Origin of the sequence: Marivirga aurantiaca (genome assembly GCF_016679925.1) — a bacterium.
Lineage (GTDB): Bacteria > Bacteroidota > Bacteroidia > Cytophagales > Cyclobacteriaceae > Marivirga > Marivirga aurantiaca.
The window spans coordinates 230,686-339,548 of the sequence record NZ_JAEQBW010000004.1 but is presented as its reverse complement, the minus strand read 5'-3'; the positions used below and the strand labels follow the sequence as shown (position 1 = coordinate 339,548).

Sequence of the window (108,863 nt, the reverse complement as noted above, 5' to 3'; positions counted from 1 at the left end):
TTTTGAAATCATAATTTACATCCCTCGATGATTTAGCTAAAGCTTGTACATCTTTGGGAAAGCAACTTCCTCCGTAACCAATACCGGCAAATAAAAACCTTTTACCTATACGTGTATCTGTACCAATCCCCTTTCTTACCATATCCACGTTGGCTCCCAATCTTTCGCAAAGATTGGCTATCTCATTCATGAAAGTGATTTTTGTAGCAAGAAATGAATTGGCTGCATATTTGGTCAATTCAGCAGATTTCTCATCCATGAAAATTACCGGGTTTCCTTGTCTTACCAGGGGAGCATATAAGGTGTTCATTATTTTCTTGGCCCTTTCGGATTCAGTACCTATCACCACTCTGTCTGGCTTCATGAAATCATCCACAGCAACACCTTCTCTTAAAAATTCAGGGTTGGAAACCACATCAAAATCTATTTTAGCATTTTTAGCTATCGCTTTGCTTACTTTTTCAGAGGTACCTACCGGAACCGTGCTCTTGTCTACTATTACTGCATAGTTTTCCAACAGGCTCCCCAAATCATCTGCTACTTTCAATATGTATTTCAAGTCAGCTGAACCGTCTTCTCCGGGAGGGGTGGGAAGTGCAAGGAAGATGACGTCTGCATCCTTTATGCCGTCTTTTAGATTGGTGGTAAAGCTCAAACGCTTCTGGCGGATATTTCTCTCAAACAATACTTCCAGACCGGGCTCGTAAATGGTAATCACTCCATTTTGTAATTTGTTCACTTTCGTGGCATCTATATCAACACAAATCACATGGTTCCCTGTTTCTGCAAAACAAGTCCCTGTTACTAAGCCTACATATCCTGTTCCTACTACTGCTATTTTCATCTACAACCTCTTATCTACTATATTTTTATCAAAAAATCCTTTAATATCATATACTACACCTGTTCCATTAGTGTGAGCTTTTAAATCAAATCCTTTAAATTCCTCATGTGACACAGCCAAAACAATAGCATGATAATCATTAATAGGTTTCTCTATTAAATCAATATTATACTCATGTTTTACTTCTTCTTTATCAGCTTGTGGATCAAAAGTATCTACTTCTATCCCATATGATTCCAACTCGTTGATAACATCAATCACTTTGCTATTACGAATATCAGGGCAATTTTCTTTAAAAGTGATTCCCAATACCAAAGCTTTGCTCCCTTTAATCACAGAGCCTTTTTGTGCCATTAACTTCACTACACAACTAGCCACGTAAGCTCCCATATTATCATTTATGCGTCTTCCGGCCAATATCACCTGCGGATGATAACCTAATGCTTCTGCTTTATGGGTTAAATAATAAGGATCAACACCTATACAATGTCCGCCTACCAAACCAGGCTTAAACGGTAAGAAATTCCATTTAGTACCCGCTGCTTCTAAAACATCAGCAGTATCTATTCCCATTTTATCAAAAATCAATGCAAGTTCATTCACAAAAGCAATGTTCAAATCACGCTGTGAATTTTCAATTACTTTGGCGGCTTCAGCCACTTTAATGGAAGCTGCCTTATAAGTCCCCGCAGTAATAATGGTTTTATATAACTGATCTACCTCCTCTGCAATTTCAGCAGTACTTCCCGAAGTTACTTTTTTAATGGTAGGTAAGCGATGTTGCTTATCTCCGGGATTAATTCTTTCCGGGGAATAACCACAGAAAAAATCTTTATTAAATTTTAATCCGCTTTCTTTCTCCAATATAGGAACACAATCATCTTCTGTACAACCCGGATAAACGGTAGACTCGTAAATTACGATATCTCCTTTTTTCAAGGTTTTACCAACAGTAGCTGAAGCCATTTTTAAAGGAGTCAAGTCAGGTTGCTTATACTCGTTCACCGGAGTAGGAACTGTTATAATATATATATGAGCTTCTTGTAATTCATCTAAAGCTGAACTAAAAGTTAAATGATTAGCTCCTTTTAGCTCCTCTTCATCTACTTCAAGTGTTCTGTCATAACCCTCAGAAAGTTCTTTGATACGCTTTTCATTAATATCAAAGCCTATAACTTTTCTGTTTTTACCAAATTCGACTGCTAATGGTAAGCCTACATAACCCAGGCCTATTACTGCTATTTTTTTCATACATAATATCTATTGCAACGCAAAATTAGTGAATTAATGTAAGTATAAAAGCTAATGTAGGTAATTGATACAATCTTTAATTTTAGTTTGGATAACTTTAGCAAGAATTTATAATTATTATACAATGTCGTTTAGTTAAGACAAACTTCCTTCTCCCTTTAGCTTGTCCCGCATCGGGAGAGAAGGATGCAAGGTTGAGGTTTTAGTTTAATGCTTAACTAAACGACATTCAATTAGTATAACTGATTTATGAATAGAAAAGAAGAATATATCACCACCTGCCTAAATATCCTAAAGGATAAAAGACAACAACTCAATGATGAGCTGGATAAACTGCAATTGTCACTTAACTCGGAAACCAAAAGTTCTGCAGGCGATAAATATGAAACAAGCAGGGAAATGATCAATCAGGAGAAGAATAAACTTTTAGCACAGTTTGCTGAAATTGAAAAGCAGGAAAATGCTTTATCGCAAATTAAAACTACCAAAAAAGATACAGAAGTTCAATTAGGGAGCATAGTTAGCAGCCACAAGGCTATTTACTTTCTATCAACCTCTATGGGGAAGGTAACGCATCAGGCAGGTAACTTTTTGGCTATTTCCCCTGCTTCTCCAATTGGCCAATTATTGATAGGCAAGAAAGAAGGTGAAAAGATTGTGTGGTTGGGGAAAAGTGAGGAGATATTAAGGGTTGAGTGATTTTCCATTTAGACACTCGTAATTCACCATTTCCCATATTTCTTTAAAAGAATTGTTTCGAATAACATTTTTTTAGACTTCTGTCAATTATAAATTGGGTATGCGTAAAACTGAATATTTGTGAATTATTACGTTTTTCCTCATGCCGGAAGAGAACGTACTTTTTGTCTACTATATAACTAACTCTGTTGGCTAGTTGCTAAGCCGCTTACTTTAATTCACTCCCGATTTGTCTTCAACAAATCAATATAGGCTCAATTATTATCAATTTAATAGTGATTACTCTAATATTCCCTTCTCTTCAAAAAAAGAGAAGGGTGGCACACAGTAGGTGTGCCGGGATGAGTTAAATAAAAAGACTGGTTGATCTGAATTAAGTTCACGATGACGTACATTTTCATATTACATCCTTCGATTCGTATCGTTCCATTTTTTATCCCTAGGTCTGTGACTCACAGATCTTAATTATATAAGAAAAATTAGCAGTGTTCTGTGAGACACAGAACCCGGAAGAAAATACTAGCAGTTTCATGCCGACAGATTGCTTCTCATTTATTCCGTTGACACGGAATAGAATGCTCGCAATCACCAGTGGGGCAAGCAAATCAAACCTCTTTCCTCAAAATTTCCAAAGGTGGTTTGTTCACTACTGATCTGCTATTCATCAGGCCAATCAGAACAGTTAAGCCTGTAATAGCAATGTATGCGACCAATGCTCCGCCAAAATTAGGTACAAAAGCAGTTTCAAAGCTAAAATAAGCCAAGGCCCAGGTGGCCAATAGTGCTATAAAAATACCCGTTAGTGAAGCAATACTTCCTAGGAAGAAATATTCCATCAGGTTAATTCTGATAATCTGCTTTTTACTCGCCCCGATAGTACGTAAAAGCACAGCTTCCTGAATTCTCTGGAATTTACTAATACTCACCGAACCAATCAATACAATAATTCCTGTAATGATACTGAAAAATGCCATAAACTGAATGATGAAAGAAATTTTCCCCAGCACTTCATCCAGTGTTTTCAGAATCAAATCCAAATCAATAATGGAGATATTGGGGAATTTTTTGACTATTTTTTGCTGATATGCCGCTGATTGGTTCACGTCTTCATAACGTGTGAGCAGCACATGGAACTTAGGAGCCTCTTCCAACACTCCCTCGGGAAATAGCACCAGGAAATTTGTCTGCACCCTTTGCCAGTCAATTTCTCTAATACTGCCCACATAAGTTTTAATCATTGCTCCCTGCACATTAAAAGTAATAGGATCGCCTATATCAACTTTCATGTCCTCTGACAAACCTTTATCCAGAGAGACAAAGATGCTATCATTAGAGTTTTGTACTTCCCCTTGAAATTCTCCCTCAATCAGGGTTTCCGATTCAATTAATTCATCCCGATAGGTCACTCTGTACTCTCGGTTAAGCACCCAATTCTTTATATTAGTGGTCGTGTCATTTTTAAGTTCATCAACTGATCGACCTTTCAAAGAAGCCAAGCGCATTGTGACAATAGGCACCTGCTGTATCACCGGTAAGCTATCTGCTATTGTCATTTCAGTCAATTCATTTACCTGATGCTCCTGGATATCAAAAAGCACCATATTGGGTTGATTAGCGCTACTGCTCATCTTTACTTTATTTAAAAGCAAATCCTGGCTGAGCAATAAAGTAGTAATTAAGGCAGTACCTATTCCAATGGTAATAACTAATATTAATGTCTGATTATTTGGGCGGTATAAATTAGCTAAGCCCTGTCTTACCACAAAAGAACTTCCTGTAGGAAAATATCTTCTGACTAACCAAATAATTAATTTACCAACTCCGAATAATATCAAAGCAGACAAAATAAGCCCAATAGTAAACACCAGGGCATTCTGCCAATCCCTTAATTGCGAAAAGGAAAAACCAAAAATGAATAACACTACCAAAAAGAAAACAAAATACTTCATTCTGTCTTTCTGCTCAGGTTCAAAGGAAGCGCGAAGTACTTTTAAGGGGGATATTTTCCTGATCTGAAGCAGTGGAAATAAAGCAAACAATACAGATGTGATTACACCTATGACAACACCTTGCAAAATGGCAAATCCACTGATGAATAGTTCTATTTCAAATGGAAGAAAGTCCTTAAATAACTGCGGCAAATAATATTGGATGACAGTTCCTAATGCAGCTCCAATCAGCGAACCAATCAGTCCCATGAAAAAGATTTGAATTAAATAAATCCATACTCCCTGCGAGGAAGAAGCCCCGAGGCAACGTAAAATGGCTACAGACTGCACTTTTTCTTTTACATATACCTGCACGGAACTTGCTACACCCATGCATCCTAATAATAAAGCAATAAAGGCCGTCAGATTAAGAAAACCGGTCAGATCAGAATAAGCATCTCCCAATTCTTCCTTCCTTTCCTCCACATCATCGTAACGTACCTCCTCTTTTTCAAGTCGTGGCTCCAATTTTTCTTTGAAAAAAGTAGTATAATTTACTCCCTCAGGAAATTTAATATATAATTTATAGTTAATCCGGCTACCTGTCTGCAAAAGCCCCGTACTTTCCAATTGAGATAAAGGAATAAATACTGGCGGGGCCACCGTAGTGGTAATAGCTGATTGACCAGGGGTTTTATTTACTTCTCCGGCAATTAAAAAGCTTAAATCACCCACTTTAACAGAGTCTCCTGTTTTAGCATTGAATTGTAACATCAAAGATTGATCTACCAAAGCATTATTCTGTAGATAGAATTCTTCTGCTGCCTGTTTTGGAGTAGTTACTATTTGCCCGTAAAAAGGATAATCCCCCTCCACAGCCCGGATATTTACCAGGCGCGTACCTCCTGTATTGGGGAAATATACCATGCTGGCAAAGCTCAACTCTTCGGATTGCTCTATATTTAGTTCGCTCAAAAACTGCCTTAATGAATCAGGAATAGGATTACGGCTTTCTATTTCCACATCGGCACCCAACAATTCCTTAGCTTCGGAATTAATTTGCGTGGTAAGGTTATCCCCAAAAGAATTGATAGCTACCAGAGCAGCAATCCCCAGCACAATACTGCTCATGAATAAAAATAAACGGGAGCGGTTTTTCCGGCTGTCACGCCAGGCCATTTTCAATAGCCAAGAAATGTTTTGCATCTGATTTTCTTTAGCGGATTAATGAGAATTGGAAATATTTGAATTTTGCTGGCTGTCATCAGCCAGTTTTCCACCTTTTAGCTTTAAAATGCGGTTAGTACGCTGGGCCAGTTCTCCATCATGGGTAACCATAACCAGTGTAGTGCCGGATTCTTTATTCAAGTTAAATATCAGGTTTTCTATGACCGCTCCTGTTTCTTCATCCAAATTACCTGTTGGTTCATCTGCGAAAAGGATCTTGGGCTGATTGGCAAAAGCACGTGCGATAGACACCCTTTGTTGCTCTCCACCGGAAAGCTGTGCGGGATAATGATGAATTCTATCTCCCAAACCCACTTTCTCCAGTAATTCCAGAGCTTGTGGCTTCACATTCTTTTTACCCAATAATTCTAAAGGTACCATCACATTTTCCAGGGCAGTAAGAGTTGGAAGCAAATTAAAACTTTGAAAAATAAACCCTACATGCTGATTTCTGATCGCAGCCCGTTCATCTTCGCTTAATTGATCAAGAGATTTTCCGTTCAAGATAATATTCCCGGAACTTGCTCCATCCAAACCGGCACATAAGCCTAATAAAGTGGTTTTTCCACTTCCTGAAGGACCTACTATGGCCACAGAACTGCCAGGCTTTATTTCAAAATTGATATCATTAAGTACTGTAAGCGATTTTGAACCACTTTGGTAGGTTTTGCTTACATGATTTACTAAAAGGATTGAACTCATTGAATTTTATCTAATTGCATAATTGAATACATTTACCGAACGATTTCATGTAGAAACAGTTTATATTTTTATTTGAAAGGTAAAATTAGGAGAATATTTGAGTACATTTTTTAAATCTATCTGCTCAAAATCTTCTACTTGAGATTCAAATATTGTTTATTTTTAAAAATTAAGTATCATTTCCCTAAATGAAGGCAATAATGTCAAAACCATCAATTATGATTAATAAATTAATAACACTATCACTTATAATCTTTCTGTTCTCTTGCAATACAGAAATTAAGCAAAAGGAATCTGAAAACAGAGCAGACACCACAAATATTCAGGAGATCACCACAAATGAGGACAGAAAAAATATTATCTTCTTTGGCAATAGCCTTACAGCCGGTTATGGAGTAGACCCTTCAGAAGCTTTTACAGGAAGAATCCAAAGAAAAATTGATTCTTTAGGATTGGATTATCTCGCAATCAATGCAGGTGTTAGTGGAGAAACTACTGCAAGTGGTCTTTCAAGGGTAGAATGGGTGGTAAAAAGACAGCCTGTAGAGATTTTTGTTTTGGAATTAGGAGGAAATGATGGGTTGCGAGGCATCGATCCTGAAGAAACAGAGAAAAACCTGAAAGCAATTATTGATAAGGTAAGAATTATACATCCTGATGTAGAGATTCTTTTAGCAGGGATGATGATTCCTCCTAATATGGGATCTGCTTATGCAAGCAGGTTTCAAGCCGTTTTCCCGAGGGTAGCAGAAGAAAAGAATGTTGAACTAATTCCATTTCTTTTAGAAGATGTAGGGGGAGTAGCAAAATTAAACTTGCCGGATGGCATCCACCCTACTCCCGAAGGACATAAAATTGTATCCAATACCGTTTGGAAATTTCTAAGGCCTATGCTACAGGAGAATGGTTGATTAGCAAAGATAAATTCGCCTTCTTTTAATTTAATCTGAAATTCTGAGAGATATTGGTTGATATTTTCTTGGACTCGAAAATAAGGGCTAATATAATCAAGCCTATAAATATCAATAAAGCCAATTCAAATTGTGCGGCAGATGTATTACTTAACACTACTCGTTTAGAATCTTCATATAACGCTTTCCCTTCCTTTATTTGAATGGAGGAAAGCCCGCTTAAGAGAGTGAAACTCTTTTTATAATGCTGGTTCCAATCCACTTTTTCTTGCAATGAAGCCTTGGATAAAAGGTTTAACTCCGATTGTTCCAAATTAACCAGCTCTTGTTTAAAAAGGAAAAATAAAGAATCTTCAGTCTGTGTCAATTTGGTTTTTTCATAATCAACTAACAGTTGGTTGATCTCATCATTAATGGTTTTTACCTTCTCCAGCCCAAGCAAAGAACCACTTTCTTCATATTCATGAATAATATATTTCTTTTCATGAAGATAATTGGACAATTGAAAAATATAATTTTCCACCATCAGCCTATCTTCATACACCGATGTAAAAGAAGTTCCCAATTGGGCAATATTTCCACACTCAATTCTATTATTGACGAAAACAGCAATTAGTATGACGCATAACAACAATGCTATTTTTAATTTTTGCTTTAAAAAATAAGACCACCTCATATCAAAATATTTTTATTCGAAATCCTCCCATAAGGTAATGAATTATAACGAATAAGGATAAGTTAATCTTGCAAACTTCAGTGTAATTTATAGAAACCTCCATTTCAAGCCAGCAAAAATATTTCTGCCAGGCGCAGCTTGATAGTGCCTGCCGCCAAATGCATTCAGGTCATTGCCCAGACTATAACGGATATCAGCCAAGTTTTCAACTCCAGCATAGAGATTGAAAGTATTAGGGCCAAGTCTAATTTCATAATTGAGTCTGAAGTTGAGCAGATGATAATCATCAGCAAAAATGGTATTGGCATCTGTTAAAGGAACTTCGCTTACATATCGATAATGAAAATTCATCGAGATCTTTTCGAGAATTTTCACATGTAGGATTTGATTAAGGGTGTGTTCGGGCACCCCTGTCATCATATTGCCGGAAAAATCCTCTTCTCTTTTTTGATAATCCTCAAATGTGAATCGATAATATTGATAGGCTGATCGGGTGCTAATGTTATTAAAAAGGGATTTGCCATTTTGCAACCAAATTATATTCACACCCCATTCAGTCCCTAGCTGAGCTGTTTCTCCTGCATTTTGGAATAGTACTACTCCATTTTCATTTGTTCTGTTAGTGATGGTTTCCTCCAGGGCTGAAAAGAATACGGAAGCATCAAGTTGGAGCCTTTTCCGATAAAGCTTATGACCCACCTCATAAGTTCTACCTCTTTCTGCCTGTAAACTCCGGTTAATACTCCCTTCATTGGTACGAATTTCATCAAGAGTAGGGCTTGAAAAGCCTTCACTTACTGAGGCAAAAGTCATTTGCTGAGGCGCCCATTGATATTGGACTGCCACCCTGGGAATAATTTCATTATTAAAGTTTCTTTCAAACTCAAAAGGCTCTGCAAATGCATTAATATTGCGGTTTACTTGGTAGTTCAGTAAGTTACTGCTTAACCCTAATGTTAATTTCCATTTCTGATAACCAAGATGGGTCTGGAGAAAAAATATTTTCCTGTCAATTTTCAGCTCATCAGAAAAATGAATGCTGTCTTTTTCTCCATCTACATTACCGAAGTTCTCCGCCAAATTATCAGCATATTGCCACTCAAATCCTGCATCCCATTGTATCCCTAAGTTATTGAATTCCATTTCATATGTCCACTGATGACGTAGGGCAACTTCCTGATTAATATCCTCTTTATAATCCAAAATAAAAGGATTTTGGAAATCGGTATAGGTGAAGCCCAGATGTGTGGACTGGCTCAAATTCTGACTAAAGAATGAGGTATAGCCGGCTCCTAAAAGAAGTGTTTTTTGATCGATTGAAGCATTTTGACTCGCACTACCAGGTCTTGCCTGCCTTGGATTTTCTTCAAACTGTTCTTTGGTAAGCCCTCCCGGAATTTCATAATATAAATCACTGAGCAATGCATGCAGATCCAACTGATGATCATCATTGATTTGATAACGGCCGGAAAGTTGATAAACCTGACGGTTTAAGGCATTATGTTCACGATAACCATCAGATTCCTGATGATCAAAGGCATAAAAGCCTGTCCATTTATCGCTTTCCAATTCTCCATTTACAGCAGCATTGAATTGACCAAAGCTCCCTCCTCCTACTCCAATATTCAATTTACCTTGTGTTTTATCAGGGAAATTATTCAAATGAATCACTCCTCCCAAGCCTGCCCCATACAGACTTCCTGCCGGACCTTTGATGACTTCTACTTCACGCATTTGGGTATTGCTCAATAAATTTAATGCAGTTGAGCCGTTGGCTTCTGTAAATGGCAATCCATTCCAATATACCTTTACATCACGTACTCCAAAGGGAGAACGAATAGAGCTCCCTCTGATATTTACTCTATAACTTCCGACTGCTCTTTGCTCAAGGCTAACTCCAGGCAAACTATTCCATGCCATCACCGGATCAATAGGGGAAAAATTCTGCATATCTCTGGCACTCAGATGGACAATAAGCGCTGCCTGCCTATGAATTTGTTCGCCCCTATCAAAACCAACAACCGTTACGGTTTCTAATATGGAATCATTTTGGATTTGGTTCTCCTGACTGGAACTTTTATAAACCAATAAAAAAACAAGACAGAATAGAAGTAAATATTTTACCATTATAAGCTTTATAAAATCTGAACCTATTTAAGATGTTTTTGAAAAATCGCCAGGAAAACCTCGATGTCTTCACTTGTATTATAGAGGTGGGGAGAAACTCTCACAGATCTTCCTCTGGCAGAAACATACACTTTATTGATTTTCAATTCAGTCATTAACTGATCCATATTCACATTATCAGGCAAATAAATTCCCGTCAGATGTGAGGCAATAGAGTCCTGAGAATCAGTTGGGATTTCATTAACTTTTAAGCAGGTAAATACCGGCTTCATTAGTTCTCTGCAATATTGTTGTATATTTCCGGGCTTCCAATCTAAAATCTGTTCTATTGCTGCCTTAAGCATAGGAAGCGTAATGAAATTACTAAATTCACCTACATTGTATCTTCCTGCACCCGGGGAATACTCCTCAGGATATTTTGTTAGGGTGGAAAAATCCGAAGCCTCTCCACGATTCATCCATGATTCTTCTATCGGTTTACCCTCATTAAATTTTTCGGAATAATAGGCTAGTCCCAAAGAATAAGGCCCCATTAGCCATTTATAGCCTGCACATATTAAGGCATCAATTTTGAATTCTTGCACATCTAGGGGCAAGGCTCCCACTGATTGAGTACCATCTACAATGAAAGTAGTATCTGTTTTTCTGCATTTTTCTCCTATGGCTTGTAAATCAAACAAAGTGCCATCCATCCAGTGAATAGAAGACATAACCAAAACTGCTGAATCTTCAGTAATGGAATTGATTATTTTTTCAGACCAAATCTTAGCCCTGCCTTCTTTTTCTTTCGGGGGGGAAAGTATTTTTAATTCAGCACCATGCTCTTTACACCATCTTTGCAATGTCAGATGATCACTTGGAAATTCCTCTGATACAATTAAAGCATGTTGGCTTTTCTTATACGGCACATTAGAGATAGCTGACATCAATCCATAAGAAGCAGAAGGAATAATAGCAATTTGTTCCGCACTAGCATTAATTAATTTTCCGAAAAGAGATTTTAACTCTTCCGCAGGCTCAAAGAAGTCAGACTCTTGGATGTTGAGCGGATTGCTTTTACGCTGTACCGCTGCAGATCCGGCTGCCCTTACACTAATCAAATTGGGCGACATATACGCCCCATTTAAATAGTGAATATCATCCGGAAGCTCGAATAGATGTTTTTGGTCTTGCATACGAAAATATACGGGATTAAAATGCTTAAGTGTTTTGAAATAAGCATTTTTTTAGAACATCTACAAAAGTGAGGCGAGGATTCCTACAGAAAAAATGAAGGCGTAGTAATAATGGGGGTAAAATAAAAAATGGAGATTTTTCAATGTATTAGTGTATAGGAAGGATTATCTTTTATCACTTCTCCAACATATAAAATAAATCCAGGCTTTCTTCCGGCTTATCGTGCACATAGTAATCTGCCACAGTAATGGATTTCACCAGTTTAGTGTCTTGCTTATCTAAGTTATTGCGGTTTACACGGTTAAGGAATTCGTATGGAATTCTTAACAAAGTGGCTGGCAATCGGTACTGTAAGTTTAGAATATCGTATTTGGTAATTTTTTTGACTGCCTCACGGTTTTGGTCATGGTAAGTCATAATTTTATCATTCCCGGCTATTCCATTAGCATCTACTTTTGAGAAGACTTTTTGGCACAAAGCAGTCAGTTCATCAGCAAAATATTCACGTACATGCCAAGGATTCCTTGTAAGGGTCATTTTTTTATTGGGAGTGGAAATAATAGCTTTCCCTCCTGGTTTTAACACCCGATGGATTTCCTTTAAGAATGTTTTATCGTCCTTAATATGCTCAATTACCTGAAATGAGACCACCGTATCAAAAGTATTATCAGGAATCCCTGCAAAGGGAGGAATCACCATTGCATAAAAATCTGCCTGAGGGTATTTACCCTGCAGTTCGTCCGTCAGGCTTTTATACTTATCGATACCTGTATAATGATCGGCTGTTTTAATCAAAATTTCCAATCCTCTACCGGTACCACAACCCACTTCCAGCAATTTCCCAGCAATTAAAGGTTGCGCATATACGTATGCTGACAACAATCGCTGATGAATCGGATTATCAGAAGCAATAGAGTCTGAGGTTATTTCGGTGGTTGAATGTTTGGACATAAGAAAATTACTAATTAACCGACTTTTAAAGCTTTTCGGATAGAAGCAAGAAATGAAAGTTTTTGGTTTTCCTCCTTTGTTTCAGCAAAAATGGTATCATGGAAAGGGATATCATTTTGCTCCTTCAGAGAATAAAATGTAGCCGAAAAAACTTTTCGGTCAGCGGTATCAGGACACTCCAAAGGTTTAGTGTAACCATAGTAGGAAGTATCCTTTACTTCAAAAATCAAAGCTCTGTTGAACCTGCATGAAACTGCTTTTTTGCACTTTGACACACAATCATTCCACATTTCCAAAGCCCCATTCCACTCTGCTTTCCAGGTGGGTGTTAGAAATAATTGTAAATTCAACCTTCGTTGCACATCTTTCACAGGGTGAATATTGAAGTCAATATGGACATCCTCAAAAGAACCTTTCTTGCCTTTCTGAATACCAACACCATAGGCGTCATCGGTAATAAATGTATCCTTGATACCAGTGACTTCTTCAATGAATTTTGAAAAAGATGGTTGTGCTAATTCTTTCTTCAAGTCCGAGAAAATTTCAGGATAAAGATCAAATCTATCTCCTTCCAACTTATTCTCATGTTGATCTTGTTTCGGCCTGTTAAAAAGCTCATCAGCAGGAAAAGATTGACTTAGTTTTTTAGCCACGTCCTCTGTCAAAAAATCATCTATCATCACATGATGATAGGGTTTTGACATTTGATATTCTTGCTTATAAAGATTGACTTGTTCTTGACTAAAATGCTTACTCTGAATGAATCCCATAAAGGAAATTAATTTTTAATGGCACAAATATACACTACTCATGCGGGCGAACATGGAAAAAAGCAAAAAAATTGAGCTTAGTGTACGAAATATTAAAATTTCTTCGATTAACCACTGTTTTAGCTATATGAATCACACAATGGATGGTAAACAAAATAGATAAAAATAAGTGCGATAAAATGAATATATTTTTAAGGATGATTAGTTTTAGGCTTTTTTCCATCATAATTTCTCTTATTACTGCTATCTGCATTAGTCTGTGAAAAAGAAAATCTGCTAAAAATAAAGAGAAAGTATGCAAAGGGCAGGAAGAAAAGCAAAATAGATGGTTACTTTTGCAACACAATCAATCCATCATCAAAAGAGACAGCATATGGCCGCATTCCAAAGAAAAGATTTTGACAATTCCCCGAAACCATCAGATAAGGATTTTATTTTCGGCACCCGGGCTGTCATGGAAGCCATTGAATCAGGCAAAGAACTGGATACCATTTTTATTCAAAAAGATGTGCACAATGAGTTAATCAGTGAGTTGATTGAATTATGCATAAAGCTTAAAATTCCTTTCACCAAAGCTCCTGTTGAAAAATTGAACCGGACTACCAGGAAGAATCATCAAGGGGTAATTGCTTTTCTTTCTGCCGTTACTTATGCTTCTTTGGACAATATTATAAGTGAATGTTTTAGCAAAGGAAAAGACCCTTTGATTTTGATACTGGACAGAGTCACTGATGTCAGAAATTTTGGAGCCATAGCCCGTTCAGCAGAGTGTGCCGGGGTAGATGCCATCGTTATTCCGTTTAAAGGAAGTGCGCAGATTAACTCTGATGCGGTAAAAACTTCTGCCGGTGCGTTGCATCACATTCCTGTTTGCAGGGAAAACAGTCTGCAAACCACGGTTGAATATCTGCAAAAAAGTGGCCTTCAGGTAGTGGCATGTACTGAAAAAGGGAAAGATCTGATATATGATGTCCCCTTGAACCAGCCAGTTGCCATTATTATGGGGTCTGAAGAAGATGGAATTAGCAATGAGTTGATTAGAATTGCTGATTACCTTGCGAAAATTCCAATGAAAGGGAAGATTGCCTCATTAAATGTATCCGTTTCCGCAGGTCTGGTTGTATTTGAGGCTATCAGACAAAGACTGGGTAAATAATCCAATCATTCTATTTTTAACTGAATTATCTTTTTTTCTTTCTCCTTTACTGGTTTATCGGTAGTAGGCTGTTTTTTTTCCGGTTCCGGTAAACTCATTTGCTCATTGAGGATTTCCTCATCAAACATTCTATTGCTCAAACTGGAAGCATAGCTTTGACCTTTTTTCTCCCCGTAGTCAATATAAGACCTACCTGCCCATTCATGTGCCTCACGTAAATTCCCCATCACTTCATAGCCCAAAGCAATATTATAAGCCATTCTACCCATTACTTTGGTGTCATCACTCCTGTTCAGCCCCATCTTCCAGGTATTAATTGCCTCTTCCCATTGACCCACCTCAGCCTGTCTGGCTCCTTTACTGATATAAGCATTCTTTTTCGGCTTTGCATAATAACTTCTTGACAAATAAACAGGAGTAGGTGCTATTTTGGATGCATATGTCCCTCCAACAGCACTTCCTAAGAGTTTTGTAGCCTGCGACTTTTGCATTAAACCTGCAAGGGCATCCTTGATACTGGTTCCGGTTGCTTCCCAAGTACGATTTTGGGAATAAATATCCTGGTCAATAATAGATTGCTCTTTAGGGTAGTACAAACGAAACCCTATCCTGGCAGTCCCTATTCCTTCAGCATAATACTCAGTATACTCTTCTTCCACCTCATTGCCATCTTTATCTTTTACCTTTCGGGTATTTTTCCTTTTTCCATTGGTCACTATAAAATTGGTGTCAAATAATTCAACCGCCAACAGAGCATCTACATTATATTTATTGGTCAACCTGTTTACTTCCCTCCAGTCAATGGGGTCCGGAAAGGATCCGAGAATGGTATTTCCACTAAGTCTTTCGGAAGCTAGCTTTACTTCAAACCTGGGTGAGTTCCTTAAATTATTTTGCAAAGCAGTGAATACGGCCATCACACCATCTTTGTCTTCATTTATTCCCTCACCAGTAAGAATTCCTTCAATAATCCCGATCGTTTCCTTTTCATACTTCGTTCTATCTACCATAACGATAGATTGGATGTTGTTGGGAACATTAATCTCTGCCGGACGCATAGTGCTAATTGACACGGATTTCATGCAAGCCGTCATCAGCAAGGCAAAGGTTGTAAAAAGTAAAAACCTTAATTTCATCTGTATATGTTTATTTTTAATGGTCATATGGAATTCCCATAAATCTATTCATCCCTAGGTTGCCCCGATAGTTATCGGGGTTAAGGATTCTATATTTATGTTCATTTCATCACAATATTATTTAACTTCGCAAGACACTTTCATCTTTTATATTTATTAAATTTATAAATAACCACTCAATTTTGTTCTATGACCCTTCACAAATTTTTTCAACCTGAAAATGTATCCATTCAAAAAGTACATTATGCAGGATTGATATTTGATGTTTTAAGGTTAGACAAAATCCATACTACAGCTTCAGGTAATAAATTTTTTAAATTAAAGCACAATATGCTTGAAGCAAAAAATCAAGAAAAGGAAGTGCTTCTAACATTCGGAGGTGCTTTTTCCAATCATATTATTTCTACTGCTTTTGCTGCCAAAGCATGTGGATTTTCTTCTATTGGGATTATAAGAGGAGAAGAGATAGAAAACCCGGTGCTAAGCTTGGCAAAGGAACAGGGAATGCAATTGGAATTTGTGAGTAGGGAGCAATATCGCGATAAATATAATCCGGGATTTATTCAGGAATTAAGAGCCAGACATGGAGATTTCTATTTAATTCCTGAAGGAGGTACCAATCATTTGGCTGTAAAAGGAACTGAGGAAATAAATGATTTGATTCCCTCAGTATATGATTTGATTTGTATTTCTGTAGGGACAGGTGGCACTATAGCAGGATTGATCAACTCTAAAAAAGAACATCAACGAATCCTGGGCTTTTCAGCTTTAAAAGGTTCCTGGATAGAAAAAGAAGTAGACGAATGGATAAATGGCGAGAACAATTGGCAAATTAATCAAGAAAATCATTTTGGAGGTTATGCAAAATGGAAGCCAGAACTAATTGACTTCATTAATGATTTTTATCAAAAAACAGGTATCCCTTTAGACCCTGTTTATAATGGCAAGATGATGTACGGTCTCTTAAACCTTTGGAAGAAGGGAGAAATATCTTCCGATCATAACGTACTGGCCATTCATACCGGAGGACTACAAGGCATTATAGGTTTTAATCACCGATTTGGCAATCTGATTAATACCTGATCTACATTTCCTAAAACAGGATTAAAGCCAAATGCAGAAGTAAATAGGGAAAATAGAACAAAAAAGCCACTTTATTTCAGAAAACCTGAAAACCTTGATTCAGATTACCTTCTTTTAAAACTCAACATTTTACCTAAAATTACCCCTTTGTTTTCATTGATAGTAAGCTCTTCATCACTAACTTTCTTCACGCCCTCAATAGTGAAAAAAGCCCGAGGATTATAGCTTTTGATAGTTGGAATAAGTGTAGTCAATACTTCGCGTTTCACAACTGTAAAAATAATATTTACCTTACCATCATTCCCTGTAGCATCTATATTGGAATAGCGGAAATCATTGGCTTTCAAATATTCAATTAATTTATCTGCAGGACGACCTGTGATCACTCTTACCACTACCCTTCCCAGGGCTAATTTCTCTTCAATAAACATACCTACATAAGTCCCTGCGGCAAATCCTGAAGCATAAGCAACATAACTGATCGGGTTGTTAATATGCAGGATGATCTGACCAATGGCCAAAAGCCAAATGAGCGCTTCAAAAAAGCCTAAAATAGGAGCGATAGATTTTTTACCCTGCAAAACAAAAATAACACGAATAGTAGCAATTGACACATCCGCCACCCGGGCAAAGAAGATGAGTATGGGCAAAACAACCAATGTAAATAATTCATTGGAAATACCTAAATCCTGAAAAAATTCCATTTAATATCTTTTTATGCGAACAAATAACTTACCACTTCAGCTAATTGTGAGCAAGCCTTAATTTTGATATTATATTTTGAAATATCTATCCCTTTTAAACTAAATTTAGAGACAATTATTTCTTCAAAACCTAACTTTTCAGCCTCAGCGATTCTGTTGTCAATTCTGTTGACTGCCCGAATCTCACCACCCAACCCTACTTCACCTGCCATACAGATTTTAGAGGAAACAGAAATCTCTTCCAGTGAAGAAATGATGGCTACACAAACTGCCAGGTCAATAGCAGGATCCTCAACCCGAATCCCCCCTGCAATATTGAGAAAAACATCCTGTACTCCCAAACGAAAGCCCCCTCTTTTCTCCAAAACGGCCAGTAGCATATTCATCCGTTTACTATCAAAACCAGTAGCACTTCTTTGTGGCGTGCCATAATTGGCAGTACTTACCAAAGCCTGTATTTCAATTAACAAAGGCCTGTTGCCTTCTAAAGTAGCTCCAATGGCCGTACCACTTACCTCTCCATCTTTCTGAGAAATCAGTATTTCAGAGGGATTGGAAACTTGTCTCAAACCTGTGTTGAGCATTTCATAAATCCCTAATTCATTGGTGGATCCAAACCTGTTTTTGGTTGTACGCAATATCCGGTAGGACAAATGCCTGTCTCCCTCAAATTGCAATACGGCATCTACCATATGTTCCAAAACCTTAGGGCCGGCAATGGCTCCGTCTTTTGTGATATGACCTATCAGGAATACAGGGATTTTGTTCTCTTTGGCAAAACGCATCAATTCCGCTGTACATTCTTTTACCTGCCCCACACTTCCTGCGGCAGATTCCATTTTAGGTGATGTCAGAGTTTGGATAGAATCAATTATAAGGATATCCGGAGCCAGTTCTTTTACTTCCCGAAATATATCGGTGGTAGAAGTCTCCGTAAGGATAAAACAGTTTTCTGAGGAGTACTCTATCCGATCAGCACGCATTTTAATTTGCTGAGTACTCTCTTCTCCACTAACATAGAGCACTCTTTTGTGCGATAAATTTAAAGCAATTTGAAGCATTAAGGTAGATTTTCCAATGCCGGGTTCCCCACCAATCAGTATGAGTGATCCGGGTACAATCCCCCCACCTAAAACGCGATTTAGCTCCGCATCCGGCACTATAATCCGAGCTTCCTTAATAGCTTCCACTGATTGGATAGCAATAGGCTTATTGGAAATATTTTTAGAAGATATATAACCGGAAGGAGCTTTTTCTTTCTGTACCACTTCTTCTACAAAAGTGTTCCATTCTCCACAAGCTGGACATTTCCCTACCCATTTAGGTGATTCCGCACCACAATTCTGACAGAAATAAAGTGTTTTTGTTTTGGCCACAATAAAATGTTAATGAACGCTTAAAGTTAGTTCAATTCATTAAGCTCCGAAAGATATAGAGAGAATATGATGCCCAAGAATTTTAATTTCAAACTATCACCCCCTCAGCTCCAGAGGAGCCTGATCATCATAGCTAGCATTTACAGCAAAAACTATTTGTATATAAATTTGAGAATAAGTGTTAGGCATAACTATAATAGTTTTCGATTTCAAACTAAATTTATAGAAAAAAGTAGTTTAACAAAAAATGATTCTTTCTTTGGCTATAACCTAGAGATTTTTATCTCATTTTCATAAAGGCACATCTCATAAAATGATTTCACTCCTACGGAGCTTGCTGTAATTCTGTCAACATTTTCTATTATGATTTTACCCCTATGGGGCAAATTAGTTTGACAAGCCATAGGATAAACACAAAGAAGATACGGACTTTGTTGTCACACATTATCACAAAAAAACAGTTTGAAATTCAGATCTATACATTTAAAAGGAGGGTTAATTTCAACGCATCAATCCTCAGCTCCGGAGGAGCTCGATCGTAATAGCCAGAAATTACCGCTGAACCCAAGCTCCAGAGGAGCGACATCATTATTTAACTGTAGGAATAAGCTCAAAAGCTACATGAACAATTATTGGCTGGCTTATCAATAATAATCTTATTACACTTCAACTAAAATGGAGTGCCACATCCAAAAAACTACGCCAAAATTGATTGAATATCGTCCTGGCTCAGGTTTTTCATAAAGCTTTCCTCGGTACTGATCAAATCTCTGGCCAAATTCACTTTTCGCTCCTGCAAGGCTAATATCTTTTCTTCCACTGTATTTTTGGTAATGAATTTATAAGTAAAAACCTGTTGTTTCTGCCCAATTCGATGTGCCCTGTCCACGGCTTGCTGCTCAACAGCCGGATTCCACCATGGATCCAATAAAAATACATAATCAGCAGCTGTCAGGTTCAGCCCCAAGCCACCCGCTTTAAGAGATATTAAAAAGACGGAAATTTCTTTATTATCCTGGAATAAACGCACTTGTTTTTCCCTGTCTTTGGTACTACCGTCCAGATAGGCAAACCTGATGTTACTTTTCTCCAGGTAATCTTTCATAAAAGCTAAATGCTTTACAAACTGACTAAAAACCAAAACTTTATGTCCTTCAGAAATAATGGACTTTAACATGTGCGTTACATCTTCCATTTTGCCGGAATCGCCCATATACTCCTTGTCCACCATCTTAGGATGATTGGCTATCTGCCTTAGTTGGGTCAGGCCCTGCAGCAATATCATCTGGGATTTTCTGATGCCATTTTGCTCTATATGTTCCAGGATTTTATCTCGGTAAAATGATTTCACTTCTTCATATTTGTCTTCCTGCATGGTCGTCATGGTCGAATAATGTACATTTTCGATTTTATCCGGCAATTCAGTGGCTACCTGTGACTTGTGCCTGCGCAGTATAAATGGCTTAATAAGAGAGGCTAATTTTTGTGACTTTTGCTCATCTTGCTTTTTCTCAATAGGCAACACAAACTCATCTTTAAAGAACTTTTTATTGCCTAGCAATCCCGGATTCACAAAAGACATCTGTGACCATAAGTCCATTGTACTGTTTTCCACAGGTGTACCTGTAAGGACTAATCTTCTGCGGGATTTTAGCTTTTTTACGGCCTTGGCAATATTCGAATCAGGATTTTTGATAGCTTGTGACTCATCCAGGATGATATAATTGAAATAATATTCTGAGAGGATTGCTATGTCAAGCCTGGTAATACCATAGGAAGTAAGCACAAGATCATATTCTTCAAATTGTTTGGCATCTTTGATCCTGTTAGTGCCTGTATAAATGAAAATCTTCAGATTGGGAGTAAACTTCTGGGCCTCATTCATCCAGTTATAGATTAACGATGTAGGCATAATGAGCAAATTGGCATTTAGCCTGCCCTCTTCTTTTTCAGACTGCAACATTGCTAATGTTTGCACTGTTTTTCCCAATCCCATGTCATCTGCCAGACACCCTCCAAAATTATATTGATTGAGAAACTGCAACCAATTGAATCCTGCCTTTTGATACGGTCTTAGTTCTCCTATAAAATCCACTGGTAAGGGGTGATCATCAATCTGCATGAAATCCCTTAGCTTGGCCAATTTTCTATCCATCTGAACAGAAGCCAAATCACTATTTTCCAGATCCTGAACCAACGCCAAATGGTGTTTGCGGATTTTCATGTTACCCTCATTGTCTTTTTCCATAAAGCTGAAAAGCTCTGAATAGTCATCAAACCAATGAGAGGGTATTACTGCATATTGATTATTAGGTAATTTAAATTCTGTTTGTTTATTGGAAATATGTTGCCTCAATTCCTTGAATGAAATTTCATAATCTCCAAACATGATGGTGGCATTGATATCAAACCAATCAATTCCCTCAGAGATATCAATAGAAATGGAAGAGCGACCCAGGAAGTATTGTTTGCTTGTGATTTCCTTATCTTGCTCAATCGTGATTCCATTTTCATGAAGCCAATCTGTATTTTTTGAAATCCAGCTAAAAGCTTTTGATTTTGGTTGTGTTACCTTTCCTTTTAAAATATTGAGTCCACGCTCCACCATGGCATCGCGCAGACTTTTCTCTTTTACAATATTCCTTACCAATCTTTTAAACACGAACTCTCCGTCCTGCTTTTCCACTTTCACGGAAACCGCCTCGCCCGAACCCAAAGGAAAGTTATGCTGACCATATTGAAATCTCAATTCCATCAGTAACTTACCTTCTTCCTCGTTTTTGGTTTGCTTCTCTTCAAACAAATCCAAATTGACAGAAGAAGTAGCTAATTCTGATATTTTCAGCTGTGGGTTTGGTTCCTCTCTAATGGTTTTTATTTTAAAACCTTTTGCAAATACATCAAAAGAGGCTACCAAAGGAGCTACAAATTTTTTAAAGTATTGCTCCTCCACTTTTTCAGGAATAGCAATAAAATATTTATTGAGAAACGGCTTTAACTTTTTTCCATCAGGGTTTTTAGCAAATGAATAAAGTTTCTGATTGACCACCATATAGGCAGGTTTATTACAAATCAAATACGCCCCTTTGTATTGAAAGTCTACTTTTTCGCCATTGTGCTTTATGGTAGGGAAATAATGAGTATTATTTTCATTTTTTACAAAATGGAATAGTATAGTTGCCTTTTCTTTCTGGATATGGATTTGACGCCAGGCAGGCTCACCATCATTCCCCATTTCAAAAAGCATTTTGTCCGAAATTTTCTCAAGAATTTGAACTCTTTTCCTTTCAAGGTACCTCTCAATTTCCTCCTGAAGAAGTGTGTTTCCTTTTTCCGGATGGTATACTTTATCAAAAAAATCTGAAGTTTTGAGCTTTGTTTTATAAAATTTGCGAACAATAGCATCCTGCTGAATAGTATCCATCAATTCTATCAACTCATAGTCAGTCTCATCCAGGCCTTTGGAAAATTCCCTGGCATTTTTGGCAGAAATATTTTGATGGGCAAAAGTGAGTTCTCCCCTGCTGTTTTTTTGCACTACAAATGACTCAAATATATACCCTAAAAATTCATGCTCAAACAGTGAATATATAATTTGAAAAGGCTGAGTTGTAAGTACCTTCATATCTTATTAAAACTTGTCTCTTCGTTGGTTAAATTAACTTATTCAAAAAAATCAAGTTTGAAATTTACTAAATAAGAATGAGTTTTATGTTAAAGACGAGGAAAAACTTACAAACGATTAATTTCTAAGGATTTTACTGCTACCGAGGCAGGCTTGAAGGATGCTAACATAGTTATAAGAACAATACTAAACATGGTAAAAATAAAATCTGAAAAAATCATTTTTACAGGATAAGCTTCCTGCACTGCCGATGCCATCCCCATGGAGACAAGTCCGAATTGTTGTTGTAAAACACAGAGCAACAGCCCTCCCAGGCCTCCTATAATAGCACCTGAAAAGGAAATAATGGAGCCCTCCATAAGAAAAATATTTCTGATGGTTCTTTTGGGTGCTCCCATGGCATAAAGTATACTAACATCCCGCTTTTTGTCCAATGCCAACATTGTAAGTGAAAAGAAGATATTAAATGAAGCTACTGCGAGGATAAAACTAAAAGTAAGATATACAAATAGCTTCTCAATTTTGATGGCTTTCAATAAGGAAGCATGTTGTTCATCGGAATCCTGTACAATAAACCTTGGCCCCAATTGTTCCTTAAGGCTTTTCTGAACAGATCTGGTACTTTGGCTACCATCCAAATTAACTTCCAAAGCAGTCAATTGATTCTGTTTTCCTACTAGCTTTTTGGCAAATCGCAGTGGCACAAATATATATTTCTCATCATATTGCTTTTCAATGGCAAAAACCCCGGCTGGCATTAGTATTCCGGAATTGTACATGCTGGAAGGGTTGCTTACTCCGGGTTTAATGTTTTTCGGATAATAAAATTGCAAGGCCAATAATTCGTTTCTGGGATTGATAGACAGATCATAGCGGATTCCCCTGCCTACAATGGCAAAATTTTGTTCCTTTTCCTGTAATTTAATTTGTCCTTCTGTAATAAAGTCCTTTAGCTGATTGGATTGGATAAACTCGGGGCTCACTCCTTTCATTCTTACAACAGTTTCTCCGTCATTGTATCGTACCAGTACATTATCCTCGATTACCTGAGTGACATTTTCAATTCCCAGCACTTGGAAAATCTGCCCTTTAATTTCATCATCGTATTTAAAGAACTTCCCCTCTTTAAGAGATATTTTCAAATCTGCATCAAAAGTACTATACAATGAGCGAATCAAATCTTCCAACCCATTGAACACTGACAATACGATTACAAGAGCCATAGTACCCGTAGCCACTCCCAACATGGAAATGATGGACAGCACATTGATAAAACTTTTCTTCTTTTTAGAGAAGAAATATCTTTTTGCTATAAAAAAAGAGAGGTTCTTCAAGGGGAAATATTAATCATTCTCATTATCGCCATTTTCCTCATCGGCAGGCGGAATATTTAATTTAGAAAGAATAGAGTCAATTCGATTGGCCTGATCAAGCGTTTCATCCATATAAAATATAAGCTCCGGAACTATCCGCACTTGCTTTCCTATCCTGTTGCCCAAATGTTTACGGATTTCGCTTTTCTTCAACTGAATAGCCTCCATTGTCTCCTTTGGGTTCTCCGAAAGCATTAAGCTTAAATAAATCTTTGCTACACTTAAATCAGGAGACATTTCTACTTCTGTAATGGTAATAAATGCTTTTCCGAAAGCATTATTCATATCTTTTTGAAAAATTTCCCCTAAATCTTTTTGAATTAACCTTGAAAATTTCTGCTGTCTTGTACCTGCTGCCATAATATTCATTCTTTTCACTACAAATATGCATGATATTTTATACAATTTGTCCTTTATACTCTAATTTAGCATTTGTAGTTTAACATAAAAACATATTTAATTGATTGGATTTTTCCGAATAAATGACCCTTACCGCCTGCTGATCTTATTTTTGGCAGTTGTGTTCATTCGTTTACCCTATTTTATTTCATCTGAGCCGCTCGTTTACGAACTCAACTGGATGCTCATAGGAGAAACGCTCAATCAGGGTAATATTTTATACAAAGACTTTTTGGCTCCAATAGCACCATTGGCAGCATGGATGTACACTGCAATAGATTTTATTTTCGGACGCGCCCCCATGGCCTACCAGATTTTAGCCACTTTATTAATGGGCTACCAATTTGTATTATTTAACAGCATCATGCATAAAAACAAGGCCTATAACGAAAACACATATGTTCCGGCCTTTGTCTATGCTTTATTGATGCAGGTTTTCTTTGACTTTTTCACCCTCTCACCAGTGCTCGTCAGTATGACTTTTATTTTATTGGTGCTGGACAACATTTACTTAAGAATTGAAAACAAACTAAATGACTTAACCATATTGAAAACCGGTTTCTTCATGGGAATGGCGGTACTGTTTTATCTTCCTTCTATTATCTTTTTGCTGGCTACAGTTATTTCATTTGTACTTCTTACAGGATTGATTTTCAGACGTTATCTAATGTTTTTCTATGGATTTCTGCTGCCAATCGCAGCTGTAGGGCTCTACTATTTCTGGCATGATGCATTAGGCAATATGATGTATCAATGGATCATTTCTAATTTCGTCTACAACCAGGAGAATATGGTAGGACTAATTTCCCTGCTCCTTTTCATCAGCCTTCCCTTATTGGTATTTGTTTTGGCTTTATACAAAACATTCAGTATTTCGCGTTTTACCAATTATCAGGTGCGTGTGCAACAGGTAATGTTCATGATGTTTGCCGCAGCCTGGGTAGTATGGATTCTGGGAGATGTTAAAGCTCCCTATCAATTGATTGTATTTGTTCCATTTATAGCATTCTTTATTGCCCATTTTATACTTCAGTTTAGAAAGAAGGCTACTGCCAATTTATTCACTATATTCTTTACTTTTAGTTTAATTTTTGTGAACTACATTTTGTTCTATCAAAATTTTCATTTACACAAATGGGGGGATTTCAATGCGTTATGGGTAAATGAAAGTATTTATGAACCATGGGTGGCCGGTAAAAAAGTTTTAGTAGTGGGCAATGGCAGGCAAATATACCACTCAGCAAGTGGTGTGGCTACAAAATTTTATGATTGGAAACTAAGTCAAAATATTTGGGAAATGCCCAACGACCCGAAGAAACTGGCAGTTATTTATGATGATTTGGTGAAAAACCAGCCAGAAACCATTATAGACCTAGACGGTTATGCGGAAGCTGTGTTAGAAAACCTGCCAGGAGTAAGCAGTGAATATGAAAAAGTGAATTACAAGGTGTATGTATTGAAAAATTAACAATTTCCTCTCTTAACATTCCAGTTACACTTAAACTGGAATATCCTTCATACACCCTGTTACTCCGAATTATTCATTAACAAGGAATTTTATTCACTCTTCTTTCATGTCTCCCACCCTCAAACGGTTCTTTTAAGAATGCAAGAGCTATTTTTTGAGCCTCTTCATAACTGATAAACCGTGCAGGCAAACAAAGAATATTTGCATTGTTATGCTGACGTGATAATTTGGCCAATTCTTCCTGCCAGGCAATGGCTGCACGAATACTCTTGTGTTTATTGGCTGCCATAGCTACCCCATTGGCACTTCCACAAATTAAAATCCCCATCTCCTGTTCCTCATTGCCTACAGCAGTAGCTAAAGGGTGTACATAATCCGGATAATCAACTGAATCATCGGTTGAGGGGCCAAAATCTTTCACTTCGTATCCCTCAGATGTCAAAAACTGAACAAGCTTTTGCTTGTATTCAAAACCAGCGTGATCGCCTCCTATTGCTATTTTCATTGTTACTGAATTTATAATTTTATTAATTCTCCCAAAACCTTTCTGAAGCACTTTCCTCAAAATGGAAATTTAATATTTGCTGATCGAGTTCCCCCAATTCCAAATCTCTTCGTTTCATTACTATTTTTGCTATCTCCAGGGCTTTTTCCAATCGAAAAGTAGTAAATCCTGATGCCCCACCCCATGCAAAAGATGGGATGAAGTTACGTGGAAATCCACTTCCAAATACATTTGCACAAACGCCCACTACAGTACCAGTATTAAACATAGTATTAATTCCGGATTTAGAGTGGTCTCCCATCATTAACCCACAGAACTGCTGACCCGTATCGACAAACCCTTGCTGACCATAATCCCAAAGCTTTACATTGGCATAATTGTTTTTCAGGTTGGAAGTATTGGTAGCTGCTCCCAAATTACACCATTCCCCTATTACAGAATTCCCTATAAACCCGTCATGCCCCTTATTGGAATATCCAAAAAATATCGTGTTACTCACTTCTCCCCCAACTTTGCAAAAAGGGCCTACTGTGCTATCTCCTTTAAAGACAGCTCCCATGTTTACATGAGAACCCTCCCCCAAGGCAAAAGGTCCTTTAATAATGGCTCCCTCATTTACATAAGCATTTTTCCCTATATAAATAGGACCATTTTCCGCGTTTAATATCGCTGCCTTAATTACAGCCCCCTTCTCCACAAAAATATTTTCTCCATTGTAAACAATTGTATGGGGATCTTCAATTTTAACAGAGTTTCTGCCATGGGTAATTAACTCAAAATCAGCTTTTATCTCTTTTCCATTATTTTGAAAAATATGCCACTTTTCTGAAATGATAGTTAAGTCACCATCATATTCAGCCGCCTGTTCAAGCTTTTCATTGGCATTAAAAAAGGCTAACTCTTCTTCCGAAACATGTGCGGAAATTAATATATTCCCTTTCTTTAGGGTAGCACCTAATTGAATGGCCTTCACCAATTCTGGTGTGGGGCAAACTGAACTATTAATTAGTGTGTTCTGGGAGGCAATCTTTCGGGGGAACTTTCCCTGCAAATAAGAGGCTGCAACATGGAATATTTCAGTTTTCAGGTATTTCTCCCACTTTTCCCTAATCGTTAATATCCCAACACGTATTTCAGCAATTGGACGGGTAAAAGTAAAAGGTTTCAGCTTTTCGCGGCTCTCAGCTTGTTCAATCAGCAGGTAGTTCATAGGTACAAAAATAAGACCTTCATGAGAATAACCTTCCAAAACCAGGAAGGAATTCTAAATATTTCGGCCTTTAACAAAAAAGTCTCCCGGATATGACTATCGGAGAGACTTTTAAAATGAATTTTAAAACAAAAAAGATTATTTCTTTTTGTACTTCTGGTTGAATTTCTCCACACGACCAGCAGTATCCAGGAAGATTTTCTTTCCTGTATAGAATGGGTGCGATGCAGAACTAACCTCTATTTTTACAACAGGGTATTCTTTACCATCTTCCATTTTCACTGTCTCATCAGAAGTCATTGTTGACTTTGTTAAGAATTTTGTATCTGCTTGAGTATCCCAGAACACGATGTCTCTATACTCAGGATGAATGTCTTTTTTCATAATATTGTTAAATTAAAGTTCTTGATTCCCAACCAATTCGCCCCCATTATTTCAAAGGGAATGCAAAAATAACAGATGAAATCTATCTTTCCAAATAGTAGCGTAAATAAGAATCAGAAGCACAATACCTTAATGATCGGAATGAACCAAATTTATCTCAATTTTAAAGTATTTAACTGAAGAATTATTAAATAGCTATTCTTTTTTGCTTAGCATCTATATTATTGTTTTTATCTTGCCTCAAGATTAAACTACTATGAGATATTTATTTGCCTTATGTTTCCTGTTGTATGCTACTATTACTTTTGGCCAGGCTGTTAATGCCCCGTTGAATGCTGATTACTATCATTTGATAGAGCGTATGGAAGTAAGAAGTGGCTCATTTGCTGAAAGCTTTCACGCCTCCATGAAACCTTTCAACAGAAAGGAAATTGGCCAATTTCTAGATAGCCTAAACACTAAAGACTATAACAGTAGGGATTTATTTAATTACAACTATTTAAAAAACGACAATTGGGAATGGGTTGATAGTGCCCATTATCAGACTGAAAAGCCTTTTTTAAAACATATCTATAAAACCAAATCGGATTTTCTGAATGTGCACAAAGAGGAATTTGACCTGCATATTAATCCCGTCATTAATTTCAGCTATGGAAAGGAATCCATCAGTGATAATACTCTCTTTATCAATACCAGGGGGATAGAAGTACGTGGGTTGATTAATAAAAAAGTGGGTTTTTACAGTTTTATAGGAGAAAACCAGCTGCGTTTCCCTCAGCATGTGAACGAATTTATCACTCAATATCAGGCGGTACCTAATGAAGGCTTTTGGAAAAACTATGGAGACGATAATGTGGGAAAGGATTTTTTCACAGCCAGAGGTTATGTTTCTTTCCAGGCCACTAAAAACATCAATCTGCAATTCGGTCATGATCGGTTTTTTGTAGGCAATGGTTATCGCTCTATGATATTGAGCGACTTTTCCCCGGGATACCTATTTTTAAAAGCGGAAACTAAAATATGGAAGTTCAATTACACCAACATTTTTGGATTACAAACAGCAGATATAAAATTCTCAGGAAATACACCAACCGGTAGTCAGAATCAGTACCCCCGGAAATTCATGTCATTTCATCATTTAAGCTATAACATCACCAAAAATATTAATATTGGTGTATTTGAAGCTGTTATGTCAGGTGACTCCTCCCGTGCGCAAAATCCCATTGACATCAATTACCTGAACCCTATCATATTTTATCGCTCTCTTGAGCAACAGGATGGCAGTTCTGGCAATGCCCTCTTAGGAATGGATTTTCGCTGGATTTTCCTTAAAAGATTTTCACTATATGGACAGTTTGTGCTGGATGAATTTTTGATTGACAACATTAGGCAGGGTGGTTGGTGGGCCAACAAATACTCCGTACAGGCAGGATTAAAGTATTTTAATGCTTTTGAAATTCCTAATTTGGATCTTCAGGGAGAATATAATATGGCCCGCCCCTTTATGTATGCGCATGATAACAACTTCACCAATTATGCCAATTATAAGCAATCACTTGCCCATCCCTTAGGGGCCAATTTCCAGGAATTTATTGCTATTATGCGTTATCAAATCACTCCAAGAATTACTTTCCAGTCTAAAGCTGTATTAGCTGATTTTGGTACAGATACTACTGATGTGAATTTCGGAGGAAATATCTTCAAAGCTAATAACAGCCGTTATCGCTATCCCGGACAGGGTGACTTTGGCCACAGTATTGGTCAGGGAGAATCCAATCACCTTACCTACTATCAATTTTTATTGACTGTTATGATGAAACATAATCTTTTTGGAGAATTGGGCTATACTATCAGAAAGCAGGAAAGTGAATTTGGAAACAATACCTCCGAAAACAGCTTTTACACTGCCTCCCTGAGATGGAATATTCCAAGAAGAGAAAATATATTTTAAGGGTCAACACCTTTTATTTTTCCATTTCCTGCACCTGAAGATTCGGTTTCAACTTTGCTGTATCCGTAAATTTCAACCATTTTTAAGTAAAAGCGTCATTATACTCTTAACTTGCAGTCAAATTCAGCTTTTTATTGATGAAAACTTATTTTAGAGTTCTTTCTTATGCCAGGCCACTCGGTCTTTTGGCTCCCCAATACTTGATTTATGTTATTTTACAATCAGTATTCAGTGTAGTCAGCTTAGGTATATTGGCTCCCCTTTTGAATACCTTATTTAAAACCGAAAAAGTGGAATCTGCTGCGGCAAGCCCACCTGCCCCGATAGACCTACCTGAATTTGAATTCAGATTAGATTATATCACTGATGTTTTTGATTATTATTTTTTACAATATGCCCAGCAAGACAAATATGAGGCTTTACAATTTGTTTGTCTCGTGCTAATCGTCTCGATCATTCTGGCCAATATATTTCGGTATTTGGTAGAAGTAATCTCGGCTATTGTAAAAGCAAATGTGATTTCTAAACTAAGAAATACCCTGTTTGATAGGTTGATGAACTTGCACATTGGCTATTATACCGAGGAAAGAAAAGGAAATATCATGTCAAAAGTAATGAGTGATGTGCAGGAAGTGGAAGGAACTGTGGTCAACAGTTTAAAAGCTGTGATAAAGGAACCAATAATGATCATTGTTTATTTTACTGCTCTTTTCTTTATCTCTGTAAAATTAACACTGATAACACTCATTATTTTGCCCTTGTCAGGCTTTATTATTTCCTATATCTCTATCAAACTTAAAAAGAAAGCAAAGCAAAGCCAGGAAACGCTTGGGAAGATTTCAGACATATTAGAGGAAACCCTCGGAGGCATGCGAATTATCAAAGCATTCAATGCAGTGGATTTTTCCAAAAACAGATTTGGAAAGCAGGTAAAGAACTATGCCACTTTCAATATAAGCATGCGAAAACGCTTTGCTTTGGCAGGTCCTATTTCTGAAATATTGGGAGTAGGAGTAATAGTGGGCATTGTATTGGTAGGGGGCTCCATGATATTGGATGGGGATTCCAGTTTGGATGCAGGAAGTTTTATCACTTTTATCGCACTTTTTTCCCAGGTGCTAAACCCTGCCAAATCCCTTGCCGCAGCTTTCAGCAATGTACAAAGGGGACTTGCCTCAGCCGATAGGATTTTCACCATATTAGATACAGAACCCGGTATTAAGAACAGCAAAGATGCTATTCCGTTGACCGAATTCAATGAGTCCATTGAGTTGGAGAATGTATCGTTTGGCTATGGCAATGAGCTTGTGCTGAAAAATATTAATTTAAAAGTAAACAAAGGGGAAATGATTGCTTTGGTGGGTCCTTCCGGTGGCGGAAAATCTACCCTGGCAGATTTAATCCCACGATTCTATGACGTAAAATCAGGCCAAATCCTGATAGATGGAAAACCTATTCAGAATTTTAAAATTGAGACCATAAGAAGTAAAATGGGCATTGTAAGCCAGGAATCCATTTTATTTAATGACACTATTTTCAACAATATTGCATTTGGAAAGCCTGAAAGCACTTTGGAAGAGGTGCAACAAGCGGCAAAAGTGGCTAATGCACATGATTTTATTATGCAAATAAAAGGCGGTTATGATGCAATAATTGGAGATAGGGGCGCTAAACTTTCGGGTGGCCAGCGCCAGCGAATTAGTATTGCGAGAGCTATATTGAAGAATCCCGATATATTGATTCTGGATGAAGCTACTTCCGCTTTGGATTCCGAATCGGAAAAATTAGTGCAAGATGCTTTATCAAATCTAATGAAGAATCGTACATCTATAGTAATAGCACATCGCCTAAGCACTATACAGGAGGCCGATCGAATTTATGTAATGCAGGATGGAGAAATCATAGAAAAAGGTTCCCATCAATCATTGATTAAAAAAGGTGGCGTCTACAATAAGTTGATAGAAATTCAATCTGTAAGCTGATTAGGAAATAATTTCTATATTTGTTTGATTCGAGAACCATAACCATAACAACTCCAGTAATATGAAGACTTTTAAAATTATTGTTTATTCTGCACTTCTAATTTTCCATCTAACTGCCATTATTATCATTTCTGTAGGAAAAAATGATCTCAATTTCCTGTTAAACCTATTCAAAAATATGGATTTAATGATGTACAGTGCGTACCTGGGTTTAATCCTGTTCTTGATTTTGCTGATTTTTGAATGGCAGCAGCAAAAACATTTGAAGAAAGTGTATGACAACCATTCCAAAGAGATTAATCAGTTAAAGGCCAAACTTTATGATAAAAAGGAGACAGAAACACCTTCTGTAACTCCAAAAAACACTGCTGCTGCCGAAAACCTACCAGCCTCGGAGACTAGTAAAAGTGAGGACAATAAAAATAATAAATCGTAGTGAGGGAATGATATCCACCATCAAACAAGAATTAGAAGAAGCACAAAAAGTATTGACGCAGTTCTTAAACGATGATGCCAATTTGTTAGCTATTGAAAAAGCGGCTAAAGTATTGGTTCATTCATTGAAAGATGGCGGAAAAATAATGAGTTGTGGTAATGGTGGCTCCCATTGTGATGCCATGCATTTTGCCGAGGAGTTGAGTGGACGGTTCAGGGATAACAGGCCAGCCCTGGCAGCCATGGCTATTTCGGATGTAAGCCATATTAGCTGTGTGGGGAATGATTATGGTTTTCAGTATATTTTCAGTAGAAGTGTAGAAGCCTTGGGCAAACCTAATGATGTTCTATTAGCCATCAGTACCAGCGGAAATTCACAGAATATATTGGAAGCAACTAATGCTGCAAGGTTATTAGGAATGCAAGTGATTGCCCTAACAGGAAAAGACGGAGGAGAATTAGCCAAAAATTGTGATGTGGAAATACGGGTACCACATTTTGGCTATGCCGATAGAATTCAGGAAATACATATTAAAATAATTCATATACTCATTTTACAAATAGAAAAACAATTAGCTTATGCTAGCTAAAACTTATGGAAGTTCAGTATTTGGAGTAGATGCCAGTGTGATTACCATTGAAGTAAATGTGAGCCAGGGCACCAAGTTTCATATGGTAGGCTTACCTGATAATGCCATTAAGGAAAGTGAACACCGTATAGATGCTGCCATTAAGTACAGTGGTTTTAACATGCCTCGTCAGAAAACCGTAGTGAATCTGGCTCCGGCCGATGTTAAAAAGGAGGGGTCTGCCTACGATTTACCAATTGCTTTAGGAATCCTTGTCAGTTCCAAACAAATATTCAGTGATACACTTGGTCAATATATGATCATGGGAGAACTGGCTCTTGACGGTAAATTACGCCCAATTAAAGGAGTACTTCCCATTGCTATAGAAGCAAGAAAACAAGGTTTCAAAGGATTTATCCTTCCAAAAGAAAATTCCGCTGAGGCTGCCATTGTGAACAAGTTAGATGTTATTGGAGTAGAAACACTAACAGAAGCCATTGAGGTACTGGAAGGTACTTCTTCTATTAAGCCACTTTCAATAGATACAAGAGACATTTTCTTTACTAACCTGAATGACTATGATGCTGATTTTGCGGATGTGCAAGGGCAGGAAAACATTAAACGTGCTTTGGAGATTGCCGCTGCAGGTGGTCATAATGTAATTATGATTGGTCCACCAGGTGCGGGAAAAACTATGCTGGCCAAAAGACTGCCTTCCATTTTACCTCCACTGAGCTTACCGGAAGCATTGGAAACCACTAAAATTCATTCTGTTGCCGGAAGGTTAGGTCCTGACGCTTCATTAATTGCCACTCGTCCTTATAGAAGCCCGCACCACACTATTTCGGATGTTGCTTTAGTAGGAGGTGCAATTAACCAAAGTTTTTGAGATATTTACCAAAGTAATGAGACAGTCTCAACAACTTAGGTATGGAAAACTTCGAAAACTACAGCCCTGTTCGTAAAATAGGGAAAAATCACACATCCTTAACTGGAAGAATTTCAAGTCAAAATTCAGACAGGCTCTATTCATTTGAATCTTCTTTAGAGAGAGACTTTATTCAAATTACAGACTTTAACCCATATGTTTACCGCTTCATAGAACAACCTTTAACTATAAGTTATATTGATGAAATTGGTGCAGGTCGGACATATACTCCGGACTTTCTAATATTCTACAAAAATGATAATCCTCGACACGAAAGATTGAAACCACTACTTGTAGAGGTAAAGTACAGAGATGAGCTCAAGAAAAATTGGAATAAATACAAACCAAAATTTAAGGCTGCCTCTGAATTTTGCCAGGAGAAGGATTGGAATTTTAAATTTATTACAGAGCGAGAAATTAGGGGTGACTATCTTTTTAATGTGAAGTTTCTAAATAACTACAAGAATTCTGAAGATGTAAGAATTGAGGATGTTTCCTTCCTATTAGATAATTTAGAACTCATGAAGGAGACAACACCTAAAGATTTACTAAATGCTACCTGTAGTAGTGAAAAGAGAAGAGGATTTCTTCTGTTCACTCTTTGGCATATGGTTTCAATTGATATGATTAAAATGGATCTTTCATTGAGAGTTTCCATGAACTCTTTAATCTGGATATAATATGGAAGATGCAATCTATAAGGGAGATATTATTCTCTATGAGGAAACAAAGTATGAAGTTATAGACCTTGACGGTGATGAAGTTAAATTGATTGATTCATCAGGAAATTCTAAAACCATTAAATTATCAATAGCATCAGGAAAAATTATAAATGGCATTGAGATTATAGAATCTTACAGTGAAAAAAAACTGAAGGAGGCAAAATCTAGATTAGCTATAATAAGACCTCTAATTGGTAAGAAGGGTTCTAGAAAGGAAGTTGAAGAGTTATCCAATAAAACTGGTATCAGTACTGCTACACTTTATAGATGGATCAAGAAATATAAAGAAACTGAACTGATGACCTCATTAGTACCTGAAGATAGATCTGGTGGAAAAGGGAAAAGTCGGTTAAATTCTGCTCTAGATGAAATCATCGACAGTAATATTCAAAAGCACTATCTTAAATCACAAAGAAAGTCCATAAAACAAGTTCACTTAGAAATTCAATTGGCGTGTAGAGATGAAGGTTTACGACCTCCGCACTACAATACTGTAAGAAGACGAGTATTGGCATTGTCTGAATTAGAAACAGTAAAACATAGACTTGGAAGAGCAGCGGCTAGAAAGAAGTTTTCCCCAAAAATATCTTCATTTCCAGATAGTTTATTTCCATTATCATCTGTTCAAATAGACCATACCCCATTAGATATTATCGTTGTTGATGAAAAGTACAGGGAGCCAATCGGCAGGCCATGGTTAACCTTAGCCATTGATACATATAGTCGTATGGTTGTTGGTTTTTATATAGGATTTGAATCTCCAAATGCAATGAGTGTTGGTTTATGTATTTCTCAGGCTATTTTACCTAAAGAGGAGTATTTAGCTCAAAACGAGATTTACACATTATGGCCATGCCATGGGAAGATCAGGTGCATACATATGGACAATGCCATGGAATTTCGTTCAAAAATGCTAGAACATGCATGCCTTGAATATCAAATAGATATCAACTGGAGACCAGTTAAAGTACCAGAGTATGGAGGCATGATTGAAAGGCTTCTAGGAACCTTCTCGAAGGAATTGCACCAGCTTGAAGGAACTACTTTTAACAGATATTTAAATAGAAGAGAATACGATTCTGAAAAACGAGCTGTATTTACCTATTCAGAAATAGAAAAATGGATATTGACATATATAGTTGAAGTATATCATCAAAAATTACATCTTGGTATTAATACTTCTCCAATTAACAAATGGAGGGAAGGAATTATTGGAACTGATGAAGTTGTAGGAGTTGGCTACCAGCCAGTATTAACTGATAAACGAAAAGTTCTACTTGATTTTATGCCATTTGAATTCAGAACGATTCAGGATTATGGTGTTCTGGTTGATGGAATCTATTACTACAGCGATATACTTCGCAAATGGATAAATGCCCTGGATGTTAAATCCGGGAAGTTGCGAGCTAAAAAGAAATTTAAGTTCAAGAGAGATCCCCGGGACATCAGTGTCTTATATTTTCTTGACCCTGAGCTTAAGGAGTATTTTCCAGTGCCATATAGAAATACATCACATCCCCCTATGACCAAATGGGAATTGAAGGCAATTAAAGATGAGCTGACCAAGCGAGGTATGCAGGTTATTAATGAGGATGCAATCTTCGATGCATATAAAAGATTAAGAGAAATAGAGGACAGATCTTTAAAGCAAACCAAGAAAGCTCGAAGATTAAATGAAGTCAAGAATAAACAAAAAGGGCACAAAAAGATCATTAATCCACCCACAAGTAAAATGATAGAAGTTGATGATGATATTTTTCAAGCACATGAATCCTTTGAAGACATAGATGATGGATCAAGTAGAAAACAGTAGTATCAATATTACTCAAAAAAGTAATGAAGAAAGGAAACAATTCATTAAAGGTTATAAGTGGATAGGATACACTCGAGCACAAGAAGTTCTGGACCAATTTGAAGATCTTGTCCTAACGCCACGTACTACACGAATGCCAGACATTCTATTAGTGGGTTCAAGCAACAATGGGAAAACTGTTATTATTGATAGGTTTGCTAAGAACCATTTGCTCTACTTTGATGAAAAGACTGAAGAAGTAAGACAAAAAGTTTTAATGGTAGAATCCCCACCTTTGCCTGACGAAAAAAGATTCTACCAGCAAATTCTTCGTAAGCTCTTAGTTCCTTTCAGATCTAATCATAAGCCGGAAGTTCTGTTTGATCAGGTTGTAAACGCATTTCAGATGCTTGATATCAAGATCTTAATAATAGATGAAATACATCATTTATTAACTGGCAATAGCACTAAAAAGCAAATCTTTCTTAATGCAATTAAATCGCTATCCAACATACTTAGTATTTCTATCATTGCGGTGGGTACAAAAGATGCTTTTCATGTTTTTCAATCTGATCCTCAAATGTCCAGCAGGTTTGAAACTGTGCCACTTGAAAGGTGGAGACTTGATAAGGAGTATATAAAATTTCTTAATAGCTACGAAAAAATTCTGCCGTTGAGGGAAAAATCTGATTTGTTCCAAAGAGAGATTGCCACTAAAATAATCTCATTGACAAATGGAAATATAGGAGAGATATGTAATGTAATCCAGAAGTCAGCAATTAAAGCAATTGATCTTGGAATCGAAAAAATTACACTTCAAGTGATAGAAAATAGCAATATCCAACACCCAGATGAAAAAAAGAAAATGCCATTGCTGTGAGTATTTATAACACTAAGTTGCCTGTCCATTTACAACCACTCAATGATGAACTGTTAACCAGTTGGCTGCTTAGGTATTCTAAACGATTTCAAACAAAGTATCACACATTCTGTAAGTTTTTATTTAAAGGAACAGAGATAGATACAAGGGACATTGATCTTTACATAAAAGACGATCTCCTTTATAGTTTAACAGAAATTACTTTCTTAAGTAAGGAAACCTTAAAGAGCCTAGTTCTCACAGATTATTTCCCTAAACTTACGACTGATCCGACCTTAAAAAACTGGATATTAACCAGGGGTCACTATCATAGACTTACGAACAATAATCATTTAATGTACTGTAGTTCTTGTTTTGTTGATGACAAGGAGCCTTACTATAGGAAAAGATGGCGTTTAATAATTTCTACTGTCTGTACCAAATGCGGTATAAAATTAAGAGATAATTGCCCTTCCTGTAATTTACCTATTTCCTTTCTAAGATTAGACTTTAGAAATAAAGAAAAAATAGTGACAGAAGAGCTTTGTTATTGCTACAATTGTGACTTTGATCTTAGAGATTCCGAGAGGATCAATTGCTCTGCTATCGAACTGGATAATCAAAAACAATTAGAGTCCTACTTAGATAAAGGCTATACCAATAATTTAAATTACTCTCATTTACATTTTGAGGTTCTTTTTTTGCTATTAAGGATTCTTAGCTCTCGCATCCAAAGAATTTATAATTTCGATAAATTCATTAGTGATAAATATGGCTTTGTCCCATTAGAAAAAGGGAATAACAGAACACTCGAGATGCGGAATACAACACTTGAAGTTAGAACCAATTTAATGGAAAAAGCAATATTTCTTTTAAACCTGGATCAACAAGAGCTTGTAGAAACATGTAAAGAATCTAAAATTATGAGTCACTTCCTTTATTTTGAAAATAAGGAACTACCATACTGGTTTGCAAAAATGATAAATGAAAACCTTACGTTAAAATACACCTACTGGAAGCATGCATACCCAACCTTAAAGTACCTCCCTTCTTATAAGAGCTTAAGTCCGCACATTAAGAATCTGTAGATTTAAAGCTAATATCTTTCCCTTCCAAAGAAGGAGTATACCCTATATCATTCATTGCTGCTCTAATGTGCTTAAAAGCAAGAAGCCTCACTTCCTGAATATGTTCTTCCCATGATGAATTGATTTTTTTTGCAATTATTCCCCATTCAATATCGGAAAGTTGTACATTGTATTTTTCCTCAAAGTCATTCTTGGATACATTAAAGCCTTTTAATTTAATTTTTACTTGATCGTTACTCATATTTTATTCTTAATTACTTCATAAATTTTCATATAGGTCTGCTCAGCAGGTTTAAAGGTTTTAATCTCCTCCATACTATCTTCTTTTGCATCTTTATCTACTCTCCTTATTACAAACTCCCTTTTGAAGGTACTCCATTCTAGATGGCGCAATTCATCCTTTGGCACAGCTATTTTTCTCTTATTAGTAAAAAAAAGAAATATTTCTTGAAATAACCTTTTTGATATTAATTTGTAATCTGAATTATTGATTAGAAAGAGTAAAGTGGGAGGATCTGCTGTTCCTTGTCTTTGTATGACATCAAATAAATAATAAAATCTTGTGGAGCTTTTTATCTGGATTTCTATAAATTTCACTTCTCTTTTTCCTTCCCACACATATTTTGGCTGTCTTTTTTTTTGATTTAATTTTTTATGGCCTGTGGAAAACTTTCGCATTTTTTCTGTTATAGGCTCATTTCCCCACTTCTTTTCATCAAAAAACAAACTATATGTACTTATCTCAAGGTTGGAATCTTCAGTAAACCTCTCAGCCAACTGATTAAAAAACAGTATATAGCTTTGCCTATCTTCTCTTAGCTTTCTTTCTTTATCTGACTCTTTTTTAGTTGGCGGTGAATCTGCTATAGTAGCAGAACCAGCTTTTGAGTCTCCTGAGATTCCTGGATTAAGGGTTTCTTCATTAGAGTCTTCTTGCTGGAAAATTCCATTATCTGTTACAGTTTTTTGTTCAGTTTTATAATTATATTTTAGGCTATTTAAATCTGGCGCACCCTTAAATCTTGAACTCGTTAAATTAAGTTTCTTCTTTCTCTTAGATGGATTATATGGTTGATGGGATCGTCTAATGTTTAGCTCATTAGTGTCTTCAGGAGGAATTTCATGCTTTGGCCCTTTTCTTTTATCGGCATTAGTTTGATCTGCTTTTGAATTATCATTATCTCTATACCATTCAAATCCTTCTTGAATAAATTTATAATCACAATTAACAATTTTAGAAACAAACTCTACTGAATAGCCTTTGTAAGGCCCTTCAACTTTTATAACACCCATTTCAATAGTATTGATCTCCAAGTTACTACTATCATCAAATGGAAAAAAGCTTTTTGGATAACCTCCGTCTCCCTCAGAGTAGCTACTAAAAATAGAATTTCTTATCATATTAGCGGCCCTAAGTGCTTTTTCGTATAAGTATATTCTTCCGACAGTCAGCACATCTTCCCCGGGTACATTCCTTGACAATTGAATGAAATCCGAACCATCGTATTTAGCATTTTTATAAGTCGTAGTCAATCGTTGATTCACCAATATATGTTCTTTTAGAAAATGTCCACAAAGTAAGTAAGCTAAATCAGATGAAGTGAAAAAATAGAACCGAATGACTTCAATACATGGAAAGACATACAGTTTACATTTCTCACGATTGATATAGTGCAAACAAGGTAGGTTTTTCAATTTTGAAAATGGAAATCCATAAGAAGGAAGCGTTATAATCTTACCGTTTTTATCTTTTCTGATATCTTCTATTCGAAAATCATAAATGCTTTTTACTTTAAAATCACTGATACCTTTTTCATCTTCTAACCCTAGATTAGTTACTCTAAGTTTCTTTAAATTCTTTTTAGGTTGAAGAATTTTTGTTTTGTGAATAAAGCATCCGATGGTTATTTCTGATATCATTCCAACATCAATCCAAAGAACAATCGGCTTCCAGTCTGGAATCTGATTCATATCAAATTTAAATTCAGAAGGTTTTATCAGCTCGGATAATTTGTAGAGAATGATTTTAATTAAAATAGACTCCCCTTTAAATTGTACCTGCCCTATTCCAGATATCCAGTAAGTACTCTTTTTATCAAGTTCGGGGGGACTAAATGTATTTTTGGTATCCATCCAGCTAAAATCTCAATAACTTTTGTAAAAGCAAAGAAACAGTTTTTTATTTATCACTGAAGGCCCGCTATGTAATTATTAAGGCTGATTATCAATTCCTCCTTTGAAATCTTTAAAAAACTCACTATAACTAAACTTAAGGGCGTCAAGTATCTTCAGAAATCGAATTAAAGAAGGAGATCTTTCTCCTCTTTCTATTTTTCCAATATAGTCAGGATGAATGTCGGCAAGATCGGCTAAGTCTTCTTGGGTAAGACCTTTTTGCCTTCGTATTTTAGCTATTTGAATACCGATCCTTTTTTGTATTTCCACAATCAAAAGTAGTTGTGAAGAAAAAGCCAGGACACAGACTATTTGTGCGGATTATGATTTTTAATTTTATATTTGCAGTAAATTAGGCAGACAAATAAGATGAAAAGTCTAAGAAGGGTTAAAATAAAATTTCGTGATAAAAGCAATAACACAGGTTACTTTCATCGCTTTGTTTATTTGCAAAGTAATTTTGTAACCGAAACTAAAGCCCTTATTGAATTAGAATCAGGTGATTTAGAATTAATTGACTTAATCAGCATTAAATTTGTTGATAAGCTAGATACTACATCTGAGAAGTAGATACAATTGATTAAAGTCTCATTAAGCTCATACCCTTTATTGTATTCGCATATCAATAGGAAAAAAGGAGCAGATGAGAATTCATCCAATATATCTATAGCAATTAATTACTAAAAATCTCACTCCCTTTAGTAATTTTTCATATATTGATCGTCGATTAATAAACCTCATCTTCTCCTTTATTTTTAACCAAACCTAGATGAATACATTATATGATGTTTATGCTGATGTTATTAGCAAGAATAAAAATGGATTATTTTTCGTGCCCGCACCTACAGGTATGGGCAAGACAAAAGCTGTAATCGACCTATTGGATAATTCCCCTGACCAAAAAATTATTTACACTACCTATTTTAATGGGTTAGCAAAGCAATTTTATAACGATATAGGTGAAAGAGGTATTCACTTAAAAAGTAATCCAGATCATATTATAGATTTAATTAAAAATAACACCTTACAAAGGTCCATTAAGGATTCCCTAATATTTAATCATAATCCAGAAATCCATCGTAACCTGAAAACTCGCCTTTTAAAAGTACAACGGTTCTTACAATATGATAAAGAACAAGATTATTCTATTATCTCTGACGATGCATCCTGGATTTACAACCACATAAAAAATAATTACATTTTAGATGAAGATACTAAAAGACTAATATTTCCAATTAAAAGGTTTTTAGAAGGAGACGAGAAAATTTTAGTTGCTTCAATTCAGAAACTTATGAAACCCTCCTATGATGGAGATAGGGTCCACAGCCTAATGAGTTTCAAGGATTTTATAATAATAATTGATGAATTTGATTTTACATATAGATGGATCCTTAATCAAATAAGTGATGAAAAGGAGTTAAGAAATATTTTTATTTTTTTAGAAGACTTTATTGACTGGAATCAAAGAAACCCTGCAGTTAATGACGAGTTAGCTTCAATTTGCGATAAGTTTATCTCCAAGCTAAAGAAATATAATATTGAGTTCCCGGAACGTCATTATTTTATTAGTAATTTAGATAGACCTGAAACCCTTAACTCGGCTTTTCATTCAACTAAAGATTTTTTGAAGAGAGGTTACTATTTAGAACAAATACCTGATCAAGATAACTTTTTGATCTCCAATCATAATAGTGGTATATATTCAAATGTCTTTTTCAGGGTTTTTACATCAACTATTAGTAGTTTAATTACTTGCTTAAAGAAAATCCATGACAAAAAGGGGGAAAGCTATTTTAACTTCATTATTAATGATATCTGGAGTAAGCATAACGATGATTCACCTGGCAAGATTTATAATTTCCTCTCTTCCACAACACCATACTTCTTCCGGATTCAACCTCAAAAGAACAATTCAAATATTAGTAAATTTTACAGAGGGAGCTTTAACTTCATTGAGGCTTCAAAAGAAGACTTATTAATAAACAAAAGGGTAAACTTAAGCTATTCTCAATTAATCTCTACACCCGAAAAAATCATAGATCAGATTTCGAGGAAAAACCTGGTCATGGGTATAAGTGCTACTCTTCAGATTCCTAGAAATATTAATAATTTTGATATTTCTGAATTGAGAAAACAACATTACTTTATAGACTGGACAGAAGAGTATAAACAAGTAATAAAATCAGAGATTGAAAGGAAAAAAGACTTAAGAGAGACTACTATTTCCTACTACTCACTTGATGATAACCATCAGCCTTCATATATAAACCTATTTAAACTTTTAAAGAATAACGGGTATTTACTAAAAGAAGATGAGTTTGATAAAGTAATTGACATTAGGCATAACAGGCTTTTAAGGTTCTTCACTTACTTTGATTTTGTGGCCACAAAATCAAAATCTAAAACTCATTTGATTTATGCAACTACATTTAGTCAACTAAAGGGGCTTTTTAATGATGAAAATGAATTAGTATTTTCAAAAATTTGGAAGGAGCTGAAAATTACAAAGCATAAAATTCATTTCGAAATATGCATTCAAGGTAAGGTTCTTAACTTATTTTTCTTAAACAAGAACTCTTATCGTTTCATGAAAGAAGACGATCCGGATTATAAAAATATCTTCAATAATGGAAATTATGCTACAATTGTTATAACTCAATTCGCCAGCGCCTCCAATGGCTTAAATCCAATTTGTTTTAAAAATAATTCGTTAGTCGATTTTGACGCGATTGCCATACTTGAAAGGAGTTATTATGCTCTCCATAATATAAGCCATAGAGAAGAAAAGAGAAAAGAAAAAAAAGAGAATTTTTTTCTATGGGCCAAATTACTCTTTAATACAGACATTTCATTCGAGCAATATCATGAAGGGCTAGCTTCTGGCCTTACAAGGCTAAATAAGATTTATCTTGAGTCACAAGAATATCCAGTATATATGGCTGCTCTAATAATTCAGGTATTGGGTAGACAAGATAGAAAATGGGAAAAAACAGATCACTGCGAAGTTATCTTATGGAAAGACGTAGAATCAATTTATACTAAATTTCTAACAGACCCTATTTATACCTCAAATTTTGAATTGAAAGAACGAAATAATTTCAAATCAGCACATTTTAACGAACTTGATAGCTTAATAATTAAAAACACTTCAGTTGAACTAATTAAGGATAGTATTAAAGCTCATTCAATTGAAGAGGAAACCTTCTTATTAAAGGAAGAAATTAATTCTCTGTTGCTAGGGCTGAATAGTTACAGAAAAGGCGGAGATGAGGATGGCTGGGTCAATTGGCTAAGTATACGGCAAGATGTTCTTATTCAAAAACCACCCAAACTTAAAAATTGCTTTATCAAAACACCTCACTTTCATAACCAAAAGCTTTGGTTAGATGGCCTTAACGTTTATCCACCAAACGCGAATTCTGGACAAGTTATTGACTATAGCTATCCTTATACTTTGGTCTCAAAAAATAAGAACGTTATTCGCCATTTTGAACATTATGGTTATGAATTAGAATACAGACATAGTCAATTTCAAAACATCAGTGTATGGCATCCATTATTTTTTCAGGCAATTGTCTATGGTGCTTTAGGAGAAGAAGCAATTAAAGCAATCTTGTTTAGTTATGGCGTAAAATATTCCAATGTTACTCAACGAGAATTGGTTGAACTAGCCGATATTCAAACAGGGTCTAATTTTATTGATGCAAAGCTGTATGGAGAAAAAACCATTTTACAATTAATGTTCAAAGGGACTGATTTAATAGAAGATAGTATTAGTAAACTTAAAACCATTAGATTTTATTATCCTGAAGCAAGGTACTTTATTGTTAATTATGCTTCGAGTAACGACACTTTAATCAGCAAGGGCTTTGATTTGTATGGTAATCAAGTCCCCATTGAGTCGGCTGATATTATAACATGCCCAGGAATAACCAACATGCATTCAGGAGAGGAAAGGAATGCTGTTTTAGAGTCACTTCTTTACGAATTATCCAAATGAAAGAAATAGTAAATCAAACAGCATTATATTTTGATTTAGCTAAGTCTAAATTAAATGTCAATATTTTTAAAGTTCAGCTTCCTGCTTTTACTGGTCAAAGAAAATACATTGAGGCTCATAATTGGTTGAAAGGTAAATTTAATTTAGCATATTATTTTAACAGTTTTAAAAATACCGCATTCATCGTTGGAGAATCAAATCTCCACGAAAAAGCATTACTAGAAGAGGAATTTCCAGATTGTATTAAAGCTTTATTTAGTTATGCTTCTTATCAATCTCATAATAATGTCCAGTTTAAGAGTAGCTACAAACCTATCTTATTAGTAAAAGCATCTAGTAAAAATTTTCTCTCAGCGCTTGAATTAGATGTTACCCATGATTATAAAAAAGGGTCTTTTATTTTATTAGAAGACCATGCCATAACATTCAGAAAAGTATCTGCTATGGATATCTATAGAGGAGAGCTTGCTTACATACCAATACAAAGAGATAACCTACAGTATTTTGAACAAATTAAGCCTGAGGCGCTAATAGGGAAATCCGTGGATGTTTACCAAAAGTTTTCCTCACTAAAGTATAGAAGCCAGGTAGACTTCATGGATACTCAATCAAGAAACAAATATGAAAAGTCAAGAAATTCTATATTATGGAACTATTTGAAAGAGACAATTGATTTTTTTGAAACACTTGGCTTAAATCTCAAACAAGTGTCCGGTAATTTCTCAAAAGTAAAACAACATAAATTAACACTGGATACTAGTTCTGAAGAATATCATTTTATAGACTATCGGCATAATAAAGATATAGAGCTACCTGCTTTCCTCAATAATAGTGAATCACTTAATAAAATAATTATTTTGGATTACACTAAAGAGGCCGCTATTAAGAGTGGAATAGAAGATGAGTACAAATATTTAAAAAATAGATATGCTGTAAGTCACATACTAAATGTAAACAGTAATGATTCCAACAGTTCAGATTACTTCAATTATGAAATAAACTCAGAAGAACTGAATATGAAGCTTGAAATCATTGAAAATCAACTTCTTCTAAAAGGCATACTTGCCGGACACAAGAGTATTCAACATTTACCCGATTTAGAAATAGCTAGAAAATATATATATGTTTGCGCCAATGATGTATTATATTTTGAGGATGATAAAATAATTGTAGAATCATTAGCAAATAGTAAAATCTCTGACATTCTCATCTCCGCCTTTATTGAATACTCTGGATTTCAGAAAGCTATTCCTAATCATATTGCTTTCATGGTGGACCGGGAAACAGGGAATATTGTTATGATCACTACTTTAAAAAAGAAATTTCTTTACGCTTCAAAAACAGATGACTTTAATCAAAGAGAGGATTTAAAGCCAATTCAAGATTTTTATTTGGATGATTATCCTGAATATAATCAATTTCTGGAAACAACTTTTGCCGGTGAGACATCATTTGAAGATATTTTAAAATACAAGAAGGAAATCTACCCTTTACTGAAGATTACAAAAAGCACTATGCTTCAAAACAAATATAAAATGCCTGGCAAAAAATCTAACCTAAAACTTCACCAGGGAATATGGTTTGATGATGATAATCTAGAATACTTTTGTGGGTTTGAGTATAGTATGAATATTAAGCAGAGTAACTCTTTCGCAATACGTAGAATTATACCACTAAATGGTCATTTCGTTAAAAATGAATATTTCCAATTAATGAATGTAGATTTTATCAGGTCAAGTGGCAGCCCTGTTCTGCCTTATCCTTTTGGCTTGTTAAACATATACCAAATAGAGACAAAAAATAAAGGCGCAGATGAGGTTAGATAGTATAATACTGATCATATAGAACTTTAACTTTTGATAATTTACTCATGGCATTTGACACATTTTGATTCACCAGTACCCCTACGAATCTTTAAAAAATTCAGAAACTATCATATTATAAGCTTCATTGTAATATTCTGTACTGATTTTATTCTTTGACACCATTAGCCTATAATCCTTTAAAAATTTCTTTTTACTCAATATTTCTATAGATGAATTATTGATAAAATACCTAATAAATAAAATAATAGTAGATTCATTTTCTCCATTACTTTTTAACAAGTCTATACCACTAAACAAATCTATTAATTTAGCTCCATGAACATCTAAGCTTGAATTTTCTATCGTTTTCTTTAAAGCTAAATATATATTGACAGCTTCCTTATTTCTCCATAACGTCCAAAACTGTTTCCACATTGAGTGCTTCACAATATCATCAACAACATAGTTTACAAATGACAGGTCTTCTACATAAAAAATCTCGTAAATATTAGGACTCTCTTCCGCCGTAAGCCCACTTCTTTTTCTTGTTAAAGTAAGCATTCCCTTGCCATCGAAAATCTCCTGATTTCCTAAATTTTCTCCTAACAAATAACCTCGAATCAGGCCTATCTTATAAAGTAGGGTAGAGTAAGGTCTGATGGGTATATTTTTACTTATGGAGGTCTGAGAAAAGATTATCTTCAAATCATCAAGCGAATATTCATCTTTATACTTCACAATTACAAAGTGCAAATAATCGAAATAAGCTTCGCTTACAGAAAGAATAGTATCTGGAGGTAAATTTTTATTATTGTCTTTAGATGATTTAAGAATAGTTAGAGCATATGTGAGACATTCTTGGTAGGAAAGCTTATCTGCAGAAAGCAAATACTGGATAAGGTATGGAAAATCATCATCATACTTTTCCTTGCTACTGTATTCAGATATATAATTTTCAACCATTTCTTTCTCTGGTATTAAAATGTCATTAAAATTTATACCTTTTATAAAATTTATCTTTGCCAATTTAATCCAAGGGATTGATTTGGAATCACTTACTATTTGCTCTGGTTTTCTTGATTGACTGATTGAATTATACAAATCATTAAAATTAATAATTTTTTCCTGCAGAATATCTTCTGTTGGTTGATTTTCAATAGGTTCAAGCAGTACAACCTTCATCACACGCAACCAATATTTGTAAATCTTACCCTTATCTAATGTTGCCATATCGATAGTTGTGATTAGATTATTTTTAAATATTCTAAAATGATGATGTTGCTGCTTAACAAAATCATTTTTAATGTTAAGTACGACTTCATCAATCCTATTCTGAAACAATGGAAGATGACGAAAACATTTCAATCCAAATGCCAGGTTAAATGCTCCGAAAAATGTGAAGGCCTGTTCGGTATCACATGTCTGGATAAGATTATTAGCTACTCTCCAAAAGTTTTGACCATGAGTTTTGGCATACTTCTTTATTTCTACAATACTCTGAGACTCTAAAGCTACCCTTAATGGTGATTGTAACAATATTTCATAACCGTCATTTCCATCTTGGACGTCAAATAAAATCATTACTAGTTCTTCATTTACTGTTGAATGATTTAAGACCCGGTTATCTGTCAGAGTTGGTATATCCCCATTCACTAGCATTTGGATAAATGTTTGTTTAGGCAATCTATCTCGCGAATAAGAGTAAAGCAAATCTGAAAAGAGGAACCTTTTCATCACATAGTAAGCCAACACTTTAGTAGATATTTGATTCGTAAAATGCGTTCGAAGAATACCAACCTGATTAATAAAGATTTTCAATTCTCTTGGAGAGGGACTAAAATCTGGTTGTGAATAAATTTGGTGGAATACCATTTTAATATCTTCTATATCACTTTGAGGCCAACCAGTGAAAGCCTTTTTAATTGCGTTTTCTGAAACACTCAACCAGTCTTTAGCTACAGGGTTTGGCACTAACATTCTGAGCTGAACATTTTTCTCCAGGAATCTTTCTAATATATCTTCAATACTATTTTCTAATACCAATCTTGATTTTAAACCTTTTGCATCATATGGCACAACAGTAAAAATTTTATGATAATTAGAATCAGTTCTAACCTTTAAATTTTCATTAGCAAGTCCAAAATTTTGAATCAGTGAGATTATTTTTACTGTATCATCTGGTAGAACCCTGTCAATATTATCTAAAACTATTATAACTTTTTCTTTCTTTTCATTTTTAAATATATAATCAAGTATTTCATTAAAAAACTCTTCAAACTCAATAGAAGTGCGTTCATCATCTTGATAAGTAGTCTCTTCAATACTCTCTAAACTATTACTTTGTAAGAAAGCCCAATTGTAAGACGCATATATATCAGAATACTTTTTTATTTTCTTTGTTGGCCAGGAATAGATATGAAGTATTAAGAAATTAAAAAATAGAACAATAATAGGTAGACAAATTGCAATAAAGCCTGCAAATGCTTGCCAATGTATTTCTCCTTTAAAATCCAATGAATATGCGCCTTTACCTATTGAAGAAAGTATAGCAAGTCCAATGGGGATAAATAACCCTGATAAAGCAATCCAGAAACCCAATTTTGTTGTGCTTCTTTTACTCTGAATATTTTTTTCAAAAAACTGTCCTTTTATTCTTTTAACAAGTTTAGCTATTTCCTTAAGATTATCATTCTTCACACTTTCTTTAGGTAGGCATTGAGAAATCATGCTTTCTAAAAAAATTCTACGCAAAGGATCTCCTTCATGTGCCCATGCATCAAAATAAAAAAGCAGGAGATTTGACTGTCTCTCTACTTTTTTCTTTAATAGATTTATAATTGTGCTTTTACCAGATCCATATTTCCCTTCAAGTCCAATCGTAAAACCTGTTTCATTATTTCTTATAGTATTGAACAATGTTTCCGAAATCCTTTCATGGGCTTGATTTTGAAATTTATCCTCTAATTCTGCTTGTTCAAGGATAACTTTAAATGGATAAACATTGGAAGAGTTAATTGCCATAAGGTTGAAATTTGATCAGCATAAAAGGTGAAAATACTAAATTTTCTCTCTTAAATTTAATTATGTCTTCATGTTTAGCTAGAAAATTTTCGTAAGTTTCTTTTGAGCCTATCTTTCTTCCAGTAGTAAAACCTTTTGCTTTCCTAGATCTAATTCCAGACTTGATTCTGTAACTCATTTGCTCGTTTTCAAGCCTGGCCAAATCTGCCATTATGGTGACTATCAGTTTTGTGAAAATCTCACCAGTTTCATTATTGGTATTAATGGTTGCTCCAATATTATGAATATAAAGTGCTACTCCAGTAGTTTTTAAGTACTCTATCAAATTAGATACTTTTTCAGAGAAGACCTTGATCATCTCAAATCTCTCTACACCTTTCATATCATTAAGCTGCCTTGCTGTAGATTGATCCTTAGTCGAAACCCTTGTATAAATTATGTACTAAAAGTACCATTTTAGAAGGATTTTCAACCAAAGGGGGGGATAGAAAGAGATGGAATCTATTTTCTGATGGAAGGAGACAAGAAGGTAGAAGTGCGGGAAAATGTTATTGAATGGCTGAGAAAAATAGGTGTAAGGGAGTAAGGTATATTTCTTAAAGATATTTTTGGCTCATTTTTCTCAATAACCTTTTATAGGATAAATCTTATAAAGGTAACTATCAAATAAATGTAAAATTTGTCATATCTATACAGACATACTGTGCCTTGCGTCCCTCTCTTGGCTATATTCCAACTAGTCGTAGATCACAATTATAGTTAAGTAAAATTTTACTAAATTACTATCCATTTCCTAATTCAAATATACTATGAATAAACTCGAAAAAATTATTAATCAGACCAAAGGAAAGCACTCTGATTGGCAGGAAAAGCTCGATCTCTATATACATGCTAATTGGAAACCCGATGAATATGACGAGGAAGAATTTATGAAAATCATAACAGGTATGAATGATATATTTAAAGATATAGCAGATTGCTTTTATAAATACGGTAATTTTAAGGATAGTTGGGATGACAATTATTGTAGAATGAATCCTTTTGGACAGCACTTGTTGCTGAAATCTATTAAAACTAATGACACATTTGATTTTGGAATAGATTTAATGGATGCCACAATTTATTTGAATTGTTACCTATATCATCCCGAGAATTTAAAATACGCAGATGATGACTATTGGGAACTCCTACTTTCACTCAAACAGTTTGGAGATTTTGAATTCAAACAAAATGCAGGTATATCATCTACCGAGGAAAAGTATTTCAATGGGAAAAAGAGTAATCTGTTCAAGTTACTTCGTAACTATTTGATATATGAAATTGATAATATCAATTTGCCAAATGATGAAAGAAAATATGATTTAGATTTAGGTTGGTATGAAATCAAATGGAAGATTGATTGCCCTTGGGAAGTATTAGTGGGTAATGCCTGTCGGGCGTTTAAGGTACTTTATAAATTAAACTATCAATTATGGAAAGTATCTGATGTGAAAAATAAAAAGCTCATTAATGTCTATTAATTGAGAATAATTAAAAGACAATATCATTGCAAGGAATGGCATGAGTTTTCTATGAGAGTTAAATCTAGAGATAACTACTGTTGCGTTAAATGTGAAAGAAGCTCAAAACAAACATCTTTGCAGGTTCACCATTTAAAATATGTCCCCTACAAGAACATATGGGAATATAATCTTTTTGACTGTGTTACTCTTTGTAAGGGATGTCACGCAAGAGAACACAATAAGATTGAACCTTCTTTTGGTTGGACATTAATTGATATTACAGATTTAGGAGAACTTAGTGGTATATGTGAGAGAAAGGGATGTGGTACTGAAATAAGATATGAACATTTAACATATCATCCTGAATGGGGTTATAAAACTGTTGGTAGTACATGTATTGAATACCTTACAGTTCAAGATCAATTTATGAGTAAACATGTTCTCGATTTATTCAAGAATATAAGTAAATTCAGAACACAAGCTTTATGGTATGATGGTTTTACTAAAAAGAAAAAGAAATTTACTTATTCTACACACTCACACAACCAAATAAGAATATATGGTAGCACAAACAACCACTCATATCAGATTCTATTAAAAGAAAAAGGTGTAAGATGGTTTGATTTTCAAGATATTTGGAATATTCCTAACACTGATCTGGAAATTGTAAAAGAATTAGCGTTCATAGCTTTGAAAGGATTAACATCTACTGACCATGAAGAAAAAAAACAGCTTAGAGTAATTTATTCTAACCTCAAAATTTACGGTATCAAATCTTATGGTTAAAGATCCTAAGAATGTTATGAATAGTATGATAGTTGTAGATTTATACGGAGACATTATGGAACTTTACTACCGAGTTATCCATAAAGGCAATATTGTAAAGAATAACACCCTGAAAACAATCAACTGAATAATTCTCCCAATATTTGTAAGAAGCCATATCTCTAAAGAATATTTTGTCCCATTTTTCTCATTAACCCATTTTGATCTGAAAGATAAAAAAGTAAACTAGTCTAAATTAGATGGCGTCAAAATACAAGAACCCTGTCACTAGGCCTAATGGAAATGAAGTAAAACGGTTTCCACTATAGCTCTAATTTCTTATCCTTTTTTTCAAACAAATTTAAAGTAATCAATAACTTTACAAGGCATTGAACATTCATAAAACAAAACCTATGAGAATTAGACTTCTACTTTTTATTTGTTTAGCTCCCATAATAGGTATGGCACAAGTACCTTCAGGATATTATAATGGCACTCAAGGAAAATTAAAGGATGAATTAAAAATGACCTTGCATAACATCATTAAGGATCATACAGAATTCCCCTACACAAGTTCAAATACTGATGTTTGGGATATTTTAAAAGTTGCTGATGCCGACTCTATTTACCAGGATTCTGTTGTAGGAATTTACTCAGGCTTTAGAATGCTTGCATCTGAAGAGTATAACAATAATACTGGTTGGAGCCGGGAACACGTGTGGGCGCAAAGTAGAGGCGAATTAGGTACAAATAAAGGGCCGGGAACAGATACTCATAATTTGCATGCAGAGGATATTTCAACCAATTCAGCCAGGTCTAATAGAAATTTTGATTACGGAGATACAGAATACATTGATCAAAGTGGTAAATACTCTGGTCCTACAGGAAGCTTTACCAGCAGCTCTGCCTATGTCTGGGAACCTAGGGATGAGGTAAAGGGAGATGTAGCCAGGTCAATTTTCTATATGGCAACCAGGTATGAAGGAGAAAATGGCGAACCAGATTTAGAGCTAGTTGAGGAACTACAAGACCAAAGTAGCACTTCTCCTGTTCATGCTCGACTATCTGTATTACTTGAATGGCACCAATTAGACCCTGTTGATAATTGGGAGCGTAGAAGAAATGATGTTATATATAGTTATCAGGAGAACAGAAATCCTTTTATAGATCATCCAGAATTTGTGGATAGGATTTGGGGAGAAGCTCCAGTGAACCCTTGCGACACAGTAATTCTCCATTATCAGTTTAATCCGGATTCCTTATTATTTAACATAGATGAATCCCTAACTACTATAGTTGCTGATTATTCCTTTCAAGTTTCCGGATTAACTAACCAGTTATTTATTATCCCTCCAGCTAATTTCACAATTTCTTTAGAAGAGTCATTTGAAACCTATATTGAATCAAATGATACCTTAAAGCTCACTAGTGTCAATGGCGATGTCCAAAAGGAACTATTTGTACGTTATGAAGGTGAACATAAAGATACTGTTGTAGTAGACTCAATTCAGCATATAACTACCTGTGATTCGATTTTTTATCAACCGTTAAAAGTTCAGTTTCAGAAAACAGAAGAGCCTCCAGTAACAGGATCTGCAGATGTTATTAGCGATAAAATTTTTGTATACCCTAATCCAATACGTAATTCGGCAACTTTCCAAGTTGAAGGTTTTGATTTTACCACTTTGTATAATGCAAATGGATCAGTTATTTTCAAAACTTCTAAAAGTAGGAAAGTTGAAAAAGCACTTGAGAAAATACAGCCGGGAGTATATTATCTACATATCTCAATGAAGGGTAAACTGTATACACAAAAGCTTATAAAGCTGGAATAGAATTGATTAAAGAAAGTTTGCCACGTTAATCTTGAAAAAATGGAAAAGGATAAGAAAAAGATAATTTATTTAGATATGGATGATACGATCTGTATCTACAGGAAACAATATGAAAATTATAAAGAACTTTATCCTGAAGTAGAATTTCCGCAATCAGTTAACGGATTCTTTAGAGAGTTAGAATTTTCAAAGGGTGCTGAAGAAGTAGTGCAAAAGCTTTTTAAGGACTCGAGATATCAGGTTTACATATTAACTGCTCCTAGTATTTATAATCCTGCTTGCTACACAGAAAAAAGGATTTGGGTAGAAGAGAAATTAGGGTTTGATTGGGTAGAGCGACTAATCATTGCGTATGATAAATCTTTGCTTAAAGGTGATTATCTGATTGATGATTATGCTGAAGGCAGAGGTCAAGATTTATTCGATGGAAAGCTGATTCACTTTGGTTCTAAAGATTTTCCAGATTGGGAGTCTATAGGGAAATATTTCGAGTAGGTGTTTATTAATAAAACAAATTTCATGGTTTCCATTCAATACGTTTCTTTTGCCTATCATTTGGTTTGGGTTGTTTTCTGCCCATCATTTGAAGTTTACACAAATATGAAAACCTTTCATCAAAGGGTTTCTGGATAAACTCTCTTGCCCAATGAAGGTCTTGCTGCTCTGGCGTCATGTTTTCTTCCCATTGAATCTTCTTCATAACTACTGTAATGTTTTTTATTTAAACAAAATACAAAGGATCTGATAATAAAAGCATTATACAAATACCGATTAGAATCCCAACAATAAACCAAAAAATAGAACTATTTTAAAATTTTTCTATCTTCTTTGTTGGTTATTTCTTTTATTTATATCCTAATTAATAATAAAGTAGTTTCGCGAATCTTCTTATGAAAATTTAACCTACCTCTAAAAATGACTGACTATTTGATTATTTTAATTTCTTCGTTACTAACTCTTTGCATGTTCCTTTTAAAAAACTACAAAGGGGTCTATTTCTTATTCACTAGATCTTATCGTTTTGAAAAGATGAATTCCCATCAGAACACGCTCACTATTTTAGAATATGTTGATGACCCCAACTTAAACTTAATATATAAGGATAGTCTAAAAGATGAGGCATTTGAAAGAATATCCAAATTGAGAAATCTTGATAGAAAAGTAAGAGATAAGCTGATAACCCTGTACCCACAAATCAGAGAAGAATTTAGTATAAATCAAATTAAGCGGGTAAAGGATTATTTTTATCTTAATAAAACAAAAATAAACCTTCGAGTATCTTCTATAAAGAATATAGTGATCATTGAAGTTATAAATACAGTATTTTTTATTTGTTTTGTTTATCTTATTTTACTGTTGCTAGTAGCTGCAGCGTCATGGGAAAAACAATATTTTAATCGTTCAATTATTCTTTCGACAATAATATTGGCTGGTGGTTATGTTGTTTCTAATCTACCTAGGAACAAGTTATTATTAAAACTGGGAAAATACCTGAATATGATTCAATCCTAAAGTCTCATTTACTTTTGTTAAAGTATCGCTATCTTTGGTTTTTTGCAGGAGGTGGTGGTCTGCCACAACCTGGTGAAATTTCATTGGCACATAATGGGGTACTCTTTTTAGATGAATTACCGGAGTTTAAAAGAACTGTTTTAGAAGTAATGCGCCAGCCTTTGGAAGAAAGGAGAGTTACTATCTCCAGGGCCAAAGTATCCGTGGATTTTCCGGCCAATTTCATGCTAATGGCCAGCATGAATCCTTGTCCATGTGGTTATTATAACCATCCGGAAAAAGAATGTGTTTGCCCTCCGGGTGCCGTGCAACGCTATCTCAATAAAGTGAGCGGCCCACTTTTAGACAGAATTGATTTACATGTGGAAGTGACTCCTGTTTCATTTGAACAAATGACATCTGATAGAAAGGCCGAAAGTAGTGATACTATCAGGGAAAGAGTGATAGCAGCGCGTGCTGTTCAGGACAAGCGTTTCGAAAATCATCCTGAAGTACATTCCAATGCGCTGATGCCTTCTCAAATGGTAAAGGAACTATGCCTGATTAGTACAGCCGGAAAAGCACTTCTGAAAAATGCAATGGAAAAACTGGGGCTTTCTGCCAGAGCCTATGACCGCATTTTAAAAGTATCACGCACTATAGCAGATTTGGCTAAAAGTGAGGAAATCAAAATAGAACACCTTGCGGAAGCTATCCAATATAGAAGTTTGGATAGAGAAGGCTGGGCAGGCTAAAGGAAAAACAGGTTATTAATAATTTACAGGCAATGTTGTGAAGCAAAAGCAAGTATTTAAAGTTACAGTACCTGTTTATTATATAATAAATAGATGATAATAGAGTTTAGTCCTTATTGTTACAGAAGAATGCTGCTAATAAAGCCAACTAAACTACTAATTATCTAACATAAACTATGTTAAAAGCTATTTTTACTGCATGTTTAATGGTGTTAATCACACTTGACTCCTTCTCCCAGGAGTTGGAGTATGAGATTTTTGTATCCGATAAGCATGTAGGAGGTATACTGGTGACCCAAAAAGAAATATCCGAAGAAAAAGTTTATTATTCTGCTGTAACAGATGTGGAATATACACTATTTAAAACCACTCAACTCGTTTACTTGTACGAAGCTATTTATCAAAATAATGTATTGGAAAGCTCGTATTTCGTTCATAGAAAGAACGGAGAGTTAATAGAAGAAGCTAAGTTACAGAGGGTACATGACTCTGAAAAATACATCTCCAATAAAAATCAACAATCCGAAACATTGGAAGGATTGATCAACAGGAGCATGGTTCAATTGTACTTTACCCCGCCCAATGCGAGAGATTCCATTTTTTCTGAACGCTTTCATGAATATATCAAAATTGCCAAACTACCAGATGAAAATAAATATATGTTTGAAATTCCTAATGGAGATAAAAACATATATGAATATAACAGCGAAGGTATTTGTACTAAAATAAAGGTAAGTTCCAGTTTTTTGAAATTGGAGATTATATTAAAACCTGGCGGGGAAAAATAAACTAAAAGTAGTTCCCAACCCAGGCTCACTTTCTATTTTAATTTCGCCATTTAAAATATCCATTTGGCTTTTCACCAGAAACAAGCCCAGTCCCTTCCCCTCCACATGAGTATGGAAACGTTTGTACATACCAAATAATTGAGCTCCATGCTTCTGTAAGTTAATTCCCACCCCATTATCCTTTATATGGATAATAAATTGATCCTCCGTTTTTTCTGTGATAATATGTATAAAAGAATTCTCACCTGGAGCCCTATATTTAATGGCATTGGAAATAAGATTATAAAATATACTCTCCGTATAGGTAGGATTACATTTGAATTCTGAAAACGCTCTTGTGTCCAATTGAATTTTCACCCCATTGACTAAAATAGTGTTTTTCAATATTCTTTTTACCTGATTTACCTTCTCTTCAATATTCACCCATTCTATCTCAATTTCGGATCCTTTCCTTAATTCAATAATGGAATTCATATCTTTGATTACCGCATCCAGGCTATAACTTTCATCTTTTATTTTAGAAAGGATCATAAGCCACTCTACTTTTTCTGTATCAGGATTTAATTCTAACAAATTTGTCAGGCCCAGAAGTCTTGCCACAGGGGCTCTTAGGTTATGGGCTGTCATAAAAGCATATTGCTCTAATTGTTGTACATTTTGAGCCAGTTCCTGATTGCTTTGCTGTAAATCATCTGTACGAGTGGTCACTTGATGCTCTAAATCATCATTATACTTTCTAAGCATGATATTTTGTTGCTCAATAATGCTTTGTGCCTCTATGAGTTTATCATTCTTGGCATTGAGCTCCTCATTCTGCTGGAGCACTTCATCCTGCTTTTGCTTAAGTTCTAAAGTTCTTTCTTCAATACGTAGCTCCAACTCTTCATTCTGGTTTTGAATCAGCTCCTGGCTTCTAGTCATTATATCAAGCACATTCTTTTGAGCCTTTTTTTTATCCACCTCAAGTAATCTGTATTTATAGCCTAGAGAGATAGATAAAAGGATGACCTCGCTTACCGCCCCAAGCTCCAACACATGGGTAGTAATAAAATTAACAGGTAAATAACCCAGGTTTCTCAGTGTATAGAGCAACACTCCCATTAAATACATGACCCAAGCCAGGGTGAAGATTCTTGCTACCTTCACGTTCTTCACCCAAAAGAATATGCCACTGATAAATAATAGTACGCAATTAACCGATAGTATATAATTTGCTATTAGCAAACTGATTTTGTAATCCACAACAAAGGCACTTAATATAATCAACAAACCCAGAAGTTGCATGCCTTGAAAGATTCTGTGGTAGGCTATTGAATATTTCTTTGACTCCAAAAACCTGACTGCAAAGAGATTGCCTGACAATATCCATAACCCTATACCAAAAACAATCACATGGTTGGCCCACCATGGGTTATCGTACCATACATATTGAAAAGCATGGCCATTCAATGCAGAAAGAGTAAGCAGGTTCCCTGCAATTATTCCTACATAAAAAATATAACTAAGGCTGCGGGCGGCAAATGCCAGGAATAAATTATACAAAAACATAACGATCATTATGCCATAGAAAATACCGTAAACAATTTCTTCCTTGAGACCTGCGGCTAGCAGGTCTTGCTTAGGCATAATCTTCAATGGTAAAATGATGGATCCTTTATTTCTGATTTTAAAATAAACAGTAGTTTTGTTGCCATAATTGAGATGAAGGGGAAATACAAAGTTTTTATGGTCAATTATTCTATCGGCAAAAGGAATTCTGTCTCCTGAAAACATACGCATCCATTCACTACTTCCGAAAATTTGTGAAAAGAAACAAATGGAATCAAGTGTAGGAAAAGCTATTTCCAATACATAAGGAGTATTAATGCTATCCAGTAGTTCAATGTTAATTTTAAGCCAGACAGTTACATTTTTTAACCCAAGGCTAGGCACTTCATCTTTACTTCGTGTAAATTTTTCCTGGTAATTCGCACTTTGTATTTGATCAAAAGTAAGTTGGTTGGTTTCATCTATTAAAATCATTAAATCTTCTCCAATTCTTTCATGAGCTTTACCTTGATTCAATTGTATTATTGGCTCTTGTGAGGAAGTAGCCTTGGTGAAAGCACTACTGTAGAATAATAAGCCAAAGAGAAACCCTAATTTAAAGATGTATTTCATTTACTCATTTATAAGCTTTAAGCTTTGAAAGCTACAGAAATAAAACCATTAGGACAATTTATAATTACAGGAAAAAGCACATAAAAAAAGCTCCCTTGAGTGGGAGCTTTAATAATAGTTAAAGAATATGATCTTAAAACATTAGTCCGCTTCAGTTAAAGGAACAGGAAATTGCTGAAATACCTGATCACCAGCTCTGTCGATCGGTAAATTGGCTGCATTTAATAAACCATACCTTCTCAAGTCTACCATTCTGTGACCTTCCGCCCATAGGGAATATAAACGTTGTCTGAGCAATTCGTTAGTAACCGCTGCTTCAGTGGCTGCTCCGGAATAAGGATCTAAACCGGCAGCCTCCCTAATAATATCCAAATCATTAATTGCTCCAGGAATATTTTCTGTCTGCAATTTTGCCTCAGCAGAAATCAACACTAACTCTTCATTTCTAATAATATCAATAGGAGAAGTTGGTGTAGGGTAAAGTGCTGTCTCATACTGCCCATTCAAACCATCTTGAGAAGCAGCATTCTCTCTTTCCGCCATCTTTCTTTCTATTCTCAAGTCGCCTTCTTCAGCATTATTTATGATGGAATCATGTACAACAATCATGTCTCCATTATTACCAGGAATTTTAAATAATCCATTCAGTTGATCGCCAGAAGCATTAGAGAAACTATGCTTTGGCCCAACTCCTAAATCACCATTTGGATCAAAGAAAGAATCATCCAAAAGCCCTGCAACTGAACTCCACTCTTCTCTATAAATAGCAACTCGTGCCGCTAAGGCTCTATTGAACTGGGCAAAAGTAGCAGGTGTATTAAAGTCATCAAACCCTGAAGAAAGATCAAAGGGAAACGCACTTCCTGCATCACCAAGTTGGGTATAAGCAGTATTCAATAAATCAGCAATATGTTCCAAAGCCACATCTTTGCTTACAAAAGGGCCTAAATCATCTGGATCAGCCACGTCAATCCTTATCCCATTTTCATCCAACATGTTTAAAACACGAAGTTTTTGTAATGCCTGAACGGTATTGGCAAAACCCCTGTAACCGCTTTTCTCCTGATCAGAAACCAGCTCAGTATTGTCTAGAGCTCCCAAGAGAATGTTGGTATTCTTCACATTTGAATAACTACCATTGTATGGGCCATTTAGATAGAAAACATTATTATCTAATTGCCCCCCATTCTTACCCAATAAATCCTCAGTATTCCGTGGATCTGCATTGAATAAATATAACTCTCTTGCTATGGTGCCTGTGGACGTTACATACAAAACATAACCATTTCTCATTCCTGACTCTATTCCAACCACTAGGTTATTCAATTCGTTGACAGTTGCATTTGAATTATATTGTTGCAAACTAGGGTTGTTAGGATCTACTTGATCTTCAAATTCACAAGAAAAGAAAAGAATAGCAGAAAACGCCAATAACCCTTTTGTTAATGATTTTATATTAAATTTTTTCATGACTTTTTTCTATTTAAAATTCTAAAGCTAGGTGAAAATAAACTTGCTTCGTAGATGGGTATGGATTTACATCTAACCCTGTAGATAGCCCTGCTCCACCTTTTGTAGATACTTCAGGATCATATCCTGTGTAATCTGAGACAGTCCAAAGATTTCGGCCGGAAGCACCAATTTTTACAGTTTTGATTGTCCCATTAAAAACATTGACAGCTGATTTTGGCAATCTGTAATAAAGTGCTATTTCTCTCAACCTCATATACGAGGCATCTTCTATAAATCGCTCTGTATTAGGATTGGAAATTCTATCAATTCCTGACTGATCATCTAAGTCTCCAGTTAACCCTGCTAAATCTGTTAAGAAGGTTGTCAGGTTTAAGTTATTACCTCCCTGCTTCACATGAATCAAGAAACTGAAATCAAAATTCTTAAAGAAGTTCATACTATTGAAGAATGACATTTGAAAATCAGGCTCTGCATCACCAACTGTAATCACTTCGCCATCTTTAGTTCCTTTCAATTGTGTCACAGGTTCTCCTTCTTCAATAAAGGCTGTTCCAAGACCTAAGCCAAAACCCGAACCAGCCGGAGCAAAAGGAGGAACATCCATTCTTGTTATTTTCGACCTGTTAAACCAAAAATTGGTGGTGGAACTCCATATGAAATTCTCATTCTGAACAGGAGAGGCATTTAATGCCAGTTCCAAACCTTGGTTTTGCAGATCGGCTAAGTTAGTAACTTCTAATCCAAAACCAGTAGATGGCTGTAATGCTCTTTGCAGAATTAGGTCGTAGATATTTCTATTATAATAAGAAGCCTCTAATGAAAGCTTGTTATCAAATAAAGTCATATCGATACCTGTTTCAAATTCTGAAGCTGTTTCAGGAATTAAATCTTCACTCCCCCTTAAGCCACCAACAGAGATACCCGGAGAACCTCCAATATTAACTGCCTGAAAGCTGGTGAACAAGGAACCAAAACCTGCACTTGAACCTGTTTCTCCATAAGCAGCTCTTAGCTTTAATTGATTCATTAATTCAAAATTCCAGAAATCAAAATTTGCTAAATTTAAAGCTAATGATGCTTTAGGAAAATAGTAAAACTGGTTTTGGTCAGCGTTCAAAGTAGATTTATCAGCTCTTATACCTAAAGTACCAATCAATTTATCTTCATAATTAAACTCCTGTTGTGCAAAATACCCAAATTCTTTTACGTTTTGTAAAGTCTGGTCAAGCTCCTGCGTTCCAGATTGACCTAAGGTGGTTTGACCCGGTATTAATTGTGTAGCCTGATTATATACTAAATCCCTGCTGAAAGTAATATAAGCATATCCTACCTGAGAAGTTAATTGCAATGATCCGCCACCTAAGTAGTTATCCCAAACCAAAAACCCTTGATTATTGGTATTGAAGATATTATTCTTACCTACTGCAATAAATCCATTTTGCAATCCACGTTGCGCCTGATGATATTCCGGTACATACACATAGGTTTCTAAGGAATAAGTGTCAAATCCCCCATTCCATTTAAATTTAAGAAACGACTGGTCAGTTTCCCATAAATTAACATCAACGCTTGCACCCTGAATATAACGATTGATATCTTCATCATTAATAGCTTTATCCCTTACCAAAAGCATGTTACCCGCTGCATTAGGATTATCAGGATAGTTTCCAAACTCATCCGGGTATAAATTAGCCCAAGGTCTTGTAAAAGCCATATTATAACCCATACTCAAACCTCCCTCATTTTCATTACCTGTAAACCCTCTTTGCGTCTTAGAGTTGATAAAGTTACTCGAGGTCGTGAATTTAATTCTATCATTCAATTGATGGTCAATATTCGCACGAATACTGGCTCTTTTATACCCGGTATGTTTTATAATACCTTCTTCATCCCTCAGGGAAGCACCCACATAGAATTTAGTGTTTTCACTTCCTCCATTGGCACTAATCCTGGTTTCTGATATTAATCCGGTCTCCCCATAAATTTCTTCTTCATAATCTACTAAACCTCGTCCATTTAAGGCTTCAGTATAACGGGCAACTTCTCCTGCTCCAAATTCACTTTCTACCAAAGCGGCTGTCCAATCCCTTTGTCCAATACCCACTTTTCGTTGTATGGTGCTGAAACCAATATCCTGAGAAAGATTCACTTGAGTTTCTCCTCTTTTACCACGTTTTGTGGTAATTATCACCACACCAGCATTTGCTCTGGATCCATAAATAGCTGCCGCTGAAGGGCCTTTTAATATTTCAATGTTTTCAATATCACTTGGCGCTAAATCCGCTATCCTGTTAGATGCATTTTCTTCATTTCCTGAGTTAGCCCCGGAAGCATTTCTTAATCCGCTGGGGATTTCATCATTACTTACATATACACCATCTATGATAAATAAAGGTTGGTTATTACCGGTAATGGAGGTTACACCTCTTAACCTCATAGCTATACCTCCTCCGGGAGCTCCGGAACTGGAAGTAATATTCACCCCTGTTACTTTTCCGTAAAGTGCATTATCTAATGTGGGTTGATTTGTAATACCAGTTAACTCTTCAGAAGAAACTGTTGCTACTGCATTCCCCAAATTAGAACGTTTTACACTTGTAGCCAATCCGGAAACAACTACTTCATTAAGCCTGGTGATATCTTCTTCCAAGCTGATTGTTATTTCACCTGATGTATCAGGGTTTACTGCTACTTCCTTTTCAGCAAAGCCAATAAATGACACAACTAAAATTTCCGGTTTTGAGATATCCAGCTTGAATTTCCCATCTAAGTCTGTTGTTACACCAGAAGTGGATCCTTTCTTAACTACTGTTGCTCCAATCAATGGTAATCCATCAATGGCACTTACCACCTGTCCTTCTATAACCCTGTCTTGTGCATAGGAAAAACTTCCTATCAGGAATAGAATAATTAATAATAGATACTGTTTTTTCATAGGTATATATTTTGTTTTTATACTAAAATGGTTAACATAATTTTAATATAACGGAACTTTTCAAATATTTGCAAATTTTATGAACTATATCTGCGAAAATGATCGTTTCGACCCATAAAAAAAGCCATTAATCGGAGATTAATGGCTTTTTAACACCGGGAGGCGTCTGGAAATACTACAAATTCTTCATCCAGGCATCTCTCAATTTAGCAGCTTCAGAAGCTGATTTTTCATTAACGGTAAAAATATGTTCTTTTACTTCTTCCTTGGCAATTATTCTACTTGCGAAATTGATCTCCTCCTCACCTCTTAATACTGTTAGTTCGTACTCATAACCCACAGGCTGTTGAGACAATGTGCCCAATACCATCCTTGCATTTTGAAGACTTACTTCATTGCCATTTACTTTATGCAAAATGTCATTTACTTTCACACCTATAGTAGCCAATGAATCAGATGGCTCTATGATAATAATGTTGCCATCAGCTACAGTTAGCCCGTATCCGAGACTTGGCACCATATCCCCAGTTTTTTCAAGACGCTCATAATTAATTCCTAATTTATTATAATACTCTTTAATAGGTAAGGGATTTGCATTCTTCACATACTTATCAAAGAATTCTGCTATTTCAGGATAAGTCATTTCAACGAAAATATCAAAAAAATCTGCCTCCGGAAATGCATTGTCAGGACCATATTTTTTTGATAATTCGTTCACAACTTCCCGCAGTCCACGCTCCCCATTAGAGAGCTCCAATAAACGGATATCAAGCAATCCTGCCACCAATGCTCCGCGCATATAAATATTCCCATATTGCTTTTGGCCTTCAGGAGTGTAAGAGGTTAAACTTAATTTACTTAAACTATAAGTCGAATCGTATCTGGCGTCAACATAAAGCTTTTGTTGTAATTCCTTAAAAAACTGCTCTAAATCAATCATCCCGGCACGCAACTGCATTAAATCAGAAGCCCACTCAGTTACTCCTTCATACATCCACAAATGTTCTGATGCCGTTGGCTCAATAAAGTTGAATTGCTCAATAATTTCACTGTGAATATTTAAAGGAGTGATGATATGGAAAAATTCATGTGCAGCAGTACTTGTAATACTGGCGGCCATTTGTGGTGACCATGGCTGCTCTGCATAAATGTACTCTGAGCTATAAGAATGTTCCCAGGCTCCCCAGGTTTCGTCCTCAAAGTGGAAAAGAAAAGTGTACCTGTCAACGGGGAACTCCACTACAAAATCATCTGCGGCCTTCAACATTTCCTCCATTGCGCCCAATAAATCATCAGAGGCAATCATGTCCGTTTTAGAGTAGGTGTAAACATCAATGTTAGTACCTCCCAGGCTCGTGTTTGCTTTTGTTAACCGCCCTAACAAAATAGGGGAATCCACAATGTGGTCGTAATTATCGGCAATATACAAGCCTTCCTCATTTGGCACTAATGCTGTACCAACTTTCCATTCGGCAGGATATTGCAATTGAATGCTCATTGGCTCGGCTTGCATGCCCGAGAAATAACCAAATACAGTTTGTCCATTAATGAGCACATGGTCATCCTCAATGGAAGATCCACACATTTTGTAAATGGTGTTCTCTTCTACTTTGGTGTCCCAGGTCTCCGCTATTTCGTATGTTATAGTTTTTACCTTCTTCACCTTCTTTGTCTCCACAATCTGGAACTGATTAGTGGATAATTGTTTGGTTTCAATTTCTCTGCCTTTTTTATCCAAAGCTTTAAAATTTTGAACAAAACGCCCCATGTCCATAATTTGATAGGTGCCGGGAGCAGTGGCTGCAAACTGGTAAATATTATTCTCCTCACTTAGTTTCCGGTCTATCTCCAAACTTACTTTAAATGTATCGCCTTCACGATCATTCAGGTTGACAGTATAGTTCAAATCTTGCGCACTCAAACTGTGAATAGTACACAGCAGGCTTATCAATAAAATAGTTCTTTTTAACATTTTCTTCTTATTAAATCTGGTTTTCAAATGTAAATATAAGTGACTGGGGATAGAAATGTATTACCGTTCAGATAATTTGGCTGAAGTCCACAATTATAACAGGAAAAATTTACCCTCCTCTTTTATGCTGCGCTACAATGTTCTAATTTTACCCAATGGAAAAAATGGAATGGATAAAGCTTTTGAATCCTAACAGGTTTGGGCAAACGGGCAATAGCAGACAATCAAGTGCCCGTTCTTTTTTTGAACAAGATTATGACAGGATCATCTTTTCACATCCATTCAGACGCTTGCAAGACAAAACACAGGTAGTGCCATTGCCAGAGGAAGATTTTGTTCATACAAGGTTAACCCATAGCCTTGAAGTGAGCAGTGTTGGACGTTCTCTTGGAAAAAAGGTTGGAGAGGTTATTATTGAAAAATATCCTGAACTGAAAGATGCGGGCTATTCTTCCTTTGATTTTGCCGCCATAGTAGCTGCTGCTTCTCTTTCACATGATATTGGGAATCCACCATTTGGCCACTCAGGGGAGGATGCTATTTCCGCATTTTTCGAAAAAAGTAATGTCGGTCAATTTATTAAAACACAGGTAAGTGATGTGGAATGGAAAGACTTAACCACTTTTGAAGGAAACGCACAAGGATTTCGCTTACTTAACAGACCGGACAACCAAGGCATAAAATTAACATTAAGTACCCTAGCTGCTTTTACTAAATACCCAAGGGCTTCGTTGATCAACCAAAGAGACAAAAGCAGGAAAAGTCAAAAGAAATACGGCTTTTTTCAAAGCGAAAAAGCCGTATTTAAAGAATTGGCAGAGGCTGTCGGGCTTCTCCCTCTTTCCGAAAGCGAACCCATCTGGTCCCGCCATCCCCTTACATTTTTAGTAGAGGCTGCCGATGATATTTGCTATCATGTAATTGATTTGGAAGATGGCTGTCGCTTAGGTTGGGTGTCTTTTGAGCAAGCGAGGGATTTATTAGCAGAAATCCTGGGAGAAAACTACATGCCTGAAAAGCTGGAAAAGACGAAAGGTAAAAATGAGAAAATAGGTTATCTACGTGCTTTGGCCATCAATACATTGATTGAACAATGCGTTGATATATTTAAGGAAAATGAGAGCGAAATATTGAGTGGTGAGTTTGACACAGCATTAATGGATTTAGTGCCCTCCAAAAAAGTATTGCGTGACATAATTGAAGTTTCCATCCGGAAAATCTACAGATCTAAGCTGGTTTTAGAAACTGAGGCTGTAGGGCATGTAGTATTAGAGGGATTATTAACTTCCTTTCTGGAAGCTGCCATTGCGCAAAAAGGTAGTGAAGATTCGGGTAAAAAAGACCTGACTGTTTTCCGGTTATTACCGGAGACCTACCAGGAATTGATCACTGAAACAGCAAGTTTATATGAGATCAGCATGATTTGTATTGATTATGTAAGTGGCATGACCGATAGGTACGCCATTACATTGTATAGAAAGTTGAAAGGGATTTCATTACCAGGCTAGGGTTTCATTATTTCAGAATGTTTTCGGGAGAGGCTCCCAAAAACACATAGCTTTCTTTTTTACTATCGTATGTAATTTTTGTTTCGGTGAATATATCCTTAATCAATCTTACAATTGTTCTTTCGCTTACTCCAAAATATTGTGAAAGAGCCAGAGAACTACCTAACTCCTGAGCTTTTATCATTTCAATAGTTTTAGAAACCCTTTTTAAGTATGTTAAATGTGACATAAGTAAATCCTATTAATTACAGCTTGATACGCAACTACATGAGAACCATTTGGTTGATTATCTCAGATCTCCAGGAAAATTAAAGTCAAAGTATTTCAGATTCTATTGAAAACTCTACCTCATCTTTCATGATCATTTTTTGCTTGCCATAGATTTTATAGTTGGTCAGGATAGTTTCACCACCTACGTTTTCGAAAGCCATTTCCATATTTCTTTCAGAAGAATAGAGGGAATTGTCTTCATTATAGCGTGCCTCCAGCTTCTTTACTGTGCTATCGCTCCCGAAGTACACATTTAAAAACTCAATACCCAGGGATTGTTTTTCCGCCTTATAGCTCCATATTTTGTTACCATCTTTACTTTTCTCATTAGCTTTATATAAATCTCGTAAAGTAGGTTTATTGATATCCGCCAGTTTGAAAACCCCCAATTCGTTTATCCATCCTAAAGAATCAAATGTGACAGTATCCTGCTCAGCTTTTCCATTGATGGAAATTTTTTTAGCCAACAGTGCATTTTCTTGTACGAGCTTTTTTACCTGATCATCAACCAACCCCTCCACATCATAATAGGTACTGATAGGTTTTTCTTTGACAGCCTGAGTACAGGATGAAAAAACAATTATTAAACCGGCTATAAAAACCAAAGAATAGTGTCTCATAAATTTAATCTATTAATATATCTCCTGTCATTTCATCGGGAATTTCCAAATCCATCATTTTTAAGATGGTAGGCGCTAAATCTCCCAACTTCCCATCTTTCAACTGACCATTGAATGTCTTATCAACTAGAATACAGGGTACAAGGTTCGTAGTATGTGCTGTATTCGGTGAGCCATCTTCGTTGATCATAAAATCAGAATTGCCATGATCCGCTATGATGATAGTAGCATAATCATTTTCAAGCGCTGCCTCCACTACCGATTTCGCACAGCTATCAACAGTTTCGCAGGCTTTTACTGCAGCTTCAAATACCCCGGTATGGCCTACCATATCAGGGTTGGCAAAATTAAGGCAAATAAAATCAGCATCCCCTTTTTTTATTTCCGGTATAATAGCATCCCTGATATCTGCAGCACTCATTTCAGGTTGTAAATCATAAGTAGCCACTTTGGGAGACGGGCACATTATCCTTTTCTCTCCCTCAAATTTGGTTTCGCGACCGCCAGAAAAGAAGAAAGTAACATGCGGATATTTTTCTGTTTCTGCGATTCGGATTTGTTTTTTGCCATTTTTTTCTAAAACTTCTCCCAATGTGTTAGTCAAATTGTCTTTTTCGAATAACACCTTCACACCTTTGAAGCTATCATCATACTTGGTCATTGTGATATAATGCAGATCAAGTGGGTGCATATTTTGCTCAGGAAAGGCTTTTTGAGTAAGTGCTTGTGTAATTTCTCGTCCCCTATCAGTGCGGAAATTAAAGGAAATCACCACATCCCCGGCCTCAATTTTGGCTAATGGTTTGCCTGAATAATCTAATTGAATAAGAGGTAAAATGAACTCATCAGTTACACCTCTGTCATAAGATTTTTGAATAGATTTCAATAAATTCTTTCGGCCCTCTCCCTCACATTTGGTCATGGCATCGTAGGCTAATTTAATGCGTTCCCAACGATTATCCCTATCCATTGCATAGTATCTTCCAATTACGGTGGCAATTTTGCCAGTAGTCTTTTTGCAATGATCCATCACTTCTTCCAGGTAATTTATACCACCATTCGGATCTGTATCTCTTCCATCAGTAAAAGCATGCACAAAAACGTCTTTCAATCCTTCTTCATGAGCTAAGGTTAAAAGGCCTTTCAGGTGATCAATGTGAGAATGAACACCTCCATCCGACACCAAACCCATAAAATGGACTTTCTTTCTAGCTGTTTTTGCATATTGAATAGCCTCCATGAACACAGGGTTTTCTTTGATCGTTTTTTCCTGAATGGCTTTATTGATTTTCACTAAATCCTGATAAACCACCCTTCCTGCACCAATATTCATATGCCCTACTTCTGAATTGCCCATTTGCCCCTCCGGAAGACCGACCGCCAGCCCTGAAGCATCCAAACGACTATTTTTGAATTGAGAATATAGACTGTCTATAAAAGGTGTATTAGCCTTATCAACGGCTGAAACATCCTTGTTAGTGGCTATACCCCAACCATCCAATATCATTAAAATTACTTTTTTGCTCATGTTGAATTATATTAATTAATATGTAATAAGTGTTATGATTGATTCAATAAAAATTTTTTTCTTAACCGAAAAAATGCATATTGAGTTGATTTTTATTGATTATTTGCGATTGATATTCGTTCTATACAGACAATATCTCGCAATTATTAATCTCAATTGTAACCAAAACATAAAGATAATAATTTCCATTGGCTTTGTAAGTCCACTTGCTTTATGTTAATTTGATTACAAATTTGGTATTATCATTATTAATGGCACAATTTTAGCTCGACTGAGTGAAAAATGATGAATTTCAACAAAACAATGAAGCAATATCTTACCAAGCTTATATGCCTATTTTTTTTCTTAGGATTTTCAATTACTCAAAGTTATGCGCAACAAAGCACTTTATTTAGCAATGTTCGTTCAGCTTTAAAAGCAGGAAGCTCCAAAGAACTGGCAAAATACTTCCATGAAACTGTTGAGCTTAACATCAATGGAGAGTCTGATAATTATAGCAATGCCCATGCGGAAATATATTTGAAAGACTTTTTTAAAAAATATGAACCTGTGGATTTTGAATATGCCCACCAAGGCAGTTCAAGTGAGGGTTTGCAATATGCGATTGGCAACTACAGCTATTCTGGCGGGAATTTTAGAGTGTTAATACGCACTAAAAAATTCTCCGGAACGGACAAAATTTATATTATTGATTTTCTGAAAGAATAGTTTTCTTTAGAACTCCCATTTCATCATTTACCAAAATTATGGCTAAGTCAGCTTAATACGGAATATTATCTGTTTCTATAAAAAAGAACAGTAAATTGTTTCCCCTCCTACCTTATTCTATCCGTAATAAAAAAGAAAGTGAAAAGAAACTGATTATGGAGGATATCCTTTCTTTTTTGGTTGAACTTTTTGGTATTGACGCTGAAAATATATCAATATTTCAAATGCTGGCAAGGGCCTTCGTGGCTTTCTTTATTGGTATTTTTCTAGTGAGAATAGGAAAAAAAAGATTTGTGGGCAAAATGACGGCCTTTGATTTTATTCTTGCCATTACCATTGGATCATTGCTGAGCAGATCAATTACTAAAGAAAAATATTTTCTGGAAATTCTGGCCTCTTCTTTACTCTTGGTGGTATTGCACCGACTTATGTCTTTTCTATCAGCTTACTCATCAAAAAATGCTAAATTAATCAAGGGAGAAGAGAGAATATTACTCAAGAATGGTGAAATAGATTGGAAGCAGATGAAAAAAAGTGACTTGAGCGAGCATGACCTATTGCAATCATTAAGACTTAATACAAATACTGACCAGTTAAGTAAAGTGAAAACTGCAATATTTGAAAGGAACGGGGATATCAGCTTTGTACTTAAAGATGAATAATGGTGGTTAAAAAGCAGAAAGTGTTCATTATTAATAGGAAACCAGTTCATTAATGAACAACTTATTGGGTCGCATCAACGAATAAAGCCATCAAACACACATTTGCATTTTGGCATTGTAGTTGGTTTTTCAAATCTGTCTAAGTAAAATCTTTGGCAAATTGTAAAACTTAACAACTACTAACCCATTTAAAAAATGAATGATACACCTAATTTTACATACCAATCAATTGCTATTAACACCCAACACTCCGTTAGTTTTATCAAAAGCATATCTGAACTTTCCCTGAAAAAATTTCTCATACTATTGCTGATATTGACTTCGTCTATACCTTTATTTTCTCAACATCAGCACTCATTCCATATTCCCGATTCCGATTCTATTAAAGTATGGTTGAAAAATAATAATGTTGCCTCTATTGGAATAGGAACAATTGAAGATGGAAAATTGAATAAAATAATTGTACAAGGAAAACTCAGTCCTGATAAGGATGCTCCATTTAATGCCATTTATGATGTAGCCTCGTTAACAAAATCCATTACCACCTACCTTACATTGAGGCTGGTGAGTGATGGTAATTGGGATTTGGACGAACCCCTGGCCAATTACTGGGTGGATCCGGAAGTTTCTACAGATCCCAGGCACAAACTGTTGACAAGTCGCCACGTCTTAAGCCATCAAACGGGTTTTAAAAACTGGAGATGGCAGCATTCTTCAAAAAAGCTCACTTTTGATTTTGAACCAGGAAGTAAATTTCAGTATTCCGGTGAAGGTTTTGAATACTTAAGGCGGGCCCTGGAAAGAAAATTCGACACTTCATTAGAAAATTTATGTGATTCTCTTGTTTTTACTCCTTTTGGAATGAAAGACAGCCATCTGGTATGGAACAAGGAAATTGATTCCACAAGGTTAGCACTAGGCCATGATGCATCTAACCAACCATATGATTATGAACCTTCTCTTCAAGCTAATGCTGCTGATAATTTATTAACAACAATTGAAGATTTCGGCATATTTGGTGTGGGTGTTATGGAAGCGCAAGGGCTAACATCTGAAGTGTTTGATCAAATGATTACCCAACATTCAGAAGTTCGGGATAAAGTAGGTTTTGGACTTGGCTGGATTGTTTTTAACAACCTCCCCAATGATGAGTACGCACTATTCAATGCCGGGAGCGATGAAGGCGTTAATGCAATCATACTACTTCTTCCAAAAAGTAAAAGAGGATTAATTGTAATGACAAATGGAGATAATGGCCGAAGTTTGGCTATGAAAATCCTTGCCAAAAGTTCTGAGGTGGGAATGGAAATATTAAAAAGGTTCTAAATCATACTGCAAATTCCACTTTAGTGAGAACCGCTATATCATTTGTGCCCCATAAAACAAAAACCCTTGTATGTGTTTTCATTTTATGGGGCTTTCACTTTATAATGCCTTTTCTTTGGATCAGGCATTATGCTATATAGTTTTAAGCTAAACAGGAAACCTCCAAAAAATCTGTCCCGTTAATTATAAAATGACTGATTTCAATGGAATAAAACAGTCATTTCTCTATTAATACTAATGTTCCGGCTATTCAATACAGGAGGAAATGGATGATTTTTTAGAAAGGGTATATTATGACAATACTGTTCAGGAATACTTAATTGCTTTTGGAGCAATTATTTTAGGTATTTTGATAGTTAAACTTTTTAAGAAATATTTCCTGAAGCAATTAAGAAAATGGGCGAATAAAACCTCCACTAACATAGATGATTATATAGTAAACATAATTGCAAGATTTGGGATCCCTGCCTTATATGCAATTATAGTATACGTTATAATAAGTTCTTTAACTCTCAGCGAAAGAGCAGAGAACATCATTTCCATTGCCATAACGGTAGTTATCACCTACCTGATTATACAGTTTGTATCCACTTCCATTATTAGTTTGCTTAAAGTTTATATTCATAAACAAGAAAAAGGAGAAGAAAAAATTAAACAGATAGGAGGTTTAATTTTAATTATTAATATCATTATCTGGATTATTGGTTTGCTCTTCTTTTTTGATAATATGGGCTATGATGTTACCGCGGTAATTGCAGGCTTAGGTGTAGGAGGTATTGCCATAGCCCTTGCCGCCCAGAATATCCTTGGCGATTTATTTAATTATTTTGTGATATTTTTTGACAGACCTTTTGAGGTAGGCGATTTCCTGATTATAGATGACAAATTAGGGGTAGTTGAATATATTGGTGTAAAAACCACACGTATTAAAAGCCTTTCCGGAGAGCAATTGGTGTTTTCCAATAGCGATCTCACTAATTCAAGAATTCATAATTACAAGAAAATGGCCAAAAGAAGAGTTGTTTTTGGAATAGGAGTAACCTATGAAACGCCTTTTCAAAAACTTAAGAAAATACCAGATCTTTTGAGAAGCATAGTAGAAGAACAAGAAGATATAACATTTGACCGCTCTCATTTTCAAAAATACGGAGACTCCAGCCTTGATTTTGAAGTAGTGTACTACGTAGCCGGAGCTGATTATAATAAATATATGGACATCCAGGAAGCCATTAATTTCAGAATATTTGAAGAGTTCGAAAAAATGGATGTTACCATTGCCTACCCTACAAGAACCCTCTATGTAGTAAATGAAAATGAAGAGAAGGAAAAACATGAATTAGCGGAAAATTAAAAAAAGCAGCTCCTCCTTTCATTTATATACCTTCATGAAATCCGTCCGATTTACAACAAACACTGTCCGTTAATGGACAGTAAAAAAGAATCTATTCCTTGTCTGTTGCCACTAAACTCCTTTTTCAACCTTTGGCATTTAAGTTGTACCCCACCACTCATTATGCCTTTTGGCTTCAAAAACTTATAGCTTATTTTATGCAACTTTTACACAACGGATAACATCCTTAAGGAAATTGGAATCATTCCAGGATTGATATTTCAATTTATTTTCAAAAAGACAATAAAATCCCTCTAGCACATACTTAGAAAAATGAAAAAGTATTACTTAAGTTTATTAATAGTTGTTGTGAGTCTTGAAATAAAGGCGCAATCTGCTGACAGCATTCCCCGAAAAAATATTACTATACAAAAAATTATAAATGCTCCTAAAATAGATGGCATATTAGATGATGAGGTATGGAAAAATGCGCCCATAGCTACGGATTTTGTAGAAAGGATGCCAAACAATGGAGTGCCAGCTCCCGACAGTTTACAAACAGAAGTGAAAATCCTATATGATGATTTAGGAATTTATTTTGGAGCCAGTATGAAAGACCCTCACCCTGAGAAAATTATGAAAGAACTCACGCAACGAGATAATATTGGTGCGGATGACTTCTTTTTTATTCTATTGAATGGCTATAACGACCGCCAGCAAAGCATGCAGTTTATAGTAACTGCAGCGGGGGTGCAATATGATGCCAAAATGACCAACGGAGATGAAGATAATTCCTGGGATGCCGTTTGGTATAGTGAAGTAAAAATTAATGATGACAGCTGGGTAGCAGAAATATTTATCCCCTATTTTGCCCTCCGGTTTCCCAATAAAAAAATTCAGGAATGGGGCCTCAACATGGAGCGTGAATTCCACCGCACCAGATCCAGGTATAGCTGGAGTTGGGTGGACAATACCAAAGGCTCCTTTTCTATTTATGATGGTGAATTACATGGTATAGAGAATATTAAAACACCTACTCGCTTATCCTTTCAGCCGTATGTTTCCTCCTATATTAATAATTATGATGGAAAAACAAATCTTAATATTAACGGAGGTATGGACTTAAAATATGGGATCAATGATGCTTTCACACTTGATATGGTACTAATTCCGGATTTTGGGCAGGCAAGGTTTGATGAAACTGTACTAAATCTCTCTGCTTTTGAAGTGCAGTTTGCCGAACAACGTCAATTTTTTAATGAAGGAACGGAGTTATTCAGTAAAGGTGATATGTTTTATTCCAGAAGGGTGGGCGGAGCTCCCTCAAGTCGTGCCACTGTTTCAGAAAGCGAAGAAATTGTGTGGAATCCTCCTACTGTAGATTTGATCAATGCTATGAAAATTTCCGGGAGGACAGATAAAGGTTTGGGCATAGGTTTTTTCAATGCTGTTACGGAACAAGCCCACACCGAAATCAGGAATATAGAGACAGGCGAAATCCGGTCAGAATTAGTGGAGCCTTATGCCAATTATAATGTGTTGGTGTTGGATCAACGCTATGGAGATAACTCCTCCGTTTCCCTGGTGAACACAAATACTACTCGTGCAGGTAATTTCAGAGATGCCAATGCTACCGGCTTATACCTAAGCCACACCAACAAAGCCAATACCTGGAACTACCGAGCAAGTACCGAAGGCAGTTGGGTGTTACAGGAAAATGTTAAATTCGGAACTGAAGTACAGGCTGGCATCTCCAAAATCAGTGGAAAGAATCGGGTGGAGGCCGGTTTGGATTTAAGAACGCTTGACTATGACATCAATGATCTGGGGTTCTCCACAACAACCAATTATGTGCGTTATTTTGGCTATTATGGCTATCGCTATCTTCAACCGAAAGGCTTTCTTAATAATATGTTTCTCAACTTTAACTTAAGGCATGACAGACGACTCGAACCAGATTTGTTCAGCATGAATTTATTCAATTTTAACTCCAGTTTTACAACTAAAAATTTCTTCAATTTCGGTGGAGGGTTTGAAACAACTTTTACAGGTAAAAACGATATTTACGAACCAAGAGTAAATGGCAGGCATGTAAAAGTGCCAGGATATTACGATCAATGGCTTTGGTTTTCCACAGATTACCGCAAGCCTTTTGCCATAGAAACGGTTGTAGACTGGTATAAATACGATGAAAAAAACAGAAGTCTGGTAGTAACTGAAATAAAACCACGCTATCGTTTCTCTGATAAATTCAATATGAATTACAATGCCAGTTATATAGTTTCCTCTAAAGAACAGGGGTTTGTTGACTTTGATGAGGAAGACATTATTTTTGGCCAACGAACACGAACTACTGTAATCAATTCGATAGGAGGTAATTATATTTTCAACAATAAAATCTCCTTAAATCTGGCTTTCAGGCACTATTTTTCTGAAGCTTTTTATACCCAGCTTTATCATTTGGAAGAAAATGGGGATTTAACTGCGGAACCAGAGCGGGAAAATATATATGATGTAACTTACAATACCTGGAATCTTGACTTAAGATTCTCATGGTGGTTTGCCCCAGGCAGCCAGATAACTATTTTATACCGTAATGCAATGGATAGCTATGTTGAGCAATCTCGCCAAACCTTCAATGAAAACTTTAATTACTTATTTAGTCACCCCCAGGTTAATAGTTTATCTTTCAGATTGAGTTATTTTCTTGATTATAATCGCATCAGGCAAGGGTTTAACTCCCTTGCATTCACGGATAATCCTGAAAAAAACAGGAAGATGGGAAAGCCAAATAGGATTTAAAGTTAGAAATGTTTTATTTACATGCTATTGAAGTGTCTACAGCATAATCTCAAAGCTGTTTTTACAAAAAACATAATATATGCTTACCCTACTGTACTTAACAGACCTTTACTACCAGGCCAAAGGAAGAAATTATTATGAAGAAGATTTATACATCACTTCAAAACTGAAGGAGCATTTTAATATATTAATAGGACATCCACAACAAGCCATTCCACATTTAGGATATGCAGATTTAATTGTTTTCAGAAATACAGGCCCTGTAGGTGCTTATCAGGAATATTTCGATCATTTTGTAGCATTGGTGAAAGAAAATGACATCCCTACTTTTAACTCCTTTGATGGAAAAGCGGATATGAAAGGTAAGCAGTACCTCTTGGATTTATATGAATCAGGTTATCCGGTAATTCCTACTGTGGAGACTTTTGCGGGACTGGCCAGTCTGCAGAATTCAGAGAAATACGTAGTAAAGTTAAAAAACGGAGCTGATTCTATAGGAATGGATGTGCTTACACATAAAGAACTGTTTCTGCAAAATCCTCAGGACAAACTGATTCAACCTTTTATAAACTTTCAATACGAGCTCTCCTTCTATTTCCTGAACAATATTTTTCAATATGCACTTTATGCCCCTCACAAGGATAAACGTTGGGAATTGCATGAATACGACACCACTTTAGAAGATTTAGCCTTTGCAAAACAGTTTATTGAATGGAACAATATGGAAAGAGGCATCACCAGAGTAGACGCTTGCCGCCAACAAGATGGCTCCCTCCTACTGGTTGAACTGGAAGATCTGAATCCTTTTTTATCAATAGATACTTTGACAGAATCGAAAAGAAATGAATTTATAGAGAATTTTACTCACGCACTTTTGCAGGTGAAGTAGCCGAATCAACATCAATTATGAGAACATCAATCACTGTTTTACTTTTCCTCTTTACTGTCCCCTCCTTATTTTCTCAAGTGGGTAGTACTGAATATTTAGGGCAAAAAGCCCCAGGAGATACACCGGAAATATTTGCTCCTGGTATAATCACAAAAGAAAATCAAAGTGAATTTGGCTCTGTATTTTCTGCCGATGGTAAAGAATTTTTCTATGCAATTGATGAAGATGGCAAAGCAGAAATTTGGTGTACAAAACTTCAAAAAGGTGTTTGGACTAAGCCGAAGGCCATTATTTCGCATCCAATTTACAGCTTTAATGATCCTTTCCTCTCTCCGGACGAGCAAAAGCTTTATTACATCTCTGACAGGTCAATGACTGGAGAGGACGAAAAGAAAGATTATGACATCTGGTATTCCACTCGTGAAGAAAACGGATGGTCGGAGCCCTTCAATGCAGGTAACACAATCAATACAGAAAGTAATGAATATTACATCTCCTTCACTGATGACGGAAGTATGTATTTTTCATCCAATACACAAGCGGAAGAAGGCAGGAGCCATGATTTTGACATTTATAAATCAACATTAAAATCCGGCCACTTTCAAAAGCCTGTAAAATTGAGTGATTCCATTAACACAAAACGCTATGAAGCAGATGTTTTTGTCGCCCCGGATGAATCTTACATCATATTTTCTACTGCACGAAAAGATGGAATGGGAAAAGGGGATTTATATATAAGCTTCAAAAATACGGATAACAGCTGGAGTGAAGCAAAAAATATGGGGACAGACATTAATACGGAAGGTCATGAGCTGTGTCCTTTTGTAACTAAGGATGGAAAATTTTTCTTCTTCACAAGTAATCAGGATATCTACTGGGTGGATGCCGAAATATTGAAAAAATTCAGATAATGTTAACGCTTTGTTAACGTATTACACACCCTTGATTTTGATATTTCCAGTAAATACAACAAATTGATAAGGTTGTTTTGAAATCTCATTCCAGTAGCCTCAATAAAATGATAAAATCCTTCACCTTTTTTGCACTAATAATGCTTCTTAGCCAGCCATTATTCAGCCAGCTGGAAGTAGCTATTACTATTGATGACGTGCCCAATACCAGAAAATTTGAACAAGATAATTTCAGTCCGGTTCTACTTACCAAACTGGACTCGTTAAACATTCCCATTGCTATTTTTATTAACTATGGATTAGTTAAAAAGAATCAATATGTTGAAAAAAACAAGGAACTGCTAAGTGAATGGTTAAAGAGAAAATATGTAACTGTTGCTAACCATACTTACAGCCATTTCCGCTATTCAGAAGTTGGCTTTGAAAGTTTCAAAGCAGATATTGAGAAGGGTGAGAAATTTAGAGAGAAATTTGATGATGAACCTATAAATCATACAAAATATCTTCGCTTCCCCTTTAATGATTTGGGGAAAGATTCAGTACAGCATGCTCAAATCAAAGAATATCTGAAATCGGCCAATTATACAATTACCCCACATACTATCGAAAGCTCCGATTGGATGTTCAGCTACCTCTATGATCGTTATCTCGAAACAGGAGAAAAAGAGAAAGCTAAAAAGATAGCAGCAACTTATGTATCCAAGACTATCGAATACTTTGATTTTTTTGATTCATTGGCAGAAGTACAATATGGTAGAAAAGTAAAGCAGATTTACCTATGCCATGATAACTCTTTAAATGCTGATTACCTGCCGGAAATTATCCAAATCCTCAAAAAGAAGAACTATAGTTTCATCAATTTGGAGGAAGCCCTGAGCGATCCTGTTTATCAACAGCCTGATACCTATTACAAAAAGTGGGGCGTTTCCTGGCTTTACCGTTGGATGCAAAACCCCAAAGAAAGAAGTACGGCTATGAAGCAGGAACCTGATATTATGGAAGTTCATCAGTTATATGAAAAGTTGATTAGTGAATGAAAACCATCAATCAATCTATCTCACCCACTCAGCCGCTTGAAAGAATTAGTTCTTTAGATTTTTTAAGGGGAATAGCCATACTGGGTATTCTAGTGATTAATATTGAGTCCTTTTCTTATCCAAACCCATGGAGCCCTTATAAATACGGTTTTAGCAGTGCTACTGATCAATCCACACGATTTTGGGTTTATTTTTTAGCTCAGGGAAAGTTTTTCAGCATGTTTACTCTACTCTTTGGTGTTGGCTTCTGCATATTTTTAGAGCGGCTTGAAAAGAAAAATTTAGGACTAAAAGCCATGGATATTTATTCCAGAAGGTTGTTATGGTTATTTCTCATTGGAGTGGTGCATGCATATTTTCTATGGGATGGAGATGTATTGTACCATTATGCCATTTGCGGTTTCTTGCTCATCCCGTTCAGGTCATATAAAGTTAAATCCCTTTTAATGGTATTATTAGTGCCAATTGGTGTTTTGCTTTTTAATTCCTACCAAAATACAAGCTCGACCCAAAACCAATTTGAAGCTTATACTAAAGCGTTAATAACAGATGAAGAAGCAAGATCAAGTGAAGAACAAAAGAGTATTGAAAAGTGGGAAAAGAGAACCCAAATCGGAGTACCTGATCAATCGGAGATAAATTCATTACGAAACACTTATTCTGCAAGCATTTTAGAAAACTTTAAGCACACCAATGTTCATAAGGGGGCACTAATCTATAACGGAATACTTTTCAGAACACTTATAATGATGCTTTTGGGAGTTATTATATATCGATTAGGTGTGTTTCAAAATCTTCAATCTGTTCCTTTTTATTGGTTATTTACTTTCCTCATTCTAACTGTAGGTTTAGCAATTAATTATTACAGATATTATCACTGGACTTTCGAATATTTCGATCCCATCCGAAATATCTGGACCGGCTGGTTATTTACTTTTCCAAAAGAAATGCTGGGGCTGGCTTACATTCTCTTTTTTAACGGGATTTATCAGAAATATTTAAAGAATTTAAAATTTAAGCCTTTCTCCAATTTAGGTAAAATGGCTTTGACAAATTACATTTTCCAAAGCATCATTTGTGGATTGATATTTTATGGTTACGGCACGAATCAATTCAATAATTATTCCAGAACTGAACTACTTTTAATCGTGCCTTTCATCTGGATTTTCCTGATAGTATTTAGCTGGCTCTGGATGAAAAATTTCAGATATGGCCCCCTTGAATATGTTTGGAGGAAACTCACTTATAAAAGTTTTCAAAATTGATTGAATAGAGCAAGCCTCTTTACTCTTTAGATTCTTCATATGAATTTGTCAAAACCTTTCGAGCCACATCAAGAGATTTGTATTTCTTATAGCTGCGGTCAGGATTAATGATTATGTGCATGGGAATACCTTCAAAATTTAATTCCCTGCTAGTTTCTTTGCTATCCTGAGAGATCAACTGCATTCCCGCAACCTCATTTGTGTCCAAAAATTTCTGCCATTTAAGCTTATCCTGATCAAAGGAGACATCAACAAAAGCAACTTCAGAACTATTCCGGAAATACTGCTTTAATTTATACAGTTCTGGTTTTTCTTTAATACATGGTGCGCACCATGTGGCCCAAAAAGTGACAAAATGAGTTTTATCTCTGAACTCAATCATATCAATTTCCTGATTGTTGCTGTCCAGAAAAATATGACTTTCAATCTGTAAAATTTCTTCCTCCGTAAAGTCCCAGATAACATTGGCATTCACCAGATCTCCGGAATCATCATAACCAAAGTTTTCTTTTTGAAGTATCAGTGCCTGTGAAAAAAGAAAGTATCCAAAGATAACAGCTACTCCAGCAATGGATAATCGCTTATATCTTTTACTTAGATGATCTCTTGTGATGATCAGAGTAAGAATCCCAACAAGGACTAATATCAGAATGAAAGGAAAATAAGCAAAATTAAAAAGATGAAAAATAACAAATGGTATAAACAGGAGTGGCAATAATTTAGCAGGGGTTTTTCTATTAATCCAGCCACTGACCAATAAAGCGATAATACAGATAAAAATCGGAACCCATTTAAGCATGTTTACTTCATAAATTGCCAAAGGATTAGAAAACAGAAAGAAGTAAAATAGCAATCCCATTATAATAATGGAAGAAGCAATTCCCGCAATTATTCTAGCTAAATTTTTTAACATGATGTTTTAATTAGTTGTGAAAATGATATGCTTTTTTCCTTTAATTAAGGAGCCTACTCTTCCTTTTTAAATAGTAGCTCTTTACCTCCTTGTGTAAATTGCAGACTATTATCTACAAGATTAAAACTTATGGTAACTCCCGCCTGAACCAGTTGAAACTGATGCTCCTTTATTGGCTTTAATATTGCCGGCTCCTGACCCGTTGGAGCACCCAATAATTGACCGTCTTCCTGTGTAAATGTTAGTTTAAGAGGTATTTCGGAACACGCGTAAATTCCGGTGTATTTTTCTAAATCATCTTCATTTAACTCAAACACTTCAAAAGAGGGTAAATCAAACGGCATATCATTGGAAGCCATTAAAGCACTTCTTACAATTGCCATTAAAGGATATTGATTACCATTTGCCATAAAAGCAATTGCCAGCTGATCTTCCGGCACATAAATAAGGAGAGAACTGAAGCCGTCTATACCACCATCATGGCCATACATTTGCTTGCCTCCCTGGTTAGTTCCGCCAATTCCAAAGCCCATACCATGTCTCTGTTTTGTCATTTTGCTAAGGCTCTCTTCTGAAATCAACTGCTTGTTGAACAAAGCCGTAATAAAAGTTGTAAGTTCTGCAGGTGTTGATACAATTGCCCCGGCTCCATGAGGAAGATCCATATTTGTTTCACTTGATTTTTCCCATCCCTCATTAAAATGGTAAGAATAAGCTTCATTTTTGGTTGTGTCAATTGATCCGCCATAATAAGTACTTTTTAGCTCAAGCTTATCGGTAATCCGCTCTTTTAAAACTTCCGCATAAGGTTTTTGCTCAATTTCCTCAATGATATAACCCAATAATATATAATTAGAATTGCTATATTCTGATTTGGTATCAGGCTCAAAAACTGGCTCGAAAGCCGCAATTGTTTTGACTAGTTCCTCATGTGTTTTAACAGCTTGCGGATCAAATCCTTCACTTTTGGTGATATTATAAATACCGCTGCTATGGTTTAACAAACTGCCAATACTTATTTTATTGGCATTAGGTATTTCAGGGAAAAAGTTTTCCAGAGGAGTGTCCAGATCCATTTTACCCTCCTCTATTAATTGAAAAATTAAGGTCGCAGTATAAATTTTGGTGATGGAACCTATTCTATACCTTGTGTTTTGATCAGCCTCTGAATTATCTTCCACAGAGCTATAGCCTATTGAGCGAGAATAAATAGATTTACCTTCTCTGGAGATATGAATAGAGCCCATTGTCTGTTCGTTATTCTCCAAAAGGACAAATAGACTATCTAGTTTTTGCTTATTGATAGATTGGGCCGTCAGTGAAAAAGCGCACAGCAGGAATGAACAAATTAATAATATATTTTGCATGAGGAAATGATTTAAATGATGATAAAATGAAAAGGTATAGGTGAAAATAGTTTTCAATCAACCTTGTGATGAGGCTTTAACCAATTGAGCATTATGGTAAAAAACCTGCTTATCAGGAAAATAAAGCAGCCAAAGAGGGTGGGGAGAATAGTGAATTTTAAACCTGCTGCCAATTCCTCCGCTTTAACCTGGCCTCTGAATTCTAAATAATCCAATGTATTGATCAATTGCAGCAGTTGACCAAATACTCCAGCTACTAAAGCAAACAATCCGATAGAATTGATTAAAATAATCATCTTAGTGAGCTTTGGATTTATGTTTTTCACATAAAGCAAACTTCTGCCTGTCAGGAGCAAAACTATAAACCCACAAATGAGGACAATAGACATAATCACTATTCCTCCCTCTTGCATTCTTGAGAAGAGCCAGGAGAAAAAATTTATCTGTACTTCATTTTGATTAGTTGCGAATACCATACTTATATTTTTGATGATGGATCAAATCTATCATCCTTTTTGCCACCATTTAAAAAAATGAGATTAACTGCTGACTTTGTACTGCTTTAAACTGCTTTGAGACTTTGAAGGCAATAAGTTGCTTTTTAATGTCAAAAAGAGTGTAAAACCTGTTGTTCATCGCAGGAAGATAGTTAATTCTGAAAATATGCAGATATTGTAGTATCAAATATGAGACTTCATCCTTTTTTATATCTCCTATTCAACAAAATTCTGCCTCACTCTCTATTTTGGTTGGGTGTTTTCGTGTTTTACAGCTATTTTTTTGAAGAGAGTAAAGGGATTATACCCAATCCGCATTCATTTTCTGCATTTTTGATGCCTGTAACTATAGGAACCACTTATACAGTCAATTATTTTCTGATCCCCAAATACCTGTTAAAGAAAAAGTATACGATGTTTAGCCTGTATAGTATTTATACCCTTATACTATCGGCTTTCGCTATAGTCATTTCCATATTTTATGGATTGATTTTTATGAATGCACTACAGTATGATCAAATGGTGCCACTGAGTAAAAGTCTGATTTTTACTATGGTAGCCGTTTACCTGGTGGTGCTTTTAATAAGTGCTTTTAAGTTGCTTAAGCATAACTATTCCTCTGCCGCAAAAAATAAAGAACTGGAGAATAAGATACTGCTGGCTCAGCTAAAATTGAAGGAGCAGGAATTACAGTACCTGAAAATGCAGATCCATCCCCATTTTTTGTTCAACACCCTTAACACCCTTTATGGATATGCTTTGAAAAAGTCAGAAGAAACACCTGAAATGATTTTAAAGCTATCGAACCTGCTGGATTACCTACTTTATCAGGTTGATAAGCCAATGGTTAGTTTAACAAATGAAATAGCTCATATCAAAGATTATATAGACCTTGAAAAAATGCGCTTTCATGATAGTTTATATGTTGAGTTAGATATTCCTGATATGGAGCCATGCATTTATATCGCACCTATGCTGCTAATACCTTTTGTAGAAAACAGCTTTAAACATGGAAACAGGGCAGGTAATAAATTACGAATTTATATTAGCCTAAAAACAGAGACTGACCAAATACATTTTAAAGTGAAAAATTCCTATAACAGCAAGGATTCCATTACCGAAAAAGGTGGCATAGGATTGGCAAATCTTCAAAAAAGGCTGGATTTATTGTATCCTGATAATTATACTTTTGGGGTTAACAAGGATGAAGAATGGTTTGAAATCAATCTTATTTTAAACCATCAAAAACTTAAAAGCAATGGATAGAAAAGTTTCATGTATAATAGTGGACGATGAACCCACCGCCAGAGAAATTCTTCTTAATCATCTTTCGAAAATAGAGCAGGTTAAAGTAGTGGGATCATGTTCTAGTGCTGTGGAGGCCTTCAATCTCATCAGCACACATCAGGTAGATTTGATTTTTCTTGACATCAATATGCCTGAAATTTCGGGCTTATCCTTTGCGAAATCCATCAATAAAGACCTCAAAATCATTTTCACCACAGCCTACCGGGAGTACGCTATTGAAGGGTTTGATTTACAGGCGGTGGATTACCTTTTAAAACCAATTTCCTTTGAGCGCCTTTTCAAATCTGTTAACTTATATTTTGATGTTTATCATTCTAAAGAAGCTCCTGTAAAAGAAAATACAATGCTATCTTCCAATGATTTTATGTTTGTAAAAGCTGATAGGAAAATGGTTAAAATTGATCACTCGGATATAATTTATATTGAAAGCTTTAGTGATTATTTGAAAATTCATACAAAATCGAACACAGTCATAACACGGGAGACTATCAGCAATATAGAAGCTAAGCTGCCAACTGAGAATTTCATCCGGGTCCACAGATCATTCATTATCTCCATACCTCATATCATTTCCTATACCAATGAATATGTAGAAGTAAAAGGCAGTACCATACCCATTGGCAGAACACATAAATCATTTGTTCTGGAAAGACTTGAAAGGAACTAAATATAACCCTTCGATATCGGACATGCTTTGTACAAGCCTGAACAGTACTCAATTAATGAGTATGCTTTAGAAGCAAGGGACTGCTATTTTGTAAGAATGGTATTGTTATTGGCTCGTATCCTGTATCACACAAAAAAATATAGATATGAAAACTTATGTTAATTTCCAGCCCCTTTTAGTTATCCTACTTTTTTTCCTGAATACTATTTCGGTAAATGCTCAAACCAATTCTAAAGACTCACAATCCATATATGATGAATTGGCGATTAAAGATAGCCTGATGTTTAAAATAGGATTTGATCAATGCGATTTGACTATGGTAAAGAGCCTTATCAATGAAGACTTTGAATTCTATCATGATATAGGTGGTATTGATAGTTCTCGTGAAGATTTCATCAATACAATGAGAAGAAATCTATGTCCGAATGGTGAAAATGCTATCAGAAGAGAATTGGTGCAAGGTAGTTTGAAGGTATTTCCCCTATACGACAATGGCGTTTTATATGGTGCTATTCAAACAGGTAGCCACCGCTTTCCCCAGGCGGATAGTCATACTTCTGAGAATAATAGTGCTGCGCAATTCATGCACCTTTGGCTACTTAAAAATGGAGAATGGAAAATAAGCAGGGTGTTAAGCTTTGATCATCAATGATGAGCTGATTCAATAAATTATAGCGAAATTATATTTATCGTAGTTGCTATTTCCTTTTTCAGCCCTATTTTTGAAGCAATTAACTCTTATGATAAATTGATGAAAAAATTTATACCCCTTATTTCACTTTGTTTTCTTTTCTCTTTTGATGTATTGGCCCAGGTCGATAGCAGCATCTTTAATTTCAGAAAGCATATAATTAATTCTGAAGCATTAGATGAGAGTAGGGAATATTGGGTAAGCCTGCCCATGAATTATTCTGATACTGCTCAGTACCCAGTGATTTATGTTTTTGATGCAGAGTGGAGGTTCGATTTAGTAAGAAATATTGAGTATGATCTGGCAGGAAACAGGAAAATTCCAGCTCATATTATAGTGGGCATCCCTCATGTAGAAATGGAAGTTAAAAGAGCAATAGATCTCACTTTCGGTCATTCCAGAATGGAATATGATGGCGACCCGGTAGATTCCACATGGTTTAACGCCAGTAATTCAGGGGGTGCACATAAATTTTATCAATATTTAAAAGAAGAATTGATCACTGATGTGGATAAAAACTATTCTACCAATACAGATAGAATCCTTGTCGGCCACTCCTATGGAGGTTATTTTGCTGCTTATTTATTAACAATGGATCATCCTTTTACTGCCTTACAAATTTATGATCCAAGTATTTGGTACGGAAATGGAGAAGTTACTAATAATCTAAAGAAGAAATCCACTCCCAACAAAAAGGTGAATATTTATATCTCCTACCAAATAGATCCTGTATTCCATGGCGATAAAATTAAAGAGTTTATAAGCGAGATTGAAACTCACAATAACTTCAAATTAAATCATATTGAACGCAAAAACGAAACGCACAATTCACTATTTATGATCAGTTTTCTGGAAGGAATTCAGTGGCTTTATAAATGATTGCTTCTGATAATTAGCTCATTAGTTTTAGCTAAACCTGTAAACGAAAAGCTGATTTTTCTTACTTTGCAACTCAATTTTAACATAAAGCCTTTTTCCACTGATTCCGATGGATTTTGAACAGATTATTTTTCTAATAATAGCCGGACAAGGTATTCTTTTAAGCCTGGCACTCATTTCATCTATAATAAAGAATAATTACTCTAATCTATTTTTAGGTTTGATTACCCTGGTTATTTCACTTGAAATTCTAACCGCATGGGCAATTCAGGGTGGGCATCATACTTCAGATGTGTTTTTTCCCTACTGGACTCTTGGATCCTATTTAATTTTACCTCCTGCTACCTTTCTCTTCTCTAAAGCAAATACCCAAACAAAATTCTACTTAAAAGCCTGGCATTTTTTAATTTTTCTTCCTGCCATTATTGAAGTAATGACGGAATTGGTGGTGTTTTATTTCAATAGATTTGCAAACACAAATTACCGACTTTTAACATCTGAAATATGGTATCTCTTTACCGAAATCCTGCCTCTCATGGGAATGGCAATGGTACTCATCATTTATGGTAAAGATTTAAAATCCGTCATTAATAAATTAAAAGAACTCCCTCCTAAAGATTCTTCTGCGCACATCATAAAACTCTGGTTTATTTTCATTCCCTTTATTTTATTAACCATTTTATGGTTTTTTGATAGTGTCCTGAACTATCCGGTATACCCCGCCATTCAGATTATTCTTTCATTACTGCTTTTTGCATTGGCATATATAGGATATTTCAACCCTTCTTTTTTTACTATACCTGCCACTTTAAGCAAAAAGACATTTAAGGAGGAGTTTAGTCACTATGATGATGAAAAAGAGTTAAAGAAATTAGCGGACATATTCAGCCACAAGAAAATATTTACCCGATCAAAATTAACGTTGGAGGAATTGGCTAATGAATTAGAGCTTCCACCCAGGTATCTTTCCGGCCTGATCAAAACATACCATGGTTCTGATTTCCGAAAATTTGTAAACTCTTATAGAGTCAATGAAGTGATCGCACAAATAAAAGAAGGACAAGCAGATAACAAGACTTTACTTGCCATTGCAATGGATTCTGGTTTCAATTCAAAATCCTCTTTTAACGAAACCTTTAAAAATCTTACAGGAAAAAATCCCTCTGACTACTTAAAAGAACCCTAAAAAAGAGCCGGAAACATGTTTCTGGACGCTTACAAGACTTTTTGAAAGCATTTTTTAAAAAAAATTTGTCTCATTTGTAAAAAAAAATAAAAATGAGACAGACGAACACACTTCTTTTTTTCTGCTTAATCTTTATTGGACTACTGAATAAAGCACAGGCTTCAAATCAGGAAAAACTCAACATCTCTTTTCATAAAAATGTAGAGTTGTTAGGCTTTGGCTACTTTCTGGCATTTGAGGGCAAAGACATTGAGAATAAAACAGTAGAAGTTGATGGGGAAGTAATTCCTAAAATGGAATGGCACAACTATGGGTATCATTTCTATAAAAAATATAATAGATATAGTAGCTCCTCAACCTTTACAGAAGCACTTGCTGTTGCTGATCATCTATGGCTTGATTATTTAATTAATTTCTTACTACAAGTAGAAGACTTCCCTTCAGCAAAGCTTACAGATAAAGTAATTGAAAGCAGTTTTATTCGGTTTTCAACTTCCAATAACATAGAAGAGGCAAAAGAAAAGGCCACCATATTCTTAGAGGGCCTCAATAAATTTTATGAAGAAGTGAATTTTGAGGAGTATTTGAATACATCTGCACCCTATTATTCAGCCGCGATAAAAGAAATAGAAAATAATTTACCCAATGCCAATTTTATTGAGGATCTGGAACAATTTTATGGAAGCTCATTTAATAAATATTCACTCATCCCAAGCCTGACTATTCCCAAATCAATGGCATTTGGGCTTATTCACAATGAAGATCACATTTATAATGTGTTTGGTGCTTTCGGCAAGCAAATCTTTCTCAATACGGAAAGCCTCACTATGGGCTTTAATGATTCTCAAAAAATAAGAGAACTGAGCATTCATGAATTCGGGCATTCTTTCGTGAACCCAACAGTTTATAAGGTGCTATCCAATGAACGAATTTCTGCCATTTCGTCTCTGTTTGAGCCTATCCGTGAGGCTATGAATGAACAGGGTTACAATACATGGAAAGCCAGTATTTACGAGCATTTTGTAAGAGCCGGAGAGATAGTTATTGCTGAAGAAGCTGGTTATTTGAAGGAAGCAAGAAGGCTTTACTCCGACTATGTGGATAAGAGGAAGTTTATTTATATACCTATCATTATTGGGGAGCTAAGGAAATACCGTAAAGAAAAATCATATACTTATGAGGAAGCAGTATTGAGGGCCTTTGGAGAAATAGAAAAAAATTCAACAAAATCTATCCCTGCTACTGAGAATTCCCCTTTCCCTACAGATCCTAAAGAAGCCCAATTCCATTTAGAAGATGTAAACCGATTCTGGGAAGTTTTTGACAAGCAAAATCCAAAATTCAAAGGAAAAATATTCCAGGAAGAATACATTAATAAAGGAAGCATTGGTCTCTTGAATTTTATCAACAACAGAATTGGAAATGGGAGATTACTGGCAAAAACAGTTAAAAAGAACCTGGCCTATTATTTAGCCATTCGTGAAAGCTCTGTATCATTAAATGAACAAAAAGAAGAGTTCTATGAAATCTATGAAAATCTACAAAGAATTTATCCTGAGGCAGTTTTTCCGGATGTTTATTTTGTGATCGGGCGAAGAAATTCAGGAGGCACCATTTTCAAAGAAGGATTAATTATTGGTGCAGAACGTTTTGGTAAACCATCTGACAATTTCCAACCTGATATTGATATTGATTTGTTAGATAATACAATAGCACATGAGTTAGTCCATTTCCAACAAAATTATGTTAGAGACAATTCGCTATTGGCACAAAGCATAAGAGAAGGTGCGGGCGATTTTATAGGAGAGCTTATTTCAGGAGATCACCCATACAAAGCTATTCATGAGTATGGAAATGCTCATGAGTCAGAATTGTGGAATGAATTTTTGGTAAGAAAAGACAGTAATGACTGGAGCAATTGGCTGTATTATTCAAAAGATAAATCACGCCCTAAAGACCTGGGTTACTGGATGGGTTATAAAATCTGTAAAGCTTATTACGATCAATCAGAAGATAAAATGCAAGCAATTCATGATATCCTCAACATTAAAAACTTTAATGATTTCTTGAGTAAAAGTGGCTATAATGGAGAGTAAACAACGGGATTAATGCTCAAAGCATTTCCCCTCACACTTTCTTTCAGCAAAACACCTGAGGTGCTTGATAAAACATTAACATCTCTGCTAAATAAAAATATCAGAATTATAAACAAATTTAAAAATGACTAAATCAATTATCTCTACTTCAGTTCTACTTGTTATTTCTTTATTCCTTATGTGTTTGTATAGTTGTAAAGAGGAACAACCAATAATTAATACTGCTGAAGAGCTTGAAATTTCTTTGCAAAACAGCTATTCTAAATCAAAATTTGCTGGTTTTTCAGTGGCTGTAGTCAAAAAAGGCAATATTGTTTTTCAGGAAAGTTTTGGGGATGCTAATGTAGCGGAGAGTATTTTACTCACTAATCAGACCGCCATGAACATCGCTTCAGTAAGCAAGCTTTTTGTGGGGGTGGCAGTAATGAAAGCAATTGAACAAGGCCATTTCACCCTTGAAACACCTATTAATGAGATCCTGCCATTTCAGGTGATCAATCCCAATGCTAAAGAAACACTTATCAGAGTGAAGCATTTAGTCACTCATACTTCCGGGATTTTGGATGACGAAAATACTTATCTGAGTAATTACAGCATCCTGCAAGGTGAAGACTTAACCACTCCAATGGCTGAAAGAATGCTGAATGAATTGAATGTAAAATCAAATGGGGAGGTTTTATCTCTGGCTGATTTTATGTATGATTATTTTGCGAAAGATGGAGCTCTTTATAAAGTCACAAATTTCAGTAATTCTGCTGCAGGAGAAAATTACCGCTATTGCAATATTGCTTCCGCATTGGCCGCTTATCTGGTTGAAATTAAAACAGGAATGTCATTTGAGGAATATACAAAGAATGAAATTTTCACTCCTCTTCATATGGAGAATACAGCCTGGAAGCTTACGGATTTAAACAGAGAAGAAGTTTCGCTTCAATACTGGGACAGAAATAATCCGCTCCCCTTCTATACAATGGCTACTTATCCCGATGGGTCTCTGATCACTTCTATAGAGGATCTCACCCTTTTCATGTTGGAAATGATGAAAGGAAAAGCTAATCAATCTAATTTGCTGCTTTCAAGTGATTCCTATCAGGTACTTTTCGAAAAGAAGTTTGAGGCCAACAAAAAGCCAACTGAAATGTCACCAAAAGAAGATAACTACGGTGTTTTTTGGGTTTGGTCAACTTCAGGCAGAATAGGTCATTCAGGTGGGGATTTAGGAACTACATGCTTTTTTGGTATCAATCCTGATACTCAAACCGGCTCTATTCTAATGTTGAATTCAAATGTAGAAGAAATTGAAGATGATGGTGCAACTGCAGAGATTCTTGCAGAAATTGTAGGTGCTTACCGATCCTTTGAAGAAGTTAAATAGCACTTAACCAATTAGCAGAGAATTTGGATGTAATATTGAGGTAATCAGGAATAAATCAAGTGTTCCTCAATCATTTTCAGCAAGTCATAGTTGGGGAGGAGTTATCGGCTCCTCCTTTTATAATTAAGGCAAAAAAATAGTAACTGTAAGATTTCATCTTTGAAAGACAACTAATAGGGAAATCAAACCCTTTGTCTTATGAAAATGATAAAAATAATCTTGTCCGGCTTTGTTTTAGCATTATTCACCCATAGCATTAATGCACAAACAATAGAGAATGCTTCTTTACAAGATGACTTTCAAACTTATCTCAATGTGATCCATGCCAAAAAAGGTTTTAGTGGGGAAATTCTGGTGGCTAAAGCAAATGATGTCCTTTTCCGGTCATCAGTGGGCATGGCTTCTTTAGAGCATGAACTTAAAATAACAAATGGCAGCAAATATAAAATTGCTTCTATCACTAAAACATTTACAGGAGCATTAGTTGCGATGGCTCAAGAGGAAGGTCAATTAAACTTTGAAGACAAAGCCTGTAAATTCATAGAAGATTTATCTGAGAAATTTAAAGAGGTAACTATTCATCAGCTTTTAACGCATACTTCAGGCTTGCCCCATAATGAAGGAATTACTGATTACTGGCCAATAAAATCCAAATTACAACTCAACAAGGAACAAGCCATTGCAGAAATTAATGAACTGGATTTACTTTTTACACCTGGGAGCAAGATGCATTATTCAAGCTTAGGCTATTATCTTCTGTCTACAATTCTTGAAGTACTGTATCAGGATTCATTTGAAAATATTGTGACTGATAAAATACTAAGGCCTTTGCAAATGGAAGAAACAGGCTCTGTTAATTCCTTAAAAATCATTCCTCATATGGTTTCAGGCTATCATTTAATCTCAGATGACAGTTTAGTGCATGCCCCTTATCGTAACTATTCTTTATTAAAAGGAGCTGGTGATATGTATTCCTCCGCTACGGATTTACTTAAATGGAACAACAGCTTTTTAAATAATACACTATTGAGTGAAGACAAGCAGAAATTATTATTTACAACTTACGCAATACCTCATTCAGCAGAAAACAAAAATTACGGCTATGGATGGTTCATCAATTCTTCTCAGCCAGAGAAATACTACCATGGCGGTGGCACCTGGGGTTTTTCTACTTATACAGCACTATATCCCAAAGACAAAATCAGTATTATTGTACTAAGTAATCGATCCTCTTTACCAATAGAATCGATTGCGGGAGATATTGAAAAGCTGGTTTTTAACAGAGAGTTTGAAATGCCCCAAATAGAAGTAGCACAAACCACAAATCCGATCAATTTTCAAATTTACCCTGGCAATTTTATATCAGATTCAGGTAAAATGAAACTTCAGATTACAAGCATTAACAATAAACTTATGGCTCAGCTAGCCGGAAATCCTGCTTTTGAAATATATCCGAAAGGCCAACATGCATTTTTTGGTAAAAAAGTGGAGTTAGCTATTGAATTTGAAGTAGAAAATGAAGTGGTGACAGGTTTAAGTGTGCTAAGAATGGGGCAAACATTCCATTTTAAAAAGCTTTGAAATCATGGAGAAAGCTTTTTTAACTGCAATAGACCAACATCAAAACATCCTTCATAAAGTGTGCAGATTATATAGGGACAAAAAAGAAGATCAGGAGGATCTGTTTCAGGAAATCATTTTTCAACTATGGAAATCCTTCCCGAAATTCCGAAAAGAAGCAAAAATAAGTACCTGGATGTACCGAATTGCTTTAAGCACTGCTATATCTGTCTTTAGAAAGGCTAGCATCAGTATAGATTTCAAAGACAGTATACCGGAAAATTTGCATCCTGCAGAAAAGTCTGAGCTATCTGAAAATGAAGAGCAATTATTTGAGGCGCTGCGGAAATTAAATGAAGCTGAAAGAGCCATTATTGCTTTATACCTTGAAGATTATTCTCATAAAGAAATTGGTGACATCGTTGGCATCAGCGAAAACTACATGGGAGTTAAGATAAGTCGCATAAAAAACAGGTTGAGAGATATTTTAGCAAAGCCAAAACTACCTGCCCATAGTTAAAATTAACAGATTAAAATTGAATGATATGAACATTAACGACTTAAAATCAAACTGGAAAAATATCCAACCGGAATCAAAAAAAACAACAACTGATCTTCTGAAAATGACAAAGGTGAGGAATCACCCCACATTAAAGAGAATCAGAATAAAACTAATCATTGAATCTATACTGCTTATTGCATTTCTTGCAGTTTACAATAACATCTTTGATGGCGCTCAAAAACCTACTTGGGTAAATATAATGTTGATCATTGCTGCAGGATTATTTGTGCTTGTAGATTTATCTGCCTATTTGAATTTAAAAAACATTCCCCAGGGAAAGAATTTAAAGGAGACGCTTCAACAGTTTTCCGGAAGGTTGAAGTTAATATCTACATTATCTTTAATCAGTTCTCTTTTGTTTGGAACAGCTCTCATTTTGTTTTTTACATCATCCATTAATTTTACCGAAAACAAATATTTTATACTTATTGGCATCATTCTGACCTTATTACTAATGATATTTGCCTCATATAAAATTTGGGCAAACAGAATTAACCATATCACGAAAACAATTGCGGATTTAGAATAGAAGAAAATTCTCGTTACATCTTATTAAAAGTGTGGTAAAGCTCAGATCTAACAACTCCAAAATCACCTGCCTCTGGCAAAATTTATACTAAGGGCTATTTTTGTGTTTCTTAATACTAGAATAATTAGGAGTTTTAGTGATGTTTTTCTTCTTTCTAAGTAAAAAATCGCTTAATTGAAAAAAGATCAGTACCTAATCAACCATGTACATATTAAACTCCATTTCCTGAAAGATGAAAAAAATTGCCCCTTTTCAAAATTTAAAAGATGCTAATACCATTTTAGATAATGGAGGAAGATTTTATAATATACTAACCAAAGCAGATGATGGAGAGATAACCACTGCTGAAATAGGAAAAGTTGCCGGTCTTTTTAATGACAAACAAAAAATGGTGCTTTATTTTGCCATGTCTATATCAGCATTAGACAGCTCTGAAAAGAAAGAAATAGAAGCGGCCTTATCAGATAATTTGAAACAGGCTTATGAAAAATACCCGCTCCAAATACTAAAACCTTCCGAAGCCGAATCAAAAGGTATTCTCTCATCCAATGCAATTATTACAGGGATTCCTAAAATGATTGAGTCGAAATCAGACTTCAAAGGATTTATTATGGTTCCGGTAAGCACAGGAAAAACCATGAGTTTAATTATGATCCCAATAATTGACCAATACGATGTATATCATATCCATGACAATGAAAGCTCAAAAACTTTCCTAATTGCGCATGCAAGAGGTGCTGATAAGTTACCGGAGAAAACTATCAGAGTGGGAGGAACCTTTAAAGAACTTAAACTTAAGGAAGGCAAAAAAGAAATACCAACAATGTTTCTGGAGGCCCTCTATTATTCTGATTTACAACTCTGATAGAATTAAAAGACAGCAAGGTGACACCTCTATGTCGTAATAAAGACCGGCAATTCCCGATAGTTTTGTAACTTAACAAATCGGAAATTATGGAAACTCGAAGCATTGCAAAAAATTTAATTTACCAGCGAACACTTAAAGGTTATTCGCAGGAAAAACTTTCGGCTAAAACCACTGTCACCGTTCGCACTATACAGCGAATTGAAAAAGGAGAAGTAAAACCGCATCTTGAAACGATCAAATTGCTGGCAACAGCATTGGATATCCAGCTAGAAGACCTCATGGTACTGGAAAATCCGAAGCAGGAAAGTCTTCAAATGAAGTGGCTTTTGCTAATGCATGGCCTGCCTATCATAGGGCTAATGGTTCCTTTCTTTAATATTTTAGCTTCCATATTTCTGTGGATTCATAAAAGAGAAGATAACCCCATCTATGACAAGCATGGAAAGGCAATCATCAACTTTCAAATAACCGTTACCATTTTATATGCGCTTTCTTTTGTGGCTTTACTTACGATTGAAGGTTGGGGATTTCTATTCTTTATATGCGTTATCCCTTTTAGTTTGATTGTCATGCTGGCCAATATCATGTATGTTTTAAGGGCACAAAAATGTTTCTATCCGGCCATTCCCTTCTTAAGCTTTAAAAACAAGTCCTCAGCCGGCACATTGGCCATCTTATTATTGACCTTAGCTATGGCAAGCTGTAATAATTCGGAAGAAAGCATCACACGATTAGATGGAACATCCATCACGAAAGATTCTTTAACAGTAAAAATCAATCAGTTAGTAAAAAATGCCAATGTACATGGTTTGGCAGTGACTGTTTTTGAAGACAATGAAATCAGCTATCAGAAAGCTTTTGGATATGCAAATGTAGACACTAAAGACAGCCTCAAAACGGAACATGTTTTTTATGGAGCCTCCTTCAGTAAGGCGGTTTTCGGCTATTTAGTAGCTGAATTGGCAAAGGAAGAGATCATTGATTTGGACAAACCTCTCCAGGAATATTTTGATGTGCCCATTCCTGAATTATATTTTAAGAAAGAGTGGAGAGGCTTTCATGAATTGGCCGGTGATTTAAGGTATGAAAAAATCACAGCAAGAATGTGTTTGTCACATACCACCGGCTTCCCGAATTGGCGGTGGATGAACAGAGCCGCAGAATTTACCCCTGAAGGAAAATTGTTTATTGAGTTTGATCCGGGAACCCAATACAGTTATTCAGGTGAAGGCATGATGTTGCTTCAGTATGCCATAGAACATATTACAGGAAAGGGATTGGAAGAACTGGCGAGAGAGCGTGTGTTCGATCCTTTAAAAATGAATATGACAAGCTATATCTGGCAGAATAGATTTGAGAACAAATATTGCAATGGCCATAAAACCACAGGAGAAATAATTCCTAAAGATAGTGCTGATGAAGCTGGTTCTGCCGGATCGATGGAAACGACTATTGAGGACTACTCCAAATTTGTACGCCATATCCTGGAACTCACAGCCGTGGAATCTCAAACAACGAAGCTATTATTTGAACCCAATTTTGCTATTCGCACGAAGATGCAGTTTGGAGCACTTTCACTGGAACCCAGCAATGACTACGATCATGTAGGTTTAAATTACGGCTTAGGTTGGGGATTATTGCAAACTCCTTATGGTTTTGGAGCATTTAAAGAAGGACATGGCGATGGCTTCCAGCATTATTCTATCATCTTTCCTGATTCAGGAAAAGGAGTGCTTATCATGAGCAATAGCGACAATGCTGAGAGCATTTTTAAAGAGCTACTGGAAGTGACCATAAAGGATGTTTATACACCATGGAAGTGGCAAAACTATATTCCTTATGATTATGAGGGAGGGTGATTGTTTATGATTAAATTCCCAACTTCAGAATATGAGATTAAATGCTCTACTAATAACTTCAATCTCCTTAGGTTTTTAAAGGTATTATTAGGTACATTTTCATTTTTTTTGTTACTTGGAACTCAAGCAAAAGATATTCGTTTTTTATCTAAGTTGTAGTAACTTTGCAAACTTGTTTTAAAATCTTTCTATGAGCAAGAAGAATTCTATTGTTATACACAATATTAAAAATTCAAATTTCAGACAAATTCATGTTGACGGAGCTCATGGAGGAATCACCCCGTCTGGGTTCATCAATTTAAATTTTTATAGTCAAAGAGGCGTGATCCCGAAAGGAACTGAATTTGCTATCGATGAATCAGGAAAAATAAGTGAAGCCATCAGAGATATTGAAGGGTCAAAATCAGGCATCGTTCGGGAGTTTGAATTAGGAGTTTATATGGATATCAATACATGTACTAATCTAAAAGATTTTCTAGAAAAGAAAATTGAAGAGTACAATAAATTAACAGAGGGTAAAAATAAATAATTATGTTTATCGAATCTACCACTAAATATACTGAAGAATTAAAAAGCTCAAATAATGAGTTTCCTCATGGTTTCGTATCGATTCATTCCACTAGCATGTCTGATTATACGCATGGATTTTTTATTTTTCTAACACCAGATTCCTCCTATACTGAAGTTAAAAAAAGAATCCCTGCTCCGGAAAATCTTAAAAGAGCAATGTTTAGAATGTCTTCAAAAGGTATAGCTAAGGCGCTGGAATAAATTGATCAATGATAAATCAAAGAGATATTGTAGAAGTTGTCTTTGATCAGGATTTTGGGGGTAACCATCCAGCAATTGTAATTTCTAATAAGTTGGTTCAAGAAATCGAAGGCTATTTTGTTTGTGTTATGATGACTTCAAGAAATCATAATGATGAATTCTCTTTTGTCATTACAGATGATATGGTAATAAACCCTATGAATCGAGAGCATTGTGAAGCAAGGTGCCATTTAATCCAGTTTGTCCCTACAGATGCAATTATTGCCAATAATCATAATAACCAGCTAAAACTCAACTCTTTTAAAGATCTTATTCGGAAAATCAACGATTCCACCTTTTCAACAGAGGAATTATAGTTTCATGTAATTTTGGTACTAACAGCATTGGAAGTGGCAGAATCATATTCCCTATGATTCTGCAGGAATGTGATGTTTATTAAGTGGAGGCGTTGAGGATTTCTTTGAGATACCAGCGCCCCTTTACTTTTTGAAATTTGTAATCTATGCTAATTCCGTTATCAATTCCTCGCAGTTCGATTATTGCCTCTGATTCGTTCACATGCATGGTTTGAGAATATGCATCAACTTTCCGAGATTTGATATTTGCAGTGTCAAGCAGATTTGTATGATGCCATTCTTCTTTTGAGATAGCTTGAATCTCTTCCTTATCTTCTATTTCAAGAATCTTGACTTTCAGAGGAAAATCTACTCGTAACAATTGAAATTCCTTGTTGGAGCTGAATTCGCGCAAAAAGGAATCAAAGTCAATATCAGGGTTTGCAGCTGCAGTTGAATCAGTATTGATGTGCTTAGCTTGTTTATCAGTTACCTGATTTGTTGTTTGGTTATCGGTATTTTTAGTGGAGCAATTTAGTAGGCAAAATGAGAGTAGTAGTAAGTGAAATTGTTTCATTGTTAAAGGTCATCCTAACGACCAGATAAGCTCAGTGAGCAAATTCGCTTTAGATAGCTTATCTGTATCAAAAATGGCAGATACTCGCGTCTGCTCATTGAGCTTATTGATTGTTATGTCTCTTTTTTAATTCTTTTTGATACATCTCATAATTATCAACTGCACCTCTTCGTTTAAGTTCGTCAATAACAGTATCCGGGAAGTTTTGTAAATTTTCAATTAAGGCATTTTTAAAATCAGTTGCCTTAAGAATATTTTCTATCTTATTAAAGTCGATTCCTGAGAGATTGGCATAGGAGAAGTTCACGGATGATAGAGTAGCAGATGTAAAATTACATTGAATCAAATTTGCTCCAGAAAAATTAACCATATTAAGATCAGCGTTGGTAAAATCAGTGTTATTAATTGAAGTGTTTTCAAAATTGCTCCCCGTCAAGTCAGTTCCAATAAAAGACAATGTAGTACCATAAACCTCTTTAAAATTAGTGTTTCTCAAAACTCCCTCATCAAAAATAGTATAACTCAAATGTGTCCCCTCCAAACTAGAGTTGCTCATTCTGATAGTTCTTAAATCCGACCTACTAAAGTCAAAATTTTCGAGACGGGAATAATCAAAATTGGAGTTTAATCCAATGTTAGAGAATGAAATTCTCATCGTAAGTAAGGCAACAAGTAACTGTTCTCGTTCTGGACTTCTAATATTCTCTTCGAGAAAATCATTAACTCTTATTCGCTTAACATTAAAATTGAACCAATTCCAATTAAAAATTTCTTGAATGTAATTGGCACTTGAATCAACCCTATCTGTTTTTAAAATCCGATATGGACGTAAAGACCTACTTATTGAGGCAATTCTAGCAGCCGTAATATCTGAAAGTGTATAAGGGGCAACTTTATGACCTTTTTTCTGATGGTTCTCATCTTTTAAACTATTAAGGCGAGATGATTCACGTTCATTATTTATTTGCTGCATTATGGAGCTTATTTCAATATTTAAAGAAGCTCTTCTTTGTGATTCTTGGAGCTCATTTTGAACTAACAACAAAGTGTTTTGATTTTCAAGTTTTACGTTTGCTTGATAAGCCAAAAAAATTGTAAGTATTGAAATACCTGTAATTGCTACGGCAGTAGGGGTGGGTTTGGGTATAAAACTCCAAAGCAATGCTTTGTTGATGGCAAGTCTTCTATTATCTTGTTTCGAGAACTTTTTCCGGGTAAGAAAATTGTACCAGACTGGAAATAGTCTATGTTCTTGTTCATAGATTTTAGATTCAAGGTCATCAAATTTCCTTTCAATATCTTCTTTATCCATAATTCACAATGAGACATAACGCTAAATATAAAAAATCGTGGTTTTGGCTGTGTATCAGCTTGTGCGACCATGTTTTTTATATAATGTTAGCGGTTTTTTTAATTTCTTTAACCAACTGAGATAGCACTTCTGCTTCTCTGTCATTTTTAATTCGCACTAATATTTCAATAGATTGATTCAGCTTTTTAATTCCTAGTTCAATAGAAGTATCTAATGAATTTATTCCAATTAGTTTTAAATCCGTAGCGATAGCATATTCATATCCTATTTTTTTATGTAGCTCAAGAGCTTCGGTTAGACTTTGTAGTCCCTTTTTAGTGTCACCCATGCTACAAAGAATATTTCCAATGTTAGCTTTTTCGTTTGCTACACCTCTTACATGGTTATTGCTTTTAAAGATTTCTAGTGCTTCAGTAAAACAGTCTAAAGCATCTTGTAATTGTGCTTCTTGGTGTGCAATATGCCCTAGGTTAGCAATACAAAATGCATACCCAATTGGATTCTCTGCTTGCTTGAAATTAGAATTTGCGGATTCTAAAGCTTGTTTCGCTTTAACGATTTCCCCGATATGTCTGAATAGTACTCCTAATTCATGTTGTATTTCAGGGAGTAGTGTTATTTGTTTATTAGTGGTGCTTATTTCTAAGGCTTTTTGAGCAGACTCAATTGCATTTGAAGGTTTTCCCATATCTCTATAAACAATGGATTTATTAAGATATGTTCTAGCTAACTCAAACGGCAAATTGTTTTTGCTGTATAGTTCTATTAGTTCCTCAAATGTTTTAAGTGCATCTTCAACCTTCCCACTTTCTTGTAATATGGTGGCTATTGAATTTTTCACATTACCTACTTCAATTGATAGTTTCAGTTTTGAGAATAGTCCCAGAGAATTATTGTAGGCTTCTAGAGCTTTTTCGATTTTATTAGTCTTTTCCAGATGTTGTCCATATAAAAATGAATTAGTAGCATTGATGAATAGTAGATTATTTATATCACCTTTATCTATCGAAGCACTTGCGTCTTTTTTAAATCCAAGACTCTTTATCAATTTTGAGTTTTGAGCTGTTTTATATGTTTTTACAATATAATTTACAAACGATACGTGTTGAAGATGCCTGTGTAATTTGTAATGAGCAGTCAGTTCGATTGATTGAAAACCGTTTGATAAATGCTGTTGAAGGTTTTTATCGTTAATAGTCAAAAAGTGTGTCTTATTTCCTGTTGAATGAGATGGAATTAAACCAAAGCTCCAAAATATTGTAATAAAATATCTACTGAATTTTAGTGTTTTAAAATTAAAGTCATCAGCGTTAATTTTAGGTTCTGAAACGCTGACAATCAGCATGTAGTACAAGGTTGATTTTTTCGGTTTATACTCTCCTAATTCAACATAGTTATGTTTTTGTTTTCTATTGATTATATATCTTTCATTAGATAAATCCTGTGTTCTAGCTGAAAACAATGGTACGTGCAATCCATTGTTTTTTAATGCTTGAGTTACAATAAATGATTCTTGCGTTTTACCGTTTGGATGGTTTATAGTGTGGTGTATATAGTTATTCCCAAACTCACTATTGTCGGAATTATGAATTGAATATTTTTGATTGGTAATTGGTTCATCAGCATCATTATTTCCTTGCTCAACCTCGGTATAGTTTTCCGCTCTTGCAGGAAATATTGTTAATGACTGGTTTCTATTTTCTAATACAGACAGAAGTTTAAGAGTTTTTCCCTCATGATTTAATACAAAGTAAATCTGTTTTCTATTAGCCATTTTCTTAGTACACCATTACCGCTAACATTGGGATAGTGACACAAAAGTTGCACTTTTTAGAAATAGTAGCAACTTTTATAACGCTATCTCTTTTATAACCTCTAACATAAACCCTTCCCTCATCAAATCCTATTAGTTCATCGAAAAGCACAGAAAAACACCCAGGCTTGGGTATAAGTTTTTAGCAGTAAAAGATTGCCAATTGGCGAGAGAGTTAGTTCATTACCAAATTTTATTCTTTCCTACGCATCTTTCAAGATTCCCGCGGAATATTCTTTCGTCCCGCACCAATTTACTGTGTCCCGCAACAGTTTTATGCCTTCCTGCATCACTTTGCCCCTATCCTGCATCACTTTTTACCCTTCCTGCGTGGCTTCGCACCCGTCCCGCATGACTTTGTGGCCTTCCCACGTGACTTCGGAGCCTTCCTGCATCACTTTTCACCCTTCCCGCATGAACTTTTGTGCTTCCTGGCTCACTTTTGCCTGTCCTGACATGCTTTTTGGCAATACTACCAGATAAGGTTTGTGCGCCACAAACCTTGGGAACGGTTGGACTTGATTAACTGATAATGTCTCCTGTGTACTGTGGCGCACAGCACACTTTATGGAAATGTTTTCCTTCCTTAAATCATTATCCCCGTCAATAGCTTAACCTTTTTTTCAGCTTATAAACAACGTTTCCTGTGAAAATCAGGAACAAAGCAATGCCTATTTGAAAAACCCGCTTTAGTACAGCAGGATTAACTAAGTCCATTTCAAGCGTCATTGTTGAAGCCCACCGGCTCAATGCAATGGCTGCAAGCAGTACTGCAAAGCATGTAATTAATACAGGAAGCAACGGAAAAGTCAAAGAAGGCACTTGTTTTTCTTCCATGGCAATTTTATTCATCAGTTGATCTGTAAAATCATCTGATGTCCTCACAATGCTTTTCTGTAGCAGTTTTTTGGTTTCTTTCTCGTTCATAGCAATTCTTTTAAATCATTTCCTAACATCCTGCTAAGGAGAGCAAACATATTCTGCCTCCCCCTGTGCAGATTTACTTTGATCTTAGATTCACTAAAATCCGTAACATCTTTAATTTCCAGTATGCTAAACTCGCATAAATAAAACAGCCTGATCACCAACGCTTCTTCTGGTTTCATCCGGTTCAGAGCTGCTTTAATATATTTTTCCTGATCAACTTTATGGAGCAAATCGACATCCACCCCTTCTGACGAATACTGAGAAGCTTCTATAACCTCTTCAACTTCCTCATAAGGTTTTATCTTTCTTAAAGCCGAAAAGCTTGTGTTTACTACAATGCGATAAAGCCAGGTAGAAAAAGATGACTTCTCTTTAAATTTTCGGATGTTAGCATATACTTTCATAAAAGCATCCTGCAATACATCCTGTGCAGCATCTCCATCTTTAATAATGGAGCAGGCCAAAGTAAGAGATACATCTTTATACTTCTCAACCAATTGTCGGAAAGCGAATGTATCTCCTTCTTTAACCTTTTTTACCAACTCAATATCAGCAGATGGATTACTCACCCTCCTGTTTTCTTCTGATATAATGCGCCCCTACTAAACCTACTCCGCCAAAAACCAAAATGGTTGCCCAAACCAACAGATCCATCGTATCTTCAGTGAGATTCATGGTAGTAAAAATGGACGAGAAGCCCAAGCCTACGCCTAAGCCAAGGATTACACATCCCAGTTCCAGGTATTTAAACTTGTTCTTAGGTAATTGAAAGGCCTCCCCTTTTTGAATTAGCTCTTTTTTAATAAGGTAATTGTATTTCGATAACACAAAAACTATCAGCACAACACAAGTGACTAAGGATGCACCTATTACTATCGCAATAATTGATTCTGATTCCATGATTTTATATTTTATTTGATTAATTTAAATTTAAAATTGCTTCCCAAGAATATTAAAACTCTCAAGAAATCCTTCCATTTTATCTGAATTGGTAAAAAACACAATACCATACTCTTCATCAGGCAAAATCATGCAGTACGACTGAAAGTCATGGTTATTCCCTGTATGCATATGCATCATTCCCTTTTCATCTGGCTTCTGTGCCATTCCCAAGCCCCAACCGGTTTGCCCTACCTCAACCTTTATCGGATTATCATCTTTAAAATGTGTATGCTCAGTAAACATCTCTTTAAAATATTTTTCCTCAAGTCCTTCCTGCTTAATCAAAGCAATCAGAAATTTAGCATAGTCCTGTGCATTACTATGAATACTATATCCGGCTCCAAAAGCTTTCCCTTGATGTGCTTTATCAGTAGTTTTTCCTTCCTGGTGCCCCATGGCTTTATGCTCCTCAATATAGTCATTCCAGGTAAAAGAAGTATTTTGCAACCCTAAAGGAGTAGCTACTTCGTCTAGGAATATCTGGTTAAGGTCATCTTTAAAACCAACTCCATTGAGTTGGCCTATCACTGCGGCAAGATATTGATAAGCTTCTCCGGAATAAGAAAAATTCGTCCCCGGCTTTTGTTCCAGCTTGATCATTTCGCCATGGCTCCAATTGGGAAATCCTGAACTGTGGGACAGAATAATACGTGGAGTGATTAATTTATAATAGTCCTGAGAACTTGAGTCTACACCAGGATGAGGAATATACTCATACATAGGCTTATCCAGATCTAACAGCCCTTTTTGCACCATCTTCATAGCAAAGTAGGCAAATACCGGCTTTGATAAGGAAGCTCCTTCAAAAATAGTTTGCTCGGTCACCGGCTCCTTCGTATCCATATTGGCCACACCAAAAGCACGATGATAAACTGTTTTCGAATCATTAATTACTGCAATGGAAAGTCCGGGCATTTCAAGTGAGTCCATTATTTGAAGTACTCTCTCATCCAATGCTGAGGCTGTCACATGGCTGCCATTAAGACCTTTGATTTTCGGATGCCCATTCTGCCCGCTTAAGATAGCGGTATGAAGGCAAAAAAGAAGAGCGATTATGCTAAATTTTATTTGATACATTTCTTTTGAATTTAAGTTTTACAATGGTTTTGTTGATCAACAGCCATTGGACTCAGCGAAGAAGAGAAAGGTTACAAGAGATAAATTTTTGAACAGAAATACCTTAGAAAAACCTCACATCATTCATGGATAAAAAAAGTATGATTTCGCTAAAATCCTTTCATTGATTACACTGGTATTCTACGCAAAACCTCTTAAATTTATACCAAAATATCCGCTACTTATGGAGGATCTTCTGGCTGCCCGTTCTCAAATGGCCCTTTCTCTGGGCTTTCATATCATTTTTGCCTGTATTGGTATGGTAATGCCATTTTTCATGGCTACTTCACATTATAAATACCTAAAAACAGGTGACATCCAGCAAAAAAATCTCACAAAAGCATGGAGTAAAGGGGTTGCTATCTTTTTTGTAACAGGTGCTGTTTCGGGTACCATGTTATCCTTTGAATTGGGACTACTTTGGCCTGAATTTATGAAACATGCAGGTCCTATTTTTGGAATGCCTTTCTCCCTTGAAGGAACCGCCTTTTTTATTGAAGCCATAGCATTAGGCTTCTTCCTCTATGGCTGGGATAGATTTAATAAATGGTTTCACTGGTTTACAGGAGTAGTAGTTGGAATCAGCGGTTTAGCTTCCGGCATTTTGGTAGTAGCCGCCAATGCATGGATGAACAGCCCTGCAGGTTTCGATTATGTAGACGGAAAATATATCAACATCGATCCCATTGCAGCCATGTTCAATGACGCATGGTTCACACAGTCTCTTCATATGACTTTGGCAGCGTTTGCCGCCACAGGTTTTGCGGTAGCAGGAATTCATGCTCTCATGCTATTAAAAAATCAGAATAAGCAGTTCCATTGGAAAGCCTTTAAAATCGCCATTGTTTATGGTGCTGTGGCTGCTTTATTGCAACCGATATCCGGTGACTTATCCGCCAAAGATATTGCTGAAAGGCAACCTGCAAAGCTGGCTGCTATGGAAGCACATTTTGAAACCTCCAAACGAGCTCCTTTATTAATAGGTGGGTTGCCGGATGAGAAAACAAAAGAGGTTAATTATGCCATTGAAATACCCGGTGCACTAAGCTTCCTCGCTCATGGTGATTTCGATGCGGAAGTAATCGGCCTGGATCAAATTCCTGAAGAAAACCACCCACCTGTACTAGTAACACATATTGCTTTTCAGATTATGGTAGGCCTGGGAATGATACTGGTGGCACTAAGCTTGCTGTTCTTTTTCTCCAACTGGAAAAAGAAGCAGTGGCAGACAAAAAGATGGTATTTATGGCTTTATGTTTTGGCTACTCCTCTGGGATTTATTGCGTTGGAAGCCGGCTGGACTGTGACAGAAGTAGGCAGGCAGCCCTGGATTATTAATGGCTTCATGAAAACCAAAGATGCTGTAACACCTATGCCGGGTATTTTTTACTCATTCCTGATTTTTACAGCAGTGTATGTTTCCTTGTCGGTCATTGTAACATTCTTGCTCTACAGGCAAATTAAAATGGTGCCGGAAACCTATACAAATGATGAAGACAAACCTCAGGATGCCCTAATTCCCAACTAAAAGACAACTGATATGCTGTATGTAGTAATTGTTTTTCTCTGTCTTTCGATTTTACTCTACCTACTGCTAGGCGGGGCGGATTTTGGTGCAGGTATAGTAGAGCTCATTACTCCTGTAAAGCTAAGGGAAAAGATGCGTGGCATTACCTACCAAACGATAGGCCCTATTTGGGAAGCCAATCATATGTGGCTAATAATTACCATTGTCATTCTGTTTGTCGGCTTTCCCTCCATTTATACTATGCTTTCAGTGCATTTGCACATCCCCTTATTGCTGATGTTGCTGGGAATTATTGGCCGTGGTACCGCTTTTATTTTTCGCCATTATGATGCTGTAAAAGATGACATGCAACGGATTTATAACATCATTTTCACTTATTCCAGCTTTATTACACCACTTTTTTTAGGCGTTATAGCCGGAGCCATGGTGGGCGGAAAAATTGACACAGAAGCTGTTACTTTTTTTGAAGGATATATCCGGCCCTGGTTTAATTATTTCTCATTTTCAGTTGGCTTATTTACTGTTGCCATCTGTGGTTTTTTGGCCGCAGTATACTTAACAGGCGAAGCTGAGGAAAAAGAGATTAAAGGTGTTTTCACGCGACAGGCAAAATTGTTAAATGTAGCAACCGTAATAGCAGGAGGAATTGTTTTCATAGCTGCGGAAATAGAGGGTATTCAATTGATGCGGGAATTGGTGACCAATCCTGTTACTTTGGTAATACTTTTATTAGCCACAGCTTCACTGGTTTTGTTGTGGCATTTCCTCGGGCAAAACAAAAAGGTGCATACGCGTTTAATTGCAGGCTTTCAGGTAAGCATGATACTCTTTGCTCTGGGGTTCCATTATTTTCCTGATTTTATCATTGTACAGGGAGGGAATAATATCTCACTTTATAGTGCCGCAGCCTTAGGCAAGCCTATTGAAACTTTAGGTTGGGCCTTGTTGATTGGAGGTGTGTTTATAATTCCATCCTTAGTGTATTTAATTTACAGCTTTCAAAGAGAAAGGCCTGAAAGTACATAATCGAAGAAACTACCCGAACTAAATTTTACCCGAGAACCTACTATAGATATCAGGATCATGGGGACTTATTGTCAATATTTCATCTTGCTTAATCACAACACTTATAATAGAAAGCTTTTCTTCCAGATTATCTTCAATTAATGACTCAATAACAAGTGCATAACTTGTATCTAAATTGAGCCTTTTTGTTAATGAATCTCTATAGCCGCTATAAACAGGGGTGAAAAGCAAATAATTAGTCTTTGAAGGAATAGGTGCTTCACTTATAAAACCAACATATACTTTGTCATTCTTTAATGTAATTTGGAGGGCAAACCCCTGAACAATAGAGTCCCTGCATAGTTGCTCTAACTCATTGCCATAGTAAGTGATAGCGAGATTGATAGGAAGATTTCTTATGCGAGGAATTTTACTAATAATGAAGTTTGTTAAATGAGTAATTATTATAGTCAGAAACAAACCAATAAGCATAGTCCAAAGATACTTTTGTGAACCGGAAAATAAGCTCCCCAAAAACTCTGATACCTTTAAAAATAAATTAGGAAAGACAGTTTCAACAAAAAACCTGAAAAGGAAAGATGCTGCAATAATTATTAATCCCGCCAATGCAGAATTAAGTATTAAGCGCTGAGAGCTCAAACGCTGATATTTATATTTAAAGAATACGAAGTTTGACAGAAAGTAATATCCGCCAATTAATGGGATAAGGAGGACATTATATGGCATTTATTTAGCAGAATACTTGGGGTACGCATTAGAGGCTTTCATTTTTGAAAGTATATTTCGAACCTCTTGACGAGCATAAAATATAGATTTCTTCACCCTAATAGAACCGTTTGGGTTTACCCGGAGGCCGGAATCTTTTTTAAGATCTTTCACATTTTCCATTGTGCAATTTAAATATTTAACCCAAAATTCCCAAAATAGGTTTCTTGAAGAGGTGTGTTTCAATACAAGAAGCTAACTAATTAGCTTGGCCAACCACAACAGTCCAAGGTCTTACATACCACTCTTTGATTAAGCCATTTTTCACATACGGATCATTTTTGGCGAAATCTTCTGCTACTTGAGGGCTATCTCCTTTGAAAATAAGTATTGCACCATCAGCCGGCTCAGCCAGAGCCCCGGCCATTACGATATCTCCTCTGTTATGTGCTTCTTCCGCTAATTTTAGATGCTCTGAACGATAGGGAGCTCTTTTCTCTACGTAATTTTCAATAGTTTTGTAAAAAAGCAGGTAGTAGTTCATCAATTGTAGTTTAATAGTTTTGAATGGAAAAATTAAACAAATTTAATTCAAAGGCTTCGCTTTTTTAATAGAATTAAAAAAATCTATAAGCTCTAAAGCTTTTTCCAGAGCTTCTTCGTCTGATAAGGTTCTCTTTTTAATGACTATTTCATGATAATTTATTCCCTATTCACCCGAAGTTACAAACATTTGTCGCAATTCACCCGCATATTGTCGGTTTTACACAGTATTTCACTTTCGTTAATTAAGTACATTTGTTATGTATAACTATAAATCTGAAAATCATGGAAGCTACAAAAATAATTACATTAGAAACCAATGTAAAAGCACCTCTTAGCCAGGTTTGGAGAAGTTGGACGCAGCCGCAACATATTACTCAATGGAATAATGCCTCGGATGATTGGCATACACCCAAAGCAGAAAATGATTTAAAACCAGGAGGTAAATTGAAATATCATATGGCCGCCAAAGATGGAAGTATGGCTTTTGATTTTGAAGGCACTTATGATCAGGTGATCAAAAATCAGTTGATTGAATATACTATTGCTGATGGCAGAAAAGTGAAAGTCACTTTTGAAGAAACTAATGACTCAGTGAAAGTGACTGAAATATTTGAGCCGGAATCGGAGAACTCTGAAGAATTGCAAAGAACAGGTTGGCAAGCCATTCTTGATAATTTTAAAAAGTACACTGAAGATCTTAATACATTGGAAAAACTTCATTACGAAATCAAGATAGAAGCACCTGCAGAAAAGGTGTACAACACTATGCTTGATGATAAGCATTATAGAGAATGGACCTCAGTTTTCAGCCCCGGCTCCTATTTTAAGGGCAGCTGGGAAAAAGGCAGTAAAATATATTTCCTTGGTGCTGATGAAGAGGGCAATGAAGGCGGAATGCTAAGTATGATTAAGGAGAATATTCCAAATGAATTTGTTAGCATCGAGCACATTGGTTTGATAGGGAATGGTGAAGAAATTACTACCGGACCTGAGGTACAAGCCTGGGCAGGAGCGCTTGAAAACTATAGTTTTGAAAGCAAAAATGGGAGTACGCTCTTAAAAATAGATGTGGATACCAATAAAGAATTTAAATCTTATTTTGAAGACGCATGGCCTAAAGCCCTGGAAAAACTCAAATCAATTTGTAAAAGCAGATAATGAGATGGGAATGTCTGGGACTATCATTTTGCAATAGCTATTCCTAATAGTTCCAAAGCCTTAATCCTATGATTCCCCAATAAACTAAATAAGAAGACACAATACATGCAGCTATTGAGCCTGTCAGGAGATAGAATTTATTCCATCTCCCTGACACCACTTTTTTATAGGCAGATTTAATTATAAGAAATAAACTGCCAAATGAGGAAA

The 108,863-nt window shown here is 35.7% G+C and carries 93 protein-coding genes and 2 pseudogenes (1 of these 95 running past the window's edge); 51 read left to right on the top strand and 44 right to left on the bottom strand.

Features of this window, described 5'->3' with window-relative positions; all coding sequences use genetic code 11:
* The coding region (locus JKA74_RS11810; protein WP_201431397.1) for a UDP-glucose dehydrogenase family protein at positions 1-844 on the bottom strand (844 nt) is incomplete at its 3' end.
* Positions 845-2,095, bottom strand: coding sequence for a Vi polysaccharide biosynthesis UDP-N-acetylglucosamine C-6 dehydrogenase TviB (tviB, locus tag JKA74_RS11805; protein ID WP_201431396.1), 1,251 nt, complete (start codon positions 2,093-2,095; stop codon positions 845-847).
* Positions 2,096-2,344: 249 nt separating this feature from the next.
* Between tviB and JKA74_RS11800 the strand changes: the two genes are divergently transcribed.
* Positions 2,345-2,794 carry a GreA/GreB family elongation factor gene (locus JKA74_RS11800; protein ID WP_201431395.1) on the top strand — a complete coding sequence of 150 codons (450 nt, stop codon included), beginning with the start codon at positions 2,345-2,347 and terminating at the stop codon, positions 2,792-2,794.
* A gap of 605 nt (positions 2,795-3,399) precedes the next feature.
* Here JKA74_RS11800 and JKA74_RS11795 read toward each other — a convergent pair.
* Positions 3,400-5,928, bottom strand: a complete 2,529-nt coding sequence (locus JKA74_RS11795; RefSeq protein ID WP_201431394.1) for an ABC transporter permease — start codon at positions 5,926-5,928, stop codon at positions 3,400-3,402.
* A gap of 18 nt (positions 5,929-5,946) precedes the next feature.
* Positions 5,947-6,651: an ABC transporter ATP-binding protein gene (locus JKA74_RS11790; protein ID WP_201431393.1), complete on the bottom strand. Its 705-nt coding sequence runs from the start codon at positions 6,649-6,651 to the stop codon at positions 5,947-5,949.
* A 218-nt stretch (positions 6,652-6,869) separates the two neighbouring features.
* Between JKA74_RS11790 and JKA74_RS11785 the strand changes: the two genes are divergently transcribed.
* Entirely contained in the window at positions 6,870-7,562 is a 693-nt protein-coding gene (locus JKA74_RS11785; RefSeq protein WP_236587726.1) for an arylesterase, read from the top strand.
* 25 nt (positions 7,563-7,587) lie between these two features.
* Here the strand turns inward: JKA74_RS11785 and JKA74_RS11780 are convergent, their stop codons facing one another.
* The 5 genes from JKA74_RS11780 to JKA74_RS11760 all read right to left on the bottom strand — a co-directional run bounded on the left by JKA74_RS11780 (position 7,588) and on the right by JKA74_RS11760 (position 13,262).
* Positions 7,588-8,238 carry an MCP four helix bundle domain-containing protein gene (locus JKA74_RS11780; RefSeq protein ID WP_201431391.1) on the bottom strand — a complete coding sequence of 217 codons (651 nt, stop codon included), beginning with the start codon at positions 8,236-8,238 and terminating at the stop codon, positions 7,588-7,590.
* 87 nt (positions 8,239-8,325) lie between these two features.
* Complete coding sequence (locus JKA74_RS11775; protein ID WP_201431390.1) at positions 8,326-10,365, bottom strand: TonB-dependent receptor; 2,040 nt, start codon at positions 10,363-10,365, stop codon at positions 8,326-8,328.
* A gap of 23 nt (positions 10,366-10,388) precedes the next feature.
* Positions 10,389-11,477, bottom strand: a complete 1,089-nt coding sequence (locus JKA74_RS11770) for an aminotransferase class V-fold PLP-dependent enzyme (protein ID WP_236587724.1) — start codon at positions 11,475-11,477, stop codon at positions 10,389-10,391.
* 238 nt (positions 11,478-11,715) lie between these two features.
* Positions 11,716-12,492, bottom strand: coding sequence for a class I SAM-dependent methyltransferase (locus JKA74_RS11765; RefSeq protein ID WP_201431388.1), 777 nt, complete (start codon positions 12,490-12,492; stop codon positions 11,716-11,718).
* A 14-nt stretch (positions 12,493-12,506) separates the two neighbouring features.
* Complete coding sequence (locus JKA74_RS11760; RefSeq protein WP_201431387.1) at positions 12,507-13,262, bottom strand: 2OG-Fe(II) oxygenase; 756 nt, start codon at positions 13,260-13,262, stop codon at positions 12,507-12,509.
* Between the two features lie 373 nt (positions 13,263-13,635).
* Between JKA74_RS11760 and rlmB the strand changes: the two genes are divergently transcribed.
* Positions 13,636-14,418 carry a 23S rRNA (guanosine(2251)-2'-O)-methyltransferase RlmB gene (gene rlmB / locus JKA74_RS11755; protein ID WP_201431386.1) on the top strand — a complete coding sequence of 261 codons (783 nt, stop codon included), beginning with the start codon at positions 13,636-13,638 and terminating at the stop codon, positions 14,416-14,418.
* A gap of 5 nt (positions 14,419-14,423) precedes the next feature.
* Here rlmB and JKA74_RS11750 read toward each other — a convergent pair whose 3' ends face one another.
* Positions 14,424-15,554: a DUF6340 family protein gene (locus tag JKA74_RS11750; RefSeq protein WP_201431385.1), complete on the bottom strand. Its 1,131-nt coding sequence runs from the start codon at positions 15,552-15,554 to the stop codon at positions 14,424-14,426.
* A 189-nt stretch (positions 15,555-15,743) separates the two neighbouring features.
* Here JKA74_RS11750 and JKA74_RS11745 point away from each other — a divergent pair, with 189 nt between their 5' ends.
* Positions 15,744-16,637: a 1-aminocyclopropane-1-carboxylate deaminase/D-cysteine desulfhydrase gene (locus JKA74_RS11745; protein ID WP_201431384.1), complete on the top strand. Its 894-nt coding sequence runs from the start codon at positions 15,744-15,746 to the stop codon at positions 16,635-16,637.
* Between the two features lie 104 nt (positions 16,638-16,741).
* Here JKA74_RS11745 and JKA74_RS11740 read toward each other — a convergent pair whose 3' ends face one another.
* The 5 genes from JKA74_RS11740 to rbfA all read right to left on the bottom strand — a co-directional run bounded on the left by JKA74_RS11740 (position 16,742) and on the right by rbfA (position 24,075).
* Positions 16,742-17,341: a DUF2179 domain-containing protein gene (locus JKA74_RS11740; RefSeq protein ID WP_201431383.1), complete on the bottom strand. Its 600-nt coding sequence runs from the start codon at positions 17,339-17,341 to the stop codon at positions 16,742-16,744.
* An 11-nt stretch (positions 17,342-17,352) separates the two neighbouring features.
* The gene (gene radA / locus JKA74_RS11735; protein ID WP_201431382.1) at positions 17,353-18,717 is read right to left on the bottom strand and encodes a DNA repair protein RadA; all 1,365 of its coding nucleotides are present in this window, start codon (positions 18,715-18,717) and stop codon (positions 17,353-17,355) included.
* A gap of 697 nt (positions 18,718-19,414) precedes the next feature.
* The gene (locus JKA74_RS11730; RefSeq protein WP_201431381.1) at positions 19,415-22,342 is read right to left on the bottom strand and encodes a DEAD/DEAH box helicase; all 2,928 of its coding nucleotides are present in this window, start codon (positions 22,340-22,342) and stop codon (positions 19,415-19,417) included.
* Positions 22,343-22,449: 107 nt separating this feature from the next.
* Positions 22,450-23,676 carry an FtsX-like permease family protein gene (locus JKA74_RS11725; RefSeq protein ID WP_236587722.1) on the bottom strand — a complete coding sequence of 409 codons (1,227 nt, stop codon included), beginning with the start codon at positions 23,674-23,676 and terminating at the stop codon, positions 22,450-22,452.
* Positions 23,677-23,685: 9 nt separating this feature from the next.
* The gene (gene rbfA / locus JKA74_RS11720; protein ID WP_201431380.1) at positions 23,686-24,075 is read right to left on the bottom strand and encodes a 30S ribosome-binding factor RbfA; all 390 of its coding nucleotides are present in this window, start codon (positions 24,073-24,075) and stop codon (positions 23,686-23,688) included.
* 100 nt (positions 24,076-24,175) lie between these two features.
* Here rbfA and JKA74_RS11715 point away from each other — a divergent pair, with 100 nt between their 5' ends.
* Entirely contained in the window at positions 24,176-25,582 is a 1,407-nt protein-coding gene (locus JKA74_RS11715; RefSeq protein WP_201431379.1) for a hypothetical protein, read from the top strand.
* Positions 25,583-25,658: 76 nt separating this feature from the next.
* Here JKA74_RS11715 and rpiB read toward each other — a convergent pair whose 3' ends face one another.
* The 3 genes from rpiB to JKA74_RS11700 form a co-directional block, all read right to left on the bottom strand.
* Positions 25,659-26,087: a ribose 5-phosphate isomerase B gene (gene rpiB / locus JKA74_RS11710; RefSeq protein ID WP_201431378.1), complete on the bottom strand. Its 429-nt coding sequence runs from the start codon at positions 26,085-26,087 to the stop codon at positions 25,659-25,661.
* 22 nt (positions 26,088-26,109) lie between these two features.
* A complete protein-coding gene (locus JKA74_RS11705; RefSeq protein WP_201431377.1) occupies positions 26,110-27,297 on the bottom strand; it encodes a GlmU family protein in 1,188 nt (395 codons plus the stop codon).
* A 138-nt stretch (positions 27,298-27,435) separates the two neighbouring features.
* The gene (locus JKA74_RS11700) at positions 27,436-27,681 is read right to left on the bottom strand and encodes a type B 50S ribosomal protein L31 (protein WP_201431376.1); all 246 of its coding nucleotides are present in this window, start codon (positions 27,679-27,681) and stop codon (positions 27,436-27,438) included.
* A gap of 256 nt (positions 27,682-27,937) precedes the next feature.
* On the opposite strand from JKA74_RS11700, the gene JKA74_RS11695 reads away from it, so the two are divergent.
* From JKA74_RS11695 to JKA74_RS11655, 9 genes and pseudogenes are all read left to right on the top strand, one after another.
* Complete coding sequence (locus tag JKA74_RS11695) at positions 27,938-29,632, top strand: capsule assembly Wzi family protein (protein ID WP_201431375.1); 1,695 nt, start codon at positions 27,938-27,940, stop codon at positions 29,630-29,632.
* A 137-nt stretch (positions 29,633-29,769) separates the two neighbouring features.
* The gene (locus tag JKA74_RS11690) at positions 29,770-31,614 is read left to right on the top strand and encodes an ABC transporter ATP-binding protein (protein WP_201431374.1); all 1,845 of its coding nucleotides are present in this window, start codon (positions 29,770-29,772) and stop codon (positions 31,612-31,614) included.
* A 61-nt stretch (positions 31,615-31,675) separates the two neighbouring features.
* Positions 31,676-32,050: a hypothetical protein gene (locus tag JKA74_RS11685; protein WP_201431373.1), complete on the top strand. Its 375-nt coding sequence runs from the start codon at positions 31,676-31,678 to the stop codon at positions 32,048-32,050.
* Between the two features lie 7 nt (positions 32,051-32,057).
* The gene (gene lpcA, locus JKA74_RS11680; protein WP_201431372.1) at positions 32,058-32,639 is read left to right on the top strand and encodes a D-sedoheptulose 7-phosphate isomerase; all 582 of its coding nucleotides are present in this window, start codon (positions 32,058-32,060) and stop codon (positions 32,637-32,639) included.
* Positions 32,629-33,495: pseudogene (locus JKA74_RS11675) on the top strand (YifB family Mg chelatase-like AAA ATPase); the annotation flags it as partial. The gene lpcA and the pseudogene JKA74_RS11675, both read left to right, overlap by 11 nt.
* A 53-nt stretch (positions 33,496-33,548) precedes the next feature.
* Positions 33,549-34,226 (top strand): TnsA endonuclease N-terminal domain-containing protein, encoded by a 678-nt coding sequence (locus JKA74_RS11670; RefSeq protein WP_201431371.1) that lies wholly within the window; start codon positions 33,549-33,551, stop codon positions 34,224-34,226.
* Position 34,227: 1 nt separating this feature from the next.
* Positions 34,228-36,081 (top strand): Mu transposase C-terminal domain-containing protein, encoded by a 1,854-nt coding sequence (locus tag JKA74_RS11665; RefSeq protein WP_201431370.1) that lies wholly within the window; start codon positions 34,228-34,230, stop codon positions 36,079-36,081.
* On the top strand, positions 36,056-36,940 hold the full coding sequence (locus JKA74_RS11660; RefSeq protein WP_201431369.1) for a TniB family NTP-binding protein: 885 nt from the start codon (positions 36,056-36,058) through the stop codon (positions 36,938-36,940). Before JKA74_RS11665 ends, JKA74_RS11660 begins: the two co-directional genes overlap by 26 nt.
* A complete protein-coding gene (locus tag JKA74_RS11655; RefSeq protein WP_201431368.1) occupies positions 36,937-38,007 on the top strand; it encodes a TniQ family protein in 1,071 nt (356 codons plus the stop codon). Before JKA74_RS11660 ends, JKA74_RS11655 begins: the two co-directional genes overlap by 4 nt.
* Here the strand turns inward: JKA74_RS11655 and JKA74_RS11650 are convergent.
* The 3 genes from JKA74_RS11650 to JKA74_RS11640 all read right to left on the bottom strand — a co-directional run bounded on the left by JKA74_RS11650 (position 37,994) and on the right by JKA74_RS11640 (position 40,452).
* Positions 37,994-38,248: a hypothetical protein gene (locus JKA74_RS11650; RefSeq protein ID WP_201431367.1), complete on the bottom strand. Its 255-nt coding sequence runs from the start codon at positions 38,246-38,248 to the stop codon at positions 37,994-37,996. The two genes, JKA74_RS11655 and JKA74_RS11650, sit on opposite strands and share 14 nt — an antisense overlap.
* Positions 38,245-40,140 (bottom strand): hypothetical protein, encoded by a 1,896-nt coding sequence (locus JKA74_RS11645; protein WP_201431366.1) that lies wholly within the window; start codon positions 40,138-40,140, stop codon positions 38,245-38,247. Before JKA74_RS11645 ends, JKA74_RS11650 begins: the two co-directional genes overlap by 4 nt.
* 78 nt (positions 40,141-40,218) lie before the next feature.
* Positions 40,219-40,452 (bottom strand): helix-turn-helix domain-containing protein, encoded by a 234-nt coding sequence (locus tag JKA74_RS11640; RefSeq protein ID WP_201431365.1) that lies wholly within the window; start codon positions 40,450-40,452, stop codon positions 40,219-40,221.
* A 499-nt stretch (positions 40,453-40,951) separates the two neighbouring features.
* Between JKA74_RS11640 and JKA74_RS11635 the strand changes: the two genes are divergently transcribed.
* Together JKA74_RS11635 and JKA74_RS11630 are read left to right on the top strand one after the other, a co-directional pair.
* Positions 40,952-44,182 (top strand): hypothetical protein, encoded by a 3,231-nt coding sequence (locus JKA74_RS11635; protein WP_201431364.1) that lies wholly within the window; start codon positions 40,952-40,954, stop codon positions 44,180-44,182.
* Positions 44,179-46,008: a hypothetical protein gene (locus tag JKA74_RS11630; RefSeq protein WP_201431363.1), complete on the top strand. Its 1,830-nt coding sequence runs from the start codon at positions 44,179-44,181 to the stop codon at positions 46,006-46,008. Before JKA74_RS11635 ends, JKA74_RS11630 begins: the two co-directional genes overlap by 4 nt.
* Positions 46,009-46,086: 78 nt before the next feature.
* On the opposite strand, the gene JKA74_RS11625 is transcribed toward JKA74_RS11630, so the two are convergent.
* Both JKA74_RS11625 and JKA74_RS11620 read right to left on the bottom strand, forming a co-directional pair.
* On the bottom strand, positions 46,087-49,008 hold the full coding sequence (locus tag JKA74_RS11625; RefSeq protein WP_201431362.1) for a P-loop NTPase fold protein: 2,922 nt from the start codon (positions 49,006-49,008) through the stop codon (positions 46,087-46,089).
* Positions 48,998-49,390, bottom strand: coding sequence for a recombinase family protein (locus JKA74_RS11620; protein ID WP_201431361.1), 393 nt, complete (start codon positions 49,388-49,390; stop codon positions 48,998-49,000). Before JKA74_RS11620 ends, JKA74_RS11625 begins: the two co-directional genes overlap by 11 nt.
* Positions 49,391-49,817: 427 nt before the next feature.
* Between JKA74_RS11620 and JKA74_RS11615 the strand changes: the two genes are divergently transcribed.
* The 4 genes from JKA74_RS11615 to JKA74_RS11600 all read left to right on the top strand — a co-directional run bounded on the left by JKA74_RS11615 (position 49,818) and on the right by JKA74_RS11600 (position 53,605).
* Positions 49,818-50,528, top strand: coding sequence for a hypothetical protein (locus tag JKA74_RS11615; RefSeq protein WP_201431360.1), 711 nt, complete (start codon positions 49,818-49,820; stop codon positions 50,526-50,528).
* Positions 50,529-51,296, top strand: coding sequence for an HNH endonuclease (locus tag JKA74_RS11610; protein ID WP_201431359.1), 768 nt, complete (start codon positions 50,529-50,531; stop codon positions 51,294-51,296).
* A 392-nt stretch (positions 51,297-51,688) separates the two neighbouring features.
* Positions 51,689-53,110 carry an endonuclease gene (locus JKA74_RS11605; protein ID WP_201431358.1) on the top strand — a complete coding sequence of 474 codons (1,422 nt, stop codon included), beginning with the start codon at positions 51,689-51,691 and terminating at the stop codon, positions 53,108-53,110.
* Positions 53,111-53,149: 39 nt separating this feature from the next.
* The gene (locus JKA74_RS11600; RefSeq protein WP_201431357.1) at positions 53,150-53,605 is read left to right on the top strand and encodes a 5' nucleotidase, NT5C type; all 456 of its coding nucleotides are present in this window, start codon (positions 53,150-53,152) and stop codon (positions 53,603-53,605) included.
* Between the two features lie 22 nt (positions 53,606-53,627).
* Here JKA74_RS11600 and JKA74_RS11595 read toward each other — a convergent pair whose 3' ends face one another.
* The gene (locus JKA74_RS11595; protein WP_201431356.1) at positions 53,628-53,810 is read right to left on the bottom strand and encodes a hypothetical protein; all 183 of its coding nucleotides are present in this window, start codon (positions 53,808-53,810) and stop codon (positions 53,628-53,630) included.
* 215 nt (positions 53,811-54,025) lie between these two features.
* Here JKA74_RS11595 and JKA74_RS11590 point away from each other — a divergent pair, with 215 nt between their 5' ends.
* The 3 genes and pseudogenes from JKA74_RS11590 (at position 54,026) to JKA74_RS11580 (ending at position 56,144) form a co-directional block, all read left to right on the top strand.
* A complete protein-coding gene (locus tag JKA74_RS11590) occupies positions 54,026-54,622 on the top strand; it encodes a hypothetical protein (RefSeq protein ID WP_201431355.1) in 597 nt (198 codons plus the stop codon).
* A 47-nt stretch (positions 54,623-54,669) separates the two neighbouring features.
* Positions 54,670-55,356 (top strand): annotated as a pseudogene (locus JKA74_RS11585) (YifB family Mg chelatase-like AAA ATPase); the annotation flags it as partial.
* 176 nt (positions 55,357-55,532) lie between these two features.
* Complete coding sequence (locus JKA74_RS11580) at positions 55,533-56,144, top strand: DUF6134 family protein (protein ID WP_201431354.1); 612 nt, start codon at positions 55,533-55,535, stop codon at positions 56,142-56,144.
* Here the strand turns inward: JKA74_RS11580 and JKA74_RS11575 are convergent.
* From JKA74_RS11575 to JKA74_RS11560, 4 genes are all read right to left on the bottom strand, one after another.
* A complete protein-coding gene (locus tag JKA74_RS11575) occupies positions 56,121-58,304 on the bottom strand; it encodes a sensor histidine kinase (RefSeq protein ID WP_201431353.1) in 2,184 nt (727 codons plus the stop codon). The two genes, JKA74_RS11580 and JKA74_RS11575, sit on opposite strands and share 24 nt — an antisense overlap.
* Before the next feature lie 141 nt (positions 58,305-58,445).
* Entirely contained in the window at positions 58,446-59,774 is a 1,329-nt protein-coding gene (locus tag JKA74_RS11570; RefSeq protein WP_201431352.1) for a RagB/SusD family nutrient uptake outer membrane protein, read from the bottom strand.
* A gap of 13 nt (positions 59,775-59,787) precedes the next feature.
* Complete coding sequence (locus tag JKA74_RS11565) at positions 59,788-62,712, bottom strand: SusC/RagA family TonB-linked outer membrane protein (protein ID WP_201431351.1); 2,925 nt, start codon at positions 62,710-62,712, stop codon at positions 59,788-59,790.
* Positions 62,713-62,887: 175 nt separating this feature from the next.
* Entirely contained in the window at positions 62,888-64,684 is a 1,797-nt protein-coding gene (locus tag JKA74_RS11560; protein ID WP_201431350.1) for a M61 family metallopeptidase, read from the bottom strand.
* 155 nt (positions 64,685-64,839) lie between these two features.
* On the opposite strand from JKA74_RS11560, the gene JKA74_RS11555 reads away from it, so the two are divergent.
* Positions 64,840-66,192 (top strand): deoxyguanosinetriphosphate triphosphohydrolase, encoded by a 1,353-nt coding sequence (locus JKA74_RS11555; RefSeq protein WP_317193592.1) that lies wholly within the window; start codon positions 64,840-64,842, stop codon positions 66,190-66,192.
* A 7-nt stretch (positions 66,193-66,199) separates the two neighbouring features.
* Here JKA74_RS11555 and JKA74_RS11550 read toward each other — a convergent pair whose 3' ends face one another.
* From JKA74_RS11550 to gpmI, 3 genes are all read right to left on the bottom strand, one after another.
* A complete protein-coding gene (locus JKA74_RS11550) occupies positions 66,200-66,421 on the bottom strand; it encodes an HTH domain-containing protein (protein WP_201431349.1) in 222 nt (73 codons plus the stop codon).
* Positions 66,422-66,506: 85 nt separating this feature from the next.
* Entirely contained in the window at positions 66,507-67,082 is a 576-nt protein-coding gene (locus tag JKA74_RS11545) for a hypothetical protein (RefSeq protein ID WP_201431348.1), read from the bottom strand.
* Between the two features lie 4 nt (positions 67,083-67,086).
* Positions 67,087-68,610: a 2,3-bisphosphoglycerate-independent phosphoglycerate mutase gene (gene gpmI / locus JKA74_RS11540; protein WP_201431347.1), complete on the bottom strand. Its 1,524-nt coding sequence runs from the start codon at positions 68,608-68,610 to the stop codon at positions 67,087-67,089.
* Between the two features lie 303 nt (positions 68,611-68,913).
* On the opposite strand from gpmI, the gene JKA74_RS11535 reads away from it, so the two are divergent.
* The 9 genes from JKA74_RS11535 (at position 68,914) to JKA74_RS11495 (ending at position 79,540) form a co-directional block, all read left to right on the top strand.
* Entirely contained in the window at positions 68,914-69,318 is a 405-nt protein-coding gene (locus JKA74_RS11535; RefSeq protein ID WP_201431346.1) for a DUF4783 domain-containing protein, read from the top strand.
* A gap of 155 nt (positions 69,319-69,473) precedes the next feature.
* On the top strand, positions 69,474-69,980 hold the full coding sequence (locus JKA74_RS11530; RefSeq protein ID WP_201431345.1) for a DUF421 domain-containing protein: 507 nt from the start codon (positions 69,474-69,476) through the stop codon (positions 69,978-69,980).
* 195 nt (positions 69,981-70,175) lie between these two features.
* Positions 70,176-71,306, top strand: a complete 1,131-nt coding sequence (locus JKA74_RS11525) for a serine hydrolase domain-containing protein (RefSeq protein ID WP_201431344.1) — start codon at positions 70,176-70,178, stop codon at positions 71,304-71,306.
* 265 nt (positions 71,307-71,571) lie between these two features.
* On the top strand, positions 71,572-72,657 hold the full coding sequence (locus JKA74_RS11520) for a mechanosensitive ion channel family protein (RefSeq protein WP_201431343.1): 1,086 nt from the start codon (positions 71,572-71,574) through the stop codon (positions 72,655-72,657).
* 312 nt (positions 72,658-72,969) lie between these two features.
* Entirely contained in the window at positions 72,970-75,438 is a 2,469-nt protein-coding gene (locus tag JKA74_RS11515; protein ID WP_201431342.1) for a DUF5916 domain-containing protein, read from the top strand.
* Positions 75,439-75,517: 79 nt separating this feature from the next.
* Positions 75,518-76,327 (top strand): hypothetical protein, encoded by an 810-nt coding sequence (locus JKA74_RS11510; protein ID WP_201431341.1) that lies wholly within the window; start codon positions 75,518-75,520, stop codon positions 76,325-76,327.
* Positions 76,328-76,344: 17 nt separating this feature from the next.
* A complete protein-coding gene (locus JKA74_RS11505; protein WP_201431340.1) occupies positions 76,345-77,238 on the top strand; it encodes a TolB-like translocation protein in 894 nt (297 codons plus the stop codon).
* Positions 77,239-77,345: 107 nt separating this feature from the next.
* Complete coding sequence (locus tag JKA74_RS11500; protein ID WP_201431339.1) at positions 77,346-78,275, top strand: polysaccharide deacetylase family protein; 930 nt, start codon at positions 77,346-77,348, stop codon at positions 78,273-78,275.
* On the top strand, positions 78,272-79,540 hold the full coding sequence (locus JKA74_RS11495; RefSeq protein ID WP_201431338.1) for a DUF418 domain-containing protein: 1,269 nt from the start codon (positions 78,272-78,274) through the stop codon (positions 79,538-79,540). Before JKA74_RS11500 ends, JKA74_RS11495 begins: the two co-directional genes overlap by 4 nt.
* A gap of 19 nt (positions 79,541-79,559) precedes the next feature.
* On the opposite strand, the gene JKA74_RS11490 is transcribed toward JKA74_RS11495, so the two are convergent.
* The 3 genes from JKA74_RS11490 to JKA74_RS11480 are packed head-to-tail and all read right to left on the bottom strand — an operon-like array spanning position 79,560 to position 82,296.
* Positions 79,560-80,453: a TlpA family protein disulfide reductase gene (locus tag JKA74_RS11490; RefSeq protein ID WP_201431337.1), complete on the bottom strand. Its 894-nt coding sequence runs from the start codon at positions 80,451-80,453 to the stop codon at positions 79,560-79,562.
* A gap of 53 nt (positions 80,454-80,506) precedes the next feature.
* Entirely contained in the window at positions 80,507-81,820 is a 1,314-nt protein-coding gene (locus tag JKA74_RS11485; RefSeq protein ID WP_201431336.1) for a serine hydrolase domain-containing protein, read from the bottom strand.
* A 53-nt stretch (positions 81,821-81,873) separates the two neighbouring features.
* Positions 81,874-82,296 (bottom strand): MotA/TolQ/ExbB proton channel family protein, encoded by a 423-nt coding sequence (locus tag JKA74_RS11480; protein WP_201431335.1) that lies wholly within the window; start codon positions 82,294-82,296, stop codon positions 81,874-81,876.
* Between the two features lie 210 nt (positions 82,297-82,506).
* Between JKA74_RS11480 and JKA74_RS11475 the strand changes: the two genes are divergently transcribed.
* From JKA74_RS11475 to JKA74_RS11400, 15 genes are all read left to right on the top strand, one after another.
* Entirely contained in the window at positions 82,507-83,583 is a 1,077-nt protein-coding gene (locus JKA74_RS11475; RefSeq protein ID WP_201431334.1) for a sensor histidine kinase, read from the top strand.
* Positions 83,576-84,292 (top strand): LytR/AlgR family response regulator transcription factor, encoded by a 717-nt coding sequence (locus tag JKA74_RS11470; protein ID WP_201431333.1) that lies wholly within the window; start codon positions 83,576-83,578, stop codon positions 84,290-84,292. The genes JKA74_RS11475 and JKA74_RS11470 overlap by 8 nt, the downstream gene beginning before the upstream one ends.
* A 145-nt stretch (positions 84,293-84,437) precedes the next feature.
* Positions 84,438-84,944 carry a nuclear transport factor 2 family protein gene (locus tag JKA74_RS11465; RefSeq protein WP_201431332.1) on the top strand — a complete coding sequence of 169 codons (507 nt, stop codon included), beginning with the start codon at positions 84,438-84,440 and terminating at the stop codon, positions 84,942-84,944.
* 99 nt (positions 84,945-85,043) lie between these two features.
* Positions 85,044-85,862 (top strand): alpha/beta hydrolase, encoded by an 819-nt coding sequence (locus tag JKA74_RS11460; protein WP_201431331.1) that lies wholly within the window; start codon positions 85,044-85,046, stop codon positions 85,860-85,862.
* Positions 85,863-85,971: 109 nt separating this feature from the next.
* The gene (locus JKA74_RS11455) at positions 85,972-87,048 is read left to right on the top strand and encodes a helix-turn-helix domain-containing protein (protein ID WP_201431330.1); all 1,077 of its coding nucleotides are present in this window, start codon (positions 85,972-85,974) and stop codon (positions 87,046-87,048) included.
* Positions 87,049-87,140: 92 nt separating this feature from the next.
* Positions 87,141-89,144 carry a DUF4932 domain-containing protein gene (locus JKA74_RS11450; protein WP_201431329.1) on the top strand — a complete coding sequence of 668 codons (2,004 nt, stop codon included), beginning with the start codon at positions 87,141-87,143 and terminating at the stop codon, positions 89,142-89,144.
* Positions 89,145-89,268: 124 nt separating this feature from the next.
* Complete coding sequence (locus tag JKA74_RS11445) at positions 89,269-90,519, top strand: serine hydrolase domain-containing protein (protein WP_201431328.1); 1,251 nt, start codon at positions 89,269-89,271, stop codon at positions 90,517-90,519.
* 198 nt (positions 90,520-90,717) lie between these two features.
* Positions 90,718-92,100 carry a serine hydrolase domain-containing protein gene (locus tag JKA74_RS11440; RefSeq protein WP_201431327.1) on the top strand — a complete coding sequence of 461 codons (1,383 nt, stop codon included), beginning with the start codon at positions 90,718-90,720 and terminating at the stop codon, positions 92,098-92,100.
* Between the two features lie 4 nt (positions 92,101-92,104).
* Positions 92,105-92,599: an RNA polymerase sigma factor gene (locus tag JKA74_RS11435; protein WP_201431326.1), complete on the top strand. Its 495-nt coding sequence runs from the start codon at positions 92,105-92,107 to the stop codon at positions 92,597-92,599.
* Positions 92,600-92,624: 25 nt separating this feature from the next.
* Positions 92,625-93,170, top strand: a complete 546-nt coding sequence (locus JKA74_RS11430; RefSeq protein WP_201431325.1) for a hypothetical protein — start codon at positions 92,625-92,627, stop codon at positions 93,168-93,170.
* 232 nt (positions 93,171-93,402) lie between these two features.
* The gene (locus tag JKA74_RS11425) at positions 93,403-94,035 is read left to right on the top strand and encodes a hypothetical protein (RefSeq protein WP_201431324.1); all 633 of its coding nucleotides are present in this window, start codon (positions 93,403-93,405) and stop codon (positions 94,033-94,035) included.
* A gap of 89 nt (positions 94,036-94,124) precedes the next feature.
* Positions 94,125-95,897, top strand: coding sequence for a serine hydrolase (locus JKA74_RS11415; RefSeq protein WP_236587716.1), 1,773 nt, complete (start codon positions 94,125-94,127; stop codon positions 95,895-95,897).
* A gap of 190 nt (positions 95,898-96,087) precedes the next feature.
* Entirely contained in the window at positions 96,088-96,426 is a 339-nt protein-coding gene (locus JKA74_RS11410) for a hypothetical protein (RefSeq protein WP_201431323.1), read from the top strand.
* Positions 96,427-96,428: 2 nt separating this feature from the next.
* The gene (locus JKA74_RS11405; RefSeq protein WP_201431322.1) at positions 96,429-96,668 is read left to right on the top strand and encodes a hypothetical protein; all 240 of its coding nucleotides are present in this window, start codon (positions 96,429-96,431) and stop codon (positions 96,666-96,668) included.
* A gap of 8 nt (positions 96,669-96,676) precedes the next feature.
* Positions 96,677-97,024 carry a type II toxin-antitoxin system PemK/MazF family toxin gene (locus JKA74_RS11400; RefSeq protein WP_201431321.1) on the top strand — a complete coding sequence of 116 codons (348 nt, stop codon included), beginning with the start codon at positions 96,677-96,679 and terminating at the stop codon, positions 97,022-97,024.
* 79 nt (positions 97,025-97,103) lie between these two features.
* On the opposite strand, the gene JKA74_RS11395 is transcribed toward JKA74_RS11400, so the two are convergent.
* The 7 genes from JKA74_RS11395 to JKA74_RS11365 all read right to left on the bottom strand — a co-directional run bounded on the left by JKA74_RS11395 (position 97,104) and on the right by JKA74_RS11365 (position 103,651).
* A complete protein-coding gene (locus JKA74_RS11395) occupies positions 97,104-97,580 on the bottom strand; it encodes a DUF4348 domain-containing protein (protein WP_201431320.1) in 477 nt (158 codons plus the stop codon).
* 103 nt (positions 97,581-97,683) lie between these two features.
* A complete protein-coding gene (locus JKA74_RS11390) occupies positions 97,684-98,892 on the bottom strand; it encodes a pentapeptide repeat-containing protein (RefSeq protein ID WP_201431319.1) in 1,209 nt (402 codons plus the stop codon).
* Positions 98,893-98,968: 76 nt separating this feature from the next.
* Complete coding sequence (locus tag JKA74_RS11385) at positions 98,969-100,666, bottom strand: tetratricopeptide repeat protein (RefSeq protein ID WP_201431318.1); 1,698 nt, start codon at positions 100,664-100,666, stop codon at positions 98,969-98,971.
* A 642-nt stretch (positions 100,667-101,308) separates the two neighbouring features.
* Positions 101,309-101,632: a hypothetical protein gene (locus JKA74_RS11380; protein ID WP_201431317.1), complete on the bottom strand. Its 324-nt coding sequence runs from the start codon at positions 101,630-101,632 to the stop codon at positions 101,309-101,311.
* Positions 101,629-102,201, bottom strand: a complete 573-nt coding sequence (locus JKA74_RS11375) for an RNA polymerase sigma factor (RefSeq protein ID WP_201431316.1) — start codon at positions 102,199-102,201, stop codon at positions 101,629-101,631. Before JKA74_RS11375 ends, JKA74_RS11380 begins: the two co-directional genes overlap by 4 nt.
* Positions 102,194-102,532, bottom strand: a complete 339-nt coding sequence (locus JKA74_RS11370; protein ID WP_201431315.1) for a hypothetical protein — start codon at positions 102,530-102,532, stop codon at positions 102,194-102,196. Before JKA74_RS11370 ends, JKA74_RS11375 begins: the two co-directional genes overlap by 8 nt.
* A 30-nt stretch (positions 102,533-102,562) precedes the next feature.
* A complete protein-coding gene (locus JKA74_RS11365; RefSeq protein ID WP_201431314.1) occupies positions 102,563-103,651 on the bottom strand; it encodes a serine hydrolase domain-containing protein in 1,089 nt (362 codons plus the stop codon).
* A gap of 223 nt (positions 103,652-103,874) precedes the next feature.
* On the opposite strand from JKA74_RS11365, the gene JKA74_RS11360 reads away from it, so the two are divergent.
* Positions 103,875-105,218 carry a cytochrome ubiquinol oxidase subunit I gene (locus JKA74_RS11360; RefSeq protein WP_201431313.1) on the top strand — a complete coding sequence of 448 codons (1,344 nt, stop codon included), beginning with the start codon at positions 103,875-103,877 and terminating at the stop codon, positions 105,216-105,218.
* A 12-nt stretch (positions 105,219-105,230) separates the two neighbouring features.
* Complete coding sequence (locus tag JKA74_RS11355; protein ID WP_201431312.1) at positions 105,231-106,244, top strand: cytochrome d ubiquinol oxidase subunit II; 1,014 nt, start codon at positions 105,231-105,233, stop codon at positions 106,242-106,244.
* A gap of 18 nt (positions 106,245-106,262) precedes the next feature.
* Here the strand turns inward: JKA74_RS11355 and JKA74_RS11350 are convergent, their stop codons facing one another.
* Positions 106,263-106,883 (bottom strand): hypothetical protein, encoded by a 621-nt coding sequence (locus JKA74_RS11350; RefSeq protein ID WP_201431311.1) that lies wholly within the window; start codon positions 106,881-106,883, stop codon positions 106,263-106,265.
* 325 nt (positions 106,884-107,208) lie between these two features.
* Positions 107,209-107,493, bottom strand: coding sequence for a YciI-like protein (locus tag JKA74_RS11345; RefSeq protein WP_201431310.1), 285 nt, complete (start codon positions 107,491-107,493; stop codon positions 107,209-107,211).
* Positions 107,494-107,777: 284 nt separating this feature from the next.
* Between JKA74_RS11345 and JKA74_RS20960 the strand changes: the two genes are divergently transcribed.
* The gene (locus JKA74_RS20960) at positions 107,778-108,653 is read left to right on the top strand and encodes an SRPBCC family protein (RefSeq protein ID WP_201431309.1); all 876 of its coding nucleotides are present in this window, start codon (positions 107,778-107,780) and stop codon (positions 108,651-108,653) included.
* A 43-nt stretch (positions 108,654-108,696) separates the two neighbouring features.
* On the opposite strand, the gene JKA74_RS11335 is transcribed toward JKA74_RS20960, so the two are convergent.
* Positions 108,697-108,863, bottom strand: the 3' portion of a protein-coding gene (locus JKA74_RS11335; protein WP_201431308.1) for a serine hydrolase domain-containing protein. Its footprint extends 1,672 nt past the window's final position; 167 of the gene's 1,839 nt are visible here — the last part of the coding sequence; its start codon lies off the right edge, out of view; its stop codon occupies positions 108,697-108,699.

What these genes read in the sequence shown, in the direction of transcription:
- JKA74_RS11400 (WP_201431321.1), top strand. Translation starts at nt 96,677, where the DNA reads ATGATAAATCAAAGAGATATTGTAGAAGTTGTCTTTGATCAGGATTTT.
- JKA74_RS11695 (WP_201431375.1), top strand. Translation starts at nt 27,938, where the DNA reads ATGAGATATTTATTTGCCTTATGTTTCCTGTTGTATGCTACTATTACT.
- lpcA (WP_201431372.1), top strand. Translation starts at nt 32,058, where the DNA reads ATGATATCCACCATCAAACAAGAATTAGAAGAAGCACAAAAAGTATTG.
- JKA74_RS11650 (WP_201431367.1), bottom strand. Translation starts at nt 38,248, where the DNA reads ATGAGTAACGATCAAGTAAAAATTAAATTAAAAGGCTTTAATGTATCC.
- JKA74_RS11415 (WP_236587716.1), top strand. Translation starts at nt 94,125, where the DNA reads ATGGAAACTCGAAGCATTGCAAAAAATTTAATTTACCAGCGAACACTT.
- JKA74_RS11660 (WP_201431369.1), top strand. Translation starts at nt 36,056, where the DNA reads ATGATGGATCAAGTAGAAAACAGTAGTATCAATATTACTCAAAAAAGT.
- JKA74_RS11535 (WP_201431346.1), top strand. Translation starts at nt 68,914, where the DNA reads ATGAAGCAATATCTTACCAAGCTTATATGCCTATTTTTTTTCTTAGGA.
- JKA74_RS20960 (WP_201431309.1), top strand. Translation starts at nt 107,778, where the DNA reads ATGGAAGCTACAAAAATAATTACATTAGAAACCAATGTAAAAGCACCT.
- JKA74_RS11740 (WP_201431383.1), bottom strand. Translation starts at nt 17,341, where the DNA reads ATGGAATTTTTTCAGGATTTAGGTATTTCCAATGAATTATTTACATTG.
- JKA74_RS11355 (WP_201431312.1), top strand. Translation starts at nt 105,231, where the DNA reads ATGCTGTATGTAGTAATTGTTTTTCTCTGTCTTTCGATTTTACTCTAC.
- JKA74_RS11605 (WP_201431358.1), top strand. Translation starts at nt 51,689, where the DNA reads ATGAGAATTAGACTTCTACTTTTTATTTGTTTAGCTCCCATAATAGGT.
- JKA74_RS11470 (WP_201431333.1), top strand. Translation starts at nt 83,576, where the DNA reads ATGGATAGAAAAGTTTCATGTATAATAGTGGACGATGAACCCACCGCC.
- JKA74_RS11505 (WP_201431340.1), top strand. Translation starts at nt 76,345, where the DNA reads ATGAGAACATCAATCACTGTTTTACTTTTCCTCTTTACTGTCCCCTCC.
- JKA74_RS11590 (WP_201431355.1), top strand. Translation starts at nt 54,026, where the DNA reads ATGACTGACTATTTGATTATTTTAATTTCTTCGTTACTAACTCTTTGC.
- JKA74_RS11775 (WP_201431390.1), bottom strand. Translation starts at nt 10,365, where the DNA reads ATGGTAAAATATTTACTTCTATTCTGTCTTGTTTTTTTATTGGTTTAT.
- rbfA (WP_201431380.1), bottom strand. Translation starts at nt 24,075, where the DNA reads ATGGCAGCAGGTACAAGACAGCAGAAATTTTCAAGGTTAATTCAAAAA.
- JKA74_RS11625 (WP_201431362.1), bottom strand. Translation starts at nt 49,008, where the DNA reads ATGGCAATTAACTCTTCCAATGTTTATCCATTTAAAGTTATCCTTGAA.
- JKA74_RS11450 (WP_201431329.1), top strand. Translation starts at nt 87,141, where the DNA reads ATGAGACAGACGAACACACTTCTTTTTTTCTGCTTAATCTTTATTGGA.
- JKA74_RS11360 (WP_201431313.1), top strand. Translation starts at nt 103,875, where the DNA reads ATGGAGGATCTTCTGGCTGCCCGTTCTCAAATGGCCCTTTCTCTGGGC.
- JKA74_RS11440 (WP_201431327.1), top strand. Translation starts at nt 90,718, where the DNA reads ATGAAAATGATAAAAATAATCTTGTCCGGCTTTGTTTTAGCATTATTC.
- JKA74_RS11385 (WP_201431318.1), bottom strand. Translation starts at nt 100,666, where the DNA reads ATGGCTAATAGAAAACAGATTTACTTTGTATTAAATCATGAGGGAAAA.
- JKA74_RS11790 (WP_201431393.1), bottom strand. Translation starts at nt 6,651, where the DNA reads ATGAGTTCAATCCTTTTAGTAAATCATGTAAGCAAAACCTACCAAAGT.
- JKA74_RS11600 (WP_201431357.1), top strand. Translation starts at nt 53,150, where the DNA reads ATGGAAAAGGATAAGAAAAAGATAATTTATTTAGATATGGATGATACG.
- JKA74_RS11615 (WP_201431360.1), top strand. Translation starts at nt 49,818, where the DNA reads ATGAATAAACTCGAAAAAATTATTAATCAGACCAAAGGAAAGCACTCT.
- JKA74_RS11580 (WP_201431354.1), top strand. Translation starts at nt 55,533, where the DNA reads ATGTTAAAAGCTATTTTTACTGCATGTTTAATGGTGTTAATCACACTT.
- JKA74_RS11515 (WP_201431342.1), top strand. Translation starts at nt 72,970, where the DNA reads ATGAAAAAGTATTACTTAAGTTTATTAATAGTTGTTGTGAGTCTTGAA.
- JKA74_RS11485 (WP_201431336.1), bottom strand. Translation starts at nt 81,820, where the DNA reads ATGCAAAATATATTATTAATTTGTTCATTCCTGCTGTGCGCTTTTTCA.
- JKA74_RS11700 (WP_201431376.1), bottom strand. Translation starts at nt 27,681, where the DNA reads ATGAAAAAAGACATTCATCCTGAGTATAGAGACATCGTGTTCTGGGAT.
- JKA74_RS11765 (WP_201431388.1), bottom strand. Translation starts at nt 12,492, where the DNA reads ATGTCCAAACATTCAACCACCGAAATAACCTCAGACTCTATTGCTTCT.
- JKA74_RS11595 (WP_201431356.1), bottom strand. Translation starts at nt 53,810, where the DNA reads ATGAAGAAGATTCAATGGGAAGAAAACATGACGCCAGAGCAGCAAGAC.
- JKA74_RS11395 (WP_201431320.1), bottom strand. Translation starts at nt 97,580, where the DNA reads ATGAAACAATTTCACTTACTACTACTCTCATTTTGCCTACTAAATTGC.
- JKA74_RS11525 (WP_201431344.1), top strand. Translation starts at nt 70,176, where the DNA reads ATGAATGATACACCTAATTTTACATACCAATCAATTGCTATTAACACC.
- JKA74_RS11445 (WP_201431328.1), top strand. Translation starts at nt 89,269, where the DNA reads ATGACTAAATCAATTATCTCTACTTCAGTTCTACTTGTTATTTCTTTA.
- JKA74_RS11555 (WP_317193592.1), top strand. Translation starts at nt 64,840, where the DNA reads ATGGAAAAAATGGAATGGATAAAGCTTTTGAATCCTAACAGGTTTGGG.
- JKA74_RS11380 (WP_201431317.1), bottom strand. Translation starts at nt 101,632, where the DNA reads ATGAACGAGAAAGAAACCAAAAAACTGCTACAGAAAAGCATTGTGAGG.
- JKA74_RS11685 (WP_201431373.1), top strand. Translation starts at nt 31,676, where the DNA reads ATGAAGACTTTTAAAATTATTGTTTATTCTGCACTTCTAATTTTCCAT.
- JKA74_RS11770 (WP_236587724.1), bottom strand. Translation starts at nt 11,477, where the DNA reads ATGTCGCCCAATTTGATTAGTGTAAGGGCAGCCGGATCTGCAGCGGTA.
- JKA74_RS11560 (WP_201431350.1), bottom strand. Translation starts at nt 64,684, where the DNA reads ATGTTAAAAAGAACTATTTTATTGATAAGCCTGCTGTGTACTATTCAC.
- JKA74_RS11745 (WP_201431384.1), top strand. Translation starts at nt 15,744, where the DNA reads ATGACCCTTCACAAATTTTTTCAACCTGAAAATGTATCCATTCAAAAA.
- JKA74_RS11425 (WP_201431324.1), top strand. Translation starts at nt 93,403, where the DNA reads ATGAAAAAAATTGCCCCTTTTCAAAATTTAAAAGATGCTAATACCATT.
- JKA74_RS11345 (WP_201431310.1), bottom strand. Translation starts at nt 107,493, where the DNA reads ATGAACTACTACCTGCTTTTTTACAAAACTATTGAAAATTACGTAGAG.
- JKA74_RS11620 (WP_201431361.1), bottom strand. Translation starts at nt 49,390, where the DNA reads ATGAAAGGTGTAGAGAGATTTGAGATGATCAAGGTCTTCTCTGAAAAA.
- JKA74_RS11390 (WP_201431319.1), bottom strand. Translation starts at nt 98,892, where the DNA reads ATGGATAAAGAAGATATTGAAAGGAAATTTGATGACCTTGAATCTAAA.
- JKA74_RS11405 (WP_201431322.1), top strand. Translation starts at nt 96,429, where the DNA reads ATGTTTATCGAATCTACCACTAAATATACTGAAGAATTAAAAAGCTCA.
- JKA74_RS11480 (WP_201431335.1), bottom strand. Translation starts at nt 82,296, where the DNA reads ATGGTATTCGCAACTAATCAAAATGAAGTACAGATAAATTTTTTCTCC.
- JKA74_RS11370 (WP_201431315.1), bottom strand. Translation starts at nt 102,532, where the DNA reads ATGGAATCAGAATCAATTATTGCGATAGTAATAGGTGCATCCTTAGTC.
- JKA74_RS11630 (WP_201431363.1), top strand. Translation starts at nt 44,179, where the DNA reads ATGAAAGAAATAGTAAATCAAACAGCATTATATTTTGATTTAGCTAAG.
- JKA74_RS11800 (WP_201431395.1), top strand. Translation starts at nt 2,345, where the DNA reads ATGAATAGAAAAGAAGAATATATCACCACCTGCCTAAATATCCTAAAG.
- JKA74_RS11490 (WP_201431337.1), bottom strand. Translation starts at nt 80,453, where the DNA reads ATGTTAAAAAATTTAGCTAGAATAATTGCGGGAATTGCTTCTTCCATT.
- JKA74_RS11690 (WP_201431374.1), top strand. Translation starts at nt 29,770, where the DNA reads ATGAAAACTTATTTTAGAGTTCTTTCTTATGCCAGGCCACTCGGTCTT.
- JKA74_RS11780 (WP_201431391.1), bottom strand. Translation starts at nt 8,238, where the DNA reads ATGAGGTGGTCTTATTTTTTAAAGCAAAAATTAAAAATAGCATTGTTG.
- JKA74_RS11760 (WP_201431387.1), bottom strand. Translation starts at nt 13,262, where the DNA reads ATGGGATTCATTCAGAGTAAGCATTTTAGTCAAGAACAAGTCAATCTT.
- JKA74_RS11410 (WP_201431323.1), top strand. Translation starts at nt 96,088, where the DNA reads ATGAGCAAGAAGAATTCTATTGTTATACACAATATTAAAAATTCAAAT.
- JKA74_RS11430 (WP_201431325.1), top strand. Translation starts at nt 92,625, where the DNA reads ATGAACATTAACGACTTAAAATCAAACTGGAAAAATATCCAACCGGAA.
- JKA74_RS11575 (WP_201431353.1), bottom strand. Translation starts at nt 58,304, where the DNA reads ATGAAATACATCTTTAAATTAGGGTTTCTCTTTGGCTTATTATTCTAC.
- JKA74_RS11570 (WP_201431352.1), bottom strand. Translation starts at nt 59,774, where the DNA reads ATGAAAAAATTTAATATAAAATCATTAACAAAAGGGTTATTGGCGTTT.
- JKA74_RS11500 (WP_201431339.1), top strand. Translation starts at nt 77,346, where the DNA reads ATGATAAAATCCTTCACCTTTTTTGCACTAATAATGCTTCTTAGCCAG.
- JKA74_RS11645 (WP_201431366.1), bottom strand. Translation starts at nt 40,140, where the DNA reads ATGGATACCAAAAATACATTTAGTCCCCCCGAACTTGATAAAAAGAGT.
- JKA74_RS11670 (WP_201431371.1), top strand. Translation starts at nt 33,549, where the DNA reads ATGGAAAACTTCGAAAACTACAGCCCTGTTCGTAAAATAGGGAAAAAT.
- JKA74_RS11465 (WP_201431332.1), top strand. Translation starts at nt 84,438, where the DNA reads ATGAAAACTTATGTTAATTTCCAGCCCCTTTTAGTTATCCTACTTTTT.
- JKA74_RS11730 (WP_201431381.1), bottom strand. Translation starts at nt 22,342, where the DNA reads ATGAAGGTACTTACAACTCAGCCTTTTCAAATTATATATTCACTGTTT.
- JKA74_RS11455 (WP_201431330.1), top strand. Translation starts at nt 85,972, where the DNA reads ATGGATTTTGAACAGATTATTTTTCTAATAATAGCCGGACAAGGTATT.
- rpiB (WP_201431378.1), bottom strand. Translation starts at nt 26,087, where the DNA reads ATGAAAATAGCAATAGGAGGCGATCACGCTGGTTTTGAATACAAGCAA.
- JKA74_RS11545 (WP_201431348.1), bottom strand. Translation starts at nt 67,082, where the DNA reads ATGAGACACTATTCTTTGGTTTTTATAGCCGGTTTAATAATTGTTTTT.
- JKA74_RS11495 (WP_201431338.1), top strand. Translation starts at nt 78,272, where the DNA reads ATGAAAACCATCAATCAATCTATCTCACCCACTCAGCCGCTTGAAAGA.
- JKA74_RS11510 (WP_201431341.1), top strand. Translation starts at nt 75,518, where the DNA reads ATGCTTACCCTACTGTACTTAACAGACCTTTACTACCAGGCCAAAGGA.
- JKA74_RS11460 (WP_201431331.1), top strand. Translation starts at nt 85,044, where the DNA reads ATGAAAAAATTTATACCCCTTATTTCACTTTGTTTTCTTTTCTCTTTT.
- JKA74_RS11785 (WP_236587726.1), top strand. Translation starts at nt 6,870, where the DNA reads ATGATTAATAAATTAATAACACTATCACTTATAATCTTTCTGTTCTCT.
- JKA74_RS11530 (WP_201431345.1), top strand. Translation starts at nt 69,474, where the DNA reads ATGGAGGATATCCTTTCTTTTTTGGTTGAACTTTTTGGTATTGACGCT.
- JKA74_RS11665 (WP_201431370.1), top strand. Translation starts at nt 34,228, where the DNA reads ATGGAAGATGCAATCTATAAGGGAGATATTATTCTCTATGAGGAAACA.
- JKA74_RS11475 (WP_201431334.1), top strand. Translation starts at nt 82,507, where the DNA reads ATGAGACTTCATCCTTTTTTATATCTCCTATTCAACAAAATTCTGCCT.
- JKA74_RS11520 (WP_201431343.1), top strand. Translation starts at nt 71,572, where the DNA reads ATGGATGATTTTTTAGAAAGGGTATATTATGACAATACTGTTCAGGAA.
- JKA74_RS11635 (WP_201431364.1), top strand. Translation starts at nt 40,952, where the DNA reads ATGAATACATTATATGATGTTTATGCTGATGTTATTAGCAAGAATAAA.
- JKA74_RS11565 (WP_201431351.1), bottom strand. Translation starts at nt 62,712, where the DNA reads ATGAAAAAACAGTATCTATTATTAATTATTCTATTCCTGATAGGAAGT.
- JKA74_RS11750 (WP_201431385.1), bottom strand. Translation starts at nt 15,554, where the DNA reads ATGAAATTAAGGTTTTTACTTTTTACAACCTTTGCCTTGCTGATGACG.
- JKA74_RS11550 (WP_201431349.1), bottom strand. Translation starts at nt 66,421, where the DNA reads ATGTCACATTTAACATACTTAAAAAGGGTTTCTAAAACTATTGAAATG.
- rlmB (WP_201431386.1), top strand. Translation starts at nt 13,636, where the DNA reads ATGGCCGCATTCCAAAGAAAAGATTTTGACAATTCCCCGAAACCATCA.
- JKA74_RS11435 (WP_201431326.1), top strand. Translation starts at nt 92,105, where the DNA reads ATGGAGAAAGCTTTTTTAACTGCAATAGACCAACATCAAAACATCCTT.
- gpmI (WP_201431347.1), bottom strand. Translation starts at nt 68,610, where the DNA reads ATGAGCAAAAAAGTAATTTTAATGATATTGGATGGTTGGGGTATAGCC.
- JKA74_RS11795 (WP_201431394.1), bottom strand. Translation starts at nt 5,928, where the DNA reads ATGCAAAACATTTCTTGGCTATTGAAAATGGCCTGGCGTGACAGCCGG.
- tviB (WP_201431396.1), bottom strand. Translation starts at nt 2,095, where the DNA reads ATGAAAAAAATAGCAGTAATAGGCCTGGGTTATGTAGGCTTACCATTA.
- JKA74_RS11365 (WP_201431314.1), bottom strand. Translation starts at nt 103,651, where the DNA reads ATGTATCAAATAAAATTTAGCATAATCGCTCTTCTTTTTTGCCTTCAT.
- JKA74_RS11705 (WP_201431377.1), bottom strand. Translation starts at nt 27,297, where the DNA reads ATGAACTACCTGCTGATTGAACAAGCTGAGAGCCGCGAAAAGCTGAAA.